The 103,338-nt window shown below is 70.1% G+C and carries 115 protein-coding genes, 3 pseudogenes and 1 riboswitch; of the genes and pseudogenes, 53 read left to right on the forward strand and 65 right to left on the reverse strand.

The annotated features are described in order from the left end of the window. Positions 1–899 (forward strand): APA family fibronectin-binding glycoprotein (locus AU194_RS12070; protein ID WP_059089588.1); only part of this gene is annotated, 899 nt, incomplete at its 5' end. Between the two features lie 34 nt (positions 900–933). Here the strand turns inward: AU194_RS12070 and AU194_RS12075 are convergent. Together AU194_RS12075 and AU194_RS12080 are read right to left on the reverse strand one after the other, a co-directional pair. After that, on the reverse strand, positions 934–1,191 hold the full coding sequence (locus tag AU194_RS12075) for a hypothetical protein (protein WP_059089492.1): 258 nt from the start codon (positions 1,189–1,191) through the stop codon (positions 934–936). Positions 1,192–1,549: 358 nt separating this feature from the next. Then, positions 1,550–1,951, reverse strand: coding sequence for a hypothetical protein (locus tag AU194_RS12080; RefSeq protein ID WP_059089493.1), 402 nt, complete (start codon positions 1,949–1,951; stop codon positions 1,550–1,552). A 97-nt stretch (positions 1,952–2,048) separates the two neighbouring features. On the opposite strand from AU194_RS12080, the gene AU194_RS12085 reads away from it, so the two are divergent. Then, positions 2,049–2,696 carry a CGNR zinc finger domain-containing protein gene (locus AU194_RS12085; protein WP_059089494.1) on the forward strand — a complete coding sequence of 216 codons (648 nt, stop codon included), beginning with the start codon at positions 2,049–2,051 and terminating at the stop codon, positions 2,694–2,696. On the opposite strand, the gene AU194_RS12090 is transcribed toward AU194_RS12085, so the two are convergent. Together AU194_RS12090 and AU194_RS12095 are read right to left on the reverse strand one after the other, a co-directional pair. Then, on the reverse strand, positions 2,640–3,377 hold the full coding sequence (locus AU194_RS12090) for a CPBP family intramembrane glutamic endopeptidase (RefSeq protein ID WP_059089495.1): 738 nt from the start codon (positions 3,375–3,377) through the stop codon (positions 2,640–2,642). The genes AU194_RS12085 and AU194_RS12090 overlap by 57 nt on opposite strands. Positions 3,378–3,421: 44 nt before the next feature. After that, the gene (locus AU194_RS12095; protein ID WP_059089496.1) at positions 3,422–5,842 is read right to left on the reverse strand and encodes a phosphoketolase; all 2,421 of its coding nucleotides are present in this window, start codon (positions 5,840–5,842) and stop codon (positions 3,422–3,424) included. Positions 5,843–6,043: 201 nt separating this feature from the next. Here AU194_RS12095 and AU194_RS12100 point away from each other — a divergent pair, with 201 nt between their 5' ends. Further along, on the forward strand, positions 6,044–7,522 hold the full coding sequence (locus tag AU194_RS12100; protein ID WP_059089497.1) for an acetyl-CoA acetyltransferase: 1,479 nt from the start codon (positions 6,044–6,046) through the stop codon (positions 7,520–7,522). Here the strand turns inward: AU194_RS12100 and AU194_RS12105 are convergent. Both AU194_RS12105 and AU194_RS12110 read right to left on the reverse strand, forming a co-directional pair. Continuing rightward, positions 7,515–8,282: a GolD/DthD family dehydrogenase gene (locus tag AU194_RS12105; protein ID WP_059089498.1), complete on the reverse strand. Its 768-nt coding sequence runs from the start codon at positions 8,280–8,282 to the stop codon at positions 7,515–7,517. The two genes, AU194_RS12100 and AU194_RS12105, sit on opposite strands and share 8 nt — an antisense overlap. Positions 8,283–8,307: 25 nt before the next feature. Further along, positions 8,308–9,228, reverse strand: coding sequence for a sugar-binding transcriptional regulator (locus AU194_RS12110; protein WP_059089499.1), 921 nt, complete (start codon positions 9,226–9,228; stop codon positions 8,308–8,310). Between the two features lie 155 nt (positions 9,229–9,383). Here AU194_RS12110 and AU194_RS12115 point away from each other — a divergent pair, with 155 nt between their 5' ends. The 10 genes from AU194_RS12115 to xypA are packed head-to-tail and all read left to right on the forward strand — an operon-like array spanning position 9,384 to position 19,734. After that, entirely contained in the window at positions 9,384–10,022 is a 639-nt protein-coding gene (locus tag AU194_RS12115) for an SIS domain-containing protein (protein ID WP_059089500.1), read from the forward strand. Beyond that, positions 10,019–11,515, forward strand: coding sequence for an FGGY family carbohydrate kinase (locus AU194_RS12120; protein WP_059089501.1), 1,497 nt, complete (start codon positions 10,019–10,021; stop codon positions 11,513–11,515). The genes AU194_RS12115 and AU194_RS12120 overlap by 4 nt, the downstream gene beginning before the upstream one ends. Continuing rightward, positions 11,512–12,159 (forward strand): ribulose phosphate epimerase, encoded by a 648-nt coding sequence (locus tag AU194_RS12125; RefSeq protein WP_059089502.1) that lies wholly within the window; start codon positions 11,512–11,514, stop codon positions 12,157–12,159. The genes AU194_RS12120 and AU194_RS12125 overlap by 4 nt, the downstream gene beginning before the upstream one ends. Before the next feature lies 1 nt (position 12,160). Further along, positions 12,161–13,189 (forward strand): NAD(P)-dependent alcohol dehydrogenase, encoded by a 1,029-nt coding sequence (locus AU194_RS12130; RefSeq protein WP_059089503.1) that lies wholly within the window; start codon positions 12,161–12,163, stop codon positions 13,187–13,189. After that, positions 13,186–13,953, forward strand: coding sequence for an SDR family NAD(P)-dependent oxidoreductase (locus tag AU194_RS12135; RefSeq protein WP_059089504.1), 768 nt, complete (start codon positions 13,186–13,188; stop codon positions 13,951–13,953). Before AU194_RS12130 ends, AU194_RS12135 begins: the two co-directional genes overlap by 4 nt. Next, positions 13,947–14,987: a zinc-binding dehydrogenase gene (locus tag AU194_RS12140; protein ID WP_059089505.1), complete on the forward strand. Its 1,041-nt coding sequence runs from the start codon at positions 13,947–13,949 to the stop codon at positions 14,985–14,987. The genes AU194_RS12135 and AU194_RS12140 overlap by 7 nt, the downstream gene beginning before the upstream one ends. Continuing rightward, positions 14,984–16,519: a sugar ABC transporter ATP-binding protein gene (locus tag AU194_RS12145; RefSeq protein WP_059089506.1), complete on the forward strand. Its 1,536-nt coding sequence runs from the start codon at positions 14,984–14,986 to the stop codon at positions 16,517–16,519. The genes AU194_RS12140 and AU194_RS12145 overlap by 4 nt, the downstream gene beginning before the upstream one ends. Next, on the forward strand, positions 16,516–17,550 hold the full coding sequence (locus AU194_RS12150; RefSeq protein ID WP_059089507.1) for an ABC transporter permease: 1,035 nt from the start codon (positions 16,516–16,518) through the stop codon (positions 17,548–17,550). Before AU194_RS12145 ends, AU194_RS12150 begins: the two co-directional genes overlap by 4 nt. Positions 17,551–17,604: 54 nt before the next feature. Beyond that, positions 17,605–18,654 carry a substrate-binding domain-containing protein gene (locus AU194_RS12155; RefSeq protein WP_059089508.1) on the forward strand — a complete coding sequence of 350 codons (1,050 nt, stop codon included), beginning with the start codon at positions 17,605–17,607 and terminating at the stop codon, positions 18,652–18,654. A 30-nt stretch (positions 18,655–18,684) separates the two neighbouring features. Then, a complete protein-coding gene (gene xypA / locus AU194_RS12160; RefSeq protein WP_059089509.1) occupies positions 18,685–19,734 on the forward strand; it encodes a sugar ABC transporter xylitol/L-sorbitol-binding protein XypA in 1,050 nt (349 codons plus the stop codon). Between the two features lie 115 nt (positions 19,735–19,849). Here the strand turns inward: xypA and AU194_RS12165 are convergent, their stop codons facing one another. The 10 genes from AU194_RS12165 to AU194_RS12210 all read right to left on the reverse strand — a co-directional run bounded on the left by AU194_RS12165 (position 19,850) and on the right by AU194_RS12210 (position 30,345). Beyond that, positions 19,850–22,981, reverse strand: a complete 3,132-nt coding sequence (locus tag AU194_RS12165) for a helicase HerA domain-containing protein (RefSeq protein ID WP_059089589.1) — start codon at positions 22,979–22,981, stop codon at positions 19,850–19,852. Further along, positions 22,981–23,604 carry a hypothetical protein gene (locus tag AU194_RS12170; protein WP_059089510.1) on the reverse strand — a complete coding sequence of 208 codons (624 nt, stop codon included), beginning with the start codon at positions 23,602–23,604 and terminating at the stop codon, positions 22,981–22,983. The genes AU194_RS12165 and AU194_RS12170 overlap by 1 nt, the downstream gene beginning before the upstream one ends. A gap of 32 nt (positions 23,605–23,636) precedes the next feature. Further along, the gene (locus AU194_RS12175; RefSeq protein ID WP_059089511.1) at positions 23,637–24,251 is read right to left on the reverse strand and encodes a hypothetical protein; all 615 of its coding nucleotides are present in this window, start codon (positions 24,249–24,251) and stop codon (positions 23,637–23,639) included. Positions 24,252–24,299: 48 nt separating this feature from the next. Beyond that, positions 24,300–25,034: a DUF72 domain-containing protein gene (locus tag AU194_RS12180; RefSeq protein WP_059089512.1), complete on the reverse strand. Its 735-nt coding sequence runs from the start codon at positions 25,032–25,034 to the stop codon at positions 24,300–24,302. After that, the gene (locus tag AU194_RS12185; RefSeq protein WP_059089513.1) at positions 25,031–25,663 is read right to left on the reverse strand and encodes a hypothetical protein; all 633 of its coding nucleotides are present in this window, start codon (positions 25,661–25,663) and stop codon (positions 25,031–25,033) included. The genes AU194_RS12180 and AU194_RS12185 overlap by 4 nt, the downstream gene beginning before the upstream one ends. Before the next feature lie 38 nt (positions 25,664–25,701). Continuing rightward, the gene (locus AU194_RS12190) at positions 25,702–26,034 is read right to left on the reverse strand and encodes a TfoX/Sxy family protein (RefSeq protein WP_059089514.1); all 333 of its coding nucleotides are present in this window, start codon (positions 26,032–26,034) and stop codon (positions 25,702–25,704) included. Between the two features lie 79 nt (positions 26,035–26,113). Continuing rightward, a complete protein-coding gene (locus AU194_RS12195) occupies positions 26,114–26,344 on the reverse strand; it encodes a hypothetical protein (protein WP_059089515.1) in 231 nt (76 codons plus the stop codon). Between the two features lie 50 nt (positions 26,345–26,394). Next, the gene (gene lon, locus AU194_RS12200; protein WP_059089516.1) at positions 26,395–28,728 is read right to left on the reverse strand and encodes an endopeptidase La; all 2,334 of its coding nucleotides are present in this window, start codon (positions 28,726–28,728) and stop codon (positions 26,395–26,397) included. A 38-nt stretch (positions 28,729–28,766) separates the two neighbouring features. Further along, positions 28,767–29,234 carry a hypothetical protein gene (locus tag AU194_RS12205; protein WP_059089517.1) on the reverse strand — a complete coding sequence of 156 codons (468 nt, stop codon included), beginning with the start codon at positions 29,232–29,234 and terminating at the stop codon, positions 28,767–28,769. A gap of 106 nt (positions 29,235–29,340) precedes the next feature. Beyond that, complete coding sequence (locus AU194_RS12210) at positions 29,341–30,345, reverse strand: esterase family protein (RefSeq protein ID WP_059089518.1); 1,005 nt, start codon at positions 30,343–30,345, stop codon at positions 29,341–29,343. Between the two features lie 159 nt (positions 30,346–30,504). Here AU194_RS12210 and AU194_RS12215 point away from each other — a divergent pair, with 159 nt between their 5' ends. Beyond that, positions 30,505–30,957 (forward strand): DUF1810 domain-containing protein, encoded by a 453-nt coding sequence (locus AU194_RS12215; protein WP_231743316.1) that lies wholly within the window; start codon positions 30,505–30,507, stop codon positions 30,955–30,957. Between the two features lie 4 nt (positions 30,958–30,961). On the opposite strand, the gene AU194_RS12220 is transcribed toward AU194_RS12215, so the two are convergent. The 5 genes from AU194_RS12220 to AU194_RS12240 are packed head-to-tail and all read right to left on the reverse strand — an operon-like array spanning position 30,962 to position 36,045. Continuing rightward, positions 30,962–32,263, reverse strand: a complete 1,302-nt coding sequence (locus AU194_RS12220; protein ID WP_059089519.1) for an alpha-amylase family glycosyl hydrolase — start codon at positions 32,261–32,263, stop codon at positions 30,962–30,964. Further along, entirely contained in the window at positions 32,263–32,739 is a 477-nt protein-coding gene (locus tag AU194_RS12225; protein ID WP_059089520.1) for a nucleoside deaminase, read from the reverse strand. Before AU194_RS12225 ends, AU194_RS12220 begins: the two co-directional genes overlap by 1 nt. 30 nt (positions 32,740–32,769) lie before the next feature. After that, a complete protein-coding gene (locus AU194_RS12230; RefSeq protein ID WP_059089521.1) occupies positions 32,770–34,461 on the reverse strand; it encodes a tetratricopeptide repeat protein in 1,692 nt (563 codons plus the stop codon). Then, a complete protein-coding gene (locus AU194_RS12235) occupies positions 34,439–35,464 on the reverse strand; it encodes a hypothetical protein (protein ID WP_059089522.1) in 1,026 nt (341 codons plus the stop codon). The genes AU194_RS12230 and AU194_RS12235 overlap by 23 nt, the downstream gene beginning before the upstream one ends. 20 nt (positions 35,465–35,484) lie before the next feature. Then, positions 35,485–36,045 (reverse strand): TetR/AcrR family transcriptional regulator, encoded by a 561-nt coding sequence (locus tag AU194_RS12240; protein ID WP_059089523.1) that lies wholly within the window; start codon positions 36,043–36,045, stop codon positions 35,485–35,487. Positions 36,046–36,272: 227 nt separating this feature from the next. On the opposite strand from AU194_RS12240, the gene AU194_RS12245 reads away from it, so the two are divergent. Together AU194_RS12245 and AU194_RS12250 are read left to right on the forward strand one after the other, a co-directional pair. Beyond that, the gene (locus tag AU194_RS12245; RefSeq protein WP_059089591.1) at positions 36,273–36,662 is read left to right on the forward strand and encodes a cupin domain-containing protein; all 390 of its coding nucleotides are present in this window, start codon (positions 36,273–36,275) and stop codon (positions 36,660–36,662) included. Between the two features lie 37 nt (positions 36,663–36,699). Then, positions 36,700–37,326: a PaaI family thioesterase gene (locus AU194_RS12250; RefSeq protein WP_059089592.1), complete on the forward strand. Its 627-nt coding sequence runs from the start codon at positions 36,700–36,702 to the stop codon at positions 37,324–37,326. Here the strand turns inward: AU194_RS12250 and AU194_RS12255 are convergent. Further along, on the reverse strand, positions 37,298–39,253 hold the full coding sequence (locus AU194_RS12255) for an FUSC family protein (protein WP_059089593.1): 1,956 nt from the start codon (positions 39,251–39,253) through the stop codon (positions 37,298–37,300). The two genes, AU194_RS12250 and AU194_RS12255, sit on opposite strands and share 29 nt — an antisense overlap. Positions 39,254–39,347: 94 nt before the next feature. Here AU194_RS12255 and AU194_RS12260 point away from each other — a divergent pair, with 94 nt between their 5' ends. Beyond that, on the forward strand, positions 39,348–40,052 hold the full coding sequence (locus AU194_RS12260; RefSeq protein WP_059089594.1) for an EthD domain-containing protein: 705 nt from the start codon (positions 39,348–39,350) through the stop codon (positions 40,050–40,052). 15 nt (positions 40,053–40,067) lie between these two features. Next, entirely contained in the window at positions 40,068–40,826 is a 759-nt protein-coding gene (locus AU194_RS12265; RefSeq protein WP_059089524.1) for an enoyl-CoA hydratase/isomerase family protein, read from the forward strand. Positions 40,827–40,832: 6 nt separating this feature from the next. Here AU194_RS12265 and AU194_RS12270 read toward each other — a convergent pair whose 3' ends face one another. Continuing rightward, entirely contained in the window at positions 40,833–41,039 is a 207-nt protein-coding gene (locus AU194_RS12270; RefSeq protein WP_059089525.1) for a bacterioferritin-associated ferredoxin, read from the reverse strand. Positions 41,040–41,042: 3 nt separating this feature from the next. Beyond that, positions 41,043–41,675 carry a hypothetical protein gene (locus AU194_RS12275; RefSeq protein WP_059089526.1) on the reverse strand — a complete coding sequence of 211 codons (633 nt, stop codon included), beginning with the start codon at positions 41,673–41,675 and terminating at the stop codon, positions 41,043–41,045. A gap of 240 nt (positions 41,676–41,915) precedes the next feature. Here AU194_RS12275 and bfr point away from each other — a divergent pair, with 240 nt between their 5' ends. The 3 genes from bfr to AU194_RS12290 are packed head-to-tail and all read left to right on the forward strand — an operon-like array spanning position 41,916 to position 44,296. Then, the gene (gene bfr, locus AU194_RS12280) at positions 41,916–42,395 is read left to right on the forward strand and encodes a bacterioferritin (protein WP_059089527.1); all 480 of its coding nucleotides are present in this window, start codon (positions 41,916–41,918) and stop codon (positions 42,393–42,395) included. 40 nt (positions 42,396–42,435) lie between these two features. Next, positions 42,436–42,930 (forward strand): carboxymuconolactone decarboxylase family protein, encoded by a 495-nt coding sequence (locus AU194_RS12285; RefSeq protein WP_059089528.1) that lies wholly within the window; start codon positions 42,436–42,438, stop codon positions 42,928–42,930. Between the two features lie 13 nt (positions 42,931–42,943). Continuing rightward, positions 42,944–44,296 (forward strand): glutamine synthetase family protein, encoded by a 1,353-nt coding sequence (locus AU194_RS12290; RefSeq protein ID WP_059089529.1) that lies wholly within the window; start codon positions 42,944–42,946, stop codon positions 44,294–44,296. Between the two features lie 18 nt (positions 44,297–44,314). Here the strand turns inward: AU194_RS12290 and AU194_RS12295 are convergent, their stop codons facing one another. The 3 genes from AU194_RS12295 to AU194_RS12305 all read right to left on the reverse strand — a co-directional run bounded on the left by AU194_RS12295 (position 44,315) and on the right by AU194_RS12305 (position 47,547). Beyond that, the gene (locus AU194_RS12295) at positions 44,315–44,758 is read right to left on the reverse strand and encodes a nuclear transport factor 2 family protein (RefSeq protein WP_059089530.1); all 444 of its coding nucleotides are present in this window, start codon (positions 44,756–44,758) and stop codon (positions 44,315–44,317) included. Then, a complete protein-coding gene (locus AU194_RS12300) occupies positions 44,748–46,535 on the reverse strand; it encodes an amidohydrolase family protein (protein ID WP_059089531.1) in 1,788 nt (595 codons plus the stop codon). The genes AU194_RS12295 and AU194_RS12300 overlap by 11 nt, the downstream gene beginning before the upstream one ends. An 88-nt stretch (positions 46,536–46,623) precedes the next feature. Continuing rightward, on the reverse strand, positions 46,624–47,547 hold the full coding sequence (locus tag AU194_RS12305) for an SDR family oxidoreductase (protein WP_059089532.1): 924 nt from the start codon (positions 47,545–47,547) through the stop codon (positions 46,624–46,626). Positions 47,548–47,613: 66 nt separating this feature from the next. On the opposite strand from AU194_RS12305, the gene AU194_RS12310 reads away from it, so the two are divergent. From AU194_RS12310 to AU194_RS12325, 4 genes and pseudogenes are all read left to right on the forward strand, one after another. Beyond that, positions 47,614–48,531, forward strand: a complete 918-nt coding sequence (locus AU194_RS12310; RefSeq protein ID WP_059089595.1) for a dienelactone hydrolase family protein — start codon at positions 47,614–47,616, stop codon at positions 48,529–48,531. Between the two features lie 176 nt (positions 48,532–48,707). Beyond that, a pseudogene (locus tag AU194_RS12315) lies at positions 48,708–49,813 on the forward strand (glycosyltransferase). A 185-nt stretch (positions 49,814–49,998) separates the two neighbouring features. Further along, entirely contained in the window at positions 49,999–50,556 is a 558-nt protein-coding gene (locus AU194_RS12320) for a hypothetical protein (RefSeq protein WP_231743317.1), read from the forward strand. Then, positions 50,553–51,254 (forward strand): HAD family hydrolase, encoded by a 702-nt coding sequence (locus AU194_RS12325; protein ID WP_059089533.1) that lies wholly within the window; start codon positions 50,553–50,555, stop codon positions 51,252–51,254. The genes AU194_RS12320 and AU194_RS12325 overlap by 4 nt, the downstream gene beginning before the upstream one ends. Positions 51,255–51,257: 3 nt before the next feature. Here the strand turns inward: AU194_RS12325 and AU194_RS12330 are convergent, their stop codons facing one another. Beyond that, the gene (locus AU194_RS12330) at positions 51,258–52,358 is read right to left on the reverse strand and encodes a hypothetical protein (RefSeq protein WP_059089534.1); all 1,101 of its coding nucleotides are present in this window, start codon (positions 52,356–52,358) and stop codon (positions 51,258–51,260) included. 63 nt (positions 52,359–52,421) lie between these two features. After that, the gene (locus AU194_RS12335) at positions 52,422–53,066 is read right to left on the reverse strand and encodes a TetR family transcriptional regulator (RefSeq protein ID WP_059089535.1); all 645 of its coding nucleotides are present in this window, start codon (positions 53,064–53,066) and stop codon (positions 52,422–52,424) included. Positions 53,067–53,122: 56 nt separating this feature from the next. Between AU194_RS12335 and AU194_RS12340 the strand changes: the two genes are divergently transcribed. Next, entirely contained in the window at positions 53,123–54,451 is a 1,329-nt protein-coding gene (locus tag AU194_RS12340; RefSeq protein ID WP_059089536.1) for an NAD(P)/FAD-dependent oxidoreductase, read from the forward strand. On the opposite strand, the gene AU194_RS12345 is transcribed toward AU194_RS12340, so the two are convergent. Together AU194_RS12345 and AU194_RS12350 are read right to left on the reverse strand one after the other, a co-directional pair. Continuing rightward, entirely contained in the window at positions 54,414–55,688 is a 1,275-nt protein-coding gene (locus AU194_RS12345; protein ID WP_059089537.1) for a cytochrome P450, read from the reverse strand. The genes AU194_RS12340 and AU194_RS12345 overlap by 38 nt on opposite strands. A 10-nt stretch (positions 55,689–55,698) precedes the next feature. After that, positions 55,699–56,103 carry a hypothetical protein gene (locus AU194_RS12350; RefSeq protein WP_369804103.1) on the reverse strand — a complete coding sequence of 135 codons (405 nt, stop codon included), beginning with the start codon at positions 56,101–56,103 and terminating at the stop codon, positions 55,699–55,701. A gap of 227 nt (positions 56,104–56,330) precedes the next feature. Between AU194_RS12350 and AU194_RS12355 the strand changes: the two genes are divergently transcribed. Further along, positions 56,331–57,212: a TIGR03854 family LLM class F420-dependent oxidoreductase gene (locus AU194_RS12355; RefSeq protein ID WP_059089539.1), complete on the forward strand. Its 882-nt coding sequence runs from the start codon at positions 56,331–56,333 to the stop codon at positions 57,210–57,212. 6 nt (positions 57,213–57,218) lie between these two features. On the opposite strand, the gene AU194_RS32850 is transcribed toward AU194_RS12355, so the two are convergent. The 4 genes from AU194_RS32850 to AU194_RS12370 are packed head-to-tail and all read right to left on the reverse strand — an operon-like array spanning position 57,219 to position 59,000. Next, positions 57,219–57,344, reverse strand: coding sequence for a hypothetical protein (locus AU194_RS32850; RefSeq protein WP_255374830.1), 126 nt, complete (start codon positions 57,342–57,344; stop codon positions 57,219–57,221). A 36-nt stretch (positions 57,345–57,380) separates the two neighbouring features. Beyond that, on the reverse strand, positions 57,381–58,193 hold the full coding sequence (locus AU194_RS12360; RefSeq protein WP_059089540.1) for an SDR family oxidoreductase: 813 nt from the start codon (positions 58,191–58,193) through the stop codon (positions 57,381–57,383). A 28-nt stretch (positions 58,194–58,221) separates the two neighbouring features. Beyond that, a complete protein-coding gene (locus tag AU194_RS12365; protein ID WP_059089541.1) occupies positions 58,222–58,770 on the reverse strand; it encodes a chorismate mutase in 549 nt (182 codons plus the stop codon). Positions 58,771–58,784: 14 nt separating this feature from the next. Continuing rightward, on the reverse strand, positions 58,785–59,000 hold the full coding sequence (locus AU194_RS12370) for a hypothetical protein (RefSeq protein ID WP_059089542.1): 216 nt from the start codon (positions 58,998–59,000) through the stop codon (positions 58,785–58,787). Positions 59,001–59,227: 227 nt separating this feature from the next. Between AU194_RS12370 and AU194_RS12375 the strand changes: the two genes are divergently transcribed. Next, positions 59,228–60,112 (forward strand): cyclopropane mycolic acid synthase family methyltransferase, encoded by an 885-nt coding sequence (locus AU194_RS12375; protein WP_059089543.1) that lies wholly within the window; start codon positions 59,228–59,230, stop codon positions 60,110–60,112. 13 nt (positions 60,113–60,125) lie between these two features. On the opposite strand, the gene speB is transcribed toward AU194_RS12375, so the two are convergent. Genes speB through AU194_RS12395 form a run of 4 tightly spaced genes read right to left on the reverse strand, consistent with a single transcriptional unit; the run spans position 60,126 to position 63,692 of the window. Further along, positions 60,126–61,160, reverse strand: coding sequence for an agmatinase (gene speB, locus AU194_RS12380; protein WP_059089544.1), 1,035 nt, complete (start codon positions 61,158–61,160; stop codon positions 60,126–60,128). A gap of 31 nt (positions 61,161–61,191) precedes the next feature. Then, positions 61,192–61,617 carry a thioesterase family protein gene (locus AU194_RS12385; RefSeq protein WP_059089545.1) on the reverse strand — a complete coding sequence of 142 codons (426 nt, stop codon included), beginning with the start codon at positions 61,615–61,617 and terminating at the stop codon, positions 61,192–61,194. A gap of 18 nt (positions 61,618–61,635) precedes the next feature. Then, a complete protein-coding gene (locus AU194_RS12390) occupies positions 61,636–63,270 on the reverse strand; it encodes a fatty acyl-AMP ligase (RefSeq protein ID WP_059089546.1) in 1,635 nt (544 codons plus the stop codon). Beyond that, the gene (locus AU194_RS12395) at positions 63,267–63,692 is read right to left on the reverse strand and encodes a DUF5994 family protein (RefSeq protein ID WP_231743318.1); all 426 of its coding nucleotides are present in this window, start codon (positions 63,690–63,692) and stop codon (positions 63,267–63,269) included. Before AU194_RS12395 ends, AU194_RS12390 begins: the two co-directional genes overlap by 4 nt. A 190-nt stretch (positions 63,693–63,882) precedes the next feature. On the opposite strand from AU194_RS12395, the gene AU194_RS12400 reads away from it, so the two are divergent. From AU194_RS12400 to AU194_RS12410, 3 genes are all read left to right on the forward strand, one after another. Continuing rightward, a complete protein-coding gene (locus AU194_RS12400) occupies positions 63,883–64,818 on the forward strand; it encodes a threonine/serine dehydratase (RefSeq protein ID WP_059089548.1) in 936 nt (311 codons plus the stop codon). 1 nt (position 64,819) lies between these two features. Continuing rightward, positions 64,820–65,389 carry a Pr6Pr family membrane protein gene (locus AU194_RS12405; protein WP_059089549.1) on the forward strand — a complete coding sequence of 190 codons (570 nt, stop codon included), beginning with the start codon at positions 64,820–64,822 and terminating at the stop codon, positions 65,387–65,389. Positions 65,390–65,524: 135 nt separating this feature from the next. Continuing rightward, positions 65,525–66,265 (forward strand): L,D-transpeptidase family protein, encoded by a 741-nt coding sequence (locus AU194_RS12410; protein ID WP_059089596.1) that lies wholly within the window; start codon positions 65,525–65,527, stop codon positions 66,263–66,265. On the opposite strand, the gene AU194_RS12415 is transcribed toward AU194_RS12410, so the two are convergent. The 4 genes from AU194_RS12415 to AU194_RS12430 form a co-directional block, all read right to left on the reverse strand. Continuing rightward, positions 66,249–66,899 (reverse strand): sterol desaturase family protein, encoded by a 651-nt coding sequence (locus AU194_RS12415; RefSeq protein ID WP_059089550.1) that lies wholly within the window; start codon positions 66,897–66,899, stop codon positions 66,249–66,251. The genes AU194_RS12410 and AU194_RS12415 overlap by 17 nt on opposite strands. Further along, a complete protein-coding gene (locus AU194_RS12420; protein WP_059089551.1) occupies positions 66,896–67,615 on the reverse strand; it encodes a FadR/GntR family transcriptional regulator in 720 nt (239 codons plus the stop codon). Before AU194_RS12420 ends, AU194_RS12415 begins: the two co-directional genes overlap by 4 nt. Positions 67,616–67,739: 124 nt before the next feature. Next, complete coding sequence (locus tag AU194_RS12425) at positions 67,740–68,156, reverse strand: lipoprotein LpqH (RefSeq protein WP_059089552.1); 417 nt, start codon at positions 68,154–68,156, stop codon at positions 67,740–67,742. 49 nt (positions 68,157–68,205) lie between these two features. Beyond that, the gene (locus tag AU194_RS12430) at positions 68,206–69,042 is read right to left on the reverse strand and encodes a helix-turn-helix domain-containing protein (protein ID WP_059089553.1); all 837 of its coding nucleotides are present in this window, start codon (positions 69,040–69,042) and stop codon (positions 68,206–68,208) included. A 22-nt stretch (positions 69,043–69,064) separates the two neighbouring features. On the opposite strand from AU194_RS12430, the gene AU194_RS12435 reads away from it, so the two are divergent. Then, positions 69,065–69,460: a hypothetical protein gene (locus tag AU194_RS12435; RefSeq protein WP_369804102.1), complete on the forward strand. Its 396-nt coding sequence runs from the start codon at positions 69,065–69,067 to the stop codon at positions 69,458–69,460. Here AU194_RS12435 and AU194_RS12440 read toward each other — a convergent pair. Beyond that, the gene (locus AU194_RS12440; protein WP_231743330.1) at positions 69,381–70,673 is read right to left on the reverse strand and encodes a cytochrome P450; all 1,293 of its coding nucleotides are present in this window, start codon (positions 70,671–70,673) and stop codon (positions 69,381–69,383) included. The genes AU194_RS12435 and AU194_RS12440 overlap by 80 nt on opposite strands. Positions 70,674–70,897: 224 nt before the next feature. Between AU194_RS12440 and AU194_RS12445 the strand changes: the two genes are divergently transcribed. Next, positions 70,898–71,389, forward strand: coding sequence for a hypothetical protein (locus tag AU194_RS12445; RefSeq protein WP_059089556.1), 492 nt, complete (start codon positions 70,898–70,900; stop codon positions 71,387–71,389). A gap of 66 nt (positions 71,390–71,455) precedes the next feature. After that, positions 71,456–71,797, forward strand: a complete 342-nt coding sequence (gene fdxA, locus AU194_RS12450) for a ferredoxin (protein WP_059089557.1) — start codon at positions 71,456–71,458, stop codon at positions 71,795–71,797. A gap of 1 nt (position 71,798) precedes the next feature. On the opposite strand, the gene AU194_RS12455 is transcribed toward fdxA, so the two are convergent. Together AU194_RS12455 and AU194_RS12460 are read right to left on the reverse strand one after the other, a co-directional pair. Beyond that, positions 71,799–72,179, reverse strand: a complete 381-nt coding sequence (locus AU194_RS12455; RefSeq protein WP_231743319.1) for a hypothetical protein — start codon at positions 72,177–72,179, stop codon at positions 71,799–71,801. 103 nt (positions 72,180–72,282) lie between these two features. Next, entirely contained in the window at positions 72,283–73,413 is a 1,131-nt protein-coding gene (locus AU194_RS12460) for a nitronate monooxygenase (RefSeq protein WP_059089559.1), read from the reverse strand. 132 nt (positions 73,414–73,545) lie between these two features. Here AU194_RS12460 and AU194_RS12465 point away from each other — a divergent pair, with 132 nt between their 5' ends. From AU194_RS12465 to AU194_RS12485, 5 genes are all read left to right on the forward strand, one after another. Continuing rightward, entirely contained in the window at positions 73,546–74,283 is a 738-nt protein-coding gene (locus AU194_RS12465; protein ID WP_059089560.1) for an HAD family phosphatase, read from the forward strand. Positions 74,284–74,385: 102 nt separating this feature from the next. Beyond that, a complete protein-coding gene (locus tag AU194_RS12470) occupies positions 74,386–74,724 on the forward strand; it encodes a hypothetical protein (RefSeq protein ID WP_059089561.1) in 339 nt (112 codons plus the stop codon). Positions 74,725–74,834: 110 nt separating this feature from the next. After that, the gene (locus AU194_RS12475; RefSeq protein WP_059089562.1) at positions 74,835–76,076 is read left to right on the forward strand and encodes a PP2C family protein-serine/threonine phosphatase; all 1,242 of its coding nucleotides are present in this window, start codon (positions 74,835–74,837) and stop codon (positions 76,074–76,076) included. A 175-nt stretch (positions 76,077–76,251) separates the two neighbouring features. Then, the gene (locus AU194_RS12480; protein WP_059089563.1) at positions 76,252–76,644 is read left to right on the forward strand and encodes an STAS domain-containing protein; all 393 of its coding nucleotides are present in this window, start codon (positions 76,252–76,254) and stop codon (positions 76,642–76,644) included. 31 nt (positions 76,645–76,675) lie between these two features. Further along, positions 76,676–77,122 (forward strand): ATP-binding protein, encoded by a 447-nt coding sequence (locus AU194_RS12485; RefSeq protein ID WP_059089564.1) that lies wholly within the window; start codon positions 76,676–76,678, stop codon positions 77,120–77,122. Between the two features lie 7 nt (positions 77,123–77,129). Here the strand turns inward: AU194_RS12485 and AU194_RS12490 are convergent, their stop codons facing one another. Next, positions 77,130–78,218, reverse strand: coding sequence for a diacylglycerol kinase (locus tag AU194_RS12490; RefSeq protein WP_059089565.1), 1,089 nt, complete (start codon positions 78,216–78,218; stop codon positions 77,130–77,132). A 74-nt stretch (positions 78,219–78,292) separates the two neighbouring features. Here AU194_RS12490 and AU194_RS12495 point away from each other — a divergent pair, with 74 nt between their 5' ends. Both AU194_RS12495 and AU194_RS12500 read left to right on the forward strand, forming a co-directional pair. Continuing rightward, the gene (locus AU194_RS12495) at positions 78,293–79,030 is read left to right on the forward strand and encodes a glucose 1-dehydrogenase (RefSeq protein WP_059089566.1); all 738 of its coding nucleotides are present in this window, start codon (positions 78,293–78,295) and stop codon (positions 79,028–79,030) included. Between the two features lie 94 nt (positions 79,031–79,124). Further along, complete coding sequence (locus AU194_RS12500) at positions 79,125–79,349, forward strand: hypothetical protein (RefSeq protein WP_059089567.1); 225 nt, start codon at positions 79,125–79,127, stop codon at positions 79,347–79,349. Here the strand turns inward: AU194_RS12500 and AU194_RS12505 are convergent. Beyond that, on the reverse strand, positions 79,339–79,998 hold the full coding sequence (locus AU194_RS12505) for an MBL fold metallo-hydrolase (protein WP_059089568.1): 660 nt from the start codon (positions 79,996–79,998) through the stop codon (positions 79,339–79,341). The genes AU194_RS12500 and AU194_RS12505 overlap by 11 nt on opposite strands. Positions 79,999–80,067: 69 nt before the next feature. Between AU194_RS12505 and AU194_RS12510 the strand changes: the two genes are divergently transcribed. Further along, positions 80,068–81,330: a competence/damage-inducible protein A gene (locus AU194_RS12510; RefSeq protein ID WP_059089569.1), complete on the forward strand. Its 1,263-nt coding sequence runs from the start codon at positions 80,068–80,070 to the stop codon at positions 81,328–81,330. A gap of 1 nt (position 81,331) precedes the next feature. Here the strand turns inward: AU194_RS12510 and AU194_RS12515 are convergent, their stop codons facing one another. Genes AU194_RS12515 through AU194_RS12525 form a run of 3 tightly spaced genes read right to left on the reverse strand, consistent with a single transcriptional unit; the run spans position 81,332 to position 84,701 of the window. Next, the gene (locus AU194_RS12515; protein WP_059089570.1) at positions 81,332–82,246 is read right to left on the reverse strand and encodes an alpha/beta fold hydrolase; all 915 of its coding nucleotides are present in this window, start codon (positions 82,244–82,246) and stop codon (positions 81,332–81,334) included. Positions 82,247–82,292: 46 nt separating this feature from the next. After that, the gene (locus AU194_RS12520; protein ID WP_059089571.1) at positions 82,293–83,753 is read right to left on the reverse strand and encodes an amidase; all 1,461 of its coding nucleotides are present in this window, start codon (positions 83,751–83,753) and stop codon (positions 82,293–82,295) included. Between the two features lie 60 nt (positions 83,754–83,813). Continuing rightward, on the reverse strand, positions 83,814–84,701 hold the full coding sequence (locus AU194_RS12525) for a fructose bisphosphate aldolase (protein WP_059089572.1): 888 nt from the start codon (positions 84,699–84,701) through the stop codon (positions 83,814–83,816). 159 nt (positions 84,702–84,860) lie between these two features. Between AU194_RS12525 and AU194_RS12530 the strand changes: the two genes are divergently transcribed. Beyond that, positions 84,861–85,373, forward strand: a complete 513-nt coding sequence (locus AU194_RS12530) for a hypothetical protein (protein ID WP_059089573.1) — start codon at positions 84,861–84,863, stop codon at positions 85,371–85,373. Here the strand turns inward: AU194_RS12530 and AU194_RS12535 are convergent. Together AU194_RS12535 and AU194_RS12540 are read right to left on the reverse strand one after the other, a co-directional pair. Further along, the gene (locus AU194_RS12535; RefSeq protein ID WP_059089574.1) at positions 85,370–86,770 is read right to left on the reverse strand and encodes an aminotransferase class V-fold PLP-dependent enzyme; all 1,401 of its coding nucleotides are present in this window, start codon (positions 86,768–86,770) and stop codon (positions 85,370–85,372) included. The two genes, AU194_RS12530 and AU194_RS12535, sit on opposite strands and share 4 nt — an antisense overlap. Continuing rightward, positions 86,767–87,621, reverse strand: coding sequence for a helix-turn-helix transcriptional regulator (locus tag AU194_RS12540; protein ID WP_059089575.1), 855 nt, complete (start codon positions 87,619–87,621; stop codon positions 86,767–86,769). Before AU194_RS12540 ends, AU194_RS12535 begins: the two co-directional genes overlap by 4 nt. A gap of 61 nt (positions 87,622–87,682) precedes the next feature. Here AU194_RS12540 and AU194_RS12545 point away from each other — a divergent pair, with 61 nt between their 5' ends. The 4 genes from AU194_RS12545 to AU194_RS12560 all read left to right on the forward strand — a co-directional run bounded on the left by AU194_RS12545 (position 87,683) and on the right by AU194_RS12560 (position 91,037). Further along, positions 87,683–88,945 carry an amidohydrolase family protein gene (locus tag AU194_RS12545; protein ID WP_157576058.1) on the forward strand — a complete coding sequence of 421 codons (1,263 nt, stop codon included), beginning with the start codon at positions 87,683–87,685 and terminating at the stop codon, positions 88,943–88,945. Between the two features lie 108 nt (positions 88,946–89,053). Next, positions 89,054–89,422: a VOC family protein gene (locus tag AU194_RS12550; RefSeq protein ID WP_059089598.1), complete on the forward strand. Its 369-nt coding sequence runs from the start codon at positions 89,054–89,056 to the stop codon at positions 89,420–89,422. Between the two features lie 29 nt (positions 89,423–89,451). Then, a complete protein-coding gene (locus AU194_RS12555) occupies positions 89,452–90,276 on the forward strand; it encodes an alpha/beta fold hydrolase (protein ID WP_231743320.1) in 825 nt (274 codons plus the stop codon). A 41-nt stretch (positions 90,277–90,317) separates the two neighbouring features. Then, the gene (locus AU194_RS12560) at positions 90,318–91,037 is read left to right on the forward strand and encodes a phytanoyl-CoA dioxygenase family protein (protein WP_059089576.1); all 720 of its coding nucleotides are present in this window, start codon (positions 90,318–90,320) and stop codon (positions 91,035–91,037) included. A 1-nt stretch (position 91,038) separates the two neighbouring features. Here the strand turns inward: AU194_RS12560 and yaaA are convergent, their stop codons facing one another. The 7 genes and pseudogenes from yaaA to AU194_RS12595 form a co-directional block, all read right to left on the reverse strand. Next, positions 91,039–91,785 (reverse strand): peroxide stress protein YaaA, encoded by a 747-nt coding sequence (gene yaaA, locus AU194_RS12565; RefSeq protein ID WP_059089600.1) that lies wholly within the window; start codon positions 91,783–91,785, stop codon positions 91,039–91,041. 23 nt (positions 91,786–91,808) lie between these two features. Then, complete coding sequence (locus AU194_RS12570; protein WP_059089577.1) at positions 91,809–92,288, reverse strand: MSMEG_6728 family protein; 480 nt, start codon at positions 92,286–92,288, stop codon at positions 91,809–91,811. 39 nt (positions 92,289–92,327) lie between these two features. Further along, the gene (locus AU194_RS12575) at positions 92,328–93,464 is read right to left on the reverse strand and encodes an alkaline phosphatase family protein (RefSeq protein ID WP_059089578.1); all 1,137 of its coding nucleotides are present in this window, start codon (positions 93,462–93,464) and stop codon (positions 92,328–92,330) included. Between the two features lie 36 nt (positions 93,465–93,500). After that, a pseudogene (locus tag AU194_RS12580) lies at positions 93,501–93,938 on the reverse strand (transglycosylase family protein); the annotation flags it as partial. A gap of 9 nt (positions 93,939–93,947) precedes the next feature. Next, a riboswitch (cyclic di-AMP (ydaO/yuaA leader) is annotated at positions 93,948–94,152 on the reverse strand. Positions 94,153–94,369: 217 nt separating this feature from the next. Beyond that, positions 94,370–94,636 carry a MoaD/ThiS family protein gene (locus AU194_RS12585; protein WP_059089601.1) on the reverse strand — a complete coding sequence of 89 codons (267 nt, stop codon included), beginning with the start codon at positions 94,634–94,636 and terminating at the stop codon, positions 94,370–94,372. Between the two features lies 1 nt (position 94,637). Then, positions 94,638–95,690 (reverse strand): GTP 3',8-cyclase MoaA, encoded by a 1,053-nt coding sequence (gene moaA, locus AU194_RS12590; protein ID WP_059089579.1) that lies wholly within the window; start codon positions 95,688–95,690, stop codon positions 94,638–94,640. Further along, a complete protein-coding gene (locus AU194_RS12595) occupies positions 95,687–96,091 on the reverse strand; it encodes a YccF domain-containing protein (protein WP_059089602.1) in 405 nt (134 codons plus the stop codon). Before AU194_RS12595 ends, moaA begins: the two co-directional genes overlap by 4 nt. A 155-nt stretch (positions 96,092–96,246) precedes the next feature. On the opposite strand from AU194_RS12595, the gene AU194_RS12600 reads away from it, so the two are divergent. Together AU194_RS12600 and AU194_RS12605 are read left to right on the forward strand one after the other, a co-directional pair. Then, entirely contained in the window at positions 96,247–96,657 is a 411-nt protein-coding gene (locus AU194_RS12600; protein WP_059089603.1) for a cold-shock protein, read from the forward strand. Positions 96,658–96,747: 90 nt separating this feature from the next. Then, positions 96,748–97,752 (forward strand): glutathione S-transferase family protein, encoded by a 1,005-nt coding sequence (locus tag AU194_RS12605; protein WP_059089580.1) that lies wholly within the window; start codon positions 96,748–96,750, stop codon positions 97,750–97,752. Here AU194_RS12605 and AU194_RS12610 read toward each other — a convergent pair. Next, on the reverse strand, positions 97,749–98,237 hold the full coding sequence (locus AU194_RS12610; protein ID WP_059089581.1) for a DUF2771 domain-containing protein: 489 nt from the start codon (positions 98,235–98,237) through the stop codon (positions 97,749–97,751). The two genes, AU194_RS12605 and AU194_RS12610, sit on opposite strands and share 4 nt — an antisense overlap. Beyond that, positions 98,234–99,820, reverse strand: coding sequence for an MFS transporter (locus tag AU194_RS12615; RefSeq protein ID WP_231743332.1), 1,587 nt, complete (start codon positions 99,818–99,820; stop codon positions 98,234–98,236). Before AU194_RS12615 ends, AU194_RS12610 begins: the two co-directional genes overlap by 4 nt. A 190-nt stretch (positions 99,821–100,010) precedes the next feature. Between AU194_RS12615 and AU194_RS12620 the strand changes: the two genes are divergently transcribed. After that, on the forward strand, positions 100,011–100,763 hold the full coding sequence (locus tag AU194_RS12620) for a DUF3027 domain-containing protein (protein WP_059089583.1): 753 nt from the start codon (positions 100,011–100,013) through the stop codon (positions 100,761–100,763). On the opposite strand, the gene AU194_RS12625 is transcribed toward AU194_RS12620, so the two are convergent. Further along, positions 100,764–101,216 carry an SRPBCC family protein gene (locus AU194_RS12625; RefSeq protein ID WP_059089584.1) on the reverse strand — a complete coding sequence of 151 codons (453 nt, stop codon included), beginning with the start codon at positions 101,214–101,216 and terminating at the stop codon, positions 100,764–100,766. It abuts the gene before it with no gap. Positions 101,217–101,244: 28 nt separating this feature from the next. After that, positions 101,245–101,511, reverse strand: coding sequence for a DUF2530 domain-containing protein (locus tag AU194_RS12630; protein ID WP_059089585.1), 267 nt, complete (start codon positions 101,509–101,511; stop codon positions 101,245–101,247). 90 nt (positions 101,512–101,601) lie between these two features. On the opposite strand from AU194_RS12630, the gene AU194_RS12635 reads away from it, so the two are divergent. Genes AU194_RS12635 through AU194_RS12645 form a run of 3 tightly spaced genes read left to right on the forward strand, consistent with a single transcriptional unit; the run spans position 101,602 to position 103,168 of the window. Next, positions 101,602–102,033, forward strand: a complete 432-nt coding sequence (locus AU194_RS12635) for a MarR family transcriptional regulator (protein ID WP_059089586.1) — start codon at positions 101,602–101,604, stop codon at positions 102,031–102,033. 28 nt (positions 102,034–102,061) lie between these two features. After that, positions 102,062–102,874, forward strand: coding sequence for an RNA methyltransferase (locus AU194_RS12640; RefSeq protein WP_059089587.1), 813 nt, complete (start codon positions 102,062–102,064; stop codon positions 102,872–102,874). A 9-nt stretch (positions 102,875–102,883) separates the two neighbouring features. Next, positions 102,884–103,168 carry a DUF2537 domain-containing protein gene (locus AU194_RS12645; RefSeq protein ID WP_082698613.1) on the forward strand — a complete coding sequence of 95 codons (285 nt, stop codon included), beginning with the start codon at positions 102,884–102,886 and terminating at the stop codon, positions 103,166–103,168. 28 nt (positions 103,169–103,196) lie between these two features. On the opposite strand, the pseudogene AU194_RS33020 reads toward AU194_RS12645, so the two are convergent. After that, positions 103,197–103,338: pseudogene (locus tag AU194_RS33020) on the reverse strand (DUF3071 domain-containing protein); the annotation flags it as partial.

The following is a 103,338-nucleotide window of genomic DNA, read 5'->3' on the forward strand; positions in this document are numbered from 1 at the left end:
CCCGACCGACACACGCGTGCCCGCGTCCCCCCGCCCCCCCCCGCCGACCGGCGCCCCCGCCCGCACCGGCCCCGGCCGATCCCAATGCGGCCCCGCCTGCACCACCGGCACCGGCTCCCGGGCCCGCTCCGGCCGATCCCAATGCGGCGCCGCCGGCTCCGGCTGATCCGAACGCGGCCCCGCCCGCCGATCCGAACGCCGCTCCGCCGGCGCCTGCCCCCGATCCGGGGCGCGTGGACAACGCCGCGGGTGGCTTCAGCTACGTCGTCCCCGCGGGTTGGAAGGTCTCCGACGCGACCAACCTGTCCTACGGTCAGGCGCTGCTGACCCGGATTCCGCCGGAGGGTGTCACCGACCCGCCGAACGACACCAGCGTGCTGCTGGGCCGGCTGGACCTGAAGCTGTTCGCCGGGGCCGAGACCGACAACGCCAAGGCCGCCAACCGGCTGGCGTCGGACATGGGCGAGTTCTTCATGCCCTTCCCGGGGACCCGCATCAACCAGTCGACGACCCAGCTCAACGCCGACGGCATGCCGGGTACCGCGTCCTACTACGAGGTGAAGTTCACCGACACCAACAAACCGACCGGACAGATCTGGGCGGGTGTGGTGGGCAACCCCGTCGCACCGGGCACCCCGCGCGGTCAGCGGACGCCTGAGCGCTGGTTCGTGGTGTGGCTGGGTTCGGCCAACAACCCGGTCGACCGGGATGCGGCGACGGCACTGGCCAACTCGATCCGGCCGTGGTCGCCCCCGCCGCCTCCGCCGCCCCCGGCACCGGGTGATCCGAACGCGGCGCCGCCGCCCCCCGACCCGAACGCGCCGCCGGCCCGTCCGGGTGTCGGGGTGGCCGTCCCGGTCGCGCCCGAGAACGCCCCCGGGATGCTCCCGCCGGGCTGACGTCGACGATCGACCGATCCCGTGCGTCGGGCCGTCAGGGCCCGACGTACGGGATCTGTCCGTTGAGGTTGTTCACGTTGAGGATGTAGCAGTTCGTGCCGCCGAATCCCATGGCACCGGCGGTCACGCAGCGCTCGAACGCGCCGTCTCCGCCGATCGGACCGTCGCACGTCGTGCCGCCACCCCAGGGTGTCCAGCCGCCCTGACAACCCGCCACGGCCGGTGCCGCGGTGCCCACTGCGATACCGCCGGCCAGCAGCGCGCCGGCCGCCAGTGCGGTGAGTGCCTTCATGTCATACCCCTTCCTCCCACGCGTGGCCGACGGGCGGCGACGCGAACCGATCACATTGCTGAAGCAAACTTTGCTGCAGCGTAAGAGTGAACAGAGTTTCCAGTGGGGTTTGTGTGACTGAAGTGGCGCTGTTCGGGCCGTGAACGGCCGCAAATCCTCGGGCCCGCCACCCGCCGCACCGGCTGTCCGGCGCTTCGTCTCTGCCTGTCAGGGCAGTATTTGCGCTATTCACCTTCACCCCCGCCGTCGGCCTCATGCGGTCGCGACACCGAACCGGGTGACTGCCTGAGGCTGCCGAACTTCCTCAGGGTAGCGCTGAGATGACGTTCGCGAAAGTTTGCTCAGAGCGAACGGTCGGTCACAGTGCGGCGGACACCGCGCCGAGCCGTCCGACGAGGTCGCCGCGGCCGTACCGGTAGAGCGGTCCGGTGCCGTCGGCGAGGATGCGGTGCAACCGGGCGACGCCGCGTGCACTGACGGGTGCGGGTGCGCGCAGCCGGGCCACCACGTCGCCGATCGCGGTCCGTGCAGCGTCGACATTGGCGCGATGGATGGGGGACCGCAGGGCGATCAGGCCCGTCCGGTCGCCGGAGTCGCGGACCGCGTCGCAGAGCGTTCGCGCCAGCGCCTCGCGGTGGCGCCGGCTCGTCAGCTGTGTCGCGCGCGCCGCGAGCGCCGTCCCCGGGTGGGTGGGCGCCCCGACCGCCAATGCGGCGTCGAGTCGAGACGCTCGGACCATGGCCAGGCACTTCGTCATCATGGGACTCACTCCGTTGTGTCGTGACTAGTGAAAACGTTATACCGGTCATGGTGACTGGTCAAGACGTTTAGCCGGTCACGCGAGTAGGGTGGATGCCATGACTAGGGAGCCCGGGCAGTGGACGGCCGACAATGAGGTGCGGCCGGCGCCCGCACCGCTGGATCGGGTTCAGTCGCTGGTCAACACCGTCGACATGGAGATCGGGCAGGACCGCCTGGCGCGGCTCGAGGATGCGCGGCCGTGGCTGGTCGGGCAGGGCCTTCTCGACGCAGGGGCCGACGCCGCGCTGACCGAGGGCGAGCTGGGTCGCATCCGGGAGGTGCGTGAGGCGTTTCGCGCGCTGCTCGTCCACAACGCCGGCGGCCCGCCGGCCGCTCCGGACCAGGTGGCGGTCCTCGCCGAGGTCGCCGCGGCGGGTGAGTTGCGCGCCGCGATCGGCGGCGACGGGGTGGTCGCGATGAGGGCGGTCGGCACGGCACCGATGGAACGGCTGGCCGAACTGCTCGTGGTGGTGCGGGACGCACAGCGCGACGGGACCTGGGAGCGGCTCAAGGCGTGCGGGAACGTGGACTGCCGGTGGGCGTTCTACGACCGGTCCCGCAACCGCGGCGGTGCGTGGTGCGATATGGCGGCCTGTGGAAACCGACTCAAGAATCGTGACTTCCGGGCCCGCAATCGCGCGGCCGGATCAGACCGACAGGTGCCAGACCAGGGCGGCCGCCAGCGCGCCCATCCCGTTGAGTGACCAGTGCAGCGCGATCGGCGCCAGCAGGCTGCCGCTGCGCTTGCGCAGCCAGGTGAACACGAAACCGGCGATGCCCGTGGCCACCACCGCGAGCACCACCCCGGCCACTGTGCCCAGCACCCCGCCGCCGAACAACCGGGTGAAGCCGACGTTACTGCTGGTCAAGCCCAGCGAGGTGGCGATGTGCCACAGCCCGAACAGTAGGGACCCCGCCGCCGCGACCCCGCGGAACCCCCACGCCCGTTCCAGCGCACCGTGCAGCACGCCGCGGAACGCCAACTCCTCGGGGATCACGGTCTGCAGCGGGATCACGACCATCGAGGCGATCAGTGCGCCCGAGATCGTCGCGTAGTTGTTGTTCATGAACATCGGACGCGTCCATGGCAGCAGCGCGCCGATGGCGATCACCGACAGCACCACACCGACGGCCGCCAGCGCGTACCCGGCCCCGGTGCGCCAGTGCGCGCGGCCCAACCCGAGTTCGGTCCAGCCCAGTCCGCGCCTGCGGATCAGGATCAACAGGCCGATGGCCGCCGCGGGCACCGTCGCGATACTCGCCCAGGGGGTGGTGAAGTGGGCGACGAGATTGGTGATCACCAGCACCGCGACGACGACGGCGATGTCGACGTACACCCGCATCCGCGGCGCGCTCGTCGGGGAAGGGGCGGTAACGGCAGTCATCCGGACCGATGGTACCGGCGTATCTCCTGCCATCACGCGGTCGCTCATTCGTTGTCGCCGGTGTCCTGCGCCATCGACTGCGTACCGTCGGGCCGGTAGCCGCTGTCCCAGCTCCACCCCGAGATAGCCGGATCGTCCTCCCCGTGCTCACGGGTGTAGGCGCGGGCGGCCATCCTGGCGTCGGCCATCTCCTGACGCAGGCCGGCGGCGGTGCTGCCCAGGCCCGCGACCCGGTCGATGACGTCCATGACGAGGTGGAACCGGTCGAGGTCGTTGAGCATGACCATGTCGAACGGGGTCGTGGTGGTGCCGCGCTCCTTGAAACCCCGCACGTGCAGTTGGGCGTGGTTGGCGTGCCGGTAGGCCAGCCGGTGGATCAGCCACGGATAACCGTGGTAGGCGAAGATCACCGGCTTGTCGGTGGTGAAGATCGAGTCGAACTCCCGGTCCGACAGCCCGTGCGGGTGCTCGGAGTCGGGCTGCAGCCGCATGATGTCGACGACGTTGACCACCCGCACCTTGAGGTCGGGGAGCCTGCGGCGCAGGATGTCCGCGGCGGCCACGGTCTCGAGGGTGGGGATGTCGCCTGCACAGGCCAGCACGACGTCGGGTTCTCCGGTGGTGTTGCTCGCCCACTCCCAGATGCCGAGGCCGCGGGTGCAGTGTGCGATCGCTTCGTCCATCGACAGGTAGGTCAGCGCCGGCTGCTTACCCGCCACGATGACGTTGACGTACTGGCGGCTGCGCAGGCAGTGGTCGGCGACCGACAGCAGCGTGTTCGCGTCCGGCGGCAGGTACACCCGCACCACCTCGGCACGCTTGTTGGCGACGTGGTCGATGAAGCCGGGGTCCTGATGGGACGCGCCGTTGTGGTCCTGGCGCCAGACGTGGGACGTCAGTAGGTAGTTCAGCGACGCGATCGGCCGCCGCCACGACAGGTGGGAGCTGCTCGACAGCCATTTGGCGTGCTGGTTGAGCATCGAGTCGACGATGTGCACGAACGCCTCGTAGCAGTTGAACAGCCCGTGCCTGCCGGTGAGCAGGTAACCCTCGAGCCAGCCCTGACAGAGATGCTCGGAGAGCACCTCCATCACCCGGCCCGCCGGTGCGAGGTGTTCGTCGTCCGGGCTGACCTCGGCCATCCACGCCTTGTCGCTGGCCTCGAACACCGGTGACAGCCGGTTGGACGCGGTCTCGTCGGGACCCATGATCCGGAACCGGTCCTGGTTGCGGACGATCACGTCGCGCAGGAAGGTCCCGAGCACCTTGGTGGCCTCGGCGCTCTCGGACCCCGGTTCGTCGACCGGCACCGCGTAGTCGCGGAAATCGGGCAGGTCGAGGTCGCGCAGGAGCACACCCCCGTTGGCGTGCGGGTTGTCGCTCATCCGGCGGTGGCCCTCGGGCGCAAGCGCCTTGAGTTCGGGGATGAGCCTGCCGTCGTCGTCGAACAGTTCCTCGGGGCGGTAGCTGCGCAACCATTCTTCGAGTTGGGCCATGTGTTCGGCGTTGGTGCGGGTCTCCGACAGCGGCACCTGGTGCGAGCGCCAGGTGCCCTCCACCTTCTTGCCGTCCACCTCGCGCGGACCGGTCCAGCCCTTGGGGGTGCGCAGCACGATCATCGGCCACAGCGGCCTACCGGACTCACCGTCGAGGCGGGCCGCGCGCTGGATGGCGGCGATCTGGTCGAAGCACTCGTCGAGTGCGGCGGCCATCTGCTGGTGCACGTTCGCCGGATCGTCACCGGCGACGGTGATCGGCCGGTAGCCGTAGCCGTGGAACAGCGACTCCAGCTCGTCCTGTGGAATCCGCGCCAGTACAGTGGGATTGGCGATCTTGTAGCTGTTCAGGTGCAGGATCGGCAGCACCGCACCGTCGGTCACCGGGTCGAGGAACTTGTTGGAGTGCCAGCTGGCGGCCAGCGGTCCGGTCTCGGCCTCGCCGTCGCCGATCACGCAGGCCACCACGAGATCCGGATTGTCGAAGGCCGCGCCGTAGGCGTGCACCAGCGCGTAGCCCAGCTCACCGCCCTCGTGGATCGAACCCGGTGTCTCCGACGCGACGTGGCTCGGGATGCCGCCCGGAAACGAGAACTGGCGGAACAACTTTCGCAGCCCGTCCACGTCCTCGCCGATCCCGGTGTACACCTCGCTGTAGGTGCCCTCGAGGTAGGCGTTGGCCACGAGGCCGGGGCCGCCGTGGCCGGGGCCGGTGATGTAGATGACGTCGGCGTCGCGGTCGCGGATGATCCGGTTGAGGTGCGCGTAGACGAGGTTGAGGCCCGGTGTGGTGCCCCAGTGTCCGAGCAGTCGCGGTTTGACGTGTTCGGGGTTCAGCTTTTCCCGCAGCAGCGGATTGTCGAGCAGGTAGATCTGCCCGACGGACAGATAGTTGGCGGCGCGCCAGTAGGCGTCGAGGAGCCGCAGTTCCTCATCGGACAGTGTGGGGGCAAACGTGGTTTCACTCATCGGTGTCCCGTCGGTTGGACTGCTCGTGTTCAAGCGATTCTCATCGGCGCATTCTGGTCGAACATCGTGAACAGCGCGTGAGTTCTCCGTACCCGGTTGGGTGTCGCTTTATGTGCCTACTCGGTGCCCGCGTCCCGAGCCCCCCGGCCGGTCAGGCACACTGGATGTTTGACACCTGTCAATTCGCGTAGAGGAGCTTTGATGGCGTCACCCGCACACACCCCCGTGCTCGTCGGCTACGGACAGGTCAACCAGCACGAGGAGCGGCCCGAGGTCGAACCCGTCGATTTGATGGAGGCGGCGGCGCGGGAAGCCGCCGACGCGCGGGTGCTCGAGGCGGTCGACGCGGTGCGGGTGGTCAACCTGCTGTCCTGGCGCTACCGCGACCCTGGCCTGCTGCTCGCCCAGCGCATCGGTGCGTCGAAGGCGACGACCCGCTACACCGGCATCGGCGGCAATGTGCCACAGAGCCTGGTCAACCAGGCGTGCCTGGACATCCAGTCCGGCAGGCACGGGGTGGTGCTGATCGCCGGAGCCGAGACCTGGCGCACTCGGACCCGGTTGCGGGCGCGAGGCGCGCGGCCCGGCTGGACCCGACAGGACGAATCCGTGCCCATGGCCGAGGGCGGCGACGAGAACGTGCCGATGGCCGGTGACGCCGAGAACCGCATCGACCTCGACCGGCCGTCGTACGTCTACCCGATGTTCGAACAGGCGGTGCGGATCGCCGCGGGGGAGACGCCCGACGAGCACCGCCGCCGCATCGGCGAGCTGTGGGCGCAGTTCTCGGCGGTCGCCGCCGACAATCCGCACGCCTGGCGGCGCGACGCGCTCGCCGCCGACGCGATCTGGCAACCCAGTGAGCAGAACCGGATGATCAGCTGGCCCTATCCGAAGCTGATGAACTCCAACAACATGGTCGACCAGGGTGCGGTGCTGATCCTCACTTCGGTCGAGAATGCCCGCAAGCTGCAGATCCCCTCGGACCGCTGGGTCTTCCCGTACGCGGGCACCGACTCCCATGACACCTACGCGATCGGCGAGCGGGCAGAGTTCCACCGCTCACCGGCCATCCGGATCGCCGGGCAGCGTGCGCTGGAGCTGGCGGGCACCGCGATCGAGGACGTCGACCTGATCGACGTGTACTCGTGCTTCCCCTCGGCGGTGCAGGTGGCGGCCACCGAATTGGGTCTGCCCGTCGGCGATCCGAACCGTCCGCTCACCGTCACGGGCGGGCTGACGTTCGCCGGCGGCCCGTGGAACAACTACGTCTCGCACTCGATCGCCACGATGGCCGAGCGATTGGCCGCCGCCCCGGGGAAGCGTGGCCTGATCACCGCGAACGGCGGCTACCTCACCAAGCACAGCTTCGGGGTGTACGGCACCGAACCGCCCGAGCGCGAATTTCGTTGGCAGGACGTGCAATCGGAGGTCGACCAAGAGCCCACCCGCACGCTGGACGTGCAGTGGTCCGGCGTCGGGACGGTCGAGTCGTGGACCACGCCGTACAACCGCGACGGGGTGCCGGAGAAGGCGTTCCTCGCGGTGCGCACCCCGGACGACCACCGCACGCTCGCGGTGATCGTCGACCCCGACGACGCCGCGGCCTCGGTGGCGGACGACATCGCCGGGGCGAAGGTGACGGTGCACGAGGACGGCACCGCCCGCCTGGCTATTTGATCGTGTAGCCGCCGTCGACCACCAGGTCGGCGCCTGTCACCATCGCCGCCGCGTCGGACGCGAGATACACTGCTGCAGCGGCGATCTCGGCCGGGTAGGCGAACCGGCCGACCGGGATCAGCTTCTTGAGGGCGTCGCCTTTGGGGTTGTCCCAGGCCTTGATGCCGAGGTCGGTGAGCACCACGGTGGGGGAGATCGAGTTCACCCGTACTCCCCTGCCACCCCACTCGGCGGCGAGGACCTTGGTGAGCCCCACGACGCCGAACTTCGAGGCGCAGTACGCGACGTGCTCGTCGATCGCGACGGTCGCGGCTTGGGACGCCATGTTGATGATGGCGCCGCGGCCTGCGGCGAGCATGTGCCTGCCCACGGCCTGGCTCATCTGGAACGTGCCGGTCAGGTTGATCGCGATCGTGTCGTCCCAGAACTTCTGCGACAGCTCCTCGGCCGGGGCCAGGCGGGCGATGCCTGCGCTGTTGACCAGGATGTCGATGCGCCCGAACGCCTCGGCCACCGCGTCGACGGTGGCGGTGACGGATGCGGAATCGCTGACGTCGCAAACGAATCCGCGGCTCTCGGTGGGCAGCGAATCCGCGGTCTGCTGGGCGCCTGCCTCGTTGAGGTCGGCGACGGCCAGGCGCGCGCCCTTGGCGGCGAACGCCGAGGCGATCGCCGCGCCGATGCCGGAGGCCCCGCCGGTGACCAGTGCGACCTTTCCGGACAGAGCGAAGTCGAGGTCGACAGTCGGTTCGGCGGTCATGGAAATCCTTCCGGTAGAGCGGTTTTCAGTTCAGGACGGCGGCGGCCACGTCGATGTCGGTGACCAGTGCCGAGACCAGCCCGGAGCGCAGCACCGCACGGGTCGCGGCGATCTTCTCGGGGCCGGTGGCGAGCGCGATCCGCGTCGGGATCGCCCGCAGGGTGGCCTCGGCGATGCCCATGCGGCGTTCGTCGAGGCCGGGGACGCGGTTGCCGTCCTCGTCGAGAAGCAGTGCGCAGGTCTCTCCGCACACGCCCGCCGCGTCGAGCGTCTCGGTCTCGTCATCGGCCAGTGACAGGTACACCTGGGACGCGCCGGGACGCCAGGCGCCGACGGAGATGATGGCACAGCTGACATCGCGGTGGCGGGCCACGGTCTCCTGCAATTGCTGGTTGCCGCTGAGGCTTTCGGCGGTGCGGGCGTCGGGTACCACCAGCGGGACGTACATCGGCCAGGACCGGCCGCCGCTGATCTCGCTGATCCGGCGGACCAGGTCGGCGCCGTTGGAGGTGATCGCACCCGCCATGCCGGTGAGTTGGACGACGTCGCATTCCGGCAGCGCGGTGAGGTAGGCCGCGATGTGGGTGAGCGTGCGACCGCAGTCGACACCGACCACGTCACCGGGCCGCAGGATCGACTGCATCAACTCCGCGGTCGCCTTCGCGACCGCCTCGACGCGGTCGGCGGTGTTGGCGGTGTCGCAGGTGACGGCGTAGGCGTGTTCGAGGCCGAAGCGCCGTTGCAGTTCGGTGGACAGTTCGACGTTGACGGCGCCGGGGTCGTGGATCTTGATCTCCACCATCCCGGATTCCACGGCCTCGTCGAGCATGCGCGCGACCTTGAACCGCGACAGCCCCAGCTCCTCGGCGATCTGGATCCGGGTGCGTCCCTCGAGGTAGTAGCGGCGCGCGATCACAGCCCGCTGGAACAGCTCATCCGGTCCCATGCCGCCGCCTCCCAGTGAATCCCGAGCAGTGCGTGCACATATGTGCAGGCGCGTTGACATATGAGCATAGGGCATAGCATGATCCAGGCCACAACCCCTCAGATGAGTAGCTCACCGTTTCAGATGAGCGGATTCCCCTGACTTGGAGGCGGCACATGAGCCCGGAGGACCCCGGCCTGACGACGCTCGCCGGCGAGGTACTCGCCCGCGAAGCCGCCGCAGTCGCCGCGCTCTCCGGCACCGTCGACCAGGGCGTGGTCGCGGTGGCCCGCCGCCTGCTCGAGGTCACCGGGAAGGTGGTCACCACCGGCGCCGGGACGTCGGGCATCATGGCCGAACGCCTCGCCCATCTGCTCTCGGTGTGCGGGACGCCCGCGGTCTACCTGCCCGCCATGGACGCTCTGCACGGCGGGATGGGGGCGGTGACCGCCGACGATCTCGTCCTCGCCATCTCCAAGACCGGCCGCTCCGCCGAACTGACCGGTCTGACCGAACGCCTCGTCGACCGCGGGGTGGAGGTCGTGGCGATCACCGAGGATCCCACCAGTCCGTTCGCGCAGGCCGCGACCCGTGTCGAGGCGCTGCCGCCCACCGCGGGCGACGCCGATCCGGGCGGCATGATCGCGATGGCCAGCACGCTGGCCGTCGGCGCCTGGGGCGATGCGCTCGCGGTGGTGTCGATGGCGCTACGCGGCCACACCCTGCACGACGTCGTGCACAGCCACCCGGCAGGCGGGGTCGGCGCGCGCGGACACCGCCCGGGTGACGCATCGAAGCCGGTGGTGCGGACATGACCCGACCGGCCGTGCTCGGCGTGGACTCGTCGACGCAGTCGTGCAAGGTGGAGCTCCGTGACCTCACCACCGGGGAACTGCTGGGCTCCGGCTCGGCGCCGCACCCGCCCGCGTATCCGCCCTGCAGCGAACAGCATCCGCTCGAATGGGTGTCGGCGTTCGTCGCCGCGACCGGGGCCGCGCTCGCGAGCTGCGCGCAACCGCCGCACGTGCGCGCGATATCCGTTGCCGCGCAGTGCCACGGCCTGGTCCTGCTCGATGCGCACGGGATCCCGCTGCGGGCGGCCAAACTGTGGAACGACACCACCGGCGCCACCGCGTTGCGGGGGCTGGCCGAGCGTGTCGGCGTGCCCGCGTGGATCCGGCGCATCGGCTCCGCGCCGAACGCCGCGTTCACCATCGCCAAACTCGCCTGGGTCGCCGGGCACGAACCCGAGATGCTCGACCGCGCGGCGGCGGTCCTGCTGCCGCACGACTACCTCACCCAGTGGCTGACCGGACACAACGTCACCGACCGGTCCGAGGCGTCGGGTACCGGCTACTTCGACGTCGGCACGGGGGAGTGGATCACCGACTACCTCGAACTGGCGGGCGGGCAACGGGATTGGCGGTCGATGCTGCCGACCGTGCTCGGCCCGTGTGAAGCCGCGGGCACGCTGCGGCCCGCCGCGGCGGAGATGCTCGGCATCGACGGCGACATCAGCGAGATCATCGTCGGCCCCGGCGGCGGCGATCAGCACGCGGCCTACCTGGGCCTCGGGCTACGCGACGGCGACCAGTACATCGGCATCGGCACCTCCGGGGTGGTCGCGACCTCCTCGCGCACGCCGGTGTTCGACCAGAGCGGCATGGTCGACGGGGTTGCGGACCTGACGGGTGGGTACCTGCCCCTGGTGAGCACGCTCAACGCGGCGCGGGTCTCCGACGTCGCGGCCCGCTGGCTCGGCACCGGACTGGCCGGGCTGGCCGACCTCGCACTGGCCGCCGGGGACACCCAAGGCCCCGTACTGGTGCCGTTCCTCGACGGGGAACGCAAACCCGACCGCCCCGACGCGCGCGGCGCGTTCGCCGACCTGACCTCACACACCACCCGCGAGGAACTGGCGCGGGCGTGCGTCGAGGGGCCGCTGCTGTCGCTGATGAGTGCGCGAGACAGCCTGCGCGCCTGCGGGATCGACCTCAGCGGCGCCGCCACCGCCGTCGGCGGCGGCACCCGCTCACCCGCCACCCTGCAGTTGCTCGCCGACCTCCTCGACGACGAGGTCACCGTGCTCGACGCCGACGAGGCCACCGCCCGAGGCGCCTGTGTGCAGGCCGCCGCCGTCGCCACCGGACGCGACGTCGCGGGACTGGTCGACCTCGCCAAACAGTGGCAACCGGCGGTGCGGCACCGCGTCGCGCCGCGGCGCACCGGCCGCGACCTCGCCGCGCTGCGGGCCCGCTGGGCCGAGCTGGCCGCGGCGCCCCTGCTGGACAGCGGGGTCGGGGTATGACCGCCGTGACGGCGCCCGCGCCGTGGCACCGGGAGTACAGCGGCCGGCTCGCCGGTTCGGTGTACGCGGTGGACCCGGCCGCGCGGATCTCGGCGGCGCGGACCCTGCGCGATGCGGGCCTCGGGGTGCACGTCGACGTGATGGCCGAGGGTGAGGGTCTGCCCGCCGGTGTCGGTGCGGCCGAACTCGCGGGCATCGCCGCCGAAACGGGACCGTCGGGATTCGACGTCCACCTCATCGGCTCGGCGGCCTTCGTCGACGCGGCGCTGGCGCGGGTGCTCGCCCACCGCCCGGACAAGGTCTTCCTGCCGTGGGCGGCGTTCACCGCGGAGCGCGCCGACGCCGTCCGCGCTGCGGGTGCGTCGGCGTGGATCGCGCTGTGGGAAGAGTGGGACGGTGCGGGCGCACCGCCGTGGCGCGCGACGCCCGACGGGGTGCTGGTGATGCTCATCGAACCGGGCACCCGCGACCGTTGCGCCGTCGAGCGACTCGACATCGTGCGGGCGCTGGCGACCGATCATTCCGTGATCGTCGACGGTGGGGTCACGAAAGGCATTGCGCCGCTGTGTATTCGAGCAGGCGCCGAAGCGATGGTGGCCGGGCGCGCACTGCTGCCCGCGCCTGTAGACGGAAAGGAAAGCTGACATGACCGCTGTCCAGGACGGCACCATGCGTGCGAGCGTGATGACCGGGGTGGGTGAGTTGCGGATCGAGGAGCGGCCGGTGCCGCAACCGGGCCGGCACGAGGTCCTCGTCGAGGTGGCCGCGGTGGGCGTGTGCGGATCTGACGTGCACTACTACCGCCACGGCCGTATCGGCGACTTCGTCGTCGAGGAGCCGATGATCCTCGGCCACGAACTGTCGGGGCGCATCGCCGCCGTCGGCGAGGACGTGGACCCGGGCCGGGTCGGCCAGCGTGTCGCCGTCGAACCGCAGCACCCCTGCCGTCGGTGCAGGCAGTGCAAGGCCGGCCGCTACAACCTGTGCCCGGAGATGAAGTTCTACGCGACCCCGCCGATCGACGGTGCCTTCTGCCGCTACGTGGTCATCGACGACGACTTCGCCCACGCCGTACCGGATTCCCTGTCCGACGATGCCGCCGCGCTGCTCGAACCGCTGTCGGTGGCGATCACCACGATGCGCAAGGCGGGCATCGTGCCCGGATCGTCGATCCTGATCGCCGGCGCCGGCCCCATCGGGGTCATCTGTGCCCAGGCCGCCCGCGCGTTCGGCGCCGCCCGCATCGTCGTCACCGACCTGGTGGCCTCGCGCCGCGAGAAGGCCCTCAAGTTCGGGGCCACCGAGGTGCTCGACCCGACCGCCGTCGACGTCTCGGCCATCGAACCGGTCGACGCGTTCGTCGACGCCACCGGCGTCCCCGCGGCCGTCGTCAGCGGCATCAAGGCCGTCGGCCCGGCGGGCCGTGTCGTGCTGGTCGGGATGGGCGCCGACGAGTACGCACTGCCGGTCAGCCACATCGCCAACCTCGAGATCACCGTCACCGGGGTGTTCCGCTACACCGACACCTGGCCCGCCGCAATCCATCTCGTGAAGTCCGGGGCGGTGGATCTCGACGCCATGGTCACCGGCCGCTACGACCTGGAACACGTGGGCGACGCCCTCGACAGTGACACCGACCCTGCCAGCCTCAAGTCGATTGTGAACCCCTCATGACGCAGAACAACCCGTTCGATCTCACCGGCCGCACCGCGCTCGTCACCGGCGGCAACCAGGGCCTGGGCAAGGCGTTCGCCTTCGGGCTCGCCCAGGCGGGCGCGCAGGTCGCGATCGCCGGACGCAATGCCGAACGCAACGCCGAAGCCGTGGCCGAGGCCCGCGAGGCCGGTCTCGAACTGCACCCGATCACCGCCGACATCACCCGCCAGGCCGACGTCGACCGGATGACCGCCGAAGCCATCTCTGCGCTCGGCCACCTCGACATCCTGGTCAACAACGCGGGCACCTGCTACCACGCCCCGTCCTGGGACGTCACCGAGGAGCAGTGGGATTCGGTGTTCGACCTCAACGTCAAGGCGCTGTGGGCGTGTTCGCTGGCCGCGGGTGCGCACATGCGCGAACGCGGCAGCGGTTCCATCGTCAACATCGGCTCGATGTCCGGGATGATCGTCAACCGCCCGCAGATGCAGCCCGCGTACAACGCGTCCAAGGCCGCGGTGCACCACCTCACGAAATCCCTTGCCGCCGAATGGGGTCCGCTGGGGATCCGGGTCAACGCGCTGGCGCCGGGCTACTGCAAGACCGAGATGGCGCCCGTCGACAAGCCGGAGTTCAAACAGCACTGGATCGACGACACCCCGATGCTGCGGTACGCGATGCCCGAGGAGATCGCACCGAGCGTGGTGTTCCTCGCCAGCGACGCGGCCTCGTTCATCACCGGTTCGGTGCTCGTCGCCGACGGCGGGTACACCACATGGTGACCAACCGGCAGGTGGTCGTCTCCGCACTCGACGACGTCGTGGTGGAGACGACCGCACCGCGGGATCCGCAGCCGGGGGAGGCGCGCGTGCGCACGTCGCTGGTCGGGATCTGCGGTTCGGACCTGCACGCCGCCTGCGGCAGACACCCGTTCATCGACCTGCCCTACCGTCCCGGACACGAGGCCGTGGGTGTGGTCGACGCCGTCGGCGAGGGTGTGGACCCCGCGCTGATCGGCGCCCGGGTGACCATCGAGCCGAACCTCGCGTGCGGTGCTTGCACCCAGTGCCGCGCCGGGCGCTACAACATCTGCCGGGATCTGCTGGTGTTCGGCTGCCAGACCGCCGGGGCGCTCGCCGACTCGTTCACGATCGCCGCCGACCGCCTCGTCGCACTGCCCGACGAACTCGACGACCGCCACGCGATCCTGATCGAACCGCTGGCCACCCCGGTGCACACCGTGCGCCGCGCGGGCGAACTCGTCGGCGATCTGCGCGACCGCGCTGTCGTGGTGATCGGCGCGGGCCCCATCGGGCTGTTCACGCTGCTGGCCGCCCGGCACGCAGGCGCCCGCGTCGTGGTGGCCGACCTGCTGGAGTCCAAGCGGGCCAGGGCCGAACGGCTCGGTGCCGTCGGCAGTTTCGACCCCACCGCCGACGACGCGGTGGAGACCGCACAGCGCCTGCTCGGCGGTCCGGCCGCGGTCGTCGTCGACTGCGTGTCCCGGGAGAGCACGGTCGCGCTGGCGGTGGACCTGGTCGACAAGGGCGGCGCGGTGATGATCGTCGGTGTCGCCGAGGGCGCCACCCCGGTCCCGCTCGGGCTGATCCAGGACCGCGAACTCGCCCTCGTCGGCAACCTCATGTACGTGCGCGAGGACTTCACCGCCGCGATGGACCTGCTGGCGTCGGGCATCGTCCCCGTCGACGAGATCATCAGTGCCGACTTCGACATCGACCACGCCGCCGACGCGTTCGCCGCGTCGGCCGACGCGGAGAACGTGAAAGTCCTCGTGACTGTTGGGGGTTCGCTGTGAGCCAGGCACTGCTGGAATGCACCGGTATCGAGAAGAGTTTCGGCGGCGTGCCCGTCCTCAAGGGCATCACGCTCAACCTGCAGCCCGGCACCGTGACCGCGCTGGCGGGGGAGAACGGCGCCGGTAAGTCCACGCTGATGAAGATCGTCAGCGGGCAGTACAGCGCGGACCACGGCACCGTGACCGTGCAGGGCGCCCAGCTCACCGGCGGCAACACCCGGGAGGCGGTCAAGCACGGCATCGCGATCGTGCCGCAGGAGCTGGCGTCCATCGAGGACATGACGGTCTACGAGAACCTGTTCGTGGGTCGCGAGATCAAGATGGGCCCGTTCCTCAACCGCCGGGCCATGATCGACGAGGCCCGCGACGCGCTCGGCGTCTTCGGCGTGGACATCCCGCCCACCGCCCGCATGGGCAGCCTGCCCGTCGGCCTGCGCCAGATCGTCGAGATCGTCAAGGCCGCGCGCACCGGGGCGCAGGTGGTGATGCTCGACGAGCCCACCTCGGCGATCTCCGAACGCGAGGTCGAAGGGCTCTACCAGATCGTGCGCCGGCTGCGGGAACACGGCGTGGCGATGGTGTACACGACGCACAAGATGGCCGAGATCCGCGCGATCGCCGACCGTGTCGTGGTGTTGCGCGACGGCGGGCTGATCCTCGACAAGGCGATCGACGACGTCAGCGACGACGACATCGTGACCGCGATGATCGGTCGCGAACTCGAGGCGCTGTTCCCCGACCGGCCCGAGCCCGCCGACGAGACCGTGCTGGAGGTGCGCGATCTGCAGGTCGAGGGTGCCTCGCAACCGGTGTCGTTCACCGTGCGGGCCGGCGAGATCGTCGGGCTGGCCGGGCTGGTCGGCGCGGGCCGCACCGAACTGCTCGAGGCGATCTTCGGCGCCCGTCACACGACGGGGGGTGAGATCGTCGTCAAAGGCAAAGCGGTCAAACGCAATCACCCCGCGGCGGCGATCACCTCGGGGATGGCGATGGTGCCCGAGGACCGCAAACTCTCCGGTGTCGTGCTGTCGATGAACGTGCTCGACAACGGATCGCTGCCCCGGCTGTCGTCGTTCTCGATCGCCGGCTGGCTGCGCGGCAAGGCCCGTACCAAGGCGGTGTCCGACGTGATGTCCTCGGTGCGGCTGCGCAGCCGAGGCCTCAGCCAGGAGGTCGGCACCCTGTCGGGCGGTAACCAGCAGAAGGTGGTGCTGGCCCGCTGGCTGACCGGTGACGTCAACGTGCTGCTGCTCGACGAGCCGACGCGCGGTGTCGACGTGGGGGCGCGCAGCGAGATCTACCGCATCATCACCGAATTCGCCGCGCGCGGGATGGCCGTGCTGATGGCGTCCTCGGACATGCCCGAGGTCGTCGGCCTCTCCCACCGCGCGTTCGTCATGCGCGACGGCGCCCTGGTCGGCGAACTCGACCGCGACGCCCTCGACCATCCCGAGGTGCAGGAGTCGGTGTTCCGGCTCGCCACCGCCCTTGACGCCAAACCCGCCCGCACTCCTGAGGAGGAGAACTCGTGAGCACCGAAGTCAACACCGAAGGCAAGGGGTCGGGAGGCGCCACCACCGTGGCGTCCGCGATCACCGGGGAGCCGGTGCGGCTGTTCTCCAGAGAATGGTTCACCGGCATCACCCTGCGCTACGCGATGGTGATCATCCTGCTGCTGGTGATCGCCTACTTCAGTTACCGCAGTGCGCGGTTCTCGACGCTCGACAACGTCGTCACCATCCTGGTGGCCGCCGCGCCGTTCGCGTTGATCGCCCTCGGTCAGACGCTGGTCATCCTGACCGGCGGCATCGACTTGTCGGTCGGCAGCGTGATCGCGGTGTCCGCGATGGCAGGCGCCGCGACCGCGAAGGCCAACCCCGGTCAGGTCTGGATGACGGTGCTGGTGGCGATGGTGGTCGGCCTCGCGGTCGGCTCCCTGAACGGGATCATGGTGTCGCGGTTGAACGTTCCACCGTTCATCGCCACCCTGGGCACGTTGACGGCGGGCTCGGGTATGGCCTACGTGATCGGCGGCGGCGCCCCGATCAACGGGTTGCCCGCCGAATTCGGGTCGATCGCCAACACCAAGATCCTCGGGCTGCAGATCCCGGTGCTGCTGATGATCCTGGGCATCATCGCGCTGGCGATCATCATGAAACGCACCACCTACGGCATGCGCGTCTACGCCGTCGGCGGTAACCGCAACGCTGCCGAGATCGCCGGTATCAACGCCAAGAACGTGCTGTTCAGCGTGTACGCGTTCTCCGGCCTGCTGGCCGGGCTCTCCGGCGTCATGCTCGCCTCCCGCGTCATCTCGGGCCCGCCCAACCTCGGCCAGGGTTACGAACTCGACGCGATCGCCGCGGTCGTGATCGGCGGGGCCAGCCTGATGGGCGGCCGCGGCACGATCTGGGGCACCGCGCTCGGGCTGCTGATGATCCAGACGCTCAACAACGGCCTCGACATCCTGGTCGTCCCCGCCTACTGGCAGGACGTCATCAAGGGTGTGCTGATCGTGTCCGCCGTCGCCATCGATGTGTGGTCCTCGCGACGCCGAACTTGACGCCGCGCCACGAGTCCAAGGTTCCAAGACAACAACCACGAGAAGAGAAGAAAGATGAAACTGGGGACAAAGACGTTCGCCATCGCTTCGGCGGCCGTGCTGGGGCTCGGGCTGACGGCCTGCGGGGCCGGGGACACCGAGGCCAACAGCGACACCACCCGCATCGGCGTCACGGTGTACGACATGAGCTCGTTCATCACCGCCGGCAAAGAGGGCATGGAGGCGTACGCCAAGGACAACAACATCGAATTGGTGTGGAACTCCGCCAATCTCGACGTGTCCACCCAGGCCAGCCAGGTCGACTCGATGATCAACCAGGGCGTCGATGCGATCATCGTCGTTCCGGTGCAGGCGGATTCGCTCGGCCCGCAGGTCGCCTCGGCCAAGGAGAAGGGCATTCCGCTGGTGCCGGTCAACGCCGCACTGGACAGCCCCGACGTCGCGGCGAGCGTGCAACCCGACGACGTGGCCGCCGGTGAGCAGGAGATGCAGATGATGGCCGACCGCCTCGGCGGGCGCGGCAACATCGTGGTGCTGCAGGGTCCGCTCGGCCAGTCCGGTGAGATCGACCGCACCAAGGGCATCAACAACGTGCTCTCGCGCTACCCGGACATCAAGATCCTCGCGATGGACACCGCGAACTGGAAGCGCGACGAGGCCGTCAACAAGATGAAGAACTGGATCTCCGGATTCGGTCCCCAGATCAACGGTGTGGTCGCCGAGAACGACGACATGGGTCTCGGTGCGCTGCAGGCGCTCAAGGAGTCCGGCCGCAACGACGTTCCGATCGTCGGCATCGACGGCATCGAGGACGGGCTCAACGCCGTCAAGAGCGGTGAGTTCATCGGCACCTCGCTGCAGAACGGGACCGTCGAGCTGTCCGCCGGACTCGCCGTGGCGAACAAGCTCGCCAAGGGCGAAGAGGTGAACACCAAGCCGGTGTACATCATGCCCGCGATCACCAAGGAGAACGTCGACGTCGCCATCGAGCACGTGGTGACCGAACGGCAGCAGTTCCTCGACGGCCTGACCGATCTGACCAACAAGAACCTCGAGACCGGCGACATCGCCTACGAGGGCATCCCGGGCCAGAAGCAGCCGTAGTCCAACACCCCTGAAAAAGAAAGAAGCAGAATGACACTGACAACGAAGTTCGGTGCGATCGCCGCGGCCGGGGTGCTGGGGCTCGGGCTCACCGCCTGCGGGGCCGGTGACACCGAGGCCAACAGCGACACCACCCGCATCGGTGTGACGGTCTACGACATGAGCTCGTTCATCACCGAGGGCAAAGAGGGCATGGACACCTATGCCAAGGCCAAGAACATCGAGCTGGTGTGGAATTCGGCGAACAACGACGTCTCCACCCAGGCCAGCCAGGTCGACTCGCTGATCAACCAGGGTGTCGACGCGATCATCGTCGTTCCGGTGCAGGCGGATTCGCTCGGTCCGCAGGTCGCCTCGGCCAAGGAGAAGGGCATCCCGCTGCTGGCGGTCAACGCCGCGCTGGAGACCCCGGACCTGGCGGGCAACGTGCAGCCCGACGATGTGGCCGCCGGTGAGCAGGAGATGCAGATGATGGCCGACCGCCTCGGCGGCCGCGGCAACATCGTGATCCTGCAGGGCCCGCTGGGCGGTTCGGGTGAGATCAACCGCGGCAAGGGCATCGACAACGTGCTCGCCAAGTACCCGGACATCAAGGTGCTGGCCAAGGACACCGCGAACTGGAAGCGCGACGAGGCCGTCAACAAGATGAAGAACTGGATCTCGAGCTTCGGCCCGCAGATCGACGGTGTCGTCGCCCAGAACGACGACATGGGTCTCGGTGCGCTGCAGGCGCTCAAGGAAGCCGGCCGCACCGGCGTTCCGATCGTCGGCATCGACGGCATCGAGGACGGCCTCAACGCCGTCAAGAGCGGTGAGTTCATCGGCACCTCGCTGCAGAACGGCACCGTGGAACTGTCCGCGGGGCTGGCTGTCGCCGACGCGATCGTCAAGGGCGAGGACGTCAAGACCGACCCGGTCTACGTCATGCCCGCGATCACCAAGGAGAACGTCGACGTCGCGATCCAGCACGTGGTGACCGAACGGCAGCAGTTCCTCGACGGTCTGGTCGAGCTCACCGAGCAGAACCTCAAGACCGGCGACATCGCCTACGAGGGCATCCCGGGCCAGTCGCAGCCCTGACATCGGTTCGAATGAAGGCGGGCCCGGTCGATGACCGGGCTCGCTTTTTCGTCGAACGTGAACTCAGCGCGAAAATCCGGCCGCTTTCTCGCACTGGCTGCACGCTCGGCGTCGGCTAAGCGCTGCCGCGGGCCAGGGCCAGCACTTCCTCGGCGGTCGGCGCGCTGGCGGGGTGGTGCGACAGGCACAGCGGGGTGCGCACCTTGTGGAACGCCATCCCCTCCAGCGCGGCGTAGAACGTCCCGGACTGCAGCCTGCTGATGTCGGGGATCAGTCCGCCCTTCACGCGGGCCATCTCCTGGGCCACCGCGATCTGCGTCGACGAGTTGAGCAGACCGTAGAACTGGGTGGCCGCGTTCCCGGGGATGCGGTTGTCCAGGCCCCTGGGCGCCTGGGTGGCGAACACCAGTCCCAGCCCGTACTTGCGGGCCTGCGACGACAACGCGACCGTGCTGTGCGTGCACGCGGTGGTGCCGACGGACGGGACGAAGTTCTGCGCCTCGTCCATCACCAGCAGCCCGCCCAGCGGGCGGTCGCCCGCGGGGTTGCGTTTGATCCACGCGAACAGCGCCATCTGCAACTGGTTGACGAACCCCTCGCGCTGGGCGCCCTCGGTCAACCCGATCATGCTGATCACCGACACCCGGGCGCGCCGCCCCGGCGACGGGGTCAGCAGCACACCGGGGTCGAAGGCGGCGCCCTCGCCGCCGAACAGCGGGTCGTTGACCACCGAGGCGTGCAGGTTCTGCGCCAGTTCAGCGGCGATGTCGCGGGCGCCCGCCAGCCCGCTCACCCCGTCGGGCAGGTCGGCGAGCAGCCCGATGAACCCGCGCAGCGAGGTCTCAGAGCGGCGACCGTAGTGGCGCAACGCTTCTCGCAGTACGGCGCGGGCGCGGTTGGCCTTGGCGGTCTTGCCGGTGATCAACGCGCGGGGTTCGAGGGCGGCGACGGCCGATTCGACCGCGTCGGCGAACTCGTCGTGATCGTCGACCACTCCGGCGAAGTCGGGCAGCGGCTGGAACGACAGCGGACGGCCACCCGACCGGCGCGGTGTCCAGATCACGACCTCGGTGTTGGCCAGGTACTCCTCGGCGCGCGGGGTGTCGGCCGGATTCCACTCGGGCGGATACTGCGGCCACCGGGTGCCCAGCCGCGCCATGTCGTTGTTGGGATCGAGCACGATCGACGACACCCCGCGCAGCGCGCACTCCTCGATGAGCCGACGGAGCAGCACGGTCTTGCCCGAACCGGAGCCCGCGAACACCACGGTGTGTTTGCGCAATGCGGCCAGATCGACCGAAAGCGGTGCGCCGTCGCTGAAGTCGAGGCCGATCGGCACCGCGGCCGGCGACCCGCCGACCGGGGGATACCCCGGCCGCGGCGCCACCTCCGGTTCGGCCACCGGTTCGGACGCGGGCTCGGGCACCGGTTCGGGTGCCTCCCCGGCGATGTCGCCGAGCGCGGTCCGCAGCAGGGTGATTCCGTGCGCGGGTCTGCGGGTGACCAGCCAGGCCGCCAGGCCGGGTGCGTCCTCCTCGATGAGGTCGCGCAGCGCGCTCATGGTGCGGATGTCGTCGTCGGACATCGGCAGCGTGCGGCCGCCGGCCTCCTCGAACGCCGCGACCAGCGCCGCGGTCTTGGCGCCGCTGGGCCAGGATGTGTTGCGCAACAAGCACAGTCGTCGCCTGTCCGGGTCGGTGCCCAGACCGGTGTTCTGCACGGCGTTCCTGATGCGGGTCTGCGCGGCGATCGCATTGCCGGTCGCGATCGCACGGAACGCCCAGTGCCGCTCGTCGTCGAGGGCGGCGTCCACGCTCTGGCGCAGCCGGGCGTGCAGCACGACCCGCTTACCCGGCGGCGGGTCGAGCCGGAAGAGCTGACCGCCGTCACCGAGTTCGGTGATCCACGCGTCCAGCGCCGCCGACAGCAGGCTCGGCACCGTGGTGTCCTCACCGTCGGGGTCGGTGGCCGCGGCCGGCACCGCCCGCCGCCGGTACTCGTTGAACCGGCGGTCGAGATTGCTTGTGTCGGTGGGGATCTGGACTTGGTGCTGGTCGTGGCCGTCATCGAGTTCACCGGTCAGGTGCGTAAGTTCGACGACGGTGTCGAGGTCCAGGCAGTGCCGCACGTGGGCGTCGGCCCGCTTGAGCAGTTCGCGCGGAGTGAACTGCGGTGCCTCGTCGAACGCCGACGGCAGGACCGGCCAACTCGGATAGGGCGGGACGAATCCGGTGGTGTGGTAACTCGCGGTGAACCGGCGCTCGAGGATGGCCCGGCCGATGTCCGCGGTCGGCAACGCCTCCAGCGGCCGAGTGGTGCGGAACCGGTCCTGCACCGTGGCGGTGGCCCGGTCCCGGATCGCCTCCCACGCGACCGGCAGGCAGGCCACCACACTCGCGGTGCGCCGCATGGTCTGGCGGATCGACATCAGCCCGTGCGCGACCTGTTCGAGGTCGCGGTTGTCCACTGCCTCGCCGCCGCCGGTGCTGCGCACCGACTGCGCCAGCAGCGTGTCGATCTGGTCGATGGCCAACACCGCCGGCCCGGCGAGCGCGATCAGCCGGGAGATCTCACGCACCGACTCCTGCGGAGTGCTGGTGGGGGCAGGCAGTCCCCAGCGGTCGCGCTCCTCGTCGGAGTCGTCGTTACCGTCGAGGAAGGCCTGCCCGATGTCCTGCAGCTCCAGATCCGCGGAACCGAGCAGGACCAGCGCGCGCAGCGTGTGGCGGGTCTCGCGCACGGTCGCACGGTGCACCTTGTGCAGGGCGTTGACGAACTCGGTGAGCACCTCCGGGGTGAGGTCGTCGTCGCCCGCCACGGCTCGGCGGGCCGCGCGCCCGATGTGGGCGATCGAGGACAGTTCCCACAGCACGTCCTGGAGCTGTGTCTCGCGCTGCCCGCCCGGGCGGCCGAGGCTCTCCAGGATGCCGCCGCGTGCGGACTCCCAGAAGCCGGCGGCGTCGAGCAGTTCGACGAGGAAGAAGTACCCGCCGCGCTCCTGCACCCGCTCGCGGACCTGACCGAGCAGATGGGTCTTCCCGGAGCCCGCCTGTCCCCGGATCACCACGCCCAGCGGGGTGGACGCGGGGTCACGTTCGGCGTCCCCGAACGCGGCCAGCACGTCGTCGAGGGCATGTTCGTGCAGACCGTTGACGTGGACGCCGCCCTGGGAATGCCACAGGTCGTCGGCGGTCGGTGCCCACGCCAGGCGCAGACCGGCCAGGGCCTCGCGTTCGCGCGGATCCATCACCGCTCGATCGCGATCAGGTGCTTGGGCTGGTTGCCGATCCGGATCGCGGCGTCCCGGTCGGCCCCGGTGAGGGTCTTCTGGTTCTCCTCGGGGATCAGGCTCACTCCCGGCGTCTGGTAGAGGCGGGTCAGCGCGCCGTCGAGGTCGTCGCGGCCCACGTCGGCGAGTTCGGCCCGCAGCCGGGTCAGCGACACCCACGCGCCGGCGCTGGGCGCCAGCCGCTCGTAGGTCTGCCGGACCCGGTCGTCGACGCCGCCACCGCTCGGTGCCTCCGGGGGCAGGAACACGTCGGCGGGCCGCAGGTCGGCGGTCTCGAAGTAGCGCCCGAGCGCGCGCAGCACCGTGTAGAGCGCGCGGCCTTGCCCGGTGGAGCGCGGCGGCTGCTCGGCGCCGAACATGGTGCGGCACAGGGCCCAGCCGTCGTCGGTGAGTTCGTGCACGAGTGGGCGGCCCGCGGTCGTGTCGACGAGCCGGAGGCGGTTGAGCCGTTCGCGGCTGGACTTGTCGAGTTTGGGGCCGAGCCGCTCCAGCTCGGGGTTGGGCACCGGTCGCGCTTCGGACATCAGGACGAGCAGCACCGCTTGTTCGGTTCCGCTCAACTCGTCGACCGCAACGGTCACGGGTGTCCTCCTGTCTGTCGTCGTGTCCAGTTCTACCGGGTGGTCGACGTCGGCGGCGGGACTGGCGCTCCAACAGGCACATCGGTGTACAGCGGGAGGTACTCCTCGGCGGAGAACGTGAATCCGCGCCCGCTGCGTTCGCTCAGACAGGACACCCCGGTGGCCTCCTGCACGTTGCAGCGGAACCCGGCCACGGCCAGGATCTGGTTGAACCGCAGCACCTGGGCGTCCTCGAGCCCGAACGGCGGGTCGTCGAGCGCCACGAAGGCCGGTTCGCCGTCGCGGCCGACCACGAGCGCGTTCGGTGTGGTCTCCTCGCCCGCGGCGTCGGGCACGGTCTCCGGCGCGCCGTCGATGCCCAGCGCCGCACCGCCGGAGGCCTGGCAGCCCACCTGTTCGCGCGGGATGACGCCGCACTCCCAGCGACCCGACGGGGTGGTGAAGAAGTAGCGGGTCGACCCGTCGACCGGGGCGCCGAAGTGGAAGGCGTTGGCCAGGTTGGTGTTGTTCAGCGGCGGCGTCGGGGGAGCGGCGGGCGGGGCCGACGCGGTGGGGCCGGTTTCGTCGGTGGTGACGACGGCGGGTCCGGAGCAGGCGGTGAGCGCCAGCACGACGAGTCCGGCCGGGAGGAAGGTGGATGCGCGCATATCGGTGTCCAAGCGTGCCAGCAATCGGTTCCCGGTGCGTGCTCCGGGTCACCCGACGCGGGCGGCGAGCAGGTGGCGCAGGGTGCGGGCGTTGTGCACGGCGTGGCCGCCGAGGTCGTTGTTGAAGTACACGAGCACCCGTCGGCCCTCGGCGTCCCAGCCGGCGATCCGGTCGGCCCATCGCTGCAGCGCGTCGTCGGGATAGGACCCGTGGTAGAGCGAGTCCTGGCTGGGGCCGTGCATCCGCAGGTACACCAGGTCGCCGGTGGCGCGGGGGACGCACCGTAACCCGGCGCCGCTCATGATCACGTAGGCGGCGCGGTGCGCTTCGAGCAGGTCGTACACCGCGGGGTCGTCCCAGGACGGGTGCCGCAGTTCCATCGCGACGGGAATCCAGTCGGGCATCACGGTGAGGAAGTGGGCCAGCAGCGCGTCGTCGCGTTCGATGGCGGGATGCAGTTGCACCAGCAGCGCTTCGCGGCGCTCGCCCAGCGCGGTCCAGCAGCGTTCGAACCGCTCCACCCACGGTTCGGGGGTGGCCAGGCGGCGGAAGTGGGTGAGCCCGCGGTGCGCCTTGACCGACATCGTGAACCCCTCGGGCAGCCGGCGCCGCCACCCTTCGAACGTGGCATCGCGCGGCCAGCGGTAGAAGCTGGCGTTGAGTTCGACGGTGTCGAATTCGGCGACGTAGAGACCCAGTCGTTTGGCGACCGACGTCCGCTCGGGATAGAGCACGCCGGTCCAGTGGTCGTACGACCACCCGGAGGTGCCGATGCGGATCATTCCCCGCGCACTCCGGCGAAGACATCGTCATCGAGGGCCGCGCGCACCAGACCGGCCGCCAGTGTGGCCGTGCCGTTCTTGGCCAGGCGCTGCAACTCCTCCGGATCCTTCGGCAGGCCCAGCCTGCGGGCGGTGTCGAGGGCGCGGTCGTCGAAGAACGGCCGCAACCACGTCCAGGTGTCCTGCACCTCGCGCAGGAAGATGTCGGCGCCGGTGTCGCCGATCCCCTTGAACTGCTTGAGTTTCCGCCGGACCTCGGCGGCGTCGTGATTCTCGGCCAGCCGCCGCAGGTCGCCGCCGAACTCGTCGCGGACGGTCTCGGCCATCTCGGTCAGCCGCGTCGCCGAGCTCTCGTCGTAGCGGGCGTAGCCGGCGCGGCCGAACGCGTCGATCATCGTGCGCCGGTCGGCGTCGAGCACCGCGTCCGGGGTGCGCAACCCCGCCGAGAACAGCTCGCGGGCCGCGCGCATCGCGACGGTCGCGTCGATGGGTTTACTGGCCAGCATGCACAGCACCAGCAGCTGGAACAGCGGCATCGGCTTGTCGGCGAGCGTGATGCCGGCCTCTTCGGCGTACGTCTGGCCTGCCTGATCGCGCAGGCGCGAGACGATGTCCTGCTGTGCGCTCATGGCGATGTCAGTACCCGCGGGCGGTGCGGGTGAACCGGTTACTTGGGCGGCAGCGTCTTGACGTGGTCCACGCTGCGACGTACCCACGACTGCAGTTGCCGGGTGGTGCGCACTCCGTCGCCGTCGACGCGCAGCCACCCGCGTAGTTCGCGGCCGGACATGACCATCGGCGCGACGTGGGCGCGGTGCAGGAGCTTCTCGGTCTCCTCGGGCGGGACCCGGACCATCAGCCCGCCTTTCCCGCTGGCGGCGACGGCCATGTGCCCGTCGATCAGGAACGCCAGACCGCCGAACATGCGTTTCTCGGTGACGCCTTTGTGGGTCGCGACGATCTCCCGGATGCGCTCGACGAGGTCGGGGTCGTAGGGCATGGCTTCATTCTGTCTCGCCGAGCAGACACAGAATCGCGTTCAGCGGAGGTCGAGCACGCGAATCTGTGTCTGCTCGCGCTCATTCGGTGTCCGCGGCGACCGACCAGTCGCCGACCCGGGCGCTGTGGGAGTCGAGGATCTCCTGCTTGTCGCCGGGCTCGAGTTCGGTGAGGTCGAGGATCTCGTCGGCGCAGTCATGCAGGATCCGGCCGAGTTCGGCGTTCACGTCGGCGTCGTCGGGCAGATTCACTTCGAGAACGAATTTCACGAACGCCGGATACCCCGCGAGCAGACACAGATTCGTGTTCATCGCATGCGAATCACGCGAATCTGTGTCTGCTCGGCGAGAATCTCTGCCGGTTAGGCGGCCTGGTGCGCCGTCCCCGTCGCCGGTTCCAGTGCCTGCGCGACGATCTCGGCGACGTCGGTCATCGGCCGGACGTCGAGCGCGTCGAGCACCTCGGCCGGCACCTCGTCGAGATCGGGTTCGTTGCGCTGCGGGATGAACACCGTCGACAGCCCGGCCCGCTGGGCGGCGAGCAGCTTCTGCTTCACCCCGCCGATCGGCAGCACGCGGCCGTTGAGCGTGACCTCACCGGTCATGCCGACGTCCGAGCGCACCTGCCGCCCGGTGGCCAGCGACACCAGCGCGGTCACCATCGTCACACCGGCCGAGGGCCCGTCCTTGGGGACGGCGCCCGCGGGCACGTGCACGTGGATACGACGGTCCAGCGCCTTCGGGTCGACCCCCAACTGCTCGGCGTGCGCGCGGACGTAGGACAGCGCGATCTGCGCCGACTCCTTCATCACGTCGCCCAGCTGACCGGTCAGCTGCAACCCCGCGTCGCCGTCGGTCGACCCGGCCTCGATGTAGAGGACGTCGCCGCCGAGACCGGTGACGGCCAGACCGGTCGCCACGCCGGGCACCGCGGTGCGCTCGGCCGACTCCGGCATGAACCGCGGACGGCCCAGGTAACCCACGAGATCCGGCTCGTCGATGATGATCGGCGCCGGGTCGGCGGCCAGCTTGGTGGTGGCCTTGCGCATCGCCTTGGCCAGCAGCCGTTCGAACTGCCGCACCCCGGGTTCGCGGGTGTAGTCGGCGGCGATCTTGCGCAGCGCGTCGTCGGTCACCTCGACTTCGTCCATGGTGAGCGCGGCCCGCTCCCGCTGCCGCGGCAGCAGGAAGTCGCGGGCGATCGCCACCTTGTCGTCGGAGGTGTACCCGTCGATCTGCACCAGCTCCATCCGGTCCAGCAGGGCCTGCGGGATGTTCTCGATGACGTTGGCCGTCGCGAGGAACACCACGTCGCTCAGGTCGAGGTCCAGATCCAGGTAGTGGTCGCGGAACGTGTGGTTCTGTGCCGGGTCGAGCACCTCGAGCAGCGCCGCGGCCGGATCGCCGCGGTAGTCGCTGCCGACCTTGTCGATCTCGTCGAGCAGCACGACGGGGTTCATCGACCCCGCCTCGCCGATCGCGCGCACGATGCGGCCGGGCAGTGCGCCGACGTAGGTGCGCCGGTGACCGCGGATCTCGGCCTCGTCGCGCACACCGCCGAGGGCGACCCGCACGAACTTGCGGCCCAACGCGCGGGCGACACTCTCACCCAGCGATGTCTTGCCGACCCCGGGCGGGCCGGCCAGCACCATCACCGCACCGGACCCGCGGCCGCCGACGACCTGCAGCCCGCGCTGGGCGCGCCGGGCGCGGACGGCCAGGTATTCGACGATGCGGTCCTTGACGTCGTCGAGGCCGTGGTGGTCGGCGTCGAGGATGTCGCGGGCGGCCTGCAGATCGGTCGAGTCCTCGGTGCGGGCGTTCCACGGCAGGTCGAGCACCGTGTCCAGCCAGGTGCGGATCCAGCCGCCCTCGGGGCTCTGGTCGCTGGCCCGTTCGAGCTTGCCGACCTCACGCAGCGCCGCTTCGCGCACCTTCTCCGGCAGGTCGGCGGCCTCGACGCGGGCCCGGTAGTCCGCTGGGTCTTCAGCACCCTCCGGGTCCATTTCGCCAAGTTCCTTGCGGATGGCGTTGAGCTGCTGGCGGAGCAGGAACTCCTTCTGCTGCTTGTCCATCCCGGCGCGGACGTCCTCGGCGATCTTGTCGTTGACCTCGACCTCGGCCAGGTGCTCGCCGGTCCATGCGATGAGCACGCGCAACCGCTCGGTGACGTCGGGGGTCTCGAGCAGCTGACGCTTCTGCACCTGGGTCAGGTAGGACGCGTATCCGGCGGTGTCGGCCAGCGCCGAGGGATCGGTCAACTGGTTGACGAAGTCGATGATCTGCCAGGCCTCGCGGCGCTGCAGCATCGCCAGCAGCAGATTCTTGTACTCGGCGGCCAGCGCGCGGGTGTCGTCGGTGATCTGCGGCGCGGGCACCTGCTCGACGGTCACCCACAGCGCGGTGCCGGGGCCGGTGGCGCCCGCACCGATGTGCGCGCGACTGGTCCCGCGGACGACGGCGGCGGTGCCCGCCCCGCCGGGCATCCGCCCGACCTGCACGATCGTCGCCAGCACACCGTAGGTGGGGTAGCGGTCGCCGAGGCGCGGGGCGATCAGCAGCTCCCCGGATTCGGTGGTCTGCGCTGCGTCGACGGCGGCGCGGGCGGCGTCGTCGAGTTCGATCGGGACGACCATGCCGGGCAGCACGATGGTCTCGTTCGTGAACAGCACCGGCACTGAAGTGGCTTGAGCCATGTGATCCTCCAAAGTTCAGTCAGATCGACTCAACTTCGTCAGTGCGGTGTTTGTTCCCCGCTACGCCGTGGGCGATCGAGCCAGCGGGCCAACCGCGGTTCGCACACGGCCAAGACGATCGCGACGACGAACCACAGCACCGCCAGCGCCACGGTGGTGTTCCAGGCGTCGAACGAATAGCCCTCGTCGTCCTCGGTGTGGAAGAACGGCGAGATGATGCCGAACTGGATGACCGGCGCCACGGCGATGCAGAACGCGAGCCCGGTGGTGGCGCCGAACGCGCCGCGCAACAGCAGCGACCGCGGGGTGCGCACGGCGGGGGCGGGGCGGTGGTGGGCCAGCAGGATGACCAGCAGCAATAGCCCGATCACCACGGCCAGCACGTCCCAGTCGTCGCCGGCGAAGATGAAGGCGACGGCACCGCCGACGGTGGCCAGCGCCAGGGCGCCCGGGTCCACCCGCTGCTGCAGCTCGATGTGGGTCACGGCGTCGCCGTCGTCGGCCATTTCGCCACTCTAAGGTGGCCGTCGGGCCGGGGACGGTATTTGCTCGCCGAAAAGGCAGGGAGCCTGCCGCGGGGGGTGGCGGCAGGCTCCCTGTGGTGTGGGTGGATCAGACGGCACCCTGTGCGCCGAGCACCCGCTGGATGTCCGGCTTCATCTGCTGCAGCTGCTGGCCCCAGTAGCCCCAGGCGTGGGTGCCGTTCGACGGGAAGTTGAACACCCCGTTGGTGCCACCGGCAGCGATGTAGTTGTCGCGGAAGGAGATGTTGGTCCGCAACGTGAAGCCCTCGAGGAACTGCGCGGCCATCAGGTTGCCCCCGGACGTTCCGGCGTCGAGCTCCGACGGGGTGCCGGTGCCGCAGTAGATCCAGATGCGGGTGTTGTTGGCGACCAGCTGGTTGATGTTGACCATCGGGTCGTTACGCCGCCACGCTGGATCGCTGGACGGGCCCCACATGCTCTCGGCGTTGTACTTGCCCGAATCCTGCATCGCCAGCCCGATCAGCATCGGCCACCAGCCCTCCGACGGGTTCAGGAAGCCCGACAGCGACGCCGCGTAGATGAACTGATCCGGGTGGTAGATGGCGTAGGTCAGCGATGCGCTGCCGGCCATCGACAGGCCGACGACCGCGTTACCGGTGCGGGACACGCCGCGGTTGGCCTCCAGCCAGGCGGGCAGTTCCTGGGTCAGGAACGTCTCCCACTTGTAGGTGTAGTCCTGGCCGTTGCCGCGCGAGGGCTGGTACCAGTCGGTGTAGAAGCTGGACTGACCGCCGACGGGCATGACCACCGACAGGCCCGACTGGTAGTACCACTCGAACGCCGGCGTGTTGATGTCCCAGCCGTTGTAGTCGTCCTGGGCCCGCAGACCGTCGAGCAGGTACACCGCGTGCGGTCCGCCGCCCTGGAATTGGATGCGGATGTTGCGGTTCATGGACTGGGAGAACACGTCGAGGTACTCGACCGGCAGACCCGGTCGCGAGAAGGCACCTGCGGTCGCCGAACCACCGGCGAGGCCGACCAGGCCCGGAAGCGCGACCGCGGCCACCGCGATCACCGCCATCCGCCTCCACGTCCGCCTCGCTGTCTCGCGGAACTTTCCGACGAACTTCATAACGGCAACCCACCCACCTTTCTTCGCATGCAACAAGCAGTGCCGTCGCTTATCGATCCTCATGAAACACGCGCCACATCCGTCACACGCGCACCAACACGGGAGCGTGTGATCGCGGTTGGGCAACGATTCCGACTCGGGCCGTTACGAACTCGCCGCATGGCGCCGCCGTGGGCCGGGTACCACCGGGTGATGAGCGATCCCTACGACCTCCAGCGCTTCGTGACCGCACAGGATCCCGTGTACGACACGGTGATCGGTGAACTACGCGCGGGACGTAAGCAGAGCCACTGGATCTGGTTCATCTTTCCGCAGGTGCGGGGGCTGGGCCGCAGCCCGACCGCGCAGCACTACGCCATCGCGTCCCGCGACGAAGCGGTCGCCTACCTCGCGCACGACGTGCTCGGCCCGCGGCTGCGGGAATGCACCCGGCTGGTGCTCGAGATCGAAGGCCGTTCCGCGCGTGAGGTGTTCGGCTCACCCGACGACCTCAAGCTCCGGTCGTCGATGACGTTGTTCGCCCGCTGCACCGACGACAACACCGATTTCGTCGGTGTGCTCGACAAGTTCTACGGCGGGCAGGAGGACGACGCGACCGTGTCGCGCCTGTGAGCGCTCAGGTAGGTGCGACGACGACCCAGCCGTGCGGCGGCACCGTCAGGTGCTCGAGTTCCTCGGACGGCGGCGCCCCGGATCCGGCCAGCACCCGGCCGCGCCCGAGGGCGGTTTCGGACAGCGGGACCGTCAGCGGGGCGTCGTCGACATTGAGCGCGACGATCAGCGCGTCGTCGCCTCGCCGGGTCTCGTACACGTAGTGGCGGTTGCTCAACCGCACCGCCGTCGTCGTCGCCCGGTGCAGCCACGGGTGGCGGCGGCGCAGCCCGATCAGGTACTTGTGCAGCCGGAATATGTCGTTGTCTTCTGTTGGGGGAGAGGAGAATTCGGGCCGCACCGCATCGTCTCCGCCCCTGCGGTCCTCCTTGAGGCCGTGGTAGCCCAACTCGTCGCCGGCGTAGACGCTGGGCACCCCGCCGATCGTGAACAGCAGCACCAGGGCATGTTCGAGGTGGCGATCGTCGGTCAGCTGGCTGGCGATGCGGGTGACGTCGTGGTTGCCGACGAACGTCATCGGCGCGAAGGTGGCGAGGAGTTCGGTGTGCCGTTTGAGGGCGTGGTCGAGTTCGTGGAAGTTGCCGTCGTTGAGGCTGCTCCACACCGCCTTCCACAGCTCGTACTGGGTGACCGAGTCGAAGCCGGCCGCGACCCGGCCGGCGTAGTCGCCGTGGATGACCTCGCCGACGAACCAGGCGTCCGGGTGCGCCTCGCGCACCCGGGGCAGCACTTGGGACCAGAACGCGTCCGGGACGGCGTAGGCGGCGTCCAGGCGCCACCCGTCGGCGCCGCGGTCCAGCCAGTGCGACATGACGTCGACGGTGTAGTCGACGACCTCGGGTGCCCGGTGGTCGAGGGCGATCAACTCACCGTGGCCCTCGAAGGTGTCGAAGCCATCGCCGCGGCGCCGGAACCAGGCCGACGACGGATGGTCGGGTCCGCCGTCGAGGGCCTCGCGGTAGCGGGGGAAGTCGGTGCCGACGTGGTTGAACACCCCGTCGAGCAGGACGCGCAGACCGCGGCGGTGCGCCTGGTCGATCAGCTCGTCGAAGTCGGTGTCGTCGCCGAGCCGCGGGTCGATCGCATAGTGGTCGGTGGTGTCGTAACCGTGTGTGCGCGAAGCGAATACAGGTCCGAGGGCAAGGCCCGAAGCACCGAGCGCGATGGCGTGGTCGAGCCACTCGACGAGGCGCCGCAGCCGGTGTTCGTCCGCGGTGGGTGGCGGGTCGGCGGGGAACGCGCCGACGAAGCCCAGCGGGTAGACCTGCCACCAGATGACGTGTTCGACCCAGGCTGGTGTGGTCATCAGGCGAACTTCTCCCGGTAGAGGGTGTGCATGGCGTCGGCGAGTTCCGGCGCCGGTCCGTCGACGGACAGACCGGGTGCCACGGTGGTGATCGGCAGGGTGGCCACCGGCGGGGGCGGTGCGCCCCAGTCGGCCAGCCACCCGCTCAGCTGTGCCGACGACGTCGCGTAGACGATCCGGCCCAGGCCGACCCAGGCATGCGCGGCGGCGCACATGGGGCAGTGCTCTCCGGAGGTGTAGACCGTGGCGGCCACGCGCTCCTCGGGGGTCAGGTGTTCCACCGACCACTTCGCGATCGCGAATTCCGGATGTCGGGTGTGGTCACCGCCGCTGACGTGGTTGTGATCGGCGAACCGGACCGCCCCGGCCCGGTCGACGAGCAGGGAGCCGAAGGGTTCGTCACCGGCCTCGAGCGCCTCGCGGGCCAGTTCCACGCAGCGGCGCAGGTGTTCGAGATCGGACTCGCTGATCGCCACAGCCCGGAGTCTACGCAGCGTCGTGTTCGCTCAGCCCGGACAGCAGCCGCCGGCGACCTCGAGCCGGCAGGCGCAGGATGCGGTGATCGGTACGTCGGCGCGCGCCTTGGCGAGGGTGAGCTGCTGTTCGATGATCGCGGCCTCGGCGCTGCGGCCCAGTCGCACCAGGCACTCGTGATACCCGTGCAGGCTCCACACGTTGCCCGGATGTTGCGAGGAGCGGCTCAGCTGCGGGTCCAGGCCCAGGTCGGCGGCGTACACGGCCGCGGCGTCCTCGACCCGGCCCTGTTCGAGCAGCAGCGCCCCGTAGGCGTGGCGGGTCGGCTGCATCCACCCCCAGGGTTCGTCGTAGGGCAGGTTGTCGTCGAGGTCGATCGCACGGCGCAGGTGGGCGAAGGCGGTGTCGAATTCCCCTGCGCGGTAGGCGATCTCGCCGTCGAGCATCGCCTCGGCGACGGCGAGGATGTCCCGGCTGGTGTTGTTGAACAGGTAGCGCGACTCCGGGATGCGCGCATAGGCCGCGGCGAAGGCGTCGCGTTCGGCGCGGGCCTGATCGAGGTTGCCCTTCGCGGCGTGGGCCACTCCGCGCCCGTAGTGGATGGTCGCGGTGGTGGTGCAGTAGAGCGCCTGATCGACGGGCAGCGATTCGGCGATCAACTCGTCCCAGCGGCCGAACCGCACCAGCACATGCACCCGCAGCGGGACGAACGCCTCCAGCCAGTCCGCCATCGGCGGCGATTCGATGGCGAGCAGTTCCGGGGTGAGCTGGCCCGCGAGTTCGTCGGCCGCTCGCAAGGCGATGGCCGAGGAGCCCTCGAACATGGCTGAGTAGACCACGAAGTGCAGATCGTGCGCCCGGTACAGCGAATAGAAGTTCAGGGGGCCGGCGCGGTCGACGAACTTGCGGTCCGCCTGCACCGCAGCGAGATTCGCATCCACCGAGGCGCGGTAGTGCCCGCACAGCACGTCGATGTGGCTGGGCATGTGCCGCAGGTGACCGGCGTCGGGCACCAGCCCGCGCAGGAGATCAGCCGCGGGCAGCGCCGCCTCGGGTGTCGCCGACATCTCCATGGTGTGCAGGTACAGGTGCAGTACGCCGGGGTGTGCCCGACCCGCGGCGGTGGCCAGGGCGTCGTCGAGGATCCGCTTGGCAGCCACCACCCGGGACCCCGACGCGGGTTCGCCGGTGCGGGTGTCCCACAGCGCCCACGCGGTGATGTTGACCAGCGCATCGGCGGCCAGCGCCTGCACGTCGACGTCGTCGGGGTAGGAGGCCGCGAGTGCGACCATCGCGTCGGCGTAGGCGGTGTGCCCGTCCTGCAGCGCGTCGGTGGCCTGCGGATCGTCGACCGGGAAGCGGGCCGCCAGCGCCTCGATCAACCCGTGTTCGACTGCCGAGGCGCGCCCGTCGGCGGCCAGCCGCAGTTCCATGCGGGCCCGCGCCAGCGAGGCGTTCAGGTCGACCGGGTCGAACGCCTCCCACGGCTTGTTGTAGTTCGGGCCGACCGCATAGGCGATACCCCACCGCGCGATCGCCAGGTCGGGGTCGAGTTCGAGGGCCCGTTCGAAGCACCGGACGGCCTCTTCGTGGTTGAACGCGTACGCCCACACCATGCCGCGGTCGAACCACGTCTGCGCCTGGGCCGACGGCGTCTCGACGGCTCGGTGGTAGGAGCCGAGGTCGTAGTACTGCTCGGCGTCACGGCCGAGCGAAACCGTCATGGCGGGAACGATAGTGGAGCGAAACGGCGGTGGCGAGGGTTGCCAGCACGGCACCCGCCAGCGCCCACACCGCCAGGGTCGCCACCGATGTCGCCGCGCCGTTGCCGCCGAAGTACTGCACGCTGCGCAGCAGATCCACTCCGGAGCCCTGGGGCACGATGTGGGTGAACGTCCGGTAGAGGCCCGACAGCAGCGGTCGGCCCACCGGTCCGGCGGCCGCCGCGTTTCCGACGATGACGAGGAACAGCGTCAGCAGCAGTGCCGCCACGGTGCCCAGCGCCGCGCCGACGCCGGTGATCGCGCCGCCGACGGCCATCGCGTAGAGCCACAGCGCCCCGAACAATTGCGCGGTGTGGCCGGTCAGCGCGCCGAGGCCGGCGTCGACGTAGGCGGTCACGCCCGCGGCCAGCACGGCCGAGAAACCCGCCAGGCTCAGCGTGCGCAGCGCCAGCCTGCGCGGGGTGCGGGTGGGCCCCATGACCCGGCTGAGGATCGTCGCGCCGACCGAGGCGCCGATGGACAGGAAGATCACGGCGTAGAACTCGACGGTCGCCGACGGGTCGGCGGCGGTGGTGGGGGCGACGTCGTCGACGACCGGGGTGAGCCCCGCTCCGGCGGCGATCTCGCGGCCGACCGCTTCGGCGGCGGTCGCCACACTGCGTCCGCCGCCACCGGCGACATAGACGGTCAGTTCGTGGTCGGGTCCGACGGCGTATCCGGCGTCGGCGCGGCGCTGGTAGACCAGGTCACGTGCGTCGGCCGCATCGGCGGCCTCGGTGACGGCGAGGGCGTCCTGGCCGCGCATCGCCTCGAGCACCGGCGGGGGAGCGGCCACCGCGACGTCGAGGTGGCGCAGCGTCGGGTTGGCGAAGGCACCGGAGTAACTGGCGATCATCGCGACGACGAACACGATCAGCGCGGCCATCAGACCCGCGAGGGTCGTCACCTTCCTGCGCAGGTCGGAGTCGGCTTCAGGGTGTTTCACCGCAGCGTGTTTCGGCATGGCAGACAGTGCCTTTCAAGTCAGAGGTTGAGGAGCACGTACACGGTGTCGAGCGCGGCGGCCACCCGGCGGTGCAGGTCGTCGCCGGCGGGATCCTCCATCCAGGAGCGCAGCACCTCCATGAAGCCGCCGACGAGGAAGTGGCTGACAGCATCCGGGGTGAGCGCGGCGACCGATCCGAGTGCGGGTGCGGCCTCCTCGGCGATCTCGGTGCAGGCGGGCAGCAGTTCGGCGCGGAACGCCGCCACCACCGGTCGGGTCACCGCGCTGCCCGCCACGTTTCGGTACATCGAGCGGTGGTCGGCGGCGAAGTCGAACAGCCGCAGGATCCGGGCGCGGGCGTCGCCGGTGAGGTCGGCGGTGGCCGCGGCGAAGGTGGCGGTGAACGCGGTGGCGATCGCCTCATCGCGATCGCCGAAGTGCTGATAGAACGCCTGCCGGCTGACGCCCGCCTGTTTGACGAGGTCGGCGACGGTCAGGTCCTCGACGGGGCCCCGCGCGACGAGGTGCAGTGCGGCGTCGTGCAGGCGGGCCCGCAGGCGTGCCGCCCGCGGGTCCGCGCTGTGTGTCCGTGCTGCCACGAAAGAAGCCTAAGCGATTTCGTAGACACATGACCACGAAGTGGGGGGTGTTCTCCGGCACGTGCCCGCCCGGATGTGACGGGTGCAAAGGTTCTCACTCGCGAGACTGAAGTCGCGCAGCGAAAGTACGAGTGCGGGCCTGCGGCAGTTCCGTCTCGCGACGGGACCGGTGGCGTGTCGCGTCGGGATACCGGGCGGGTGCGGCGTCGGCGCACTACGGTGACGTCATGATCCGGTGCGTGCGGCTGTGGACGGGGCCGGATGACGCGTCGCACTTCGAGATCGGCCGCCTCGACCTGCGCCCCGGCCGCAACGACGACCTCGTCTCGGCGGTCATGCCCGCGACACACGTCACCGTCGAGGAGACCGCCACCGGGGGTGCGCTGGCCTGGCACACCGCACCGGTGCGGCAACTCGTGGTGACACTGGCCGGGTCGCTGGTCTTCTCCACCCGCGACGGCGAGGAGTTCACCCTCGGACCGGGCGATGTGCTGCTGGCCGAGGACACCGCGGGGTCCGGCCACAAGTGGCGGCTCGAGGGCGAGGATCCGTGGCAGCGGATGTACGTGGTGCTCGGCGACAGCGTCGAGGTGGCGTTCATCGCCGCCGATCAGTGATTCGACACCGGCGCCTGGAACGTGTTCTAGTGCAGTGGTGCTGGAGTACACCCACGCCGAGGGTCTGAGCTCGGCGGACGTCGCCCGGTTACGGGAGATCTACGAACCGTTGACGGCGTCGGTGCGCGCACTGGTCGATGCCACGATCCGCACCGAGGTCGACGCCGACACCGTCGCCGCCGCCCGCGCCGAGATCGACGCGGTCACCGCGCGGTTGCGCAGCAGACAACTCGACGGCCCGTTCGGCGTGCAGTTCACTTCCGACGGCGACCAGATGCCGTGGGGCAACCCCGTCATCGGCGTGCGCAACCCGTTCGCCCCGCCGCTGGTGATCCACCGCGACGAGAACGACCGCGCCGTCACCGATTTCGAACTGGGTGCGGCCTACGAGGGACCCCCCGGACACGTCCATGGCGGGGTGGCCGCACTGGTGCTCGACCACGTGCTGGGCGAGGCCGCCAGCATCGCGCGCAAACCCCGACTCACCGGCACGATCACGCTGCGTTACCTGCGCACCACCCGGCTGGGGCGGCTGCACGCGGAGGCGCACATCGCGCGGGTCGAGGGGGTCAAGGCCTTCGTCGTCGGTCACCTCGCCGACGCCGACGGGGTGACCGTCGAGGCCGAGGGCGTCTTCATCCAGCCCAGGTGGGCGCGGGAATAGGCGTGATCGCGGTGAGGCTGCGGGTGATCGCGCCCAGTTCGGCGACCAGCACCCGCGCCGCGCTGCTGTTCCCGGTCACGGTGTGCGCGACGTCGCGCACGCGGCGGTCGGCCGCCGACAGTTCCGTCAGATCGACGCTCCACAGCGAACCCGGGTTGGGTGGATCGCCCCGCAACGTGTCGATGTAGTCGTCGACCGCGGCGACGAACTCGGGCGTCGCGCTCACCGGGGCGGCCGGCAGGTTGGCCTCCATGGTGGTACACGATCCGGTGACCGCGTTGAGCGCCGTGCGCAGCGACCGCAGCCACTGCCGGTGCCCGGGATCCTGCAGCCGGGTCGCGCCGGAGGCGGCCTCGAAAGCCGCGCGGGCGCGGAAGGTCCGCTGCCACGCCGCGGCGAGCGCGTCGGTGGGCCGGTCGAGCGGGTGCACGAAGGCACGCATCACCATTGCCGCGTAGTCGATTTCGGTCATCAGCAGTTCACCGGCGCGCTGGCGCAACCGGATCAGCGCGTCGTCGGGCAGAGTGACATGGGTGATCAGCGCCAGGCCGCCGCCGATCGCCACCGCGACCAGACGGTGCACCACATCGGTGCCCTGGACCGGGTCGACGATGCCGAGCAGGAACACCACCGCCGCGGACAGCGCCGCACACACCGCGACGTAGCCGAGACCCCACACCGCGTAGGCCACCCCGATGAACGCCGCCGCACCGACCGCGGCGACCATTCCCGTCGGCGGCCAGATCATGCTGGCCGCTGAGGCCACCATGACGCCCGCGGCGATCCCCGCCAGCCGACCGGCGCAGCGGGTGTAGGTGTGCGCGGACTCCGGGCGCAGCACCAGCAGCACGGTCAGCGCGACCCAGAACGGTTCGTGCAGATCGGAGAAGCGCTCCACCGCCACCGCGATCGACGTGGCCGCGGCCAGCCGCACCGAATGCCGCAACACCGGTGAGGTCCGCACCAGATGGCGCCGGAGCACCTCGGCCGAACCCGACAGCGACCCGCGCAGATCGGGGCCGCGCAGCCGGCCGAAGCGCAGCACGGCCGCTTCGTGCAGCTGTTCGGAGAACTGCTGTGCGGCAGCGGCACCGGGACCTGTGACGGCTGCGGCGGCGGTGTCGACGCGGTGCAGTGCGCGTCCCGCTCCGCGGTACGCGGCGACACCGTGTTCGGCGATGGCGTCGAGGAACTCGCCTGCGGCCGAGGACAACTCTGCGAGGTCGGCGTCGGTGCGGCGCAGGGCGACGAGTGTGGCGGCGATGCGTTCCGGGAGTTGGTACCCCAGCTGGTAGGCCTTGGGGCGCTGGTGCTGGGGGATGTTCGTGAACACCTCGCGAAGCCACGTCAGGTGCGCGGGGTCCAGCGGTTCGTCGATGTCGCCTGCCAGACTCCTCGCGTCGCGGGCGAGCGTGCGGTGTGCTCGGGTCAGCGCGTGCTGCTGGGCACGCCAGCGCTGCGGCGGACGCAGCCAGACCAGACCTGCCTGCACCAGCCCGGCGATCACCGTCAGCGCCGCGGTGCCCGCGACGGCGGGCAGCGACATGGGTTCGGCCGGGGTGATGACCAGCAGCCCCGCCGCGGCCGCGGCGACGAAGCCGGCGTTGGCGCCCAGCGCCCACTGCATCCCGGCGACGAAACACCACGCCGCGACGACCGCGACGAAGACGAGGTCGTGCGAGGTGGTCAGCGACCCCAGCACCGCGGCGACACCGACCTCGGCGGAGGCGATGAGGACGATGGGCAGCCGCCGTCCCGGGGTGTCCTGCAGCGCGATGGCCCCGGCGATGATGCCCGCACCCGCGGTCCACATCGCCGCGGTCGGTGAGATCCCGTACAGCGCCAGCGCCGTCAGTGCGAGCACCCCGACGAGGCTGCGGACCACCGCACCCGTTCCCGGCGTGGTCAGCCGAACGGTGTCCATCATCCGGCTGTCGACGTGCACGCGACCATTCTCCCCCCGCCGCGCCGTCGGACCCGGTGTGACTCGCGCGCGGGGTGGTGTCAGTAGGTTGCAGTTCGTGGAGAAGGTCATGATCACGCTCCGATCGGCCGCCGCCGACGACACCTGGTGCGCCCGGTTGCGCACCGACGTGGCCACGCGGCTGCTCGACGCGGGGGTGCCGGGGCTCGCGGTGAACGTCCGGGACGCGTCGGTGCGCGAATCGCTGATGACGCTGACGACCCTGGACCCTCCGGTGGTCGCCGTGGTGAGCCTGTGGACCCAACAGTCCTACGGCCCCGACGTTTCCCGCGCGCTCGAGGTGCTGGCGGCCGAGTGTGACGCCGTGGCCGCCTATCTGGTCACCGAATCGGTCCCGATGCCCGCGCCGGTCACCGCACCGGGGGAGCGCACCGACGGGTTGGCGAACATCGCACTGTTGCGCAGGCCGGCCGATCTCGACGACGCGACGTGGCGGCACCGTTGGCACGTCGACCACACCCCGGTCGCGATCGCTACCCAGGCGACGTTCGGTTACACGCAGAACACCGTCGTGCGCCCGCTGACCGACGGCGCACCCGCGATCGACGCGATCGTCGAGGAACTGTTCCCGCAGGCGGCGGTGTCGGATCTGCACGCCTTCTTCGGGGCGGCCGACGACGCGGACCTGACCGACCGGATGCAGCGGATGCTCGCCAGCACAGCGGCGTTCGGCGCGGACCGCGACATCGACACGGTGCCCACCAGTCGGTACGTGCTGCGCAGCCCGTTCGCGGCGGGCTGACGATACGCTGCTGCGGTGACCCTGCAGATCAACGACGCCGACGGGGTGCGGACCGTCACGCTGGACCGGCCCGAGGCGCTGAACGCCTTCAACGAGGCGCTCTACGACGCGACGACGGTGGCGCTGCGCGACGCCGACGCCGACCCGGCGGTGGCCGTCGTCCTGCTCACGGGAGCGGGCCGGGCGTTCAGCGCCGGAAACGACCTCCACGAGATGGCCGCCCGTGTCACCGATCCGAACTTCCAGTCCGGTGAACACGGCTTCCAGGGCCTCATGGAGGCGCTCCTGGAGCTGCGAAAGCCGTTGGTGTGCGCGGTGAACGGGCTCGCGGTCGGTATCGGCACCACGATCCTGGGCTACGCGGACCTGGTGTTCATGGCGACCACCGCGCGGCTGAAGTGCCCGTTCACCAGCCTGGGGGTGGCGCCGGAGGCGGGGTCGTCGTATCTGTTGCCGCAGTTGATGGGCCGCCAGAACGCGGCCTGGATGCTGATGTCGTCGGAGTGGGTGTCGGCCGCCGACGCCCAGCGCATGGGGATCGCCTGGCAGGTGTGCGAACCGGACGACCTGCTCGCCGAGGCGCACCGGCACGCCGCACTGCTGGCATCGCGGCCCATCCCGAGCCTGATCGCGGTCAAGGAGACGATCGTCGAGCCGACGCGGGCGGAGATCAAGGCCGCCATCGCCCGTGAGTACGCGAAGTTCGAGGTGCTGCTGGGCGCGGCCGCCAACAGCGATGCGCTCGCCGCGTTCGCCGACCGCGGGAAGGGCTGAGCCGGCTCAGGCCCGCGACGGACACCCGTTGTACTGGGTGGCGCACCCGTTCACGTTGTGCGCCTCGATGATCGCCCGCAGGGTGCGCCGGCAGCGGCCGCATTCGCTGCCCGCCCCGCAGGCCTCGGCGATCTCCTTCGACGTCGACGCGCCGGATGCGACCACGTCGTTGACGACGTGGCTGGTGACTCCCACACACAGGCAGACGAACACGGCCTATTCCTCGTCGTCCACGGTCATGACGTGAGCCAGCTTGCCCACGAAGAGGCTGGGGTAGGCGCCGAGGCCGGCCCGCGACATCCATTCGGCGGAGGCGTCCGGATGGTCGATCCACTGGCGGGCGCTGCGCTCGTCGTCGATCTCCTGCAGGATCATCACCTCCTGCCCGTCGTCGAGGGCCTGGTAGACCCACACCTTGCGGACACCGGCCTCGCGGAACCGGCCCAGCCCGTCGTGCACCTTGACCATGAGCGACTCCACGTCGTCGACCGCGGCCATCGCCCCGACGATGACGCCGGCGACGTGGCGTTGCGAACTCGGCCCGTCCAGGTCGATCTTCTCGACCACCTCACCGCCGAATACCGGCGGAATGTCGTCGACCCCGGCGATGTCGAACCATTCGAATATCGCGGGGGACCGCAGCACATCGCGCACCGACGTGGCGTGACGAATACCGATGGTCGTCAGCAACCGGCCGGGCTCCCAAATGGACCGGTACACCACCACATGGTGTGCGCCCATTGATTTCAAACCGGCTTTCTTCGATACCAGCCAGGCCCACATGTTATCGGGATCGCCGACACGGAAATCGCACGCGAGAATGAACGAGTGGAGATCGTAATCACCCATTCTTTTCCACCTGTCGGAGACGCGCGCGTGCATGTTAGTGCAGTCTAACCTTACTTAGGACAGCCAGTCCAGAGAACTCGGCCCGAGACCTCCGCAGCAACCCCGCGCGGGGCCGTACGGCGCCGAAAACACGCCGCTGTCAAGCGAAACGGCTGGCCATGCCCACCGGATCGGACTAGATTGACGGTGTACGGCAAACAGCGAGACCCAGCCGCCCACCACAGTGCCTAGGAGAGATCCATGCAAGGCGATCCCGACGTCCTGAAATTGCTCAACGAGCAGTTGACAAGTGAATTGACGGCGATCAACCAATATTTCCTGCATTCCAAGATGCAGGAGAGCTGGGGCTTCACCGAATTAGCCGGACACACCCGCGATGAATCGTTCGACGAAATGCGTCACGCAGAGGCGATCACCGATCGAATTCTTCTGCTGAATGGTCTGCCGAATTATCAGCGACTGTTCTCCCTACGGGTGGGTCAGACACTCCGTGAACAATTCGAGGCCGACCTCGCGATCGAATACGAGGTGGCCGAGCGCCTCAAACCGGGCATCATCATGTGCCGCGAGAAGAGCGACACCACCAGCGCCAACCTGCTCGAGATGATCCTCGCCGACGAGGAGAAGCACATCGACTACCTCGAGACACAGCTGGAGCTGATGGACAAGCTCGGCGAGCAGCTCTACGCCGCGCAGTGCGTGTCGCGGCCGCCGAAGTAATCGGCGCCGCCGTTCGCGTGCGCCGCGTAGCATGCGGCCCATGAGCCGAATCGGGGATGCCGCCGGTGACTTCGCCGATGACGACGTGACGGCCTTCGCGGTCCGCTCACCCGACCTCGGTGCGGCCCTGGCCGGGTTCAGTCACGCCGTCTACACCAAGAATCGATTGCCCATGCGGGTAAGGGAACTGGCGCGGATCGTGATCGCGAACGCCAACGAATGCGTGGTGTGTCAGAACACGCGCGACTCCGAGGGCGAGGCGGCAGGCGTCGACGAGGATCTCTATCTGCATGCCGACCAGTGGCGGACCTGGCCGGGATACAGCGCTGCCGAGCGAATCGCCGCCGAGTTCGCGCACCGGTTCGCCACCGACCACATCGGATTGCGTGAGGACGACGACTTCTGGGCCAGGGCCGGTGAGCACTTCGACGCGGACCTGATCACCGACCTCGCCCTGTCGTGCGCGATGTGGGTGGGCATGGGGCGGGTGCTGCGCACGCTCGACATCGGCCAGGCCTGCAAGCTGACCCTCTAGAACCGTCGACGCCATGGCCGCCAAACCCCTCGCCGCAGCCGCCATCGCGCAACTGGAGTCCGATGGCGTCGCCACCCTGATCGGTACGGTCGTCAACCCAGCGGGGCTCACCCACGCCAAGACGATCCCGCTGCGCCGGATGGGCGCGTTCGCCGAACCCGGTCTCGGCGCCAGCCCGGTCTGGCACGCGTTCACCATCGACCAGACCGGCATCGTGTTCGGCGACGCGATCAGCGTCGTCGGCGATCAACGGATCCGCATCGACCTCGGCGGTCTGCGCATCCTGGGCGACGGATTGGCCTGGGCGCCAGGAGGATTCTTCGACCAGAACGGCGAGCCCGACCCGTACTGCGCACGCGGCGCCCTGCGCCGGGTGGAGGAGCGGTTGGCCGCCGCGGGCCTGACCGCCGCTGTCGGGCACGAGATGGAGTTCGTGCTGGTCGGCGCCGACGGCGGCCGGCTGCCCGCCACCCTGTGGGCACAGTACGGACTGGCCGGGGTGCTCGAGTACGAGGGGTTCGTCCGCGACGTGACCGATGCCGCGACCAGCTCAGGGGTGCCGATCGAACAGTTCCATCCCGAGTACGGGGCCAACCAGTTCGAGATCTCACTGCCCCCGACGACCCCGGTCGCGGCGGCGGATCTGCTGGTGCTGATGCGGATCATCGTGGGGCGGGTGGCTCGCCGGTACGGGCTGCGGGTGAGCCTGTCACCGGTCCCGTTCGCGGGCAGCGTGGGAAACGGTGCCCATCAACACTTCTCGCTACGGCGCGGGAGGACCCCGCTGTTCTCCGGTGGGACCGGTGCGCACGGGATGACCGCGGAGGGTGAGCACGCCGTGGCGGGGCTGGTCGCCGGACTGGCCGAGGCGCAGGGCGTGCTGTGCGGTTCGGTGCTGTCCGGGCTGCGGATGCAACCGGGTCATTGGTCGGGCGCCTACATCTGCTGGGGCACCGAGAACCGAGAGGCCGCGGTGCGGTTCCTGCAGGACGGACCGGGCAGCGTGCACGGCGGCAACGTCGAGGTCAAGATCGTCGACCCGTCGGCCAACCCCTACCTCGCCTCGGCGGCCATCCTCGGGCTCGCGCTCGACGGGATCGAACGCGAGCGCGCGCTGCCACCGGAAACCGGCGTGGACCCGGCCACGCTGACCGAAACCCAACGCGCACAGGCGGGTACGGTACTGCTCCCGACCCGCCAGCTCGACGCCCTGCACGCCCTCGACCAGTCCACGCTCATGCGCGGCATCCTGGGCGATCAGGTGGTCGACAGTGTGGTCGCGGTACGCCGCTACGAATCGGAACATTTCGGCGGGTTGTCCCCGGAGGAGCAGACCGAACTGTTCCGGATGGCGTGGAGTGTGTGACCCCGGCCGTGTGACGCCCTAGATCATCCCGGTCGCGTCGAAGACCCACGACGTGTCGGCCGACGCGAGATCCTCGAGCCACGTGGGCGGTGCGGTGGCCGTCAACCCCGCCATGTCCCAGTAGTCCTTCCAGAGCGCGATCTTGCCGTCCTCGATCCGGTGCACCGTGACGAACCGCAGCAGGGCGGTCTCCCCGCCGGCCCACTCCCACGTCTCGGAGTGCTCGTACATCACGTCGACCCCGTTGTCGACCAGCAGGCCGTCGTGGTTCTCGTAGCCGGCGAGCGGTTCGAGACCGACCTTGAGCCGCTTGACGATGTCGTCGGGGCCACGCGCGGCGAGCGCCGGGCCGAGCGGCATGTCGGCGTAGATGCAGTCGGGGGCCAGGAAGGTCTTCACCGCGTCCCAGTCCCGGGCCGACAGCGACTTCCACATCCCCAGCACCGTGTTCTCAACGGACACCGGCGAACTCCGTCGTCGGGGCGTCCACCGCGGGGGCACGGTGCGCGGCGCGCAGGAACCGTCCGGTGCGGTGCCTGCCGACCAGGGCGGTCGGCGCCCCGTCGCGGAACACCGTGTGCCCGCTGACCAGAACCGCGCTGACGGTGTGGTCGTTGCGGTTGACCATGCGCTCGAGGCCGCCGTAGAAGTCGACGCCGTCCTCGGCGTACGCGTCGAGCGAGGCGTCGAGGCGCGCGGGGTCGATCACCGCGAGGTCGGCGCGGTCACCCACGCGTAGGTGGCCGGCGTCGAGGCGGTACCAGTCGGCGAGTTCACCGGTGAGCCGGTGCACCGCCTGCTCGACACTCATGAACGGGTGACCGGCCCGCTCGGCGTCGTGGACGTGACGCAGCAGGCGCAGCCCCATGTTGTAGAACGCCATGTTGCGCAGGTGCGCCCCGGCGTCGGAGAACCCCATCTGGATGCCCGGATCGCGCGCGAGTTTCTTGAGGACGTCGGGCCGGTGGTTCGAAATCGTTGTCCGCCAACGGACCTGGCGGCCGTACTCCAGCACCAGATCGAGGAACGCGTCGACGGGGTGCAGACCGCGCTCCACACCGACCTGGCCGAAGGACTTGCCGATCAGTGTGGCGTCCGGACAGCCGACGATCTCGGCGTCGAAGAAATCGCGCTGCCAGACCCGGACCCCCATCTTGTTCTCGTAGTCCTTGCGGAACCGGCGTCGGTAGTCCTCGTCGCGCATCAGCGCGTTGCGCTCGACCTCGTCGCGCAGGTGCAGTGCGGCCGCGCCGGCGCCGAACTCCTCGAACACGACGAGGTCGATCCCGTCGGCGTACACCTCGAACGGCACCGGCAGGTGCTGCCAGCGGAAGTTGCCGCCGAGCCGGTTGACCGCGCGGGCGGCCGGTCCGAGGATCCGGACCGCGTACGGATTGGCCTTCACGTCGGCCGCCGAGAGCAGGCTGGTCTTGAGCGGGTTGCGGAACACGCCGAGCGACTGGGCCAGCTGGGAGCCGAGATTGAGCGGGTTGGCGATGTCGGGTCCGGACTGCAGCACCCGGCCGGCGCGGCGCAGCAGGGCTTTGAGCCGACGCAGTTCGCGGGGTTTGGCGTAGGTCGACGGCAGGGTCCGCGAGCGGCAGGTGTCACCGTCGAGTTTGTCGAACAGCAACTGCTGGGAGGACATCCCGACGAACCCGGCGGCCAGCGCTTCGGAGAGCATCTCCTCCAGCCGGGCCTGCTCGGCGCGGGTGGGCCGTTCGGTCTTGCGGGTGGCGCGGTCGAGGCCCATGACGGCGGTCCGCATGTCGCTGTGACCGATGAACGCGCACACGTTGGGGCCGAGCGGACGCGATTCGAGGGCGGCGACGTAGTCCTCGCACGACATCCAGGTCTTGTGCCGGTCGACCGCGGCGATGACGTGTTCGCGGGGGATGGCCTCGACCCGGCCGAACAAGTCCCCGGCGTCCTCGCCGTCGACGTGGATGGTGGACAGCGAACAGGATCCGAGCATCACCGTCGTCACGCCGTGGCGCAGTGACTCGCTGAGGGCGGGGCCCTCGAGCACCTCGACGTCGTAATGGGTGTGGATGTCGATCATCCCCGGAATGACCCATTTGCCCGCGGCGTCGATGACCTGCGGGCAGCCGGTGGTGTCGAGGTCGTCGGCGGTGATGGTGACGATGTGGCCGGCGCGGATGCCGATGCTGCGGATCGCCGACGGCGCTCCGGTGCCGTCGAACCAGCGGCCGTTGGCGATGATCGTGTCGTAGGTCACGTTGTCATAGAACAGTCCGGGTGGCGCGGGTGTCAACGATTCCAGTGAACAGGTTTCGGCATGTGTCTACTTGCACGCTGAGCTGCGGCTATCTACTCCAATTGTCCGGCCGGCGGCCGTCGACGTCGGTGAACCCGTACTCGCGGGCCAAGTGTGCCGAGGACACCGACCGCTGATTCCACCGGCCGCGTCGGGCGTCGGCGGCGATGGCGGCGACCCCGCGTCCGACGTAGCGGGGCGTTTCGGAGTCGGCGAACCCTGGCGGGGCGGTCGGATGGCCGCCGGGCCGGTCCGGTTCCAGCGCCGTGCGCCAGTCCGCCTCGGTGACCCCGTAGTTGTCGAGCATCATCTCCGACCGCAACCAGCCGGGGGTCACGGCGACCGCGGTGGCGCCGAAGCCCGCCAGTTCGTGTCCGTGGCTGAACGCCAACCGGTTGACCGCGCATTTCACGAGGTCGTAGAACACCGAGAGTCGGTAGTTCGTCGCATCGTAATCGGCTGTGCCATCGGTGATCTCGACCAGCAGGCCGCCGGGCCGTTCGACCAGCAGCGGCAGCAGGGCGTGTGAGGTGATGAGGTGGGTGTGCAGGCCGAGCTCGACGATGCGAAGTCCGTCGTCCAGATCGTGTCGCCACATCGGGCGGCCCCACGTCGAGGGCGGACCCTTGAGAACCTCGGCGCCCCAGATGTCGTTGACCAGGATGTCGAGATGGGCGTGGTCGGCGCGGACCCGGTCGGCCAGCGCGCGCACCTGGGCGATGTCGAGGTGGTCGACCCGGTGCGCGACGCCGAGTCCGCCGAGCGCGGTGACCGACTCCGCGGTCTCCTCGATCGTCTCGGGCCGGTCGTAGTCGGAGCCGCCGCGCCCGGCGCGCGTGCTGCGGCCGGTGCAGACGACCGTGGCGCCCGCCTCCCCGAGGGCGGCGGCGATCCCGCGCCCGGCTCCGCGGGTGGCGCCCGCGACCACCGCGACGCGGCCGCGTAACGCGTCCGGATCTGGACGCCACGTCATGACGCGAGTATGGCGGTCCCGGGCAAGCGGCACCGCCGGTTCGGCGAGAAGCGCATACTCGCGAACGTGACTCCGCTGCAGCGCTACATCGCCGAAGAGATCGCCACCGACCACGTCGACGGGCTGCTGTCGCGCCGGGAGGCGGTGCGCAGGCTCTCACTGCTCGGCATCGGCACCGCGGGAGCGGCGGCGCTGTTCGCCGCGTGCAGCGCGAACAAGGAGCAGGAGCCCGAAGCGTCCGCGCCGGTGACCTCGAGCGGCGCCGCGACGGTCAACGCCCCGCCACCCGGCTCGCAGAACGCGGTGCCGACCGAACCGGTGACCTGGGCGGGGCCGCGCGGGGAGCTGCAGGGCGCGTGGGCCGCGGCCGTCGAACCCCGCGGCGCGGTGCTGGTGATCCACGAGAACAAGGGCCTCAACGACTACATCCGGTCGGTGGCCGGGCGGTTCGGCGGTATCGGATACTCCGCGTTGGCGATCGACCTGCTCTCCGGGCAGGGCGGCACCGCCACGTTCGCCGATCCCGCCGAGGCCACCGCGGCGCTGAGCAAGCTGCCGCCGGAGGAGGCCGTCGCCGACCTGAAATCCGGTGTCGACGAGTTGGCGCGCCGGGTGCCGGGACGCGGACTCGCCGCGGTCGGCTTCTGCATGGGCGGCGGCATGGTGTGGCGGCTGCTGGCGGCGGGGGAACCGCGGCTGGCCGCCGCCGTACCGTTCTACGGGCCCACCCCCGACAATCCCGACTTCTCCGGATCGAAAAACGTTGCAGTGCTGGGCATCTACGCAGCCCAGGATCAACGGGTCAATGCCAGTGAACCGGTGGCGCGCGCGGCGCTGGAGAAGGCAGGCATGGTCTTCGAGCTGGTCACCGAACCCGACGCCAACCACGCCTTCTTCAACGACACCGGTGAGCGGTACAACGCCGCCGCGGCCGCCGACGCGTGGCAGCGCGTACAGGACTGGTTCACCCGGCACGTCGACTAGAGGTTCCTCCTTGGCTCCCACCTGCCGCGAGCGTGCGCAGTTGCTGAAAATTTCGCGGCGTGTCGTGTGCAGACACGCACGCTCGCGGAGGAGGTGGGGCCGGAGTTCATGGGTTGTTCAGGGGGCGGTCGGCCCTGCGCAACGGTGTGCACGACCGCGACCGGTTGCATCGACGTATGCGGGTGGTCCAGGTCGCGAACTTCTACGGCCCACGGTCGGGCGGGCTGCGCACCGCGGTGGACCGGCTGGGCGCCGAATATCAGGCGGCCGGCCACGAGGTGACGCTCGTCGTCCCCGGCCCGCGCCACGAGCAGCAGCGCCTGTCGACCGGCGTTGAGCGAATCACGTTGCCCGCGAGACTGATTCCGTTCACCGGTGGCTATCGCGCGGTGCTGCCGGGTCCGGTGAAGGCGCTACTGCGCGAGCTGGACCCCGACGCCATCGAGGTGTCCGATCGGCTGACCCTGCGCACACTCGGCACGTGGGGCCGACGCCGCGGCGCCGCAACGGTGATGATCTCCCACGAAGACTCGACCGACTCGTCGGCCAGGTGCTGCCGGGCCGCGCCGCCCGCACGGTCGCCGACATCGCCAACCGCCGTACGGCGGGCACCTACGACATGGTCATCTGCACGACGGCGTTCGCACGCCGGGAGTTCGACCGCATCGACGCCGCCAACGTGGTCACCGTGCCGCTGGGGGTGGACCTCGACCAGTTCCACCCGCGGCGGCGCTGCGGTCACCTTCGCCTGCGGTGGGCCGCCGCCAAACAACCATTGCTCGTGCACTGCGGCCGATTGTCGGTCGAGAAGCATGCCCACCGCAGCATCGACACCGTGGCGGCGCTGCGGGCCGCCGGGGTCGAGGCGCGCTTGGTCGTCGTCGGAGACGGACCACTGCGGCAACGCCTCGAACGGCAGGCCGCCGGCCTGCCCGTCGCCTTCGCCGGCTACATCGGCTGCCGTGACACCGTCGCCGCGATCCTGGCGTCCGCCGACGTCGCGCTCGCCCCCGGCCCGCACGAGACCTTCGGTCTTGCCGCCCTCGAGGCGCTGGCGTGCGGAACGCCTGCGGTGGTCTCCCGCACCTCCGCGCTCGCCGAGATCCTCACCGCCGGCAGTGGGGTGGCCGCCGACAACGACGCGGACGCCCTTGCCGATGCCGTCAGCGCGGTGCTGGATCTGCCGGAGTCGTTGCGCCGCAGCAGCGCTCGCCGGCGGGCCGAGCAGTTCACGTGGCCACGCACCGCGGCCGGCATGCTCGCCGCGATGGGTGCGCACTGACGTCGATCTTGCGCACAGTCGTCCCACCGCGAGCGTGCGCAGTTGTCGAGAATTGCGCGGCGTGTCGTGTGCAGACACGCACGCTCGCGGGAAAGGGGCTGAACCGTTTAACCGGCGGTGGGGGCGGGCACCCGTAATCAGCGGGACGGTCAATTGACCATGCCCGACCGACCGAAGGAGTCGACGTGTCTACCAGCACGATCGTCTGGATCGTCGTCGCCGTTGTGGTGGTGCTGCTCATCCTCGCCGCCCTCGCGATGATGGCGCGCAAACGCCGCGACCAGCAACGTCACCTCGAGGCGCAGCGGATTCGCGAGGAAGTCCAGGACCACCATCAGCGGGTCGAGAAGCGCGACCTCGTCGCGCAGCAGACCGAGGCCAAGGCCAGGGCGGCAGCGGCCGAGGCGGAGGCCAAGGCCGCGGAGGCGGCCCGCCTGCGTGATGTGGCGTCCACCCACCGCGAAGCCGTCGACGCCTCGCGTCAGGAGCTCGACGAGCGCCGCAGGCTCGCCGACGAACTGGACCCGCACACCAAGAAGGCCACCGAAAATGCCGAGGACATGCAGCCCGACGCCGCGGGTGGGCAGTTCCAGGACGCCCGCACCGACCATCGCACCCAAAGCGGGCGCACCGATCTGACGGGCCACCCGCAGGGCGATGTGCAGGGTGACGTCGGACAGCAGCAGCGCCCCGACCTCACTTCCGACCGAGGCCGTCCGCCGACGGAGCACCACATCCGATGACCGAATCACACAGCACGGCCGGTTCCGCACCGGCCGTGCTTTTCGATATCGACGGCACGCTGGTCGACTCCAACTACCTGCACGTCAACGCCTGGCACCGCGCGTTCGCCGACGAGGGGCTGACCGTGGAGTCCTGGCGGGTGCACCGGTCGATCGGCATGGACGGCTCCACACTCCTGGACACCCTGGTGCCCGACGCCGACGAGGACACCCGAAAACGCCTGAAGGACGCCCATTCTCGGTATTACCTCGGCGACAAGGAGCTGCTGCGGCTGCTGCCGGGCGCACGGGAACTGCTGGAGAAGATCACGGGGCTGGGACTGCAGGTGGTGCTCGCCACCTCCGCGCCGGAGGACGAACTCGAGGTGCTGCGCGGGGTGCTCGACAGCGAGGACATCTACTCCGCGATGACCTCCGGCGGGGACGTCGACACCGCCAAACCCCAGCCCGACATCGTCAACATCGCGCTCGAACGCGCCGGTGTGGATGCCGGGCGCGCGGTGTTCGTCGGCGACGCGGTCTGGGACATCGAGGCGTGCGAACGCGCCGGACTGGTGTCGATCGGGGTGCTCAGCGGCGGGGTGTCCCGCGGTGAGCTCACCGAGGCCGGGGCGCGCGCGGTCTTCGAGAACGCCGAAGACCTGCGCGCGCACCTCGACGAGAGCCCGATCGCGGCCCTGCTGGGTCGCGCGGGCTGACCCTCAGGGCAGCGCGTACCGCAACACCGCGGCGATCCCGTCGTCGGGGTCGATCCGCTCGTCGGTGCGCACGAGTGCCGCGCCGGTGCGGACGGCGGCCAACGGCAGTGCCTCGTCGGCGCGCAACGTCTGCGCCGGCGCGGTGCCGAGTTCGGAGAGCACGTTCGCGTTCGGCGCGACGGTCAGCAGATCATCGCCCGCCACGACGGTGGCGTCGCCGACGTCGCCGATGATCAGGGTCTCGACGGCGCCTGCCCGCAGTGCGGCGCACACCCCGTGCAGGCCCTGGGTGGCCAGACCGGACCCCTGCCCGCTCGCCTGGGTGAACTGTTCCGCCGCATGTTCGATCGCGGACACGCGCCGCTTGAGGAATTCCTCCTCGACGGCGTGCTGCAGATCGGCCTCGTCGAACCCGCTGTTGCGGGCGCCGAGGTCGAGTTCGACCACCCGTTCGGCTACCCGCTCGTCCAGCGTCGGCGCCAGGTCCGAGCGCGACTGCACCTCACCGACGACGAAGATGACCTCGGGGGAGACCTCGTCGACCAGGGTGGCGAGCCGTTCGGCCACGGCGCGCAGGTTCTTGCGGCCGGCCTCCATGCTGCGCCGCTGCGGATCCCCGTAGCCCGGGGTCTCGGCGCTGTCGGCCTTGTGGATCGGGTAGCCGCCACCGTCGACGGTGTCCGACTGCACCGTGCGGTCGCGGTGCACCGCGATGTCGGCACCCGCGTGATCGACGGTGACGATCACGTACGTCGAATGCAGCGCGCCGTGTTCGATCACGGGCACGAGGTACGGCAGCGGGGAGAACCGCACGAGCGGTGTCTCCGGCGGGCGGATCAGGTGTTCGTCGAGCAGCACACCGTCGGCGCCTGCGATCAGCCCGCGGCCGCCGCGGCCGACCGCGGGTGGCGCGTCCAGGACCGCGCGCTCGACGGCCTCGATCAGCTCGGCAGGCGCGCCCTGCTGCTCGAACTGTTCGCGGACCGCCCGCCACTTGAGATCCCGCTGGGCGTTGGCGTCCTCGGTGTCGTGCGAATCGTCGAAGTACACCGACGCGTAGGGGCCCTTCGACTCCGCAAGCGTCCGGAAGCGTTCGGATTGCATGATCCTCCGTCCTGATGGGTTACGACCCCCACCGAGTGCCCGCACACCCGCCGGACAAACGGGTCAGCCGTCGAGCAACTGCCGGACCAGGGAGTCGCCCAGCCACCGCGCGTAGCGGGTCTGCGTCCACCCGCGTTGGCGCACCAGCACGTCGAAGGGGTGCGGATCGCAGGCCAGGGCGAGCACGTCCACCGCCTCGGTGTGACCCCGGCGGCCGTGCAGCGCGCCGAGTTCGCGCAGCCGGCGCGCGATGGTGCGGGCGTCGGCGAGGCGCTGTGCGCGCAGGGTCTCCAGAAGGGTGCTCGCCTGGTCGTCGACGCCGGCGGCGACCTCGAGTGCCCGGTGCAGATCGGCGACGCGACCGTTGATCTGCGCCATGACGGCCGCGCAGGCGCGCAGCATCTCGGCCGGGTCGTCACCGGACAGTGCGCGACGCGTGTCGGGACGTTCTGCGATCGGCACCTCGGCGTCGTCACCGGCCACCGCCCAGTTCACCGCGAGGGTGAGCACATCGATCTTGCCGCCCACCGAGGTGAACACGGTCTTGCGGCTGACCTGCGCGGCGTCGGCGATCGCGTCGATGGTCGCCGCGCCGTAGCCGTTCTCCACGAACAGTCGCGTGGCGGCGGCGACGATCCGGTGGCGGGTCTCCCTGGCCTGTGCGGCGCGGACATCCGACCGGTAGCCCCTCTTGACGTCACCGGACATTTGGGTGCACCCTCAACGTATTCATTACACCTACAGTAACTCTAATTGGGGTCTTCATGCGCATCATCGTCGTCGGTGCCGGTCCGGCCGGTCTGTTCTGCGCCGTTGCGCTGGCCCGTCGCGGCCACCGCGTCGCCGTCGTCGACCGCGACCCCGGGCCCCCTGCGAGCGGCCGCTGGCGGCGCAGGGGAGTGATGCAGTTCGACCACGCCCACACGTTCCGGGCGCCGGTGGTGGCGGCGCTGCGCGACGAGATCCCCGGTGCCGTCGAGGCGTTGGCCGCGGTGGGCGCGCGGATCGTCCCGGGCCCCGGTGGTGCGCTGCTGTGCCGCCGGTCCACGTTCGAGCGGGAACTGCACCGGATCGCCGCCGGGCAGCACGGGCTCACCCGGTACGTCGGGACCGTGGACCGTCCGGAATTCGTGGGCGGCCGGGTGGCCGGTGTCGTCGTCGACGGCCGGGTGTTCGCCGCCGACCTCGTGATCGACGCCTCCGGACGCGCCGCCCGCTATCTGCGCGGTCTGCGCCCGGAACCGGTCGGGGCCGACTGCGGTGCGGTGTACGCGACGCGGCAGTACCGCACCCACACCGGGGCGACCGCGGGTCCGGTGAACTCACCGATCGGTCTGTCGCTCAGCATGTCCGGCTACGCCGCGATCGCCTTCGTCCACGACGCGGGCACGTTCTCAATCACCCTCGTCCACGATGGAACGGATCTGCGACTGCGCCGCCTGCGCGACGATGCGGTGTTCGAGGCGGCCGTCGGCGCCATCCCGCAACTGTGCGAGTGGATCGACCCCCGGCACGCGCACCCGCTGACGGCGGTGCTGACCGGCGGCCGGGTGTACAACAGCTACGGCGCGCAACTGGCCGGGGACGGCGGGCCGTGCCTGCCCGGGCTGATCTCCGTCGGCGACGCCGTGTGCACCACGACACCGCTGGCCGGCCGCGGGGTGACGCTGGCGTTCAGGCAGGCCGCGGCGCTGCTGCGCATCCTCGACGACGAGAACGAGAGCGATTCGGCGGCAGTGCGATTCGCCGGCTGGTGTGATCAGCATGTGCGGCCGTGGTTCGCCGACCACCTCGACGTCGACGGCGATCGGATGCGCCGGTGGGCGGGCGGCGCGGTGGACCTGACCCGTCCGCTGCCGTCGGATCTGGTCGTCGCCGCCGCGGGCGCCGATGCGTCGCTCGGCCCGTTGATCGAGCCCTACGCGGCCATGACCGCCCCACCGGCCGGCCTGGCGCCGGCCCGGCGGCGAGCACACGAGATCTTCGCCGCCGGTTGGCGTCCCCCCGTGCCGCCGGGTCCCGACCGGTACGAACTCGCCGCCATCTGTGAACGGCCTACCGCGGCGGTGTCCAGCACACCGGCAGCCGTTTGATGCCGTGGATGAACGCCGACTGCAGGCGGTCGGGCTCCTCGGAGGCGGCGATGTCGGGGATCTGTCGGTACAGCTCCTCGAACGCCACGGTGATCTCGCGCCGGGCCAGGTTGGCGCCGAGGCAGAAATGCGCACCGCCGCCGCCGAATCCGACGTGCGGATTCGGTTGCCTGCGCACGTCGAACCGCCACGGCTCCTCGAATCTCGACTCGTCGCGGTTGGCCGATCCGTACCACAGCGAGACCTTGTCTCCCGCAACCAGTTTCACCCCGCCCAGTTCGGCATCGCGGGTCAGGGTGCGTCGCATGTAGCTCACCGGCGACGCCCACCGCACGATCTCCTCGACTGCCGTCGGCGCCACCTCGTCGTAGGCGTCGAACCAGATCGCGCGCTGTTCGGGGTAGCGGCTCAGCGCGAGCATGCCGTGGCTGATCGCGTTGCGGGTGGTCTCGTTGCCCGCCACGACCAGCAGGATGAAGAACGACGCCACCTCGCTGGAGGTCAGGCGCTGTCCGTCCACCTCGGCCTGCACGAGGCTGGTGGTCAGATCGTCGCCCGGGTCGGCCCGCCGGGCGTCGGCCAACTCGCTGGCGTAGGCGCCGATCTCCATTGCCACACCCACGAATTCGTCGAAGTCGGTGGTCAGGTCGGGGTCGCCGAAGCCGAGGATGACGTTGGTCCAGTGGAACACCCGCTGGTGGTCGGCCTCCGGGATCCCCATCATGTCGCAGATGATCTGCAGCGGCAGCGGCCCGGCGAGGTCGGCGACGAGCTCACCCGCACCGTCGGGGTGGGCGGCGACCATGTCGGCGATCAGCCTGCGGGCGCGGTCGCGCACGGAGTCCTCCACGCGGGCGAGCACCCGCGGCGTGAACGCGCTGCGCACGATGTTGCGCAGTCGGCTGTGCCGTGGATCGTCCATCGCGATCATCGAACCGAAGTACTCGTTGAGCTCGGGGGTCTGATCGCCGATGGTGATGCCGGAGGCGGAGCTGAAGATCTCCGGATGCCTGCTGGCGTAGAAGACGTCGTCGTAGCGGGTGAGCGCCCAGTGCCCGCGGCCCTCTTCGGCCATGAACTCCCCGAAATGGCGGATCGGGGCCTCGCGGCGCAACGTGGCGAAGGCACCCTCGCGGATGTCGTCGTCGAGCGCCCAGAACTCCCAGGACCCCAGGTCGATGTCGGCGAGTGGCACGTCCGGTGGCGGCGTACCGTTCGCCCGAGCCGCTATGCCCACGGCGTCGAGACTAACCCTCGGGCCTGCCCTCGTGCCCCGGCCGGCCCTGGGTGCGCCGGTCCTCCTTCATCCGGGCCTCGAACACGTGCCGGTATCCCTGCTGCAGCTCGTCGCGGACGCGACGTTCGTGATCGCGGAACACCGACCAGTAGTTGTCGTCGAAGTCCTCCACGATCTGGAAGGTCCACCGCCCGTAGAGCACGTTGCGTCCGACCAGTTCGGTGGACAGCCGGTCGGCGACCTCGCCGTGGCCGGCGTCGCGCAGCTTGTCGCACGCTTCGCCGAGCAGCAGATCGGCCCGCCCCATCAGTTGGTGAAAGCTGTACAGGTGACCGCGGGCGCGTTCCACCCATTCCAGCGCCTCCGAGACCGCACCCACCGCCTCGACGGTGTCGTCGGAGATGTCGTCGGGCAGCTTGCGGTCGTAATCGGCGGGCTTGTCGTCCGAGTGTTCGCTCACCGCAGCCACATACCCGTCCGCACCGGCGGGTAACCGCGCTCACGCGACGGTCAGGCTGCGCCGCTCGCGCCAGATCTGCCCTGGCTCAACGCCTCCGGCAGCGCGTCCCGGGATCGGGCGGACGACAGCGAAGTCACAGCCGTGGTGAAGGATCGTCACGCCGATCGGGTTCACTGGGTGGAATGAAGATCCGCTTCGGCGTCGGCATCGGCGCGGAAACCCCCGCCACCGCGTTGGCCCCCCTCGTCGATCACCTCGAGAGCAGCGGAGTGGACTCGCTGTGGTTCTCCGAACTCGTCTACACCGAGGCGACCGACCCCGTCGTCGGGATGGCCTTCGCCCTGGGCCGCACCGAGCGGCTCAAGGTCGGCACGTCGGTGGCGATCCTGCCCGGCCGTCACCCGGTGCTCGTCGCCAAACAACTCGCATCGCTGGCCGCGCTGGCCCCCAAGCGGGTGCTGCCGGTGTTCGGGCTGCAGTCGGCGATCCCGGCCGAGCGGGCCGTGTTCGCGGTGCCCAAGGGCAGCCGAGCCGCGGTCTTCGACGAATCGCTCGCGCTACTGCGGGCGGCGCTCGCCGGCTCTCCGGCCGACTTCGACGGCGAGTTCTTCGCGGTGCGCGACATCGCCGTCGCACCGCGTCCCCAGCGCCCGCTCGACATCTGGCTCGGCGGGTCGGCGCCCGCGGCGCTACGCCGCATCGGCCGGTTCGGCGACGGCTGGCTGGGCAGCTTCCTGACCCCGGAGGAGGCGCGGCGCGGACGCGAAGAGATCGACCGCGCCGCCACCGAGTCGGGCCGGAGCATCGAGGCCGACCACTTCGGCATCTCGCTGGCGGTGGCCGACGGCGGGCTCACCGACCAGATGGTCGAGGTGGTGCGGGCACGCCGCCCCGACGTCGACCCCGCGGATCTGATCGCACCCGACTGGCAGGCCCTGCACCGCCAACTCGACGCCTACATCGACGCGGGGTTGTCGAAGTTCGTGATCCGCCCGGCCGGTGCGGTCCCGATGGACCGCTTCGTCGAACGCTTCATCGCCGAACTGCTGCCGCGGGAGAACTGAGGACGCCTACTGAGAGGTCTCCGCGGCGTCGTCGTCGCCCTCGGCTTGATCTTGTTGCGTCGGTGCGGCGCTCTGCTTCATGTCCGGATCGGCGTCGGGGTCCTGGCCCGAGTCGGCGGGATCAGTGCTCATGGCGTGCGAGGTACCCGGGCCGCATGCGGCGAAACTTCAGCGCTCGGTCAGCTTGGGCAGCGCCCTGCGGATCTGCGCCCGCACGAACTCCGGGCTGACCGCCTTCAACCTGTCCAGCCACTGGATGCTGCCCGGGACGTACCAGTGCAGCCGCTTCGGATCCCCGTAGGCCGCCCACGCCGCCTCGGCGACACTGGTGGCGGGCATCAGCCGGAACGGGCCGCGCCGCGGCGCGGACGCGGTGACGTCGGCGTCGCGGTCGCGCGACACCGCGGAGTGGTTGGGCGTCTCGCGCAGGATGGCCGTGTCGATCAGGCCGGGCAGCACATCGGCCACGCGCACGCCGTGGCGTTGCCACTCCACACTGAGCGCCTCGGTGAGGCCCTTGACCGCGTGCTTGGTCGCCGAGTACACCGCAATCTGCGGCATCCCGTAGGTCGCCGAGGACGACGACGTCGAGAACATCAGGCTGCCCGGGGTCCGCTTCAGATGGGGCAGCGCCGCGTACGCACCGGTCAGCACCGCCTTGAAGTTGACGTCGACGACCCGCATCGCCGCGTCGTGGGGCACGTCCTCGAACCAGCCCGACTCCCCGATCCCGGCGTTGTTCCACATCATGTCCAGGCCGCCGTCGCCGCAGAAGTCGGCCAGGGCGGCCTCGAGCTGCGCCTTGTCGGTGACGTCGACCTGCCGGGTCCACAGCCGGTCACCGCCGCGCCGGGCGGCCAAATCGGTCAGCCCGGCCTCGTTGCGATCCACGGCGCCCACCCGCCAGCCGCGGTCGTGGAACAGCTCGGCACCGGCGCGGCCCATACCGCTGCCCGCGCCGGTGATGAAGATCGACTTCACAGGGCTCATCAGCCCATCCTGACAGGGATCAGCCGCAGTAGGACCGGGTCACGAACGCCAGCGCCTGCCGGTACAGCGGATCGAGGGCTCGGCGGGCGGCCACCGCGTCGGCGGCTTCGCGCACCCGGTCGGTGCACGTCGGCGACTGCAGCAGCGGCCACTGTGCGGCCATCTGCTCGACCATGGTGCGGTTGAGGCCGTCGATCACCGCTCGCGACGACGCGAGTTCGGGGGCGGTGGTGGGTGCGACCGCCGGATCGAGCTTCCACTGCGCGAACCGGGTGTACTCGATGGCCTCGGTCGCCGAGATCTGGTCCCGGAAGACCCGGCGCACCCGGTCGGGGTCGACGCCGCGTGCCTCGGCGTCCGCCGCCACCGCGGCCAGCACCTGCTCGACCCGCGCCGGATCCTCGATCGGCCCCTTGGTGTTCCACTTGTTCGCGGCCACCGCCTCGGCGGTGGTCAGCCGTTCGGCGGCGGCGTCCACCAGCCCGGTGAGCGGGCTGTCCTGGGCGTTCGCCGGTGCCGCACCCCACACGGCGCCGGCGAGCGCGAGCCCGGCGAGAAGTCGACGCATGGTCGGCTTGCCGGTCAGCGGTCGAAGTCCGGGTCGTCGTCGGACAGCGGCACCGCGATCGCCTGTTCGATCAGATCCGCCTCGTTGGCGTCCCAGTTGCGCGACACCGAGACGCGGGCCGGGTCGAGGCCGCCTTCGTCCTCGTCATCCGCGTCGACGGGGATGCGCTGTTCCACGACGTCGGCTTCGGGGGCGTCGTCACCGAACACCGGTTCATCCGGAGTACTCACGAGCAGTCTCCCTTCTGGCTCTGACCTCAGCCGGACGTCGGCCGTGCCCCCACGATAGTCAGGCGGGGCGTCTGCCCACCTCAGCGCGCCGTGTCGTCTTCGGGTGAAGTGGTTTCCGGTAGTGTGCGCAGACGACGGCGGCGGCTCTCGAAACCGGAGGAGCGCCCAACCGAATCAAGACCAAGATCACGAACACCGTCTCATAACCAAAGGTCAAAGGCTGTACCGTGCCAGAATCAAGCAGTGATGCCAAGGGCTTGACGCCCCACTTCGAAGACGTCCAGGCGCACTACGACCTGTCCGACGAGTTCTTCCGCCTGTTCCTCGACCCGACGCAGACCTACAGCTGCGCCTACTTCGAACGCGACGACATGACGCTCGAGGAGGCCCAGCTCGCCAAGATCGACCTGTCGCTCGGCAAGCTCGGCCTACAGCCCGGCATGACGCTGCTCGACGTGGGCTGCGGCTGGGGCGCGACGATCAACCGGGCGCTCGAGCGCTACGACGTCAACGTCGTCGGCCTGACCCTGAGCAAGAACCAGCAGGCCTACGTGCAGCAGCTGCTGGACAAGCAGGGCAGCCCGCGCAGCAAGCGGGTGCTGCTGCAGGGGTGGGAGCAGTTCGACGAGAAGGTGGACCGGATCGTCTCCATCGGCGCGTTCGAGCACTTCGGCCGCGACCGCTACACCGACTTCTTCAAGATGGCCTACGACGCGCTGCCCGACGACGGCGTGATGATGCTGCACACGATCATCAAGCCCAGCGACGAGGAATTCGCCGAACGCGGCCTGCCCATCACGATGCAGAAGCTGCGGTTCTTCAAATTCATCATGGACGAGATCTTCCCCGGCGGGGATCTGCCGCAGGCTCGCGCGGTCACCGACCACGCGACCAAGGCGGGCTTCGAGGTCAAGCTCGTCCAGCCGCTGCGCCTGCACTACGCCAAGACCCTCGACATCTGGTCGGCGGCGCTCGAGGCGCGTAAGGAGGAGGCGCTCGCGCTGCAGGGACAGGTGGTCTACGACCGGTACATGAAGTACCTGACCGGTTGCGCCGACCTGTTCCGCGAGGGCTACACCGACGTCGCGCAGTTCACCCTGACCAAGGGCTGAGTCAGCGCGGACTTCACCGTGAGGGGGGTCCGGGCTTCGCGCCCGCGGCGTCCCGGCGGCGCGCCGCCATCCCGGCCAACGCCTCGAACACGACGCGGTGCGCGGCGTTGACGGTGAGTTCGGCGTGGTCGTAGGCCGGTGCCACCTCGACGACGTCGACGCCGGCCACGTCGTGTTCGTAGCAGAGTTGCCGCACCATCCGCAGCAGGTCGGCGCTGGTGATGCCGCCCGGCTCTGGGGTTCCGGTGCCGGGGGCGTGCGCGGGGTCGAGGACGTCGATGTCGACGGAGACGTAGAGCTTGTCGGCCTTGGCCAGCGCCTCACTCACGGCGTCGGCCATGACGGCCTTGAAGCCGCGTTCCCAGATCTCCTGCATGGTGTGCCACGTCATGCCCTGTTCGAGCATCCACTCGAAGGTGTCCTGCGGCGGCCAGTACCCGCGCAACCCCACCTGCACGAAATGGGTGCCGGGCACCGCGCCCGACTCGATGAGCCGCCGCATCGGGGTGCCGTGGCTGGCCAGGTTGCCCTCGATCTCGTCGGCGGTGTCGGCGTGGGCGTCGAAGTGCACGATGCCGACGTTGCCGTAGCCGTGCACGTCGGCGACCGCGGTCGCCGCGGGCCAGGTGATCGAGTGATCGCCACCGAGGATCACCGGCACGATGCCGCGCGACGCCACCGCGGCCACCCGTTCCCGGATGTTGGTGTGCGAGACCTCGGTCTGTCCGTGCGGGCAGTAGGCGTCGCCGAAGTCGACGACCTCGAGCCAGTCGAAGATCTCCAGGCCCAGATCCATGTGATAGGTGCCGGGTTCGTAGGCCGTGGCCCGGATCGCGCGGGGGCCGAAGCGGGCGCCGGGTCGGTTCGTGGTGCCCACGTCGAACGGCGCGCCGACGATCGCGACGTCGGGCCGCCACGATTCCAGCTGCGCGGTCTCGGTGAGGAACGGCCGGTGCCCGAACGACACCATGCCCGAATACGGCAAATCCAGTTGCTCGGCCAGCCCCGGCGGGAGGTCTCGCTGCGGCTCGCCGTGATCATGACCCATGTGCCGACCGTACCGCCGATGCCGGCCGTCGTCAGGGGAGCAGCGCGGCCCGCAGGAACGGCGGCACAGCGCATTTGGTCCAGTCGGTCGTGGACACCATGACGTAGACGGTGCGGCCGGTCACCGCGACATGCTCGGCGGCCCCACCGGCCCCGCGCCACACCGCGAAACCGAGGGTGAAGCTGGTCTGCCCCACGCGTTCGCACACCACCGCCACCCGCACCGCGTCCCGCCAGCGCACCGGTGCGGCGTAGTCGAGTTCGGTGTGCACGACCTGGAAGTCCAGCCCGTCGGCCATCAGCGCCGGATACGAGACCCCGATGTGGTCGAGGAACGCGGTGCACGCCTCGTCGAACCAGGTCAGGTAGTGCCCGTTGAAGACCACGCCCTGCTGGTCGACCTCGGCGTAGCGCGGGGTGATCGACAGCGAGAAGCGCTCGGTCGGATCGGCCGCCACCGGCTCACCCTAACGCGGTCAGGCGACCAGTTCGGTGGCCAGCCCGCGGCGCGGTTTGCCCGACGGCGTCTTGGGGATGGTGCCCGGCGACACCACCGACACCTTGCGCGGCCGCAGGTCGATCTCGGCCACGACCGCGTGGGCGACCTCACGCTCGATCCGCCGGATCTCGCCCTGGTCCTGCCAGCTGGGGGCTTCGACGACGACGGCGAACGTCTCGCGCGGGTGGCCGGCGTCGAGGCGCACCGCGACGACGCAGCCGGGCCGCACGCCGTCCACGCGGGCGGCCGCCCGTTCGACGTCGGTCGGGTAGATGTTGCGACCGGCCATGATGATGACGTCTTTGACCCTGCCGCACACCACGATTCGCCCGTCCTCAGTGAGGTAGCCGAGGTCGCCGGTGTCGTACCAGCCCCAGCGGTCGGGTGCGGGATGGAAACCGGCCATCGTGGTGTAGCCGGGGCTCAGCGACGATCCGCGCACCTGGATCACCCCGACCGCGCGCGGCGGGACGACGGCGGCATCGGCGTCGACCACCCGCACAGCCATGTCCCCGAGCGGTGGGCCCAGACAGGCCAGTCGCCGCGTGCGCCCGGTGCTCGCCGGGACCGCACGGTCGAAGGCGGACAGCAGGTCGGCGTCGACTTCGTCGGTGCGCAGTCCCGCGCCGAGCGCGCTGAACGACACCGCGACGGTGGTCTCGGCCATTCCGTACGCGGGCAGGATGGCGCCGGGGTCGAGCCCGAACGGTGCCCCCGCCTCGCACAGGTCCTCCACCGCGGCGGGATCGACCTGTTCGGCGCCCGACAGCGCGAAGCGTAGGCTCGACAGATCGAACTGACCCGGAACCGCTTGACGGCGAAGCCTTTTCGCGAGCAGCGCCCACGCGAAGTTCGGCGCGGCGGTCATGGTGCCGCGGTACTTGTCGATGAGCTTGGCCCACAGCAGGATGTCGCCGAGGAAGTCCAGCGGCGTGACCTTGACCAGTTCCGCCCCGAAGTACATGGGGACGGTGAGGAATCCGGTCATCCCCATGTCGTGGAACAGCGGCAACCAGCTGACGATGACGTCGGAGTCGATGCGGTAATCGGCCGCACTGAACATCGCCTCAGCATTGGACACCACGTTGCGGTGGGTGATGTGGACGGCCTTGGGCGACCCGGTCGACCCCGACGTCAGCTGCATCAGGGCGACGTCGTCGTCGGTGGTTCCCACCGGATCGACCGGTCCGGCGTCGATGAGGCGCTCGACGGTGAGCACGGCGACCCCCAGCTGCTCCAGCACGGGGCGGGCCACCATGAACGGCTCGGACAGCACCACCGCACGGGCGCCGATGAGCGTGATGACGTTCGCGGTCTCGGCGGCCCACAGCGCGAGGTCGCTGCGCGGGGTCGGCTGGTGCAGCATCGTCAGACTGGCCCCGCGCATCCACAACGCCTGGGCGGTCGGGGCGATCTCGTCCGGCGCACCCGCCAGGACCGCGACCGCATCACCGGGTCCGACACCGGCCGCGGCCAGTCCGCCGGCGATGCGCCGCGCGCGTTCGTGCACCTCGCGCCAGGACCGCCGCACGGGCCGATGCGGCTCCCCGGTGACCATGCCGTTGGCACTCGAGAGGGCGCTGGCGAACATCTTGTCGGTGAATGCGCTCACGGGGTCGCCTCCTGCCGTTCGCCGAGCATGCTGGGTATCGGGTGGATCCGCCGGCGCAGCGACTCCGCGCAGATCGGCTGTGCGCCAGCGTCGACGGCGTCGAGCACCGCACGGGCGGCGGGCATGGACACGTCCGCGCCGATGACGTAGAGCAGGGCATCGCGCGAATGCGAGCCGACGAGGTAGATGGTGTCGTGGGCGACCAAGCGGTACGCGTCGACGGCGACGGCGCCGTTGCGGTGGATGACGCGCTTCGGCGCACTCGACCAGGCGGACGGGTCGTAGACCACGCGGCGGATCGATCCGACCAGGCGGCTGATCACCGCGACCAGGTCGGGCAGTTCGTCACCGAGGTGGTCGCTGTGTGGCCACCACGCGCCGTCGACCGCACCGGGGATCGGTGCTCTGTCGCAGAGTGTCAATCGGCTCGAGGGGGTGGAGTGCGCAGTATTGGGCGTCATTGCGGACGGTCCCGTCAGTTTTCCTGAATCGCAAGCGGCAACCGAATACCGGCACGCGAGGAACCTACGACGCGCTGAGCATAACCACTGGCGGACCGTGGCCCCGCCACCGGCGGTCCGCCCGGCGCGCCGCCCAGGCAGACTGGGCGGCGTGCAACTGGTCTCGATCGACGACATCCGGGCGGCGGCGGCGCGCATCCGCGACGACATCCTGCGTACCCCGCTGATCCCCGCGGCCTGGGCGGGCGACCTCTGGCTCAAACCGGAGAACCTGCAGGCGATCGGTGCGTTCAAGGTGCGCGGGGCCTTCAACGCGATCGCGCAGCTGGAGCCCGACGTCCGGGCCCGCGGCGTGGTGGCCTACTCGAGCGGCAACCACGCCCAGGCCGTCGCCTATGCCGCGTCGCGGTACGGGATCGCCGCGCACATCGTGATGCCGGAGGAGACGCCACGGGTGAAGATCGACGCCACCCGCGCGCACGGCGCCGAGGTCGTGCTGTGCGGGGCGGGACAGCGCGAGGCGGTCGCCGCCGAGGTCGTCGACCGCACCGGTGGGGTGCTGGTACCGCCGTTCGACCACCCCGACATCATCGCCGGCCAGGGCACCGCGGGCCTGGAGATCGCCGAGGACCTGCCCGACGTCGAGCACGTCTTCATCCCGGTCAGCGGCGGCGGGTTGGCCTCCGGGGTGGCGACGGCGATCAAGGCGCTCTGCCCGGCCGCGACGGTCTACGGCGTGGAACCGGAACTGGCGGGCGACACCGCCGAGGGACTGCGGCTCGGGCACCGGGTGAACTGGTCGATCGAGGACCGCAACCGCACCATCGCCGACGGGTTGCGCTCGCAACCGTCGGAGCTGACGTTCGCGCATCTGCAGCAGCGGCTCGACGACACCGTCACCGTCACCGAGGACGAGATCCGTTCCGCGGTACGGGATCTCGCGGTGCGCGCACACCTGGTCAGCGAACCCAGCGGTGCGGTGGCGCTGGCCGGGTACCGGCGGGTCGCCCCGCAGGGACGCGCGGTCGCGGTGGTGTCGGGCGGCAACATCGAACGCACGCTGCTGCGGGACATCCTGGCGGGCTGAGGTGCTGCGGACCGCTGTCCGGCTGGCGATCGTCGCCGCTGTCGTGGTGTCCGTGGTCGTCGTCGAACTGACGTCCCGTTCGGGGGTGCTGTGGCGGTTGGTGACGTTCACCTACCAGGCCAATCTGCTGGCGGCGGTGTTCTACGCGGCCACCCTGGTCTCCCCGCGCTTCGACGCGCGGTCAGCGCTGCGCGGTGCGGCGGTCGTCTACGTCGCGGTGGCCGGGCTGGTGTGGAACCTGCTGCTGACCGGCCGCAGCATGGGCTACACCCCGGCCAACTTCCTGCTCCACGTCGTCGTCCCGGTGCTCGCGCTGGCCGAATGGGGGCTCGCCGCGCGAGCCCAGACGGCTGTGCGGTGGTGGTATCCATGGGCCTGGCTCGTCTACCCGGCCCTCTACGTGGTGGTGGCGCTGGTGGTGCTCAACCGCGCGGGCCGGCGGGCGCCGTACTACTTCCTGGACCCGGGCAGCGTCGGCGCGCTCGCGGTCGGGGTCAACATCGGCCTGCTCGGCGCCGGTTTCCTGGCACTGGGCTACCTGCTCACCGCACTCGGACGGGTACGCCGGTGAAACGCCGGGCGCCGCGTCGGCGATGTTCATGACGTGGGGACGAGCCGTATCAGGGAAGGCGCCGGCGAGGCGCGAGCACACCGGCGATCGGGAGGTCCGGTCCGCCGGCCCACCTACACTGGCGGCATGCTGAGCATGATCTTGCGAGCGGTCCTGGCGATGGCCGGGACTCTGACGCTCGCGGTGACCGGGTCCGTCGCGACCGGATCAGCGGCGATCAGCACGACCCCGGCCGTCACGTCGATCACCCCCGGCGGCGGCGACGTCGTCGGCGTGGCCATGCCGCTGACCGTGCGGTTCGCCGGACCGGTCGACAATCGGCTGGCCGCGCAGCGGTCGTTGCAGATCAGTTCGCCGGCCACGCCGGCGGGTGAGTTCAGCTGGCTCGGCGATTCGGTGATGCAGTGGACGCCGACGGGCTTCTGGCCGGCGCACTCACCGATCACGGTCGACGCCGGTGGTTTCGCCGCGGAGTTCCGCACCGGCGCCTCGGTGGTCGGCGTCGCCGATATCGACGCGCACACCTTCACCGTCAGCATCGACGATCAGGTGGTCCGCGAGATGCCCGCATCGATGGGCAAGCCGAAGTTCCCGACCCCGCAGGGCACGTTCCGCGTCCTGGGCAAGGAATCGGTCGTGGTGATGGATTCGCGCACCATCGGCATCCCGCTCGACGACCCCGAGGGCTACAAACTCACCGTTTACGACGCGGTCCGCATCACCTGGGGCGGCGTGTACGTGCACGGCGCGCCCTGGTCGACCGGCTCACAGGGCTACGCCAACGTCAGCCACGGCTGCATCAACCTCAGCCCGGACAACGCCGACTGGTACTTCAACACCGTCGGCCTCGGCGACCCCGTCATCGTCCAGAGCTAGCCGCGTGCAGGTTCTTCGCGGTCGGTGAGGTGGCGACCGTGGCCGGGTCCGGATAGGTGCCCAGCACGCGGTCGGCGGTGCCTGCGCTGGTCACCGTGAACCAGTAGTGCTCGTTCTTGAAGTGGTGCTGCCGGTGGTTGCGCCAGAGCGCTCGGTACGCGGTGGTCTTCGGCTTGTAGTCGCTGTGGATGAGGTAGTGGCACCACTCGTACACCAGGCCGACCACCGCCAGCGACATCAGAAACGTCAGACCCATGCCCAAGCGCGGGAAGACGAGTAGCGCCACCGCGAGTGCGACCGCAAGCAGCCACAGCAGCACCTGCCACGGGATGAAGATCAGCCCGACGACGCGGGGGTCGACGTGGTGTTCACGATGCTTACGCGCCACCAGGGGGTCGACGCGCAGCGGGCCGATCCGGCGCGGCCGCCAGTGCAGGATGCCGACGTGCACCACCCACTCCACGAACGGGAACGCGGCGGCCAGCGCGACCGGCACCAGCGCATCGACGGGCTGCCAGTCGCCGACCGCCACCCGGGCGGCCGCGGCGCCCACCAGCGTGCCGGCGATCAGCCAGGGGGAGGGGTGCCGCCAGAACTCGCGGCGGGCGTCGGCCAGGGTGAAGCTGCGGGTCATCGGGCCTCCAGATCGGACAGCGCGCCGAGCAGCGCGGTGGTGGCGGGTTCGAGCAGTCGGCGGGCGGCGTCGGTGGCCCCGGCCGGATCACCGGCGACCACGGCCGCCGCGAGCGCGCGATAGGCCTCCGGGTGGCCGACTTCGGCGGCCATCATCGTGGCCAGTGCGGGCAGGGCCGGTTCGTAGGCGGCGCGCAGCGTGTTGTACATCAGGCGGAACGCCACCGAATCCGCCCCGTCCACGATGTGGTCCCAGAAGGTGAGCGCGATACGTTGTGCGGCAACGGGATCGGCTTCGGCCTCGAGGGCGTTGACGGTGTCGTCGAGGCGGTCGGCGAGCGCGGCCCCGCCGCGTCGGGCCGCGAGTTCGGCGATTTTGGGCCCGTTGTGCAGCCGGGTCTCGAGGATGCTGCGGACGACGGAGAGGTCCAGTTCGCCGCCGTGCATCAGCAGACGGGGGAGCAGGTCCAGTCCGGCGGTGCGGCGGTAGTCGCGCACGGTGGTCAGGTCGCCCTGACGCACCTCGATCAGGCCGGCGCCGGTGAGCCGTTTGAGCGCCTCGCGGACCGCGGGCCGCGACACCCCGAGCACTTCGGCGAGGCGGCGCTCGCTGGGCAGTGTCTCGCCGGGCTGCAGCTGCCCGCTGAGCACCTCGGACATGATCTGGTCGAAGACGTCCTCGGGGACCGACCGGCGGTGGACGGGTTGCAGCGCCATGGGCCGAGCATTGCAGCGCACCGGTCAGAGGTCAAGTGGTCTTACCAGTGCCGACGTCGCGAGCGTCGGGTTATGCCACGCCGCACGCCGCGAAGCGTGCATCAACCCGACACTCGACCCGGCGTCAGCAGGTGGTGGTGATCTCGTACTTCGCCTCGGCGGCCTCGGTGGGGTTGTCGGCGAACGACCCCTTCGCCGTTCCGGTGATCTTGATGATGGAGTCGTTGATGACGGCCTTGCCGTCGCCGACCGTGCCCTCCCAGAAGGCGCCGGTGAACCCCTCGAGATCGCGGATCTCGACCGAATGGGCGGCGACGTTGTCACCGGTGGACACCGATGCGGAGAAACCCGGGGTCTTCTCGCCGAAGTCGGAGATGAGCCATGTCCACCCGGCCTGGCTGCACTCCACCGGGATCTTGGCGGTCTGCTGCCCGTTGACGCTGACCTGGGCGGTCCTGGTGCCCAGCGCGGGCTCCTGGCTGCCGCACGCGGTGAGCGCCGCAGCACTTGCCGCCGCCAGCAACACGATTCGGATGTTCACGCGCCACCTCTGTTTCGTTGACATCGCGGGGTCGGTGTCCCGGCCCCGCTCATTGCGGACTTCCCGACGTCGTCGCACGGCAAACCAGAGCCGCGGCGGTGGCCTCGTCGGCGGGCAGGAACGCCTCGATGCTCAACTCGGCCGCGGTGAGGTCGAGCGCCGTGCCGAACGTCGTGACGGTGCTGAGGAACCGCAGCAATTCCCCACCGGCGGTTCGTAATTCGAGCGGGACCGCGACCGCGGCCGGATCGGGGGAGTGCTCGGACCCCGGATAGGACTCGCATTCGGCGAGCAGCGCGGTGAGCTCGGTGGACCCGCTGGCCGCAACCTCCCGGCGCAACCGGGCGAGCAGGTGGTGCCGCCACTGACCGAGGTTGCGGATCCGCGGTGCCAGCCCCTGGGGGTGCAGCGCCAGCCGCAGGGCGTTGGGGTGCTGCAGGAGCGCCGGGTCGACGCCGTCGAGCAGGACGCCCGCGGCGGCGTTGGCGCTCAGGATGTTCCAGTTCCGGTCGACCGCGACGCACGGGTACGGCGCGTACGCCGCCAGCACCCGCTGCACACCGTCGCGCACCGCGGCCATGTCCGGGTGGTCGAGCGTGCGCTCGGGATAGCCCGGCGCCAGGCCGGCGGCCACCAGCAGCTCGTTGCGGTCCCGCAACGGGACGTCGAGCACCTCGGCGAGCCGCAGCACCATCGCGCGGCTGGGCGAGGACCGGCCCGTCTCCAGGAAACTGATGTGCCGCGCGGAGATGTCGGCCTCGATGGCCAGTTCCAGCTGGCTGAGCCGTCGCCGCTGCCGCCAGGTGCGCAGCACGTCGCCGAAGGTCGGGGCGACGGACGGGGCGGTCACGGGTCCAGTGTCGCCTGCGCGCGGAGGCGCCGCCATTACTTCGGAGGTAATTGCCCCGATGACCCGTGCGGACGACCGTGGAGGTGACCCCCGGAAGGAGTCCACGATGCAGAGCGCCGAACCGAACATCCCCCGCTGGTTGCGTTTCGTGCTGGCGGCGGACCGCGCGGGCTCGTCCTGGTACATCGGCACGGGTTTCCTGTTCGCCCCCGTGCTGGCGCTGGTGTCGCCGTGGCCCACGCTCACCGCGGTGCTGTGGACGGTCATCGCGCTGGCCGGGCTGTGGCTGGGTCTGCTCGGGATCGCGATGGCCACCGGACTGTCGATCGTGCTGCGGTCCAACACCGAGATCCCCGAGGACTACTGGCGTTCGATCATCGACTTTCCGGCGACACCGCCTGCGCCGCAGCGGAATTCTCCGCAGACCCGGTGTAGTCGACCTGCCAGTGTTTGATGCCGTTGAGCCAGCCCGACCGTAACCTCTCCGGCTTGGCGAGCGGGGTGAGGTCGGGCATGTGGTCGGCGATGGCGTCGAACATCAGGTTGATGGTCATCCGCGCCAGGTTGGCACCGATGCAGTAGTGGGCGCCCGTCCCGCCGAACCCGACGTGCGGGTTCGGGTCGCGCAGGATGTCGAACCGGTACGGATCGTCGAAGACGTCCTCGTCGAAGTTGGCCGAGCGGTAGAACATCACCACCCGCTGCCCCTTCTTGATCGTCACGCCGGACAGTTCGGTGTCGCACAGCGCGGTGCGCTGGAACGAGGTCACCGGCGTCGCCCAGCGCACGATCTCATCGGCGGCCGTCGTCGGGCGCTCCCGTTTGTACAGCTCCCACTGCTCGGGGAACTCGGTGAACGCCATCATCCCCTGGGTGATCGAGTTGCGGGTGGTCTCGTTGCCCGCGACGGCGAGCAGGATCACGAAGAACCCGAACTCGTCGTCGGAGAGCTTGTGTCCCTCGACGTCGGCCTGGACCAGTTTGGTGACCAGGTCGTCGCGGGGGTTGGCCGCCCGCTCGGCGGCCATCTGCATGCCGTACATGATCAGCTCCATCGAGGCGCCGATCGGGTCGTTGGTCGCGAACTCCGGATCCTGATCGCCCACCATGTGATTCGACCAGTCGAACAGCTTCTTGCGGTCCTCCTGCGGGACGCCCATCAGCCCGGCGATCGCCTGCAGCGGCAACTCACACGACACCTGTTCGACGAAATCGCCCGCCCCCAGTCCGGCCGCGGTCCGCGCGATGTCCTGGGCGCGGGCGCCGAGTTCGGCGCGCAGCCGCTCCACCGCCCTCGGCGTGAACGCGCGCGAGACGATCTGGCGCAGGTGGGTGTGGTGCGGGGCATCCATGTTGAGCAGGACGAACTTCCCGCGTTCGATCTGTTCACCGTTGGACCCGTCGCGGTAGCGGGGCAGCGCGGTCTTGGCCTCGCTGGAGAACACGTCGCTGCGCCGCGAGATCTCCTTGACGTCGCGGTGTCTGGTGACCACCCAGAAGCCGCCGTCGTCGAAGCCGCCTGCCCCGATCGGTTGTTCGTTCCACCAGATCGGGGCGACCCGGCGCATGTGGGCGAGCTCCTCGACGGGGAGCCGTTCGGCGTAGATGTCGGGATCGGTGAAGTCGAAGCCGGGCGGGAGGTCGGGACGAACTCGGTCGCTGTGCAGGACCACGGGCATCTCCTAGAACGAAGTCTTCTCGTGCCGTCACCGCATTGCTACACCACAGCTGGGGGCGTTGGGGCAGGGTTGGGCAAACTGAAAGTGGAACGTGTTACCGCAGCGCCGTCCCGGTGTTCCGCCGAGAAACGTCGGCCACTTCTGTAACAAAGACGGCGCCGAAGGAGAACAATCCCGTGTAACCAGGTCACGCGACGTGGAGGGAGACCGCAGTGGCGATCGAATTTCGGCGCACCGCCGCCTGTGCGGCACTGGGTGTGGGCATCGGCATGGGACTGTTCGCGGCGGCGCCCGCGGCGTTCGCCGAACCCGTACCGACACCGGCACCCGCACCGGCGCCCGAACCGGTCCCGCCGCCCGCGCCGGTCCTGACCGCCGCCGCACCCGGAGCCGTCGACCCGCTGGCGGCGCCCGCCGAGGTTCCGCATCTGTCCAGCCCGGACAACCCGCCGCCCGGGACCACGACGACACCGACCGCGCCGACCGGCAGCCGCGGGCTGACCTATCTGCGCGAGCTCTGGCACGCGGTGCAGACCCAGGAGGTCAGCGGCGGTGACGCGATCTTCCTGCTGACCCAGCGTCCGCTGTCGTCGGCGCCGCCGCCCGGGATGCCCGCCAACCCGCAGCCCCCCGCGCCGGCCGCTCCCGCACCGGCCCCGGCACCCGCGCCGGCTCCGGTCGCGCCGCCCGCACCGCTGCCCTGACGTCCCTGTGAATTAGGGACTTTCGGCCCCAGCGCAGCGCGGGCCGCGGTTCCTAACGTAGGGCCCATGACGTATGTGATCGGTAGGGCCTGTGTCGATGTCGTCGACAAGTCCTGCGTACCCGAGTGCCCGGTCGACTGCATCTACGAAGGCGACCGGTCGATGTACATCAACCCCGACGAGTGCGTCGACTGTGGCGCCTGCCGGGTGATCTGCAAGATGGACGCGATCTACTTCGAGACCGATCTGCCCGACGACGAACGCGACCACCTCGGTGACAATGCGGCGTTCTTCACCGAGGTGCTGCCGGGCCGCGACGCGCCACTGGGTATGCCGGGCGGTGCCACCGCCCTCGGCCGGCTCGGGGTGGACACCCCGCTGGTGGCCGCGCTGCCCCGGCAGGGCTGACCTACGGACGCCGGTACTCCACCATCGCCTGCCGGTACAGCGTCGAGTCGCCCTGTGCGACAACGAGTTCGGTGGATGTGACGGTGTAGACCACGTCGTCGTTCTCGGCGGTGAACCCGTTGACGGCCGCCGGTGTGGCGTCGAGCATCAGCGCCGCATCGTCCTCGAGCCGGACCCCGCGGTACTGCAGCTGACCGTCCGGGCCCGAGCAGATGGCGACCAGCGCGTCCTGGGTGCGCCCGTAGGCCGTCGCCACCGCGGCACCCTGGCAGTAGGCGGCGGTGCCGACGAATCCACGGTCGTCGGTGGGGAATTCGGTCGCCGGCGCGGCCGCCGCGAGTGGTGCGGCAGCGGCGGCGATGGCCAGCGTGGCCGCGACCACGACCGCACTCCGCCGAACCTGTGCTGACGGCGGCGAAACGGCCATGCCGCACGCTAACCCGTGCGGCGGCCTACGCCCGGTACATCGGTGTCGTGTCGCCGGATCAGACGCCCGCGGCCTCGTTGAGCGCGTTGAGCGTCGAGGTCGCCTCCAGGTACTCCTGCACCCAGCGCTCGATCACCGCGGCCGTCTTCTCCACCTTGGAGAACTGCCCGACGACCTGGCCGACGGGGTTGAACGCCACGTCGACGGTCTCGTTCGGGTACTTGTGCGTGGCGGCGACCGCCATACCGGACACCATGTACTGCAACGGCATTCCGAGCGGCTTGGGGTTCTCCGGCTGCTCCCACGCCTCGGTCCAGTCGTTGCGCAGCATCCGGGCGGGTTTACCGGTGAACGACCGGCTGCGCACGGTGTCGCGGCTCGAGGCCTTGGCGTAGGCGGCCTGCTGCACCGGGGTGTTCTCGGCCTCCTCGACCATCAGCCACTGCGACCCGGTCCACGCGCCCGCGGCGCCGAGGGCCAGCGCCGCGGCGATCTGCTGCCCGCTGCCGATGCCGCCCGCGGCCAGCACCGGAACCGGCGCGACCTCCTTGACGACCTGCGGCCACAGCACGATGGAGCCGACCTCGCCGCTGTGGCCGCCGGCCTCACCGCCCTGGGCGATGATGATGTCCACGCCGGCGTCGGCGTGCTTGCGCGCCTGCGACGGGGAACCGCACAGCGCCGCGACCTTGCGGCCGGCGTCGTGGATGTTCTTGATCATGTCGACCGGCGGGGTGCCGAGCGCGTTGGCGATCAGCGTCATCTTCGGATGTCGCAGCGCGATCTCCACCTGCGGGGTGGCGGTCGCCTCGGTCCAGCCCAGCAGCTGCAGCGCGTTGTCGTCGCTGTCGTCGGTGGGCACGCCGTGGTCTTTGAGGATCTTCTTGGCGAAGTCGAGGTGCTCCTGGGGCACCAACGACTGCAACATGCCCTTGAGCTCGTCGGCGGACATGTTGGCGTCCATGCCCTCGTACTTGTTGGGGATGACGATGTCCACGCCGTACGGGTGGTCGCCGATGTGCTCGTCGATCCAGTTCAGTTCGATCTCGAGCTGTTCGGGGGTGAAGCCGACCGCGCCGAGCACACCGAATCCGCCGGCCTTGCTGACCGCCACCACGACGTCGCGGCAGTGCGTGAAGGCGAAGATCGGGAACTCGATGCCGAGCTCGTCACAGATGGGGGTGTGCATGCGCGCTCCTTCACGGGGGCGGTCGGCGAAACTGGAACGTGTTCTAGTTTAGTACGCGACGGCCCCGTTCCGACAGTCACCTGGCCGGATCCGCCCCCCGCGCGCCGGCGGAGTGCGACGCGTGATGATGGTGTGGTGTCCCGGTTGCTCACCCCCGCCGAGTCGGTTGACGAGATCGCGGGCGGTCCGGGCGGCCCGCGGGTCGGCGTGTTCTTCGATCTCGACGGCACCCTGGTCGACGGGTTCACCGCCACCGCCCATGCCGGTGACCGGATCCGCCGCCGCCAGGCCAGCCTGGGGGAGGTGCTCGGGGTGCTGGAGGCCTCGGTGCGCTACCGGCTGGGCCGCATGCAGTTCGAGCGGTTGGTCCGCCGGGCGGCCGGATACCTGCGCGGCGAATCGCTGGCCGACCTCGACGTGATCGGACAGCGGCTGTTCGTCGAGCGGGTTTCCGCCCGCGTCTTCCCGCACATGCGCGGCATCGTCGAGGCCCACCAGCGCCGCGGGCACACCGTCGTGCTCAGTTCGTCGGCGCTGACCATCCACGCCGAACCGGTCGCCCGGTTCCTCGGCATCGACCACGTGCTGTGCAACCACTTCGCGGTCGACGAGGCGGGCCTGCTGACCGGTGACATCGTGCGTCCGGTCATCTGGGGTCCGCAGAAAGCCCGTGCCGTCGAGGGTTTCTGCGCGGTCAACGACATCGCACTGCGGGACAGCTGGTTTTACGCCGACGGCGACGAGGACGTGGCGCTGATGGAGCTCGTGGGAACGCCGCGACCGGTCAATCCGCGCCCGCGTTTGGCGGCCACCGCGGCCGAACGGGGCTGGCCCATTCTGCAGATCGCCCGGCTGCGCCGGCGAGCGTGACCTCGAACACGTTCGCGCGCAGGCTTTTTCACCGCGGTTTAGGTAGTCCGGCACCGGGGTAGACCTCCCGCGCCTGAATTGACCCGCAACGATGGGAGTGTCGTGACAGCGCAACGGTTGGCGATGGTGGTGGGCGCGATCCTTCTCGTGGTGGGTATTGCCGGACTGCTCGTTCCGGTCTCGGTGTCCGGTGACGACGGGAAGAGCGTCGGCTGCGGTAACGCACTGGTGTCGGACAACTCCGATGCGCAGGCGGCCAACAACCAGGGTGTCGCGAACGTCCCCGTGCTGAACCAGATCGTGCCCCACACCGACTACGTCGCACTGTGCGACTCGGCCGTGGGCAGCAGGCGGTCCTGGGCCATCCCGGTCGCGGTCGTCGGCGCGCTCGTGGCCATCGGCGGCGCGTTCCTCGGCGGCCGCCGCACCCGCGCCGTGTGACACGGCCGCCAATACCGCCGATACAACGACGTGGGGTGCGTTCGGCAGTAGGCTGAGCACGCTCACCTCTCCAGGACAGCGGAGGATCCCCACCAGCGGCGGGATTCACCGTGTTCGTCACCCCTGCAGCCGTACGCCCAATCGACGCCGTCGAGGCCGCGCGCCTCGAGGCGGTTGCCCGCTACGGCGTCCTCGACAGCCCACCCGACGATGCGTTCGACCGGATCGCCCGGATCGCCGCCCGCACCTTCTCGGCGCCGATGGCGACCGTCGCGATCGTCGCCCGCGACCGCATCTGGTTCAAGGCGACCTACGGTCTGGCCGATCTGCGTGAAGTCGACCGGCGCGGCGGATTCTCCGCGGCGACCATCCTCGAGGACCACCCCTACGTCATCCGCGATGCCGCGCGCGACCCCCGCACCGCGGGCAGCGTCCACGTCCGCGGCCCGCTGCGGGTCGGCTTCTACGCGGGCGCCCCGATCACCACCGCCGACGGGCACCGCATCGGGGCGGTCAACGTGCTCGACACCCGTCCGCGCCGCTGCGCCCAGCGCGACCTGGACACGCTGACCGACCTCGCCGCGCTGGCGATGAACCAGCTCGACCTGCAACGGGCGACCCAGACCGCGGCCGACCACGCCGAGGCCCTGCAGCGCTCCCTGCTGCCCCCGACCCTGCCCGAGGTGCCCGGGCTGTCCGTCGCCGCGCACTACCACCCGGCGTCGGCGGCCCGGGTGGGCGGCGACTTCTACGACGTGTTCGCACTCGACGCGGCCCGGTGGGCGTTCTTCCTCGGCGACGTCGAAGGACACGGCACCGCCGCCGCCGCGGTGACCTCGCTGGTGCGTTACACCCTGCGTGCGGCCGCACTGCACCACGACGACCCCACCGACGGCCTCGCCGAACTCAACCGGGTGCTGGTCGGGCGCACCGGTGAGCGCAAGTTCTGCACCGTGCTGTTCGGCACCGTCACCGCCCGCGCCCGCGGCGGGCACCACATCCGGCTGGCCACCGGGGGACACCTGCCCGCACTGCTGCTCGACCCGGCCTCCGGCGCGGTGCGCCCCGTCCGGCCGCACCGCGGCATGTTCGTCGGCGCGGTGCCCGACGCGACCTTCGGCGAGTGCGCGTTCACGCTGCACCCGGGCCAGACACTGTTGCTCTACACCGACGGCATCGTCGAGGCCCGGCCGACCGCGGCGGGATGTTTCGGCGAGGACGCGCTGCGGCGGTACCTGGCGCCGAGGGTGGGATCGGGGGCATCGGCGCTGATCGCCGACCTCGCCGACCTGGTGCCCACGCTGCGTCCGGCCGACGACATCGCCCTGCTGGCGCTGACCGCCGACCACTGACCCGGCCACACCTGGTTTAATCTGATTCCGGTTGCGCTCACCGACGGTGAGTGCGCCCGACGCCGGATGTTCCGACGTCGCTGGAAAGGTCTTGCCGGGTTCAGTCCGCAGCCTGGAAAGCATGAACGGCGTGTGTGCTCTTACTCGAAGAGTGACCCACGCGGGAGGTGGACCATTGGAGGAACAGCGCGAAGCCGCAGCAGGGGCGACCTCCGCCGCGGACTCGACGAACTGCGAGATCAACGAGCGTTGGGTTGATCGCACCGTCGTGGTCTCGGTGTCGGGCGTCGTCGACATGCTCACGGCACCGCAGCTGGAGCAGGCCATCCGAGCGGGTCTGGCGAAGGAGCCGGCCGGACTGGTCGTGGACTTCTCCGCCGTGGAATTCCTCGCATCGGCGGGCATGGGCATTCTGGTCGCCATCCACGACGAGATCCCCGCCGGCGTGAAGTTCTGCGTCGTCGCGGAAGGCCCGGCTACCAGCCGCCCCTTGAAGCTCCTGGGAATCGCGGACATCATTCCGCTCTACGCATCGGTCGACGAGGCGCTCGCAGCACTGAGTGCTTAGTTGAGAAGCGAACGGGTATCCACCACCGGTCATGATCAAATCCGTCTCCGCGGCAAACGTTTCCAACTCCGAGCGTTTCACGCGCCTCGGTATCGCCGCCGACGGAGTGACGGCCTCGCGGGTTCGTGAGGAATTCGGCGGCTGGCTCGACACCCACTTCGCCCTGGATCCCGTCCGTTCCAGCGATCTGATCCTCGCGACCAACGAGGCGCTGGCCAACGCGGCGGAGTTCGCCTACGCGAACGCCGAGCGGCCGGGCACCATGGACGTGGACGCCCGGTTCGACCCGCGAGGTGGCGTCCTGACCGTCACGATCGCCGATCAGGGCGCCTGGCGGGACCGTGCCACCGTCACCCCGAACAAGGCCCGCGGCCGCGGTATCCCGCTGATGGAGGCACTCACCGACGCCACATCGATCGACCGCACGAACAGCGGCACCCGCGTGCGGCTGCAGTGGAACGGGATCGTCGGGCGCTGAGCCACCCTCATCCGCGGGTGGCGAACAGCCCCCGCCCGGTGACCAGCGGCAGATCCAGCGGTGTGCGGATACCCGGTGCGGCGTCCACCACCGCCGGGATCGCGTTCACGATGCGGCCCGCCGCCGCGACGATCGCCGCGTGGTTGTGGTCGCCCTTGCGGCTGCTGGGGCAGATGTCGACGACATACGACGGTTCACCGGTGATCTCCACCCGGTAGGAGCCCCCGGGCTGCGCCGGTTGCGCCCAGTCCGGCCGCAGATCCTCGCGCAGCCGGGTGACGTGTTCGATGACGATCGCGGGCCGGTCGCCGCCTCCCTCGATGAAACCCTCGATCTGGAACCGCACCGCGGCGACCGTGCCCTTGGCGATCCGCCCGACGGCCACGTCGAAGTCCTCGGGCGCGGGTTCCTGCTCCACCGAATCCCGGATCTCGGTCACCACCACACCCAGCCCCGCGGCCAGCTGCCGGATGGCGGTGCCCCACGCGATGCTCAGCACCCCGGGCTGATACAGCAGCGGCAGATCGCCGATCTGGTTGCCGAACCCCATCACGTCGAACATGACCTCGGCGCCGTCGTAGGTGGCGTAGTCGGCGATCTCCATGCACCGCACCTGCTCGATGCGGCTGCACGTGCTCGCGAACGCGAACGGGATGAGGTCGTTGGCGAAGCCGGGGTCGACCCCGTTGACGAAGATGCTCACCCCGCCCTGACGGGCGGAGGCCTCCACCCGGTCGATGTACTTGTCCGGGATCACGCCCCACGGGAACTGCAGCACCCCGGGCGCCGACCCGACGACGTTGATGCCCGCCTCGAGGATGCGGCGGCAGTCGGCCATGGCCTCGGGCAGCCTGGTGTCACCCATCGCGCAGTACACCACGCAGTCCGGTCGGGTCTCGAGCACCGTGTCGAGCCCCTTGGTGGCGGTGATGCCGGTGGTCACGTCGAGCCCCGCGAGGTCGCCGGCGTCCTTGCCGACCTTCGCGTCGGTGGACACGCCGACGGCGGTCAGCTCGAACGCGGGGTTGCCCAGCAGCGCGGCCAACGCCAGCCGTCCGACGTTCCCGGTCCCCACGTGCGCCACCCGGATCACCATCGACAACTCCTCCGCACCGAGGCCAAACTGGAACAGGTTCTAGTCCGCGACAGCCTAAGGTAGCCTGGCCCGTCATGGGACGGGTAGACGGAAAAGTTGCACTGATCAGCGGCGGCGCCCGGGGCATGGGAGCCGAGCACGCCCGCGCGCTGGTGGCTGAGGGTGCCAAGGTCGTGATCGGCGACATCCTCGACACCGAGGGCAAGGCGTTGGCCGACGAACTCGGTGACGCCGCGCGCTACGTCAGCCTCGACGTCACACAGGCCGATCAGTGGGACGCCGCGGTGAAGACGGCCGTCGACGAGTTCGGGGTACTCAACGTCCTGGTCAACAACGCGGGCATCGTCGCGCTCGGCCAGATCGGCAAGTTCGACATGGCCAAGTGGCAGAAGGTCATCGACGTCAACCTGACCGGCACGTTCCTGGGGATGCAGGCCAGCATCGAGGCGATGAAGGCCGCGGGCGGCGGTTCGATCATCAACGTCTCCTCGATCGAGGGCATGCGCGGCGCGGTGATGGTGCACCCGTATGTGGCCTCCAAGTGGGCGGTGCGCGGGCTGACGAAGTCGGCGGCGCTGGAACTGGGCGCCCACCAGATCCGGGTCAACTCGATCCACCCCGGCTTCATCCGCACCCCGATGACCAAACACTTCCCCGACAACATGCTGACCATCCCGCTGGGCAGGCCGGGTCAGTCCGACGAGGTCGCCACGTTCGTGGTGTTCCTCGCCAGCGACGAGTCCCGCTACGCCACCGGTGCGGAGTTCGTGATGGACGGCGGTCTGGTCAACGACGTCCCGCACAAGATGTGACATGGCCCCCGGCCGAATGTGACGAAGCCCGGGCCGGGCGGTCCCGTAGGCTCGTCGCGTCAACGCGTACGGACCTACGGACAAGGAGCGAGCCATGACCTCAGTCGATGAGCGCCGCGAGCTGCAGCAGCTCGCCGAATCGGGCGGATGGCGGCGCAACGACCTCGGCCGGGTCGACCTCTACATGCGGGGCGACACCCGGGTGCGGGTGCTCTGGCGGGGCGACGACGCGATCAGCGGCGCCACGATCATGCAGGACGACGTGATGATGACCTATACGCGCGAACTGCCCACCGTGACCAGCTGGCTCAAGCGCTGACGGCGGGGACGCTCTCGCGCGCCGCAGCGATCAACCGCGGCCAGGATTCGGCGTCGACCTCCGCTACGGCCGTCGGGCCGGCGAAGGCGCTCGCGATCACCAGGTCGGGTTCGAGAGTGCCGAGCAGCGCGACACTCGACCGCAACGCTTCGGCGTCGCCGCGTCCGGGCGGCAGGAACGTCGACCAGTCCCCGCGTCCGGTCGGGAAGATCGTGTCCCCGGTGAACAGATAGCGCTGGCCGTGTGCGCCGCGGATGAGGTAGCAGGTGCTGCCCGCGGAGTGGCCGGGCGTGGGGATCACCTCGACGCCGTTGGCGTCGACACCGCGGCCGGTCAGCAGGACGTCGATGGTGGCGTGCCGGGCGATGTCGGGGGCGTCGCCCGCGGGTGCGTGCAGCCGGGATCCGAACCGCCGTGCGACCTCGCCCAGCATGGGCCCCGCCTCGTCGAGGTGCGAGAGGTACTGGTCGGCCACCCCGCCGAGGGCGGCGATCGCGTCGAACTCGGAATCGGTTGCGGGACTGTAGAACAACACGTTGCCGTTGGCGGCGCCGGTCCACAGGTAGGCGTGGGTGGTGAGGCCGGGGAAGGGGGAGTCGGTGCGGGTCTGGTACAGATCGGGCCGGATCCGGGTGAGTGTGGTGGTCATGCCGCCAGTGTCTGACCTCAACCAAAGTTCAGGTCAAGGGCCGCAACGGCACCCAGTAGGTTTGACGCCGTGAGCGCACGCGCGGGCATCGTCGTCACCGGCACCGAGGTGTTGACCGGCCGGGTCCAGGACCGCAACGGACCGTGGATCGCCGACCGGCTCCTCGAACTGGGTGTCGAACTGGCCCACATCACGATCTGCGGGGACCGCCCCGCCGACATCGAGGCGCAGCTGCGCTTCCTGGCCGCCGAGGGTGTGGACCTCATCGTCACCAGCGGCGGCCTCGGCCCCACCGCCGACGACCTGACCGTCGCGACCGTCGCGAAGTTCTGCGGACGCGACCTGGTGCTCGACGCCGCGCTCGAGGAGCGGATCGCCGACATCCTGCGCCGGTTGATGGGCAGGCGGACCGACGTCGATTTCGAGGCGGTGCGCGCGGCCAATCGGAAACAGGCCCTCGTGCCCGACGGTGCGACCGTGCTCGAACCGGTCGGCACCGCCCCGGGTGTCGTGGTGCCCGGTTCGCCCACGGTCCTGGTGTTGCCGGGTCCGCCGCGCGAACTGCAGCCGATGTGGCGGACCGCGGTGCAGACCGACGCCCTGCAGCAGGCGATCGCCGGACGGACCGTGTACCGGCAGGACATGATCCGCATGTTCGGGCTCGCCGAATCCGGTCTGGCGGAGACCCTGCGCGACGCCGAACGCGACGTCGCGGGGTTCGACCGCCTCGAGATCACCACCTGTCTGCGGCGCGGGGAACTCGAGATCGTCACCCGCTACGAACCCGACGCCGCACCGGCCTACCGGGACCTCGTCGCCCTGCTGCACGCGCGGCACGGATCGACGATCTTCTCCGAGGACGGCTCACTCGTCGATGATCAGGTCGCCGAACTGCTGGCGGGACACACCATCGCTACGGCTGAATCCTGCAGCGGGGGAATGCTTTCCGCGCGGCTCACCGACCGTGCCGGATCGTCGGCCTACGTCGCCGGGGGAGCGGTGTGCTACTCCGACGCGGCCAAGGTCGAACTCCTCGGCGTGCCTGCCGAACTGATCGCCGCCCACGGCGCGGTGTCCGAACCGGTGGCCGAGGCGATGGCCGACGGCGCGCTGCGCCGCTTCGGCGCCGACGTGGCCGTCGCGGTCACCGGCATCGCCGGACCCGGCGGCGGCACCGAGGCCAAACCCGTCGGCACCGTGTGCTTCTGCGTGCGCCGTCCCGACGGACCCGCGCTCACCCGCACCCTCCGGCTGCCCGGTGACCGCAGTGATGTGCGGGAACGGTCGACGACGGTGGCCATGCACCTGCTGCGGCGGGCGCTGCAGGGCTGACTCAGGTCCGGTCGGCGCGGTCCCACAGGTCGAGCATCGAGGTGAGGATCGCCTGCGCCTGACCGAGGCCGCCGAGGTGACTCTCGCCGGGCAGGTGGTACAGCTGCGCATCCGGCAGCAGCGCCACGCAGTGCTGACCGTGCGCGAACGGGATGATGTGGTCGACGTCGCCGTGCCACCAGCGCACCGTCACCTTGACGTCCTCGAGCCGGAAGCCCCAGTCGCGGGCGAACACCACCACGTCGGCGAACGGTGCGGCGAGCTGTTTGCGGCTGCCGTTGAGCAGGTCGTCGAGGAACATCGCGCGGAACTCAGGACGCACCAGCATCCGCCGGTCGGGCGCCGGGGACACCGCCGCGTACAGGTACAGCGCCGGGTCGGCGACGGGGCGCACGAACCGGATCAGCGTGCCCGCGGCCAGCCGGATCGGGGTGTTGGCGATCTGCAGGAACGGCGCGACGCGGCTGCCGAGCTTCATCAGCCCGCCGCCGATCGCGTCGGGTCCGACCGTGGGCGCCACCCCGCCCAGCACCCCGGTGCCGACCACCCGTTCGGGCATGGCCGCCGCACACGCCAGCGCGTACGGACCGCCGCCGGAGAGCCCGACGACCGCCATCCGGTCGATGCCCAGCGTGTCGGCGATGACAGCCAGATCGTCGGCGAACGCCCGCACGTTCTCGTACTGGTGCGGGGTCGAGGAACCGATACCGGGACGGTCGATGCCGATCAGCCGGATCTTCTGCTGCTCGGCGAACGCCCGCGCCTCGGCCGGGATCTGCCTGCGCGCGCCCGGCGTGCCGTGCAGCCAGAACACCGCACGGCCCTGCGGATGGCCGAATTCGGCGAAGCCGATCTGGCGGGATTCGGTGACGGCGATGTTGCCTTCGAGTTTCGGACGGGCGATGGGCGGCGTCATGCGCAGCAGTGTCGCATGTCACCGCGACGGCCCGGACGGGCCCCGGTCACGGTGACACCCACCCGGCCGGACGGCGGTCGGCCCACGGCGCGGCCGCCTCCAGCTGCGCGGCCAGCTGCAGCAGCACCGTCTCCTCGGGCGCCATCAGCTGCACCCCGATCGGCAGCCCGGTCGAGGTCGTGCCGAGCGGCAGCGAGATCGCCGCCCAGCCGGTGATGTTGGCCAGCACCGTCCAGCCCGTGGTGGCGAACTCGACGTCGAAGAACGCCCGCGTGGTGCCGCGCGGTCGGTCGAGCAGACCGTAGGGCGGCGGACCGGTCAGCAGCGTCGGCGCCAGCAGCACGTCGTATCCGGCCATGCCCGCGACGAACCGACGGGTCTGGGCGTGCACGGTCTCGATGGCCCCGGCGTAACGCAGACCCGTCGTCTCGAAGCCCTCACGGACCATCACCCAGGTGCTGTCCTCGAATTCGTCCTCGGCAGGCGGTCGGCCCAGGTGCGCGGCGGCCAACTCGTACAGTCCGGCGTTGCTGACGTTGTGCAGGACCGCGACCGCATCGGCGACGGCGTCGGCGTCGAACGCGGGTGCGGCGGCCTCGATCCGGTGACCGAATCCGTCGAGCAGCCGGGCCGTCGCCTCCACCGCGGCGACGACCTCGGGGTCGGTGGCGGGTCCGGGGAACGGCGACGCGGTCGCCAGTGCGATGCGCTGCGCCGCGGGCGGACGTTCGATCGCCGACGAGAACGGTTGCAGGGGCGGCGGTGCGCTGTACGGGTCGCCGGGGTCCGGTCCGGTCACCGCGTCGAGCAGCGCGGCGCTGTCGCGGACGGTGCGGGTCAGCGCGTGTTCGACGGCCAGCCCCTCGAGCAGGTGTCCGGACGGCGCGAAGGAGGTGCGGGCGCGACGCGGTTTGAGCCCGACCAGGCCGCAGCACGATGCGGGCACGCGGATCGAGCCGGTGCCGTCACCGCCGGAGGCCGCGGGCACCACACCGGCGGCGACGGCGGCGGCCGAGCCCCCGCTCGACCCGCCCGGGGTCACCTCGGGTGACCAGGGATTGACCGTCGGACCGAACAGCGACGGTTCGGTGGTGCAGTGGTTGCCCCACTCCGGGGTGTTGGTCTTGCCGAATACGACCAGGTCGTTGGCCAGATAGCGGTCCACGAGCCAGGCGTTCTGCGGGGCGATGCGGGTGCGCAGTGCGCGCGAGCCCATGGACTCCGGCGCACCGCCCAGCGCTGCGCCGAGGTCTTTGAGCAGGAACGGCACGCCGGCCAGCGGTCCTGCGCCGTCGGTGCGCAGCCGTCCGGAGGCGTCCAGCGCCGCGGCCTGTTTGCGTCCCCTCTCGAACAGGTCGTGGATCACGGCGTTCAGGCCGCGCGCCGCCTCGAGTCGCAGCAGGGCGGCGTCGAGCAGTTCGGCGGCCGACACCTCCCCGGAGGCGATGAGCCGGGCCTGACCGATCGCGTCGACGCCTGCCAGTGCGTAGGCCGAGTTGCTGTCCATCACCCGGCGATCCTGCAGTGCGCCGCGCCCGTGGGCAATTCGGCGCACCGCAGGCGACGGTCAGCCCGCGATGGAGGCGTCGTAGATGCCCTGGATCGCGGCGTCGAGGGTGGCGTTGAACTCCTCGTCGGACTGCTGGGCCGACAACCCCTCGGTCAGCGCGCGGCTGAAGCTGGCGATCACACCGTGGTTCTCGGCGAGCTTCTTGTTGGCCTCTTCGCGCGAGTAGCCACCGGACAGCGCGACGACGCGCAGCACCTTCGGGTGCTCGACCAGCGGCTGGTAGTGGTTGGCCGTCGACGGCAGCGTGAGCTTGAGCATCACCTGCTCGTCGATCGCGTCGAGCTGCTTGGCGATCTCGTCGCGCAGGATGTCCTCGGCCTCGGCTTTGTCGTCGATCGAGATCGTCACCTCGGGCTCGATGATCGGGATCAGTCCGTGCGAGAGCACCTGCTTGCCCACCTCGAACTGCTGGGCCACCACCTCGGCGATGCCCTTGGCGTTGGCGCCGCCGATCACCGAACGCTCCTTGGTGCCGTAGATACCCTTCTCGACCGCCCGCTTGAGCAGTTCGTCGAGTTGCGGCATCGGCTTCATCAGCTGGACGTCGTCGGACACGTCGGCCAGACCCTTGTCGATCTTGAGGAAGGGCACCACGCCCTTGTCCTCCCACAGGTAGGTCGCCGACGGCTTGCCCGCGACCTCGCGGTCCATCGTCTGCTCGAACAGGATCGCGCCCAGCACCCGGTCACCGGTGAACACGGGGGAGGTGATGATCCGGGACCGCATCTTGTGGATCAGGTCGAACATCTCGGTGTCGGTCGAGTACTCGCTCTCCTCGACGCCGTAGAGCCGCAACGCCTTCGGCGTCGAGCCACCGCTCTGGTCGAGGGCGGCCACGAAACCCTTGCCCGCCGCCAGCTTGTCCGTTTGCTGTTGATTCGCCATCGGTGCAGTCCACTCCTTTGAGAACAGTTGATCGCTGACGGATTGGTGTTCGGCCCGCCGAGCCCGGTTCCCTGTGAGGATATTCGGCGCTTACGGACCCGCTGCGGCAGGTGCCGTGCTTGGGTGGAACACACACCCGCAGGCATTGGAAGGAGCCCTATGTCCGCTCTGTCCCCGTTGGTCTCGGTTGCGGCACTGGCGCTGATCGCGGCCGCCCCGGTCGCGCCGCTCACCGTCGGTGTCCTGGCCGCACCCGTTGCCGCCGCGGAGTCCGACGGCACCTTCCTGCCGTTCAGCACCACGCTGCGGCGGTGTGACTACAGTGCCCGCGAGTACTACGACGCCGCGGGCGAGGGCAGGGCCACCGCGACGGTCCGCAGCGGTTCCGGGCAGGTCAGCGCCGACGTCCGGATGACGCAGGCGACGCCCAACACCTTCTACGAGGTGCGGTTGATCCAGGCGCCGCGCGCGTCCGCGGCGGGCTGCGGCGCCGGTGCGCCCGGAACAGCGGTCGCGGCGATGAACACCGACGGGATCGGCTCGGGTGCGGTCACGCTGTCGAGTCCGATCGTGGCCGGAGCGACCGGCGCGTGGCTGTCGATCGAACGCCCGCAACCGAACTCGGCGCTGCCCCAGGAGTTCTACACCACCGACTTCATCGTCGGGATCTAGCCACCGGTCTGATCTCGCCGCACCGCGGCGGCGGCCGCGATCGCCGCGGCCGAGCGGTCGATGTCGTCGTCGGTGGTCGCCCAGTTCGACACACTGACCCGCAGTACGTGGGCGCCCTGCCACGTCGTTCCGCCCAGCCAGCAGGTGCCGTCGCGCTGGATCGCGGCGATCGCGTCCCGGTTGGCGTCGTCGCCGCCAGGGAGCGCGACGAGCACCTGGTTGAGCACCACGTCGTTGAGGACCGTGGCGCCGGGGATCGCCCGCAGGTGCTCGGCCATCCGGCGCGCCTGCGCGCAGTTGCGCTCCACCAGTTCGGCGATGCCGGTACGCCCCAGCGACCGGATCGCCGCGTACACCGGGACCGACCGGGCCCGCCGTGAGCTCTCCGGCACGTAGGTGGTGTTGTCCCGCTGCCCGGCGTCGGCGACGAGGTAGGGGCCGGTCAGGCTCATCGCGGCGCGGTGGGCCTCGGGGTGCGCGACGATCGCCGCCGCACAGTCATAGGGCACGTTGAGCCACTTGTGGGCGTCGACGGCCCAGGAGTCGGCACGGTCGACACCGCGGGTCAGCGGCCGGGTCGACGGCGCCGCGGCGGCCCACAGCCCGAACGCGCCGTCGACGTGCAGCCACGCGCCGTACTCGGCGCACGCGTCGGCGATCGGTTCGAACGCGTCGAACGCGCCGGTGGCGACGTTGCCGGCCTGTGCGCACACGATGGCGGGTCCGGTCTCGGCGGCCAGCGTCGCGCGCAGGGCGTCCGGGTCCATCCGGCCCTGCGCGTCGGCGGGGATGCGGATCGCGGTGTCGCCGCCGAGCCCCAGCAACCGCAGCGCGGTGTGGATGGTGGCGTGCGCCTGTTCCCCGCACAGCACCCGCACCCGCGGCGCGCCGATGAGCCCGTCGCGCTCCACATCCCAGCCGGCGGCCGCGAGCACGGCGTGCCGCGCCGCGGCCAGACATGTGGTGTTGGCGCCCTGTCCACCGGTCACGAACCCGACGCTGGCGTCCCCAGGCAGGCCGAGCAGTTCGGTGACCCAGCCGGCGGTGATCTCCTCGATCGCCGACCCGGCCGGGGACAGGGCGTGGAAGGCCGCGCACTGGTCCCACGCTGAGACCAGCCAGTCGGCGGCGAGCGCGGCGGGGACCGCGCCGCCGACGACGAACCCGAAGTGGCGCGGTCCCGCGCTGGCGACCAGGCCCGGTTCGGCGCCGGTGGCCAGCGCGTCGACGACCTGGGCCGGATCGGTCGGATGCTCGGGCAGCGGGCCGCCCAGCGCCTCGGCGACCTGAGCGGCGGTCATGCGGGCGGCGACCGGCCGCTCGTCGAGTCCGGCCAGATAGGTCTGCGCGTGCCGCACCGCGGTCGGCAGTGCGGCGGTGCGATCGGGATGGGTCATCGTTTCTGCTCCACGGTCTCGGAGGTGGTCGCCCTGCGCCGGTAGGCCGACGGCGTCTCGCCGCAGAACTGGGTGAACGCCCGGGTGAACGAGCTGAGGCTGTCGAACCCGACCGCCGACGACGTCTCCTGCACCGACTGTCCCGGCGCGGCCAGCAGCGCCATCGCCCGCAGCATCCGCGCGTGCAGCAGGTAGGTCCGCCACGACAATCCCAGCTCGTCGGCGAACAGTCGCCGCAGCGTGCGCTCGGACACCGACACCGCTCGGCTGACCTCCTCGGCGGTGACCGTCTGCAGGTGTTCCTTCGTGTAGGTCAGCGCGGCCGCGACGATCGGGTGCTCGGAGCTGGGCAGGTTCAGCGGCGCCTCGTGGTCGAGCGCCTCGATGACGATGTTGCCCAGGGTCTGGAAGAACGCGTCGGAGATCTGGTCGCTGTGCGGGCGGTCGATCGGCCAGCGCAGGGCGTAGATCATCATCTCGCGGATCAGCGGGGACACGGCCAGAATGCGGGCGCGGTCGCCGCCGTCGGGGATCAGCACACTGTCGAACATCACCGCGATGGTCCGCACGTCGGCGTTCATCGTCGCCTGGTGTTCGAGGCCGCACGGCAGCCACGCGGCCTGCTGCGGAGGCACGAGGTAGTGGCCCGACGCCGTCTCCACCTCGACCACCCCGCCGATCGCGTACTCGATCTGGTGCACGTCGTGGCTGTGCCAGCCGGTGATGAGCTCGTCGCCCTCGTACAGGTAGCTGCCTGCCAGCGCGCGGCCCCCGCGGCGCAGGTCGATCACTCGTCCGGACAGGTTGGCCGGTTCGGCCAAACCCTTGGCCGATAGCGCAGAGACGGTCACACCTGTGCACGGTACAACTGGGATGAGTCCAGTGTGACCCCGGACACCTGAAGGAGTGCCTGTGAATGTCGACGACCTGATCCTGGTGAGCATCGACGACCACGTCGTGGAGCCGCCCGACATGTTCCTGCGGCACGTCCCGGCCAAGTACAGGGAGGAGGCGCCGATCGTCGTCACCGACGACAAGGGCGTCGACCAGTGGATGTACCAGGGCCGGCCGCAGGGGGTCAGCGGGCTGAACGCCGTCGTGTCGTGGCCCGCCGAGGAGTGGGGCCGCGACCCCGCCGGATTCGCCGAGATGCGCCCCGGCGTCTACGACGTGCACGAGCGGGTCCGCGATATGAACCGCAACGGCATCCTGGCCTCGATGTGCTTCCCGACGTTCACCGGGTTCTCCGCCCGCCACCTCAACATGCACCGCGAGGAGGCGACGTTGGTGATGGTGTCGGCGTACAACGACTGGCACATCGACGAGTGGGCCGGCTCCTACCCCGGCCGCTTCATCCCGATCGCGATCATGCCGACGTGGAACCCGGAGGCGATGTGCCGCGAGATCCGCCGGGTCGCGGCCAAGGGCTGCCGCGCGGTGACCATGCCGGAGTTGCCGCACCTCGAGGGCCTGCCGAGCTACCACGACGACGAGTACTGGGGTCCGGTGTTCCGGACGCTGTCGGAGGAGAACGTGGTGATGTGCCTGCACATCGGCACCGGGTTCGGGGCGATCAGCATGGCGCCCAACGCGCCGATCGACAACTTGATCATCCTGGCCACCCAGGTGTCGGCGATGTGCGCCCAGGATCTGCTGTGGGGGCCGGCGATGCGCAACTACCCGGACCTGAAGTTCGCGTTCTCCGAGGGCGGTATCGGCTGGATACCGTTCTACCTCGACCGCAGCGACCGGCACTACACGAACCAGAAGTGGCTGCGCCGCGACTTCGGCGACAAGCTGCCGAGCGACGTGTTCCGCGAGCACTCACTGGCCTGCTATGTCACCGACAAGACGTCGCTGCGGCTGCGGCACGAGATCGGCATCGACATCATCGCCTGGGAGTGCGACTACCCGCACAGCGACTGCTTCTGGCCCGACGCTCCCGAGCAGGTGCTCGCCGAGCTCGACGCCGCGGGCGCCTCGGATTCCGACATCAACAAGATCACGTGGGAGAACTCCTGCCGGTTCTTCGGCTGGGATCCGTTCACGCACACCGCCAAGGACGACGCCACGGTGGCGGCGCTGCGCGCCAAGGGCGCCGACGTCGACGTGTCGATCCGCCCGCGGGCCGAATGGGCGCGTCTCTACGAGCAGAAGCAGCTCGCCAAGGCGTAATCCACCTGCGTTGACTCTGCGTCCAGGGCGACGAACCGCGAGTGGACCGCACCCTGAGCGCAGAGTCAGCGGGGTTTGCGGCCGCACATGCGGGGCAACCCGACGATCATGATCGGATCACTACGCTCCGTTGTCGTCGACTGCCGCGAACCCAGAGCGCTGGCCGACTTCTACGCCGGACTCCTCGGCGGCGACGTCACCGCCGAGGAGGACGACTGGGTGGTGCTCACCGAACCGACGGGACACCGGCTGGCGTTCCAGCTCTCACCCGAGCACCGCCCACCGACGTTCCCCGACCCCGCCGGCTCGCAACAGTTCCACCTCGACATCCATGTCGAGGACGTCGACGTCGCCGAACAGCAGGCGCTGGCCCTCGGCGCGACCCGGGTGACCGACGCGCCGGGGGAGAACGACTTCCGGGTCTACCGCGACCCGGCCGGCCACACGTTCTGCCTGGTCTTCAACATCGACGAGTGAGCCGCGGGCGCGGGCGTAGAGTCCGGCCGGTGGAATTCGACCTGCAATTGGCCTCGGGACGGGTGCACGCGCGCTCGTGGGGCGCCGACGACGCACCGGTCCTGCTGTGCGTGCACGGCATCTCGGCCAACCTGACCGCGTTCTCCCACCTGGCCGACCGGATCGCCGGCCCGGACCGCCGTGTCGTCGCCTTCGATCTGCGCGGGCGCGGCCGTAGCGAGGTCACCGCACCGGGCACCTACGGACTCGACAGCCATGCGGGCGACGTGCTGGCGGTGGCCGATGCGCTGGGCGCCGAGACTTTCGACCTCGCGGGCTGGTCGCTGGGTGCGCTGATCGCCATGCGCGTCGCCCGCGACCACACCGCTCGGGTGCGCAGTATCGCGTTGATCGACCACATCGGACCCGCACAGCGGGCCACCCTCAAACCGGTGCGCGAGGGTTTCGAACGGCTCGACGCCGCCGTCGCCACACCGGCCGAATACCTGGACACGGTGCGGGCGGCCGGGATCGTCGACCCGTGGACCCCGTTCTGGGACGAGCACCACACCTATGAACTGGCCCGGCAATCCGACGGGTCGTGGCGTCCGACGACGTCGCGCGCGGCCGCCGAAGAGGACCTGTTCCAGCGCTGGCCCACCGACTGGACCGACCACTGGAAGGCGCTGACGATGCCCGCCGTGGCGATCCGGGCGACCGGACCGCTCAACGGGTCGGCCCTCATCCCCGACGATGCGCTGGCCGCCATGCGCGCGACCAATCCGGGCATCCGGGTCGTCGACGTCGAGAGCAACCACTTCACCTGCATCGTCGACCCCGCTACCGTCGACGCGGTCCAAAACGTGCTGGCGTAACTCACTTTCGCGAGCACCGCCCGGTAGGGCACTGTGTCGGCGTGGTGGATGTGGCGACCTTCGAACGCGACGGCTATCTCAAGATCAGCCAACCGCAGTTGCGTGACGCCGCGGCGGCGGCGCGGGCACTGCTGTGGCGACAGCTGGGGGTGTCACCGGACGACCCGGCGACATGGACGCAGCCGGTGATGTGGGCGTCGGACATGACCGGCGCGGGCCCGTTCGGGGAGTTGGCCGGTAGCCGGCGCCTGGCCGAGGTGCTGAATGCGTTGTGCGGCAACGGAAATTGGCTTCCTCGGGGTGCGCTCGGCAATGTCGTGGTCCGGTTCCCGGTGCGGCCGCCCGCCGAGGACCGCGGATGGCACATCGACATGAACACAGCGCTGTCCGACGGCGGCTGGGCGGTCAGCGGGCGTCCGCACACGCTGCTGTTGTTGACGCTGCTCTCGGATGTCGGACCCGACGACGCACCCACCCGCATCCGCCGCGGATCGCATCGCGACGTCGCGGCGGCGCTCGACGAGACGCCGGCCGACCACGTCGCCGCGGGGGCGGTGGTCGACCGGGTGAGCGCCGGACGGCCCGTCGTACACGCGACCGGGGAGCCAGGGGACATGTACGTCGTGCATCCGTTCACCGTGCACGCCGCCGACGAACACCGCGGCGGCACACCGCGATTCATGGCGCAGGCGCCGGTGTTGCTGACCGAGCCGCTGCATCCGCGGCACCCCTCGGTGCTGGCGCGGGTATGGTCCGGCTGAGTCAGGCCGGCACCACGATCACCAACTCGTTCCCGTCGCGTTCGGTGCGCATCCCGGCCCGCCGGGCCACCGTCGCGACGGCCGCGGCGTCACCGGGTTCGGCGCGGGTGGACGCCAGCGCACGGGCCAGCCGACCTTTGTGCGCCTTGTTGAAGTGGCTCACCACCGAGCGTTTACCGTCGGCGCGTTCGGCGACCACGTCGACGCGCACGGCGCCGGGCAGCCGGCCCAGCGCGGCGTAGGACCCCGACCGCAGATCCACGACGAGCTCGTCGTCGGCGATGCCGGCGAGCACCGGTTCGAGAGCGGGACGCCAGCGCGCCGTCAGCGACGTGCCGCCGGGCAGTTTCGAGGTCGCCGACAGCCGATACGCGGGCACCGGATCGTCGGCGCGCAGCAGCCCGAACAACGCCGATCCGACCGCGAGCCGCTGCCGCGCCCGCGTGGCCGTCGCGCCGTGCAGCGTTCCGATGTCGAGGGCGTCGTAGAGCACGCCGGTGTAGCGGTCGATCGCGGGCAGCGTCGGCGCGGTGTACAGGGCGGCGTTGCGCTCGATCTCCGCGTCCTGCTTCGGCGACAGCCCCAGCGCGGCGCGGCTGGCCTCCCGGTCGGCGGACAGGTCGACGAGTTCGTCGACCAGCGCTTTACGCACCGGTCCGAGTTCGGGGAAGGAGAGTCGGTCGAGGCTCAGCGGTGGGCCGTCCCCGCCGACGCGTTTGGTCTCCGAGGGCGGCAGCAGCACGAGCACGGCGACGAGGGTATCGCCCGCGCTCAGACCGGTATGCGGCGGTCGCGGTCCGACGCCGGCCACACATAGGGCAGATCGTCGGGTACGTCGGGGAACAGCGGCCGGTAGTGGTCGGGGTCCTTCTTCACCAGCGCGGCCTGATGGCTGCGGTGGAAGTCCGGGTCGCCGAGCCACGGCGGCAGCTCGCCCGCGGGCCCGAGTTCGGCCTGCGAGCGGACGGTGTGGATGCCGACGGTCGCTCCGAGGTCTGTCGTCAAGGTGGTGGCGCACGTGTCGGCGCGGCCGGTTTCACACCAGTGCGCACAGATCTGCAACCCGTACCGCACGAGCGCTTCTTCGTACCCGGCCCACATCGCCGCGGCGGGATGGTGGCGCCAGCCGTAGCCGGGGACGGTCAACGCCCGCAGCACCTGGATGACCTCCACCCGCTGTTTACCCAGCCGGCGCGCGTCGAGGACCGCGGCGCTCGCGTCGAAATCCGCGCACGGGAGAAAGGTCTGCATCGCTTCCCGACGTACCCGCGCGGCGGGCGGCTCACACGCCTAGGTGTAGGCGAGCAGCAGCGGAATCCGCTGCTCGGCGTCGGTGAGGGAGCCGTGCTGACCGCGCAGCGACGACTCCATCGGCTCGGTGGTCCGCCGTACCAGCGCCGCGGAATCCCTTGCCGCGACGACGATGTCGCCGATCCGTGACCGCGCGTCGTCGGCCACGCGGGAACCGAACCAGCCCGCGTCGATCGCCTCGTCCCGGGTGGCGACCCACGCGAGGTCGCCCAGCGTCTCCCGCCACGCCGCGAGCACGGCCGGCGTCGCCCCGTCGGCGACGTACACATAGCGGGCCCGTGCCTCACCGGCGACGGTGTCGACGCCGTCGAACAGCGGCGGGCAGTCGTCGAGGTCGAGCGTGCGGACCGGGTCGACCTCGACCATCCCGTGGTCGGCGATCACGGCCAGCAACGCACCCGGCGGCAGCCCGGCGACCACCGACTCGACCAGCCGGTCCACCTGACGCAGCTGCATCCGCCACGCCGTCGACCCGGGTCCGTACACGTGGCCGAGCAGGTCGAGGTCGCCGTGGTAGCCGTAGCAGAAGCCGCCGCCCTCGAGGGCTGTGCGCACCGAGGCGGCCAGGTCGCCGAGCCCGTGCACCCCGACGAACCGGCCGCCGCGCAGTGCGGCGCGGGTCATCCCCGAACCGTCGAACTCGGCATTCGAGACGACGTGCACGGCCACCCCGGCCGACGACGCCCGTTCGAACAGCGTCGGCACGGGCTGCACCGCCTCCGGCGGCAGCGCATCGCGCAGATCCTCACCCCACGGGTGCCTGCGCCAGCGCAGCGGATTTACCACTCCGGTACCCGGCATGCGGAAGGTGTAGCCCACCATGCCGTGCGTTCCGGAGCGACAGCCCGTGCCCACCGAGGCGAGGCTCGCCACCGTGGTGGACGGGAAGCCCACCTGCAGCGTCCGGCCCCGCAACCCGGCCAGCACCGGCGCATCGTCGGCGTGCCGGTCGAGCAGTTCGGCGCCGAGGCCGTCGATCAGCAGGACGCAGGCCGAGCCGATGCCCGTTGGCAGGTCGATGCGGGCCTCGAAACCGGGCACCTCCATCGCCGCGAGTACCGACGGAACGACGTCAGCGAGGTGGGGCAGGTCCGGCCGCGGTCGGGGCAGGTGCATCCGAGCAGCGTGTCACACCTGCGGCGGTCACGCCGGGATCGGCGGCGGGGGCGGCAGGATGCCGTTCAGCGGTGCGGCGTCCAGCGGCTGGTCGACGACGTTGCGGGGCGTGGCGCCGGACAGCGGGCCGCCGCAGGAGGGCCATGCGCCCTTGCCCTGGCTGGCGAGCACGCGCTCGGCGACGGCGATCTGCTCTTCCTTGGTGGCCATGTGCGCGGCCGGCGCGAATTCCCCGCCGCCGTGGCCGGACCAGGTGCTGGGGGAGAACTGCAGCCCACCCTGGTACCCGTTGCCGGTGTTGATGGCCCAGTTGCCGCTGGATTCACACGCGGCGACCTGATCCCATTCGCCGTCCGTGGCGGCCCCGGCCTGCGCGGCGAGGGCAAGGCTTCCGCCACCGATCACTGCGCCCGTGAAGGCGATCTTGGCGACGCTGACTGTCGAGTTGGTTGGCTTACGATGCCGTCCGCTCATAAGTGCGTTAGGTCCTCTCGTCGGCGCCCGCGAGGTCAGCTGTCGGGTTCGGGTGGGAGAGGTCACCCGGCCGGTCTCGGTAAACCGATCTCGGCTTCACCCCAAGGGGCCGCATGCGGCCCCAGGTCCTTCGGTGGACCGGTGGGTCCCCCGCCTCCATCCAGGTGGTTCGTGGTCCCCCGCGTCGACGGATGGAGCTCGGCGCTATCGGGCGGGGCGGGTCGGTTGATTAGGGTCAACTGACCTGGGACTGAACGGTAACGGCTCCCTTTGCACCCGTCACCTTTTGCCGACCTCGGCGTTTCCGGCTCCGGCAAATCTTGAGAGGGCTCTAAAAGTGCAGGTTGGCTAAGCGTTTTCGCAGGTGTTTCCGGTCGTGAACTGGGTCATAGCCAGCTTGTGACCATTTCGTTATGTGATGCAAATCACGCTTATCCGCCGGCGAACGGGGGAAGTACATCGAGCGTCTGGGCGTTCGACAACCCAATCCCCGTATCCCGCACCGCGACACCGTCGCAGAGATACGAACACCGCGCCAGCACCCGGCTCAACTCCGGGCTGCGCGAAGCCAATTCGTCGACCAGGTCCTGCACCGTGGTGCCCGCGGGCAGCGTCAGGTTCTCTGACTCGACGCCTGCGGCCGCCCTCGCCGCCGCGAAGTAGCGCACGGCCACGCGCACCGTCGTCGTGGTCGTCACGTCACCCTCCGATCGCACTCATCGGGCGGTCGGGCTGTTCGAAATCCGGATCGTTGATGCCGTGCCCGGCCGCCTTCGTCCACATCGCCGCCCGCCACGCCTGCTCGATCGCGTCGTCGTCGGCACCGCTGCGCAGCAGCCGCCGCAGATCGCTCTCCTGGCGGGCGAACAGACAGTTGCGCACCTGACCGTCGGCGGTCAACCGGGTGCGGTCACACGCCGCGCAGAACGCCTCGGACACCGACGCGATCACCCCGACCGTCGCGGTCCCGCCGTCGACCCGCCACAGCTGCGCCGGGGCCGAACCCCGCGGCTCGGCGTCGGGCACCAGCGTGAAGTGCCTGCGCAGCGCGGCCAGGATGTCGGCGGCCTCCAATGAGCGGCCACGCTGCCACTGGTGTTCGGCGTCGAGCGGCATCTGCTCGATGATGCGCAGCTGGTAGCCGTGGGCCAGGCAGAACCGCAGCAGCTCGACGGCGTCGTCCAGCCCGGTGTCGGGGTCGAGGACCGCGTTGACCTTGACCGGCGTCAGCCCGGCCGCTTTCGCCGCGGCCAGCCCCGCCAGCACGTCGCGAAGCCGGTCGCGCCGGGTGATCCGCGCGAAGTGCGCCGCGTCGACAGTGTCCAGGGAGACGTTGACCCGGTCCAGACCGGCCGCCTTGAGCGCCTCGGCGCGCCGCGCGAGCCCCAGTCCGTTGGTGGTCATCGCCATCTCCGGGCGGGGCCGTAGCGCCGCCGTCGCGGCCACCACCTCTTCCAGGTGGCGCACGACCAGCGGTTCACCACCGGTGAACCGCACATTCGTCACGCCGAGGCGGGTCACCGCGATCCGCAGGAGCCGGATCAATTCGTCGGGGCGCAGCAGTTGCTCACCGGGCAGCCAGTCCAGGCCCTCGGCGGGCATGCAGTAGGTGCAGCGCAGATTGCAGCGGTCGGTCAGCGAGACCCGCAAATCCTTTGCGATACGGCCGAAGGTGTCCACGAGCGGCCCGGTGGTGGGCATACCCGCGGCGGGCCGCTGGATCGTCGGGAGACCGAGTGAGGTGACTGTCATGCAGCGGCTCGCATGGCCGGTGCGGGCGGATCGACGGGGACGATCTCCTTGCCGAGCGGGACCAGAGAGACCGGGACGAGTTTGAGGTTGGCCAGCGCCAACGGGATGCCGATGATCGTCACGGCCATCGCCGCCGCGCTGAGGATGTGGCCGATCGCCAGCCAGATGCCGAACAGCAGCACCCAGATGACGTTGCCGATCAGCGCGCCGGGCCGGGTGCCCGGCTTCTCGACGATGGTGCGGCCGAACGGCCACAGCGCATAGGACGCGATCCGGAACGCGGCGAAGCCGAACGGGATCGTGATGATGAGGACGAAGCAGAGGATGCCCGCCAACGCGTACCCCAGCGCGAGCCACAGGCCGCCGAAGATCAACCAGATGACGTTGAGCAGTACTCGCATGTTCGGGCGCACTTCTTCCTTCAGCGGTGGCACAAAGCCTACCGATAAGGGTGTGAAGACGCCGGGTGACTCCGAGTAGGATCGGCGGCGACGCGTCCCGTCGACGAACGGGACGCTTTCGTTATGTCAGTGCGAGCGACGAGCAGGTGACCAAAGTGCCGACCGGCAGGGTGAAGTGGTACGACGCCGAAAAGGGCTTCGGCTTTCTGTCCCAGGAGGACGGCGAGGACGTCTACGTCCGCTCTTCGGCGCTGCCCGCGGGTGTCGAAGTCCTCAAGGCGGGCCAGCGCGTCGAATTCGGTGTCGCCGCCGGTCGACGGGGTCCGCAGGCGCTCAGCCTCACGCTGATCGACCCGCCGCCGAGCCTGAGCAAGAACCGTCGCGAGGCCGAGCGGCCCGAGCACAAGCACACCCCCGATGAGCTGCACGGCATGATCGGTGACCTCATCACGCTGCTCGAGAACACGATCCAGCCGGATCTGCAGAAGGGCCGCTACCCCGACCGCAAGGTGGCGCGCCGGGTGTCGGAGGTCGTCAAGGCCGTCGCCCGCGAACTCGACGCCTGACCTATCGCGCCGAACGTGCGCCCCATTGCGAAATCCGGACGGATTCTCCGCAGTGGCTTCACGTTCGGCGAAGTCGGGCACACTGCAGGCATGGCTTATGTCGCACCCGGTGGCGAATTCAACCGCGACACGAAATACATCGAGACCCGCATCACCGCCGACGGCCGCGACGGCTATCCGGTCGAACCGGGGCGTTATCGGCTGATCGTGGCGCGCGCGTGTCCGTGGGCGAACCGCACGATCATCGTCCGGCGCCTGCTCGGTCTCGAGGACGCGCTGTCGATCGGGTTCTGCGGGCCGACCCACGACGAACGCAGTTGGACCTTCGACCTCGATCCCGGCGAAGTGGATCCGGTGCTGAAGATCCCGCGCCTGCAGGACGCCTACTTCAAGCGGTTCCCCGACTATCCGAAGGGCATCACGGTGCCCGCGATCGTCGAGGTGTCGACGGGTGAGGTCGTGACCAACGACTTCCCGCAGATCACGCTGGACTTCTCCACGGAGTGGACCGCTTTTCATCGTGACGGCGCCCCTGATCTCTACCCGGAGAAGCACCGCGACGAGATCGACGAGGTGGCCCAGCGGATTTACACCGAGGTCAACAACGGCGTCTACCGCTGCGGATTCGCCGGCTCACAGGACGCCTACGAGAAGGCCTACGACCGGTTGTTCACCGCGCTGGACTGGCTCGAGGAGCGGCTGACCGAGCAGCGCTACCTCGTCGGCGACACCATCACCGAGGCGGACGTGCGGCTGTTCACCACGCTGGCTCGCTTCGACCCCGTCTACCACGGACACTTCAAGTGCAACCGGGCCAAGCTGTCGGAGATGCCCGCCCTGTGGGGTTATGCCAGGGACCTGTTCCAGACCCCCGGTTTCGGCGACACGATCGACTTCGTGCAGATCAAGCAGCACTACTACATCGTCCACTCCGACATCAATCCCACGCAGGTGGTGCCCAAGGGTCCCGAGCTGGCCAACTGGCTGACGCCACACGGCCGCGAAGCGTTGGGCGGCAGGCCGTTCGGCGACGGGACGCCACCGGGCCCGACCCGCGAGGGGGAGCGGGTCGCCGCCGGGCACACCCCGCTCTAGGGCCAGACCATGCGGACCGACCACTCCGCATGCGGTATCTCGAACACCTCGCCGGTCTCGTCCTGGACGAGGGTCAGCAGCTGCACCGCGATCCCGGTCAGCCTGCCGCGCTGCGGGTCGACGGTCGGAATCGTGACCGCCAGCCGGCTCTCCGGCCGGAACACCGATTCGGTGGTGTCGACCGGGTCCTCGTAGACGCGCAGCAGCCGCCACGGCGCATCGGAGATCTCCGGCGGGATCGACAGCTGCACCGGATCCTGCTCGGTGACGGTCAGTTCCCCCTGCTGGCCGGCGGGCTCACACACCGTGGGATCGAGCACGTCGCAGAACTGGAACGGCCCGACGCGGGTCAACTCGCCGTGGGTGTAGGCGCTGATCTCGGGCAGTTCGGGCCCGCGGTCGCGGCTGAGCTGCCAGACCAGCACCCCCGTGGCGGCAGCGGCCAGCACCGCGACGGCGGCGAGCGCCGCCCATACGCGTTTCACTCGTGCGCCACCCCGGCGGTGTCGGAGCGCCGCCCCTCCTGTTCGGCCAGCACCGGCCGATTGCCGCCGAACCCTGGTATCAGCGATTCGCCCCGATAACTCACCACGGTCTGCGCCAGCCCGAGAATCAACACGGCAGTGATCGTAGTGAAGCCGATCCACAGGTCGGTGTAGATGAGCACGCCGGTGGCCCCACCCGCGACCCACGCCAGCTGCAGCAGCGACTCCGAGCGGCCGAACGCCGACGCCCGCGACTCCTCCGGCAGGTCGTCCTGCAGGGACGCGTCGAGCGAGGCCTTGGCGATCGCGCTGGCACCCGAGGTGATCAGCGTGGCGGCCGCCGCCATCAGCAGATTCCCCGTCAACGCGGTCAACAGCGCGACGGCCGTCACCGCGATCGCGGCGCGCACGACCACCTTCGCCGGGTGGCCGAGCTCGAGCCGCGCGCTGGTCATGTTGCCGATGAAGTTGCCGACCGCGGCGGCGGCGCCGATCAGGCCGAGGATGCGCAGCTGCTCCCAGCCGGTGGCGTCGTGCGATTTCGCGACGAACGCCGGATACAGGAACAAGAACCCGACCATCACCTTGATCGTGCAGTTGCCCCACAGCGCAGTGATGGTGTTGCGGCCCATCGGCTGGCGGGCCTTGCCCGGCCGCTCCGACGGCGGTTCGCGGCGCAGGTCGTTACTGCCGCCGTGGTAGCTCAGCGTTGCGGGCACCTCGCCAGCGGTGACCTCGACCCACTTGGGGATCCGCATCGACAGCGCCGCCCCCGCCACGGTCGCCGCGACGATGACGTACAGCGCGCCGGGCAGGTGGAACAGGTTGAGCAGATACTCGGCCCCGGCCGCGATCCCGCCGCCCACGACGGTGCCGCCCAACAGCCCGAACGTGGTCAGCCGGGAGTTGACCCGCACCAGATCGATACTCGGGGGCAGCACGCGCGGGGTGACGGCGCTTCGCAGCACCGAGAACGATTTGGACAACACCATCATCCCGAGCGCGCACGGGTAGAGCACCCACGACTGGTAGCTGCCCGTCTCGCCGTCGTAGTTGGCGATCAGCAGCACCACCAGCGCGGTGCGCAGCAGGAACGACGCGGCCAGCGCGACCCGGCGGCCGTGCTGCAGCCGGTCGAGGGCGGGGCCGATCAGCGGTGCGATCACCGCGAACGGCGCGATGGTGATCAACAGGTACAGGGCGACCTTGCCCTTGCTCTCCCCGCTCGCCGCGGCGAAGAACAAGGTGTTGGCCAGCGCCACCGCCATGGCCGCGTCGACCGCGAAGTTGGCGACCACCGGCCACGTCAAGGCCGTCAGCCCGGACTTGTCGGCACCGTCGGCCGTGGCCGCCCGGTGCACCAGCCCGTACATCCGCGAGCCCATCTCGCGGCTGCGCTGCGCGGCGGCCCGGGTGACGGTGACCTTGCCCGCGGCCGACCCCACGCCGGGCGGCGGACCGTCGTCGTAGCGGTAGCGCGCGGACGTCGGCTCGTCGAGCGGGGGCAGCCACCGGTTCGCGCTGGGCGTGGACTGCCTGCGCGGGCGCCGGTGATAGTCGCCGCCGCTGGGGTAGTTGGCCATCCCCGGGTGGTCGTGCCCCGCGGGCGGCCGGGGCGGGTAGTAGCGCGGATCGCGGCGGGAATCCCTGGGATCCTCGTCACTCCACTCACGTCCGCCGGCCACGTCACGATTGTCCCCCATGGCGCCGACAGGAGCCCGACAGCCGACCGGTGTGGCTTCCCGGTATCGCTCTGCGGCAGTATGGGATGCGATGGACAGCGTGACCGATACCCCCGCCGACCTGGAAGCGGTGCTCATGGGCGCCGGCGAGCAGGCGCGTGCCGCACTCGTCGAGTTCAGCGGGGACGACACGGTCGGGGAGTACCTGGGCGCCTCGCTCGAGGACCCGACCTCGGCCACCCACCGGTTCCTGGCGAACATGCCCGGCTACCGGGGCTGGCAGTGGGCCGTCGTCGTCGCCGCGTATCCGGGTGCCGACCACGCCACCATCAGCGAACTCGTGCTGGTCCCCGGCCCGACCGCGCTGCTGGCCCCCGAATGGGTGCCCTGGCACGACCGGGTGCGCCCGGGCGACCTCGGACCCGGTGATCTGCTCGCGCCGTCGCGCGAAGACCCGCGCCTGGTGCCCGGCTACCTCGCCAGCGGCGATCCGCAGGTCGACGAGGTCGCGGCCGAGGTGGGTCTCGGCCGCAAGCAGGTGCTCAGCCAGTGGGGCCGCGTCGACGCCGCGCAGCGCTGGCACGACGGCGACTTCGGACCCGGTTCGGCGATGGCGCGGGCGACCAAGCGGGTCTGCCGCGACTGCGGGTTCTACCTGCCGCTGTCCGGATCGCTCGGAATCATGTTCGGTGTCTGTGCCAACGAGATGTCCGCCGACGGCCACGTCGTCGACGCTGAATACGGCTGCGGGGCGCATTCGGACACTCCGGCGCCGCAACTCACCGGCTCACCGCTGTACGACCCGTACGACGACGGCGTCATCGACGTCGCCGACGGCGACTGATCAGCGCTCCGCGGCGGCCTTGATCTTGGCCAGCGATTCGTTCATCCCCGCGACGAGTTCCTCCTCGAAGCTGGGCACCCCGCCGAACAGCGCGTTGACGGTCATGGTCGACACCGCCTTGACCCCGTTCTCCGCGTTGCGGGTCTCGACGAGCCGGGTCCCGGTGGCGGTCGGCTCGAGCTCGTAGCTCCACACCGTGTTGTTGGCGTCGACGCGGAACGCCACCTTCTTCTCGGGGACGACCTCGGTGACCGTGCAGGTGGTCGGCCAGAACAGGAATTTGCGACGGTTGAGGTTGAGCGTCTTGGTGCCCGGACGCAGCGGGCCGAGCGGCTTCATGACGCGGCACTGCGGGCTCCACTGCGGCATCTTGGTCAGGTCGGAGACCAGCGACCACACCTTCGTCACCGGGGCGTCGATCTCGATCTCAGCGTGGAGCAGCGGTGCGGCCATACGTCCTCCTCGGATGCGGGGGAGCGGGTCAGGTGAGCCCGCTCTGGGCGCCGCGTGCGCCGCGGCGTACGGCGTGACGTTGCCACAGGAAGATCGACGTGCCAAACACCCCGATGCCGAGCCCGGCGACCGTGTACGGCCGCCACTCGTGCAGTCCGGCGACGGTGAACGCGAGCACGGTCGCCACCAGCCACGCCACCGCGATCACCAGGATGACCGGCCGCGGGTCGAGCAGCGCGGGGGGCAGCGGCGGCGGTTGCGGCGGGGTGTTCCCCGAAGCGGAATGGTCGGTCATCACGGGCCAATCTAATGCATGAAAATGCGTCCGTAACAGGCCTTATGGGTTTTGCCGCCGCTTTTAGCGGCGCTATGTAAGATTTGCTTCGTGATCGACCTCGAGTCCCGGCTGGCCAGCGATTTGTCCCTCGCAGTAGTGCGGCTGGCTCGCCAATTGCGCTTCCGGCGTGCGGAATCGCCGGTTTCGCTGTCGCAATTGTCAGCGCTGTCAACGCTGGCCAAAGAGGGTGCGATGACTCCGGGAGCGTTAGCTGTGCGGGAGCGGGTCCGCCCGCCGTCGATGACGCGGGTGATCGCGTCACTGGCCGAGATGGGATTCGTCGCGCGCACCGCGCATCCGGTCGACGGCAGGCAGGTGCTGGTGTCGGTCTCCCAGGCCGGGGCCGACCTCGTGGAGGCCGAGAAGCTCGCCAGCCAGGAGTGGCTGCAGCAGCGGATCGCGCGGTTGGACCCCGATCAGCGCCGGACCCTGCTGGTGGCCGCCGACCTGCTGTCGGCGATGGTCGAGGAGAGCGCGTAAGCTTCGCCGCCGTGCGGAGACAGGAGAGTTGACGACCGTCATCGACGTCGACGACCCCGGCGACCCCCGGCTCGACGACTTCCGCGACCTCAACAGCATCGACCGCCGACCGGATCTGCCCAGCGGCAAGGGGTTGGTCATCGCCGAGGGGGTACTGGTCGTCCAGCGCATGGTGGCCTCCCGGTTCACCCCGCGCGCCCTGCTCGGCACCGATCGCCGCCTCGCCGAACTCGGCGCCGACCTCGACGCCGTCGACGCGCCGTTCTACCGGGCCTCGGCCGAGGTGATGGCCGACGTCGTCGGGTTCCACCTCAACCGCGGGGTGCTCGCGTCCGCGTCGCGACCTCCCGAGCTCGCCGTGGCCGACGTGTTCGACGGCGCCCGCACCGTGGCGGTTCTCGAGGGCGTCAACGACCACGAGAACCTCGGCTCGATCTTCCGCAACGCCGCCGGGCTGGGCGTCGACGCGGTGATCTTCGGTGCCGGCTGTGCCGATCCGCTGTACCGGCGGGCGGTGCGGGTGTCGATGGGGCATGCGCTGCTCGTCCCCTTCGCCCGCGCGACGTCCTGGCCCGACGAGCTCAACTTGTTGCGCGACAACGGTTTCCGGCTCCTGGCGATGACCCCGGATCCGGCCGCCGAGACCCTCGCCGAGGCGATGACCGCCCTGGCGGGAGACAAAGTGGGGTTTCTCGTCGGCGCGGAAGGTCCCGGTCTGACCGAGCGCGCGATGCGCGCGAGCGACCGACGAGTGCGCATCCCGATGTCGCGCGGCACCGATTCCCTCAACGTGGCGACCGCCGCCGCGCTCGCGTTCTACGAACGCGTGCGGGCGGGCTAGATTTAGCCCGTGACCGACGAATCCACGCCCTGGGGAACGGGTTTGACGGTGGCTTTCGGTGTCGCCGCGGTGATCGCCACGGCCGTCATCGTGCTGAGCGTCGGCCTGCTCCGGGTGCATCCACTGCTCGCGGTGGGGCTGAACATCGTCGCTGTCGGCGGACTGGCGCCGACGGTGTGGGGCTGGCGGACCCGGCCGGTGTGGCGGTGGTTCGCCTTCGGTGCGGGCGTCGGGGTGGCCGCGGGCTGGATCGCGCTGGTGGCGATGTCGTTCAGCGGGTTGATGCCGAGCTAGCGCTGCTGTCTGCTCTTCGCGCGAGCGCTCATCGCTGCCCGCCCGAGCGGACCCCCAGCAGCACGTCCTCCCAAGCCGGCACCGTCGGCCGCGGCTTGGCCTTCCGCGACTTGGCGGGCTTGGGCTCCTCGGCCGCGGGCTCCGGGGCGGGCTCGGGTTCCGGTTCGGGC

The sequence above is a fragment of the Mycobacterium sp. GA-2829 genome, from assembly GCF_001499965.1.
Taxonomy (GTDB): domain Bacteria; phylum Actinomycetota; class Actinomycetes; order Mycobacteriales; family Mycobacteriaceae; genus Mycobacterium.

Bases quoted from the DNA above. Each gene is read 5' to 3' on its own strand.
- AU194_RS32850 (WP_255374830.1), bottom strand. From the start codon at position 57,344: ATGAGCACTGATCCCGCCGACTCGGGCCAGGACCCCGACGCCGATCCG.
- AU194_RS12290 (WP_059089529.1), top strand. From the start codon at position 42,944: ATGGCCGCCAAACCCCTCGCCGCAGCCGCCATCGCGCAACTGGAGTCC.
- AU194_RS12620 (WP_059089583.1), top strand. From the start codon at position 100,011: ATGGACAGCGTGACCGATACCCCCGCCGACCTGGAAGCGGTGCTCATG.
- AU194_RS12330 (WP_059089534.1), bottom strand. From the start codon at position 52,358: ATGCAATCCGAACGCTTCCGGACGCTTGCGGAGTCGAAGGGCCCCTAC.
- AU194_RS12220 (WP_059089519.1), bottom strand. From the start codon at position 32,263: ATGACCACACCAGCCTGGGTCGAACACGTCATCTGGTGGCAGGTCTAC.
- AU194_RS12505 (WP_059089568.1), bottom strand. From the start codon at position 79,998: ATGACCACCACACTCACCCGGATCCGGCCCGATCTGTACCAGACCCGC.
- AU194_RS12285 (WP_059089528.1), top strand. From the start codon at position 42,436: ATGAGCCGAATCGGGGATGCCGCCGGTGACTTCGCCGATGACGACGTG.
- AU194_RS12205 (WP_059089517.1), bottom strand. From the start codon at position 29,234: ATGGCCGACGACGGCGACGCCGTGACCCACATCGAGCTGCAGCAGCGG.
- AU194_RS12115 (WP_059089500.1), top strand. From the start codon at position 9,384: ATGAGCCCGGAGGACCCCGGCCTGACGACGCTCGCCGGCGAGGTACTC.
- AU194_RS12420 (WP_059089551.1), bottom strand. From the start codon at position 67,615: ATGGCGCTGCAACCCGTCCACCGCCGGTCGGTCCCCGAGGACGTCTTC.
- AU194_RS12120 (WP_059089501.1), top strand. From the start codon at position 10,019: ATGACCCGACCGGCCGTGCTCGGCGTGGACTCGTCGACGCAGTCGTGC.
- speB (WP_059089544.1), bottom strand. From the start codon at position 61,160: ATGGGTCATGATCACGGCGAGCCGCAGCGAGACCTCCCGCCGGGGCTG.
- AU194_RS12355 (WP_059089539.1), top strand. From the start codon at position 56,331: ATGAAGATCCGCTTCGGCGTCGGCATCGGCGCGGAAACCCCCGCCACC.
- xypA (WP_059089509.1), top strand. From the start codon at position 18,685: ATGACACTGACAACGAAGTTCGGTGCGATCGCCGCGGCCGGGGTGCTG.
- AU194_RS12550 (WP_059089598.1), top strand. From the start codon at position 89,054: ATGATCGGATCACTACGCTCCGTTGTCGTCGACTGCCGCGAACCCAGA.
- AU194_RS12235 (WP_059089522.1), bottom strand. From the start codon at position 35,464: ATGCCGAAACACGCTGCGGTGAAACACCCTGAAGCCGACTCCGACCTG.
- AU194_RS12210 (WP_059089518.1), bottom strand. From the start codon at position 30,345: ATGAAGTTCGTCGGAAAGTTCCGCGAGACAGCGAGGCGGACGTGGAGG.
- bfr (WP_059089527.1), top strand. From the start codon at position 41,916: ATGCAAGGCGATCCCGACGTCCTGAAATTGCTCAACGAGCAGTTGACA.
- lon (WP_059089516.1), bottom strand. From the start codon at position 28,728: ATGGCTCAAGCCACTTCAGTGCCGGTGCTGTTCACGAACGAGACCATC.
- AU194_RS12110 (WP_059089499.1), bottom strand. From the start codon at position 9,228: ATGGGACCGGATGAGCTGTTCCAGCGGGCTGTGATCGCGCGCCGCTAC.
- AU194_RS12245 (WP_059089591.1), top strand. From the start codon at position 36,273: ATGATCCGGTGCGTGCGGCTGTGGACGGGGCCGGATGACGCGTCGCAC.
- AU194_RS12230 (WP_059089521.1), bottom strand. From the start codon at position 34,461: ATGACGGTTTCGCTCGGCCGTGACGCCGAGCAGTACTACGACCTCGGC.
- AU194_RS12435 (WP_369804102.1), top strand. From the start codon at position 69,065: ATGACCCGTGCGGACGACCGTGGAGGTGACCCCCGGAAGGAGTCCACG.
- AU194_RS12130 (WP_059089503.1), top strand. From the start codon at position 12,161: ATGACCGCTGTCCAGGACGGCACCATGCGTGCGAGCGTGATGACCGGG.
- AU194_RS12085 (WP_059089494.1), top strand. From the start codon at position 2,049: ATGACTAGGGAGCCCGGGCAGTGGACGGCCGACAATGAGGTGCGGCCG.
- AU194_RS12365 (WP_059089541.1), bottom strand. From the start codon at position 58,770: ATGCGTCGACTTCTCGCCGGGCTCGCGCTCGCCGGCGCCGTGTGGGGT.
- AU194_RS12460 (WP_059089559.1), bottom strand. From the start codon at position 73,413: ATGCACACCCCCATCTGTGACGAGCTCGGCATCGAGTTCCCGATCTTC.
- AU194_RS12500 (WP_059089567.1), top strand. From the start codon at position 79,125: ATGACCTCAGTCGATGAGCGCCGCGAGCTGCAGCAGCTCGCCGAATCG.
- AU194_RS12415 (WP_059089550.1), bottom strand. From the start codon at position 66,899: ATGACCCGCAGCTTCACCCTGGCCGACGCCCGCCGCGAGTTCTGGCGG.
- AU194_RS12515 (WP_059089570.1), bottom strand. From the start codon at position 82,246: ATGACGCCGCCCATCGCCCGTCCGAAACTCGAAGGCAACATCGCCGTC.
- AU194_RS12525 (WP_059089572.1), bottom strand. From the start codon at position 84,701: ATGGCGAATCAACAGCAAACGGACAAGCTGGCGGCGGGCAAGGGTTTC.
- AU194_RS12105 (WP_059089498.1), bottom strand. From the start codon at position 8,282: ATGACCGCCGAACCGACTGTCGACCTCGACTTCGCTCTGTCCGGAAAG.
- moaA (WP_059089579.1), bottom strand. From the start codon at position 95,690: ATGACAGTCACCTCACTCGGTCTCCCGACGATCCAGCGGCCCGCCGCG.
- AU194_RS12215 (WP_231743316.1), top strand. From the start codon at position 30,505: ATGGCGCCGCCGTGGGCCGGGTACCACCGGGTGATGAGCGATCCCTAC.
- AU194_RS12490 (WP_059089565.1), bottom strand. From the start codon at position 78,218: ATGGTGATCCGGGTGGCGCACGTGGGGACCGGGAACGTCGGACGGCTG.
- AU194_RS12190 (WP_059089514.1), bottom strand. From the start codon at position 26,034: ATGCCCTACGACCCCGACCTCGTCGAGCGCATCCGGGAGATCGTCGCG.
- AU194_RS12430 (WP_059089553.1), bottom strand. From the start codon at position 69,042: ATGGCGGCGCCTCCGCGCGCAGGCGACACTGGACCCGTGACCGCCCCG.
- AU194_RS12175 (WP_059089511.1), bottom strand. From the start codon at position 24,251: ATGCGCGCATCCACCTTCCTCCCGGCCGGACTCGTCGTGCTGGCGCTC.
- AU194_RS12095 (WP_059089496.1), bottom strand. From the start codon at position 5,842: ATGAGTGAAACCACGTTTGCCCCCACACTGTCCGATGAGGAACTGCGG.
- AU194_RS12605 (WP_059089580.1), top strand. From the start codon at position 96,748: ATGGCTTATGTCGCACCCGGTGGCGAATTCAACCGCGACACGAAATAC.
- AU194_RS12165 (WP_059089589.1), bottom strand. From the start codon at position 22,981: ATGGATCCGCGCGAACGCGAGGCCCTGGCCGGTCTGCGCCTGGCGTGG.
- AU194_RS12100 (WP_059089497.1), top strand. From the start codon at position 6,044: ATGGCGTCACCCGCACACACCCCCGTGCTCGTCGGCTACGGACAGGTC.
- AU194_RS12535 (WP_059089574.1), bottom strand. From the start codon at position 86,770: ATGACCCATCCCGATCGCACCGCCGCACTGCCGACCGCGGTGCGGCAC.
- AU194_RS12625 (WP_059089584.1), bottom strand. From the start codon at position 101,216: ATGGCCGCACCGCTGCTCCACGCTGAGATCGAGATCGACGCCCCGGTG.
- AU194_RS12305 (WP_059089532.1), bottom strand. From the start codon at position 47,547: ATGACGTGGCGTCCAGATCCGGACGCGTTACGCGGCCGCGTCGCGGTG.
- AU194_RS12410 (WP_059089596.1), top strand. From the start codon at position 65,525: ATGATCTTGCGAGCGGTCCTGGCGATGGCCGGGACTCTGACGCTCGCG.
- AU194_RS12530 (WP_059089573.1), top strand. From the start codon at position 84,861: ATGTCCGCTCTGTCCCCGTTGGTCTCGGTTGCGGCACTGGCGCTGATC.
- AU194_RS12630 (WP_059089585.1), bottom strand. From the start codon at position 101,511: ATGACCGACCATTCCGCTTCGGGGAACACCCCGCCGCAACCGCCGCCG.
- AU194_RS12575 (WP_059089578.1), bottom strand. From the start codon at position 93,464: ATGCACCTGCCCCGACCGCGGCCGGACCTGCCCCACCTCGCTGACGTC.
- AU194_RS12570 (WP_059089577.1), bottom strand. From the start codon at position 92,288: ATGCAGACCTTTCTCCCGTGCGCGGATTTCGACGCGAGCGCCGCGGTC.
- AU194_RS12340 (WP_059089536.1), top strand. From the start codon at position 53,123: ATGCGCATCATCGTCGTCGGTGCCGGTCCGGCCGGTCTGTTCTGCGCC.
- AU194_RS12135 (WP_059089504.1), top strand. From the start codon at position 13,186: ATGACGCAGAACAACCCGTTCGATCTCACCGGCCGCACCGCGCTCGTC.
- AU194_RS12275 (WP_059089526.1), bottom strand. From the start codon at position 41,675: ATGGGTGATTACGATCTCCACTCGTTCATTCTCGCGTGCGATTTCCGT.
- AU194_RS12255 (WP_059089593.1), bottom strand. From the start codon at position 39,253: ATGATGGACACCGTTCGGCTGACCACGCCGGGAACGGGTGCGGTGGTC.
- AU194_RS12140 (WP_059089505.1), top strand. From the start codon at position 13,947: ATGGTGACCAACCGGCAGGTGGTCGTCTCCGCACTCGACGACGTCGTG.
- AU194_RS12495 (WP_059089566.1), top strand. From the start codon at position 78,293: ATGGGACGGGTAGACGGAAAAGTTGCACTGATCAGCGGCGGCGCCCGG.
- AU194_RS12520 (WP_059089571.1), bottom strand. From the start codon at position 83,753: ATGGACAGCAACTCGGCCTACGCACTGGCAGGCGTCGACGCGATCGGT.
- AU194_RS12125 (WP_059089502.1), top strand. From the start codon at position 11,512: ATGACCGCCGTGACGGCGCCCGCGCCGTGGCACCGGGAGTACAGCGGC.
- AU194_RS12180 (WP_059089512.1), bottom strand. From the start codon at position 25,034: ATGATCCGCATCGGCACCTCCGGGTGGTCGTACGACCACTGGACCGGC.
- AU194_RS12090 (WP_059089495.1), bottom strand. From the start codon at position 3,377: ATGACTGCCGTTACCGCCCCTTCCCCGACGAGCGCGCCGCGGATGCGG.
- fdxA (WP_059089557.1), top strand. From the start codon at position 71,456: ATGACGTATGTGATCGGTAGGGCCTGTGTCGATGTCGTCGACAAGTCC.
- AU194_RS12325 (WP_059089533.1), top strand. From the start codon at position 50,553: ATGACCGAATCACACAGCACGGCCGGTTCCGCACCGGCCGTGCTTTTC.
- AU194_RS12195 (WP_059089515.1), bottom strand. From the start codon at position 26,344: ATGAACACGAATCTGTGTCTGCTCGCGGGGTATCCGGCGTTCGTGAAA.
- AU194_RS12335 (WP_059089535.1), bottom strand. From the start codon at position 53,066: ATGTCCGGTGACGTCAAGAGGGGCTACCGGTCGGATGTCCGCGCCGCA.
- AU194_RS12595 (WP_059089602.1), bottom strand. From the start codon at position 96,091: ATGCGAGTACTGCTCAACGTCATCTGGTTGATCTTCGGCGGCCTGTGG.
- AU194_RS12155 (WP_059089508.1), top strand. From the start codon at position 17,605: ATGAAACTGGGGACAAAGACGTTCGCCATCGCTTCGGCGGCCGTGCTG.
- AU194_RS12485 (WP_059089564.1), top strand. From the start codon at position 76,676: ATGATCAAATCCGTCTCCGCGGCAAACGTTTCCAACTCCGAGCGTTTC.
- AU194_RS12080 (WP_059089493.1), bottom strand. From the start codon at position 1,951: ATGATGACGAAGTGCCTGGCCATGGTCCGAGCGTCTCGACTCGACGCC.
- AU194_RS12185 (WP_059089513.1), bottom strand. From the start codon at position 25,663: ATGAGCGCACAGCAGGACATCGTCTCGCGCCTGCGCGATCAGGCAGGC.
- AU194_RS12615 (WP_231743332.1), bottom strand. From the start codon at position 99,820: ATGGCCAACTACCCCAGCGGCGGCGACTATCACCGGCGCCCGCGCAGG.
- AU194_RS12075 (WP_059089492.1), bottom strand. From the start codon at position 1,191: ATGAAGGCACTCACCGCACTGGCGGCCGGCGCGCTGCTGGCCGGCGGT.